The sequence below is a fragment of the Streptomyces yatensis genome, from assembly GCF_018069625.1.
GTDB lineage: Bacteria > Actinomycetota > Actinomycetes > Streptomycetales > Streptomycetaceae > Streptomyces > Streptomyces yatensis.
This window is the reverse complement of sequence record NZ_CP072941.1, coordinates 5603830-5718792: the sequence shown is the minus strand read 5'-3', so window position 1 is coordinate 5718792 and position 114963 is coordinate 5603830. Positions and strand designations below refer to the sequence as shown.

The following is a 114963-nucleotide window of genomic DNA, read 5'->3' as shown; positions in this document are numbered from 1 at the left end:
ACCCTGCCCGCCGAAACGCTGGTCCGCACCGGCCACGGCGACTCCACGGTCATCGCGGACGAGGCCCCGCACCTCGACGCGTGGATCGCGCGGGGGCACTGAGCGGTGTGCGCGGGACCGCCCTCTCCCGGGCGGTCCCGCGCTCCATGACACCATCGACCGCGTGATCGACCTGGGCTACTCCCTTTCGCGCCGCTTCCCGGATCCCCCGCAGACGGACTACCGGACCGCGGATGTGCGCGCCCTGCGGCACGACCTGTTCTGCGGGGACGTGTACATCGCCGATACGGACACGGACCGCGAATTGTCCACAGCCTGGGGATGGGTGCCGGTGCTCGACTTCGCCTGGGCGCTGTGCGACATCGTGGAACGGCTCGACCGGGATCCGCGCGGCAGCCGCTCGGCCACCGTGGTCCACGCCGAGCTGGACTTCACCGAGTCGACGGACCGGATGCTCTTCGAGCGCCGCTTCGGATGGGTGGACATCACCGCGGACTGGGTGCCGCTGGAGGAAGCGCCGCTGACCTTCAACCACGCGGCGCTGCGCCGCGAGGCCCGCGACTTCCTGCACGATCTGACCGCCGACCTCATCGACATGCACGAGGGGCTCGGCGACAACCCCGTGGTGTGGGATCTGCAGTCGCGCTTCCCGCGCGTATAAGGCGCTGCGCGGCTCCGTGAGGTGCGGCGCGGGCCCGTGAGGTGCGGCACGGCCCCGTGAGGTGCGGCACGGCCCCGTGAAGCGTCGATTCAGCCCCGTGAAGCAGCGATTCAGCGGAGGTCCGGTGCGGCTGGAATCCGTCGCCGAACCTCCGCTCCGGCAGCGTTCTCGGGGGTTGAATGCCGCCGGTGGGAACTCTCCCCCGCGCCGCGGCACGGGGGCTGAATTCCCTCGCCGCCATATGTATCGACCGCCGAGAACCCTCCGCAAAGGGCACTACAGGAAGCTGCCAGACCCGGGCAGGGCCTCCCGGTCACCGGCCTTTCCGGCCTCCGGAGGCCCTGCTCCGCTCGCCGTTTCCGGCCATCATCTCGAGGGCTTCGGAGCGTCCTGGGACGGCGTCATGGGCAGCAGGCCCAATTCCGCCGCCCGTACCCCGGCCTGAAACCGTGAGTTGGCGCCCAGCAGGTCCATGATTTCAGCCACATAGCGGCGGTATGTGCGGACGGAGACCGCCAACTCGCGGGCCGCGACCTCATCGGTGGCCCCCAGCCGCAGCCGCTCCAGGATCGGCCGCACCATCTCCCCGCGCGATCTCTCGCCCAGCTCGATGCGCTCGCCGGCCGACAGCGCGGTCCGCCAGATGCCGTCGAAGAGCGTCTGGAGCGTCTCGATGACCCCCGAGTCGCGAAGGGTGGAGGCGCGTCGGCCCGCGGCCGAGTCCGCGCACACCAACGCGGCTTGGCCGTCCACGATGAGGGCGGCGAGCAGCGGGATGCGCGCCACCCGCACCTCCAGGGAGTTCCCGTCCCTCACATGCCGCTGTACGAAGCCCCAGTCCACGGTGTTCCGGGCACACAGCATCCGGGTGGGTACGGTGTCGCCGCCCGACCGCAGCCAGTGGTCGAGGACGCCGTGCAGAACGTGCACATGTGCGGCCTCCGCCGCCAGCACCACGTCCACCCGGTCGGTGGCCGTTCGCAGCAGGTCCTGCGCGGCGGCGTGCACTTCCTTGTCGTCCGCCTCGACGGCCGCCACCCACGAGTTCCGCAGCTGCCGGTCGCGGTGCTTGACCACCGTGGATTCGATGAGCGCCTGGACCGCCAGGAGTTCCTGGGTGATGTCGTCCCCGGGGTGCTCGTCGTCACCGTCGCCGTCGCCGTCCTCGTGCTGTCGCTGGACTCCGGCCCCCTTTGGCGTAGGAACCCTCATTGCCCTCACCCCCGTGAATTCGCTCAATCCACCAGCTCGCTGCCCGATGGGGTGAGCAGCCCGAGCTCGACCGCGCGCACCCCTGCCTGGAAGCGTGAGCTCGCGCCCACGTCCCGCATGATGGTCGCCACATGGCGGCGATAGGTTCGCAGCGAGATCTGGATCTTCTTGGCCGCGACGTCGTCGGTGTGCCCCTCGCTGAGCCGCTCGAGGATCACCCGCATGGAGTCCGAGCGGAGCCGCTCGGCCAGCCTCAGATGTTCATGCACCGGCATCGCGCTGCCCCAGACCCCGGCGAACATCAGGTAGAGCGCGCGCACGGAGGCGAGATCGGTGTTGACCGTGGCGTAGCGACCGTCGCGCTCGGGCCCCGAACGCCCGAACGCCGCCTTGCCGTCGACGATGACGGTCCCGTGCAGATCGGCGTCGGTGACCCGGACGTCGAAGCCCAGCTGGCCGCCGCGCGCCGCGGCGAGGACGCCGTGGGGGACCGCGAGCACCTGCGGGGTGCACAGCAGCCGGACGGTGACACCGGACTTGGCCACCGCGGCGAACCGTCCCATCAGCGCGAGCATCGGCCTGGCCCGCTCCAGCGCGCCCGGAACGATCACGCTGACGCTGTACTTGGCACCGGCCAGCAACCGCCCGACGGACTGCGCGACCGCCACTCCGTCGGTGACGAGCACCATGGGCGAGGGCTGCGGCGGAATGCTGCGGTGCAGGGTCACCGCCGATTCGATGAGCTCACATACCTGCTGGAGCGTCTCTTCTACGCCGTCGGATCTTCCACTTGAATTCGACAGTTCTGACATGACTCCCCCATGCGGTACGCGACATCCCTGCCGCGTACCCGTCGATGAAACGCCGAGCGGCCGGACGGCCGGGGCTCAGCCGTATGACGCCGACGCATTCCCCAGTGTTCTCATCCCCGAATGACTCGGGCATCGGAACTGCCCACTCCCCCTTGCACCCCCGCACATTCACATACATTCACATACGTTCAAGTGCGGGTTAACTTGCGTGCGCTCTCCCCAGAAGGCCGCCCCCTAAGCCGTGCGGCGGCGAGATTAGTTCGCTGGCCGCACCTCAGTCAATGCATCATAGTTGATAACGTTCAGATAAATCGGTCACCCCTCGAACGGAAACTGATCCCGCTCCGTTCCCGGGCCCCGGGATTGACATCAAGTTGCACATCTGCCGGGAAGCGCGGCTCGGACGATCGCGCTCCGGACGCAGAGCGCAGTCGGAGGGAAACGGTGAGCTATCAAGACAGGGCCCGATGACCGCTTGCTGTCAGCTATCCGCCGACGTCGGCCTCGATACGACCCGCTAACTTCGCCGACCACCGGCCAACGTCGCGAAACCGCAGGTCAATCAGGTGTTCACCGGACCGAAAGCAAGGTCTGCGCAGAGCCGCCGCACCCCGAAGGTGACGCACTTTACAGTGATGACAGCGCTGTCCATGCATGGGCGCGGATATGCCGCAAGGGTGCGATCCGGACTGTACCGGTCGAGACCGGTGCACCGGGCCCACTGTGGGACTTCCGGTGACACGCCCCTCAGGCCGCCGCACACGCGTCCTTCATGTCGTCGATGAGGGCCAGCACTGCCCGCGCGGACGGAAGAATCGCGCGCCCCGCCTTGGTCAACTGAGTACCGGTGGAGTCACGCGTAAAAAGCCGCACACCCAAAGCCTGTTCAAGGCATTTGATCTGGTAGCTGATGGCCGGCTGTGAATAATCCAGCGCCTTTGCCGCCTCATCCATGCGTCCGATCTCGGCGATGGATACGAAGGCACGAACCTCACGCTCATGCATTTCTTCCCCCTTATCCGCGTCCAGGCCATATCAACGGATCGAATCCCGTTCGGCAACAGCGGATGCAGGAAGCTGCAAGTGGCAACATCATCCGACGCCGCCGTCCGGGCGACGCCCGGCCCATGAACCCGGCCCCGCGGCCCCGGCCCGGCGGCCCCGGTCCCGCTCGACCCGCGCCACCGGCTGGCGGCGGGCCGCGGGCCAGCGGGCCCACGGCCCACGGCTCCGGCTCCGGAAGATGCCGCCGAGAGCGCCGCGGCAAGGAAAAACCGCAGAATCACGTGTGTGATCTGCGGTTTCGCAGAGCCGACTGTCGGGTTCGAACCGACGACCTTCGCTTTACAAGAGCGGTGCTCTACCAGCTGAGCTAAGTCGGCATCCCCAGCAGTGTACCCGCCCCCGGGACATGATCCGTTCGAAAATTCTCGTGGCCTGCCTAGAGACATGGCCGCCCTCTGCGGTATAGCGTCACGCCAATCCACCTCCGGTGGACTAGACCCCTCCTTTACTCGGATCGTCCGGCACGTTCCTGCCGGTGAAGGGACAGATCACCATGGCCACGGTCACGTACGACAAGGCAACCCGGGTGTACCCGGGCACTGAGAAGCCCGCCGTCGATCAGCTCGACATCGCCATCGAGGACGGCGAGTTCCTCGTCCTCGTCGGCCCCTCCGGCTGCGGAAAGTCCACCTCCCTGCGGATGCTCGCGGGGCTGGAGGACGTCAACGGCGGGACCATCCGGATCGGTGACCGGGACGTCACCCACCTGCCGCCGAAGGACCGGGACATCGCCATGGTGTTCCAGAACTACGCGCTGTACCCGCACATGTCCGTCGCCCAGAACATGGGCTTCGCGCTCAAGATCGCGGGCGTCAACAAGACCGAGATCCGGCAGAAGGTCGAGGACGCGGCGAAGATCCTCGACCTCACCGAGTACCTGGAGCGCAAGCCGAAGGCACTGTCCGGTGGTCAGCGGCAGCGTGTGGCGATGGGCCGGGCGATCGTCCGGGAGCCGCAGGTGTTCCTCATGGACGAGCCGCTGTCCAACCTGGACGCCAAGCTCCGTGTGCAGACCCGTACGCAGATCGCCAGCCTGCAGCGGCGGCTCGGGATCACCACGGTGTACGTCACCCACGACCAGGTCGAGGCCATGACCATGGGCGACCGGGTGGCGGTGCTGAAGGACGGCCTGCTGCAGCAGGTCGACTCGCCCCGCAACATGTACGACCGCCCCGCCAACCTCTTCGTCGCGGGCTTCATCGGCTCGCCGGCGATGAACCTCGTCGAGGTGCCGATCACCGACGGCGGTGTGAAGTTCGGCAACAGCGTCGTCCCGGTCTCGCGTGAGGCGCTGAGCGCCGCGGCCGACAAGGGCGACCGCACGGTCACCGTGGGCGTCCGGCCCGAGCACTTCGACGTGGTCGAGCAGAACGGCGGCGCCGCCAAGGCCCTCACCAAGGCGTCCGACGACGCCCCGGCCGGTCTCGCCGTCACCGTCAACGTCGTCGAGGAGCTCGGCGCCGACGGCTATGTCTACGGCGCCGCCGAGGTCGGCGGCGAGGACAAGGACCTGGTCGTCCGCGTGAACGGGCGCCAGGTGCCGGAGAAGGGCGCGCAGTTGCACGTCGTGCCGCGGCCGGGCGAGATGCACGTCTTCTCGACCTCCACCGGGGAGCGGCTCAGCGACTGAGGCCGCTTGGCCAGGTAGTCGTTCCGACGGCGCCGTTCGTCCGCTGCACGCGGACGGGCGGCGCCGTCGCGTTGTGCGGGGGCGGCTGTTGGGTTGTGCGGGGCGGCCGTCGCGTTGTTGCGTTGTTGCGTTGTCGATAAATTCCCCGACATTTCGACCATTTCGGCCCCGAGCGTCAACCTCCCGATCGCCAAGGGTGGTTTTCCATCACCCAGCCTGGTGACGGAATGTCGCCAAATCGTCGCTCCTCGCTACGATCGCCGCGTACCGCAGTCCCGTACCACCCACCCGCGAGGAACTACCCCGTGAACACCGCAGCCCGCCGCATCGGCAGAACACTCGCTCTCGTCCTCCCCGTCGTGCTCGTCCTCTCCGGCACCCTCGCGGTCACCCGCGTCCCCTGGGCCTCGCCGAGCGCCGAGTCGCAGATCCTCACCGCCTCCTCCGACCGGGCGTCCACCCACGCCACCCACCGGGCCCCGCACGAGCTGCTGCGCGACCGGCTGCTGGCCGAGCTCCAGGAGAAGAACCCCTCCGTGGCGCTCACCCACCTCCAGGCCGCGACCGCCGAACGGCCCTCGCTCGCCCAGCACTGCGCCTCCATCGCCCGTGCGCTGGGCCGCGCCGCGGTCGCCAAGTACGGCGGTGTGAGCCGCGCCCAGGCGTACGCCCGGCCCGTCTGCGACACCTCGTTCGCCTCCGGTATCACCCAGGCGTACCGCTGACCGCGTCACCCGTCCCGCCGAGGCCGCGCGGCTCCCGCCGCGGCCCGTACCGCCCGTGCTCTTCCCGCTCTTGCCGCCGTTCCCGCTCCGGCTCCGCCTGCGGCGGTCCTCCCACCGCATATGGTGCGGTTCATGAGCGATGACGACGAGCGCAGACCCGGGCATCCCCACCAGACCGCGCGCCCCACACAAGCCGTCGTCCTGGCCGGAGGCCAGGGCTCACGGCTGCGTCCGTACACCGACGACCGCCCCAAGCCGATGGTCGAGATCCCGGGCACCGGGACCCCGATCATCGGCCATCAGCTGGCCTGGCTGGCCGCCGAGGGCGTCACCGACGCCGTGGTCTCCTGCGGCCACCTCGCCGCCGTCCTCCAGGACTGGCTCGAGACGGCGGACCTGCCGCTGCGGGTTCGGACCGTCGTCGAGAAGGAGCCGCTGGGGCGCGGCGGCGGCCTGAAGTTCGCCGCCGCCAGGCTCCCCGAGCCCGACCAGCCCTGGTACGCCACCAACGGCGACATCTGGACCCGCTTCTCGCTCCGCGACATGGCGGACTTCCACGACGAACGCGGGGCCACCGCCACGCTCGCCCTCGCCCGGCCGCGGATTCCGTGGGGCGCGGTGGAGACCAATGAGTTCGGGCACGTCCTGGACTTCATCGAGTCGCCGCCCTCGCCGTATCTCATCAACGCGGGCGTCTACGTCTTCTCCGCCGCCTTCACCGCGCTGCTGCCCGACCGGGGCGACCATGAGCGCACCACGTTCCCGCGCCTGGCACGGGAGCGGCGGCTGGCGGGGTTCCCGCTGCCCCAGGGCGCGTACTGGCGGGCCATCGACACCGCGAAGGATCTGACCGAGGCCGCGAAGGAACTCGCCTCGGGCCCAGCCCCACAGGGCCACGGCTCCTTCGACACAGCCCCGGTGCCACACGGCTGAGCGGCTGCGCGCGGGCGACTGTGCGTGGAGGCGGGGGCTCCCCGTTCCCGGTGCCGGGGGCTTCGATGGCCGGGGGCTTGAGTGCCTCGGTGCTCGGGGGCTCGGGCGGTGCCGGCCTGGCTCGTCGCCCGCCCGCGGGCGGGGCGGTGTTGAGCGCCTCAACAGGCGTCACCCGCCCGTTGATCCCTCGTCCGCCTGCGGACTCGCTGTCCGCTCACGGGCGAGGCGGGTTGGTGAGCGCGGGCACCGGCCGCCGCCCACCCGCTGGGCCCTCGCCCGCCTCGCCCGCCTCGTCCGCCTCGTCCGCCTCGGACTCCTCCGGCCCCTCGGGCTCCTCGGGCTCCTCGGGCTCCCCCGGGGCGGTGCCCCGTTGGTCCTGGCCCGGCTCAGCCGAGGAGGCCGCCCAAGGCGGCCTCGTCGGTGGCCGGGTCGCTGTAGCTGGACGTGTTGTCCTCCGGCGGGCCGCCCTCCGGGCCGCCCGCCGACATCCCGCCCCCGGCGCCGCCCAGCGACGACGGGCCCGCCGTCGGGGCCAGGGGGTGGCGCGGAGAGCGGGGGGTGGTGCCCAGGCCCGGGCGCGACCGCGATCCGTTGCTGGGGCGGTCGGACGTACCGGACGCGGGCCCCGTCGCACTCGGCACCCCGGAGGAGGACGCCGACGCCGAGGCGGACGGCTTGGCGCGGTGCGGCAGCCGCTCGCGCGGCGACGGCGCACCGGCCGATCCGCCGCCCGTGCCCATCGGCCCGCGCTGCCCGCCGCGCGGGCTCTCCACGGACTTGCTGGGCAGCGGCGAGCCGGGCAGGTTGTTCGTCGGCAGATCGCTCGGCTCCGGCGCCTTCACGACCTCCGAGGACCGTACGGCGGTGCCCAGCATCGAGCCCATCAGCAGCGTCAGCCCGGCGACCACCATCGCCATCACACCCCCGCGGCGCAGCACCCGGCGCCGCAGCTCCCACAGCTCGGCCCGGGGGCCGAGCCGCCGCCATGCCTCGCCGGCGAGCCGGGCGTCCGCCGAGTAGACCGGAGCGCCCGCGATGACCAGCGGGCTCCAGGCGGCGAGGTAGATGATGTCGGGCGCGTCGTAGACCGGCACCGTACGCCAGCTCACGGTGAGGATCAGCGCGGCGGACAGCAGCGCCCCGAACGAGGCGGCCAGCCGCTGCCACAGCCCGAGCACGGTGAGCACCCCGACCACGATCTGCAGGAACGCCACGGTCAGCCCGGCGCCCACCGGATGCTCCAGCGCCAGGTCGCGCAGCGGCTCCGCGATCGGCCAGGGGTGCAGCGTGCGCAGCCAGGTGACCATCGAACCGCGCTCGCCGCCGTCGAAGTAGACGGGGTCGGAGAGCTTGCCCATCCCCGCGTAGACGGAGATGAAGCCGAGGAAGATGCGCAGCGGGAGCAGGACGACGCCGAGGTTCATCCGGCGCCCGGGGTGGTAGGCGTGGCGTACGGACTCGGAGTGGCGGCGCGGACGCGGCACGGTGGCGCTCCGCGGCTCGGACCCGTCGTCGCCGTCGATGGCGCCCGGTCGTCCGGAGGCCGCGCCGCGCCGCTCCGCCCCGGCCGCCCGGGCCGCCGCGCTCGCCCCGCTCGCCCCGCTCGCCCCGGCCGGGCCGTCCGCGCCCGGACGGCGCCGCCCGCCGGACGACCGGGGCGCGTTCTCCGTACGGGAGCTGCGCGGGCCGATGACCGTGGGGGCGTCGTCGTCGAAGGCGATCCGCGGCAGCACCTGCGTGGCGCCCACGTCCTCGGCGCCCTCCCCGGCCCGGGAACGGCCCAGGCCATCGGACAGGCCATCCGACAGGCCGTCGGACAGCCGGTCCGAGAGGCCGTCGGACAGACTGTCGGTCAACCCCTCGGCGGAGTACCGCACGGCCTGCAGCAGCCGGGTCGCCGCGGTGTCCCCGCCGGGGCGGGTGCGGCCGCTCCACACCACGGGCGGCCGACGCCGGCCCGGGGCCGGGACGCGGGTGAGCCGGGCCGTGTTCGTCAGCGCGCTGCTGACGACCGGGGCGCTGAGCTGCACCCGGAAGCTCGGGGCGTTGACGGCGACCTGCGCGGGATCGCATGGCACCTTGGCCATGGTCAGCTGTGGCTCGTCGTCGAATCCCCGCGCGCTTCCCGCCAGGGGCGAAGGCATGCGGGCTTTTCTGGTCTCCACGCCCAACTAACCGAGTGACGGACGGGAAAGACACTGCCGGGGACGTCCCGATCTGTCCGAGGCCCGTCAAGATCATCGGCCACGGGACCAGCCCGGGCCAGGCCACCCACACCCCGGCCCACGGCCGAACCGTGCACGCCATACGCCCGCCCCGGGCCCGCACCACGGCCTAACCGCACTGGCCTCGGCCCGGCCGGACCCACACCACGACCAACCCGGACCCGCACCACAACCGCCTCGGGCCCGCCTTACGGTCACACCCGGCCCACACCACGACCGCGCCGCGCGCGCCATACGACCGCCCCGGGCCCGCACCACGGCCTAACCGCACCGGCCTCGGCCCGGCCGGACCCGCACTGCGCCCGCCCCTGGCCCACGCCACAACCGCACCGTGCACGCCTTGCGCCCGCACCGGGCCCGCACCACGGCCTAACCGCACTGGCCTCGGCCCGGCCGGACCCACACCACGACCAACCCGGACCCGCACCACAACCGCCCCGGGCCCGCTCGGTCGCGGGGCGCCTGGCGGACCCGGCGAAGTCGGCCCTGGTCCGGCGGACAGCCGACAGCGGCTCTCGGTCCGGACCGGGGGCAGCCGCCACGCAGGCCCTGGGGGCGGCCGCCGTCGGCCAACTCAGCGCCTCCGGCGGTCGAGGGGCCCAACCCAGCCCCTCCGGCGATTGAGGAGCGGGGTCTGGGGCGGAGCCCCAGCCGGGGGCCCGGTCAACCGCACCGAGCCTGCTCCACGACCGGAGCCAGCCGACGGCACCCCTGCCAGGGGCCCACCGGATCAAACAGACCTGCCGCCGGCCAACGCCCCCGCGCCCAAGGCCCCCGCCCAAGGCCCCGCGCCAAAGACCCGAACACCTACGCCCGCCGCCGAGCCGCCTCGTACAGGACGACCCCCGCCGCCACCCCCGCGTTGAGCGACTCCGCGCCGCCCGGCATCGGAATCCGCACCCGCAGATCGCAGGTCTCGCCCACCAGCCGCGAGAGCCCCTTCCCCTCGCTGCCGACGACGATCACGAGCGGGCCGTCCAGCGCCTCGACGTCCTGCAGTTCGAGCTCGCCGTCCGCGGCCAGCCCGACCACCGTCAGGCCCGCCTTCTGGTAGGCCTCCAGCGTCCGGGTGAGGTTGGTCGCGCGGGCGACCGGGGTGCGGGCGGCGGTGCCCGCGGAGGTCTTCCAGGCGCCCGCGGTCATCCCGGCCGCGCGCCGCTCCGGTACGACCACGCCATGGCCGCCGAAGGCGGACACCGAGCGGACCACCGCGCCCAGGTTGCGCGGGTCGGTGACGCCGTCGAGGGCGACGATCAGCGGGTCCTCGCCCTCGTCGAAGGCGGCCGCGCTCAGGTCCTCGGGGTGGGCGTACTCGTACGGCGGGACCTGGAGCACCACACCCTGGTGGTTCAGGCCGTTCGTCATCCGGTCGAGCTCGGGCTTGGGCGCCTCCATGAGGTGGATGCCGCCGCGGTCGGCGGCCAGCTTCAGCGCCTCGCGCACCCGGTCGTCGCTGTCGATGAACTGCTGCACATACAGGGTGTTCGCCGGAACGCCCTCGCGCAGCGCCTCGACCACCGGGTTACGGCCCACCACCAGCTCGCTCGAGCCCTTGCCGCCGCGGCGCGCGACGGGGCGCTTGGCCGCCTGGCGGGTCCGCGCGTTGGCGATCCGCTGCTTGGCGTGTCCCTTGCGCATCTCGGCGGGCGGGGTCGGCCCCTTGCCCTCGAGGGAGCGGCGCCGCTTACCTCCGCTGCCGACCGTCGCACCCTTCTTGTTGCTGGTACGGCGGTTCCTGCGCTGGCTGTTGCCGGCCATGAATGGTCACCTGTCTCTTCACTGCTCAGCGCTGCTCAGCAAGCGGCTCGGACGCCGAACGTCACCCGTCTGTGAGGTCAAAGGCGTCTGTGCGGTCATTTGTACGGTCACAAGTGTGCCGCCCGGGGCGCCGGGCGGCACAACACAGGAGGTCAGGGCCTCACGGAAGCCCAGGGCCGCACCGGAGGTCAGGGCCTCAGCGCTGGCCCAGCTCCCAGCGCGGTCCGGACGGGGTGTCCTCGATCACCAGCCCCGACTGCTGCAGCTGATCGCGGATCGCGTCCGCCGTCGCGTAGTCCTTACGGGTCCGCGCGGCCTGCCGCTGCTCCAGGACCAGCCGGACGAGCGAGTCGACCACGCCGTGCAGATCCTCACCGCGGTCCGAACCGCCCGCCCAGTGCTCATCGAGCGGGTCGAGGCCCAGCACGCCCAGCATGGCCCGCACCTCGGCGAGCCGGGCGACCGCCGCCTCCTTGTCGTCGGCGGTCAGGGCGGAGTTCCCCTGGCGGACGGTGGTGTGGACGATCGCGAGCGCCTGCGGCACCCCGAGGTCGTCGTCCATCGCCTCCGCGAAGGCGGGCGGCACCTCGGCGGCGGGCTCGACGCTCCCGGCCTTCTCCACCACTCGCTGGACGAAGCCCTCGATCCGCGCGAACGCCGACTCGGCCTCGCGCAGGGCCTCCTCGCTGTACTCGATCATCGACCGGTAGTGCGGGGTGCCCAGGTAGTAGCGGAGCACGATCGGACGCCAGCGCTTGACCATCTCGGAGACCAGCACCGAGTTCCCGAGCGACTTGCTCATCTTCTCGCCGCTCATGGTCACCCAGGCATTGTGCGCCCAGTAGGCGGCGAAGTCGTCGCCGAACGCCTTGGCCTGCGCGATCTCGTTCTCGTGGTGCGGGAAGATCAGGTCGACGCCGCCGCCGTGGATGTCGAAGGCGCTCCCGAGGTACTTGTGCGCCATCGCCGAGCACTCCAGGTGCCAGCCGGGACGGCCGCGCCCCCACGGGGTCTCCCAGCTCGGCTCCCCCGGCTTCGCCGCCTTCCACATGGCGAAATCACGCCGGTCGCGCTTGCCGATCTCGCCCTCGCCCGAGGGCTGGCGCAGCCCGTCCAGATCCTGGTTGGAGAGCCGCAGATACTCGGGGAACGAGCGCACGTCGAAGTAGACATTGCCCTCGGCGGCATAGGCGTGGCCCCGGTCGATCAGCTCCCGCATCATCTCGATCATCTCGGGGACATGACCGGTCGCCCGCGGCTCATAGGTCACGGGGAGGCAGCCGAGGATGTCGTACGCCTGGTTGAAGGCGCGCTCGTTCTCGTAGCCGATCGCCCACCACGGCCGCTTCTGCTCCGCCGACTTCGCGATGATCTTGTCGTCGATGTCGGTGACATTGCGGATGAACGTCACGTCGTAGCCGCGGTGGGCGAACCAGCGGCGCATGATGTCGAAGTTCAGCCCCGACCTGATGTGCCCGATGTGCGGGGCCGCCTGCACGGTCGCGCCGCACAGGTAGATCGAGACACAGCCCGGCCTGAGCGGGGTGAAGTCACGGATCTGCCGGGCGCTGGTGTCGTACAGGCGAATAGTCACGCATCAAGGGTAGTGGGAAGTGAACGGTGCCCTGTGCGGCTTCCCCGGCGGGGACACAGAAGCGTGACACTCGGGACGAAACCGGGGGCGTGGGACGCGTGGGCGGCAGCCGAACGTCCCCGCCCCGCTACCGCCGGACCACCAGCGTCCCCACTACCGCCGGACCACCAGCGCCCCCGCTACCGCCGGACCACCAGCGCCGTGGCGATCGCCGCGAGGCCCTCGGCGCGGCCGGTCAGGCCCAGGCCGTCCGTGGTCGTACCGGACACCGAGACGGGGGCGCCCACCGCCGCCGTCAGCGCCTTCGTCGCTTCTTCGCGCCGCTTGCCGATCTTGGGTCGCACGCCGATCACCTGGATCGCCACATTGCCGATCTCGAAGCCCGCGTCCCGCACGATCCGGGCCGCCTCGGCGAGCAGCGTGGTGCCCGCGGCGCCGGACCACTCGGGGCGGTCGGTGCCGAAGTGGGCGCCGAGATCGCCGAGCCCGGCGGCGGAGAACAGCGCGTCACAGGCGGCGTGCGCGGCCACATCGCCGTCGGAGTGGCCGGCCAGTCCGTACTCTCCGTACTCCTCACCGTCCCACAGCAGCCCCGCGCACCACAGCTCACGGCCCTTCTCGAAGGCGTGCACATCCGTGCCGATGCCCACCAGGGGGAGCGCTACCGGGTCAGAAGCCATCGTTCGCCCTCCTGCGCGCCAGAACCGCCTCGGCCAGCACCAGGTCCAGCGGCCGGGTCACCTTGAACGCCTCCTCATGGCCGGGGACGACCACGACCTCGACGCCGAGCCGCTCCACCATGCCCGCGTCGTCCGTCGCGCCCTCGCCCTCCAGGGCGATCTTCTCGTGGGCGGCCACGAGCGTGGCGCGGTCGAAGCCCTGCGGGGTCTGGACGGCGCGCAGCAGGGCGCGCTCGGGGGTGCCGACGACCGGTTCGGGCTCGCCGGCCCGCTCCCCGGTGCGCGGCTCGACCTGCTTGACGGTGTCGGCCAGCGGCAGCGCCGGGACGACGGCGGGCGATCCGTCCCGTACGGCGGCGGCGACCGCGTCCACCGTGTCCACCGGCACCAGCGGCCGCGCCGCGTCGTGCACCAGCACGGTGGTGACGGTCTCGGGGACGGCGGCCAGCCCCTTGCGCACCGACTCCTGGCGGGTCTCGCCGCCGGGCACGACCACCACCTCGGTGGTGTCGCTGAGGCTGCCGCTCAGCGGATACGCGTCCAGCAGCCGCCGTACCTCGTCGGCGCCGTCCGGCGGGGCGACCACGACGACGAGGGAGACGGAGCGGGATCCGGCCATCGCCCGTACGGCGTGGACGAGCATGGGTGTGCCGCTCAGCGGACGCAGCGCCTTGGGGGCGCCCGGGCCCAGCCGCACGCCGCGGCCCGCGGCGGGGATCACGGCGGCGGTGCGGGCGGGTCGGCCGGACGCGCCGGAGCCGCCGTGATCCGGGGTCGCGGACATTGAGTTGGCGTTCAGGTTTGCTTCCTCAGCCGAGATGGGTATGGCCACAGCGTGCCGGGCGCGATGGCCCGACCGGCCCCTTCCGTGACGTCCGGTCGAGTCAGCTGCCCGGGCCCGGCACACCTTGTACCGCGCACCGTGGCGTGGCTGAGCGCACCGGCACAGAGTGCGACGACCGGGGGCTCGTCAGAGATCACCACGTGGAGATCCAAGGGATCACCGCATGGGGATCACGGCGTCCGGTGCGTACGCATGCCGCAGCGCCCGGCGACAGACGACTTAGCGGGAATAAGAGGTCTGAGTCACTCGGGCACCACGGCATTGATATTCAGGACGCGAGAACCTCGTCGAGCAGAGCCTCGGCCTTGTCCTCATTGGTGCTCTCGGCGAGAGCGAGCTCGCTCACCAGGATCTGGCGGGCCTTGGCGAGCATGCGCTTCTCACCGGCGGAGAGTCCGCGCTCACGCTCTCGGCGCCACAGATCGCGCACGACCTCGGCCACCTTGATCACATCGCCGGAGGCGAGCTTCTCGAGATTTGCCTTGTAACGACGGGACCAGTTCGTCGGTTCTTCCGCATACGGTGCACGCAGCACCTCGAAGACCCGATCCAGCCCGTCCTGGCCGACCACATCACGCACACCGACGAACTCCGCATTGTCCGCCGGCACACGAACCGTCAGGTCACCCTGAGCGACCTTCAGCACCAAGTAGGTCTTGTCCACGCCTTTGATCTGGCGAGTTTCGATGGCCTCGATCAGCGCGGCCCCGTGATGGGGATAGACCACGGTGTCGCCAACCTTGAACGTCATGTGACAGGTACCCCTTCCGTGGCTATCCAGGGTAACACGGGAACGCCTTCTTCTGAATGGCGTTTTCGCAGGTCAGGGCATATCTCGGGGCTTGACAAGTGCGGCCGGAACGTGCTGCACGAGGCGTGCGGAACCGGGTATTCGCAGGTGGGAGCGGCTGTCCGGGCACCCGGAAACCCGCCCGTTACGCACCCGAAGAAGCCCGGACGAGTGGGCGTACGTCCCGTTTTGCCGGAGTCCAGTCGATGGACTTCCGCTACTCCGTTCGGATCAGGAGCGAGCGATCCGGCCCCGATTCGCGAATTGATCACAGACTTGATCACACAGAGCGCATCAAGTGTGTGATCAATTCTCGGACATGCATGGATTCCTTACCGATAATCTCCCGCGTGAACGGCCGAGCCGATATTCGGGACTTCAGGACGGCGCCGTACGGGCGTCGTACGGACCCCGTACGGACCTCGTAACGCATGCCGGAACCGGCAGCGCACGGATGCGCCGGCCGGGGCCGAGCGCCTTGGGGCGGGTCGGGTGCAGGCCGAAGAGGGCGGATCGGTAATCTAAGCGCGCTGATCCAATCTTTACCTCGTCTACCTCGTCCTAGGAGATGCCGCCGCCGTGAGCAGCAGCCTTCGACGCGGCGCCCTCGCCGCAGCCGCCATCGTGGTCTCGGTCGCCCCGCTCTCCGCCTGCGGAGCCGGGAACGACGCGCAGACGCTGGAGGTCAAGCCCGACAACGCCGCGACCGCTGTCGGCGATATCAAGATCCAGAACGCCACGGTGGTGACCCAGCCGGACCGCAAGGCGAAGGGCCCGGCCGTCGTCACCGGCCGGCTCTTCAACAACGGCAAGGGGGCCCAGACCGTCAAGGCCATCACCCTCCCCGGCACCAAGGCGCGGGTGAAGCTCAGCCCGGCCAAGGGCAAGAGCGGCCCGGTCGTCGTCCCGGCCGGCGGCTCGGTGGCCTTCGGCGGCAAGGGCAACGCCTCCGCCGTCATCAGCGACGGGCGCGAGGCCGCCAAGGACGGCAACGCGGAACGGGTCGTCTTCGACCTCAGCTCGACCGGCAATATCCCGGTCACCGCGTTCGTGGTCCCGGCGACGAGCTACTTCAAGGGCTGGGGCCCGTCCCAGCTGCCGACCGCCAAGCCGTCGGGCTCGGCGACGCCCGGTGGCACGCCGAGCGGTACGCCCAGTGGCAAGCCCAGCGGCACCCCGTCCGGCACGGCGACCAACAAGCCGGGCGACACGGCGAGCGGCCAGCCGGGCTCCGAGAGCGGCGGCGCCACGAACGGCATCGCGACGGGCGAGCCGACCCCGAACGGCGGCGGTCACTGAGACCGTCACCGGGGCCGGTCACCGAGACCGGCCCCGGACATGCGCGAGGGCGGTCCTGGAGCTTTCCAGGGCCGCCCTCGCGCATGGGTCCGGCTTCACGGATATGGCTTACGGCTCGAACTTGTAGCCCAGACCCCGCACCGTGACCAGGTACCGAGGCGCACCCGGGTCGGGCTCGATCTTGGCCCGGAGTCGCTTGACGTGGACGTCGAGCGTCTTGGTGTCGCCCACATAGTCCGCGCCCCAGACGCGGTCGATCAGCTGCATCCGGGTCAGCACCCGGCCCGCGTTCCGCAGCAACATCTCCAGCAGGTCGAACTCCTTCAGCGGGAGGTCCACCTTGCCGCCGCCGACCGTGACCACATGGCGGTCCACGTCCATCCGGACCGGACCGGCCTCCAGGGCGGCGGGGGTGATCTCCTCCGGCTCACCGCGGCGGCGCAGTACGGCTCTGATCCGGGCGACCAGCTCACGTGAGGAGAAGGGCTTGGTCACATAGTCGTCGGCGCCTATTTCCAGCCCGACCACCTTGTCGATCTCGCTGTCCTTGGCGGTCACCATGATCACCGGGACATTGGACCGGCCGCGCAGCTGGCGGCAGACCTCCGTACCGGGCAGGCCCGGCAGCATCAGGTCGAGCAGCACCAGGTCGGCGCCGTTGCGCTCGAACTCGTCGAGGCCCTCGGGCCCCGTCGTCGCGATCGCGACCTCGAATCCCTCCTTGCGAAGCATGTACGACAGCGCGTCGCTGAACGATTCCTCGTCCTCGACGACCAGAACTCGGGTCACGGAAGGACCTCCGGGGCAGAGAGTGGTTCATTGGTGAAGGTCTCGTACGGCCGGCCGTGGTCCTCGCCATCGAGGTCTGCTCCGGTGTCGTACGACTCGCTCGACTCGCTCGGCTGGCTCCTCGAGCGGTCCCGGTCCCGTGCCGCACCGGCTTCCGGGAGTCTCAGGGTGAAGGTGGAGCCCTGTCCTTCGGCGCTCCACACGGTGACCTCCCCGCCGTGCGAGGCGGCCACATGTTTGACGATGGCGAGACCGAGCCCGGTCCCGCCGGTCTGCCGCGAGCGGGCCGGATCGACCCGGTAGAAGCGCTCGAAGATCCGCTCGCGGTCCTTCTCGGAGATGCCTATGCCCTGGTCGGTCACGGCGACCTCGATCAGGTCCCCGCCGGTGGCGGGGATGCGGCGGGCGGCGATGCCGACGCGGGTACGGGCCGGGCTGTAGTTGACCGCGTTCTCGACGAGGTTGCCGAGCGCGGCGGCCAGCTGGCCGCGGTTGCCCCAGACGTGCAGATCGGCGGTGCCGCCCGTGGCCATCGTGATCTGCTTGGTGCCCGCCTGGTGGCGGCACCGGTCGATGGCCTCGGCGACGAGCTCGTCCACCCGGACCGGCTCGGCGTCCTCCAGCGGGTCGTCGTTCTGCACCCGGGAGAGGTCGATGAGCTCCTGGACGAGGCTGGTCAGCCGGGTCGCCTCGACCTGCATCCGGCCGGCGAAGCGGTTGACCGCCTCCGGGTCGTCGGACGCGTCCATCACGGCCTCGGACAGCAGGGACAGGGCGCCGACCGGGGTCTTGAGCTCATGGCTGACGTTGGCGACGAAGTCCCGTCGCACGGCCTCGATCCGGCGGGCCTCGGTGAGGTCCTCCACCAGCAGCAGGACCAGCCGGGAGCCCAGCGGGGCCACTCTGGCGGACACCGCGAGCGCGTCCCCGCCCCGGCCGGTGCCGCGGCGCGGCAGATCCAGCTCGATCTGGCGGATCTCACCGTCCCGCCGGGTGTCTCGGGCCATCGCCAGCATCGGCTCCACGGCCAGCTTGCCGCCGCGCACCAGGCCCAGCGCGTACGCGGCCGAGCTTGCCTTGACGACGGCGTCCGCTTCGTCGAGGACGACGGCCGAGGAGCGCAGCACCGACAGGACGGTGTCGACGCCGGGCGGCAGCACGGCGTCGGTATGCAGTGAGGAGCGCGTAGGCTTCGCCTGTTCACGCTCGCTCCAGCGGAACGCCAGCATGGCGATGACGCCGGTGCACAACCCGGCGAGCGCCGCCACTGCGGCGATCGCCGCGTTCACGTTCATGCGTCCAGGTTATGCGGGCGGCGAGACCGCTCCACAGCCCCGTGACGATCCCCTTGGTCATACGTTGCCGAGAGTTCACCGCGGCGTCGGTATCGGTTCACTCCGGACGTTTCGCCGGGCAGGTGTCACACGGGGCGGCCGGGGTCACGTTGCCGAGAGTTCACCTGGGAGTTAGGTGTGATTAACGCCCGATGCCGGAAGCGGACGCGTTCCGGCCGGAGCGTGGAAGTGTGGGGCCCTCGAGGGCAAAAGCCACGGAGATCTGCCAGAAACCTGTCAGAGATCGTCACCGAGAGTCAGTGAAAGAGGTCAGTGATGCGGGACGCGTACCACGAGGAGCTTGATTCGATCGGGGACGGCCTGGTCGACATGGCCCGGCTCGTCGGTTCGGCCATCGGCCGTGCCACCACTGCCATTCTCGACGCGGACCTCAAGCTCGCCGAGAGCGTCATCGCCGCCGATGAGAAGGTCGATGATCTGCAGCGGGATCTGGAGGGACGGGCGATAGCCCTGCTGGCCCGGCAGCAGCCGGTCGCCACCGATCTGCGGATCGTGGTGACCAGCCTGCGGATGAGCGCCGATCTGGAGCGCTCCGGCGACCTCGCGCAGCATGTCGCCAAGCTGGCCCGGCTCCGCTTCCCGGACTCGGCCGTGCCGCACGATCTGCACGCCACGATCCTGGAGATGGGCCAGCTCGCGCAGCGGCTGATGGCGAAGGCCGCCGAGGTCATCATCACCAAGGACGTCGACCTCGCGCTCCAGCTGGAGCAGGACGACGACGCGATGGACCTGCTGCACCGCACCCTCTTCCAGCACCTGATGGACGACCGCTGGAAGCACGGCATAGAGACCGCCGTGGACGTCACGCTGCTGGGCCGTTACTACGAGCGGTTCGCCGACCACGCGGTCTCCGTCGCCAAGCGCGTGGTCTACCTGGTCACCGGTGAGCACGCCGACGAGATGTCCCCGCAGGGAGACGTCGAAGGGGCGTGAGCGTCCGCGACGGCGTGCATCGAAGCGCCGTCGACGCGCCCCTGCGCGCGGCCGCCGGGTCGTCGGCACCATGAAGAGCAGGTGACGTGACCCCTCCCGAGGAGGCGACGCATGGCGGACCTCTCCAAGCCCGAAACCCCTCCGACCCAACCCGTCGGCAACCCGGTCGGCGCATGCGGCTGCGGATCGGGCTGCGGCTGCGGCTGCCAGTCCGGCGGTCCGTGCCAGTGCGGCGGCTGCTGCGGCTGACGGGCACGACCGCACGACGTACGACCGGCAGGATCGGCGCGACCGCACCACCGCACGACCGGCATGACGGAGGGCCTGGGACCGGGTGACCGGTCCCAGGCCCTCTGCCGTCGGCCCCGTGGGCCGGGCCCTCTGCCGTTCGGCCTCGTCGGTACGTCCCTCTGCCGTTCGGCCTCGTCGGTACGTCCCTCTGCCGTTCGGCCTCGTCGGCGTCCCGCCCGAGGTGCGGGCGGCGCCGGATGCGGCGAGCCTGGTGCTATGGAGGACAAGACCCCGGCCCCTGCCCGCGTCGTGGTGGACGAACCGCTGGACGGCCGCCGTCGTGTGCTGATCGACGGCCAGGACGTCGGCGTGGTGGTGAGCGCGGACGAGCTCCGGCGGCTCCTGCAGCGCGCGGGTGTGCTGGAAGAGAACGCGACCCTCGACAACCCCGAGCTGATCGAATGGAACGGCGGCGGCCCCGGCGACTGGCCCGCCGCGCCCCGATGACCTGACCCGCTCCCACGTTCGGCGCCGGTCCCTCCCCTCGTGGGGACCGGTGCCGAACCGTGGGGCGGTGGCGATCCGCGCCGTGCCGGCGCGGATCAGGTGCGGAGGCCGGATCCGTGGTCGATGCGACAGCCGTCCGGACGGGACCGGCTCCACGGATCTCTCGAACTCATGCGACGGGCCCGCGACCGCCGTCTCGTGGCTCCGGCGAAACGTATGACGTCGACGAAAGCTGACCGAGAACTTGCGGTGTCATGGGTTGTCTCTCCGTGCGCTGAGCTGATGGCCTTGCCGGGCGGCTCGTGGTGGGGTGCGCTACTGCGCCATGATCCTGCCAGTTGTGCCTCTCACCGAGGAGGTTCCGGTATCGCATTACCGGCTTCACCGCTGGTCAGCCGTATAAAGTGAGTTTTCCGGTCCGGATGTTCAGAGCGCGGGGGAAGTAAGGAGTGGAGACCTTGAGTTCCGACTCGGGGGCACGCACAGCCTTCGCGGAACGCCTCGCGCTGCTGTACCGGGAGGCCGGCAACCCTCCCCTCAAGAGCGTGTCCGAGGCGGTCGTCCGACTCCAGCGGGCCGATGAGCGAGGGCGTCCCGTACGGGTCTCCGCCCAGCGGATCAGCGACTGGCGACGGGCCAAGAACGTACCCGCCCAGTTCATCGCCCTCGCGGCCGTCCTGCTCGTCCTGATACCCGACGCCCGCCGCGCGCGGCCCGTGCCGGTGTCCAAGGGCCTGTACGACATGGCCCACTGGCAGCGGCTGTGGGAACGCGCGGTGGCCGACCCGGTCGGCGAGCGCCCCGACGCGTCCGCGGAAGAAGAGGAACGGCCGCCGGCCGAAACCCCGGCCGTCTCCGGTGGCGTCTGCCCGTACCGGGGGCTGGCCTCCTACCGTCAGCAGGACGCCCGGTGGTTTTTCGGCCGCGAGCGGAGCACGGACGCCCTCGTCGCCCAGCTGTGCGCGGCGGAGGAGACGGGCGGCCTGGTCGTGCTCGTGGGCGCCTCCGGGGCGGGGAAGTCCTCCCTGCTGAACGCCGGGCTGGTGCCCGCGTTGCGCGAGCGGCGGGTGCTGCAGCTCGTGCCGGGCGCCGATCCGCTCGCCGAGCTGGCCCGCCGGATACCCGAACTCGCGGACGTCGTCCCCACGTCGGCCGAACCGGAGGCGCGCGAGCCCGGCACCGAGGCGCGGGAGTCCGGCACCGAGGCTCCGGAGCCCGGCACCCGCGGGTTCGCGCGGGCGGTGCGCGAGGCCGTCACGGCGTGGGCGGACCGCGAGACGTCCACCGCCGCCCGTCCGGTGGTGATCGTGGATCAGTTCGAGGAGGCGTTCACCCTCGGCTCCGACGAGGCGGACCGGCGCGCGTTCATCCAGCTCCTCCACGCCGTCTGCACGCCCGACGGCCCCGGCGAGCCGCCCCCTGTGCTCGTCGTCCTCGGCATCCGCGCCGACTTCTACGAGCTGTGCCTGGCCTATCCCGAACTCGCCGACGCGCTGCAGCACCGGCACATGGTGCTCGGGCCGCTGACCACCGCCGAGTTGCGCGAAGCGGTGACCGGCCCGGCCAAGGCCGTGGGGCTGGAACTCGAACCCGGGCTGGCCGAGCTGATCGTCCGTGAAGTGAGCGCCGACAGCCCTCGGGGCACGCATGACGCGGGCGTACTGCCGCTCCTGTCCCACGCCCTGCTCGCCACCTGGCAGCGGCGCAAGGCGGGACGGCTGACGCTGGCCGGCTACCGCGCGGCGGGCGGCATCCAGGGCGCCGTGGCGGCCACCGCCGAGCGCGCCTGGTCCGACCTCGACACCGAGGCGCGCACGGCCGCGCGGCTGCTGCTGCTGCGGCTGGTCCGGCTGGGCGAGGACACCCAGGCCACCCGCAGGCGGGGGACGCGGCACCAGCTCGCGAAGGAGTCGACGGACCCGGGCAAGACGGAGGAATCGCTCGAAGCGCTGGTCCGCGCCCGCCTGGTGACGCTCGACGCGGAGACCGTGGAGATCACCCACGAGGCGCTGCTGCACGCCTGGCCACGGCTGCGCGACTGGATCGACGAGGACCGGAACGACCATCTGGTGCGCCAGCGGCTGGAGGAGGACGGCCGGGCCTGGGAGGGCTCGAACCGCGACGCGTCGCTGCTCTACCGGGGCTCCCGCCTGGAGCAGGCCCACACCTGGGCGAAGACCGCCGGCGGCACCTATCTGACCCGCAGCGCGGTGGAGTTCCTGGCCGCGTCCGTCCGGCTGCGCCGGCGCACGGTGTGGCTCAGCCGGGGTGCGGTGTCGGCTCTGGTCGTCCTGGCGGTCCTGGCGGCCGGTACGGCGGTGGTCGCCTGGCAGCAGCGGGACGACGCGGTGTTCGAGCAGGTGGTGACCGAAGCCGATCGCTTCCAGTACACGGATCCGTCGCTCTCCGCCCAACTCGCGCTGGTGGCACACCGGTTGCGGCCGGACGACGAGGCCACGAAGAACCGGTTGCTCTCGGTGGTGAACGCGCCGCTGGCCACCCCGCTCCACGGCCACACCGGCGCCGTCTACCTCACCACCTTCAGCCCGAACGGACGGCTGCTGGCCACCGCCAGCTACGACCGGACCGTACGGCTGTGGGACGTGAGCGACCGGGCCCGCCCCAAACCGCTAGGCAAACCCCTCACCGGCCATACCAGCTGGGTGAGCAGCGCGGTCTTCAGCCCGGACGGCCGCACCCTGGCCAGCGCCGGCGACGACGGCACGGTCCGGCTGTGGGACGTGCGGAACCCCCGCCACCCGCGCCCGCTCGGCGCGCCCCTGTCCCGCCACGACGGCACGATCTATCTGCTCGCCTTCAGCCCGGACGGACGCACCCTGGCCACGGCCACCGAAGATCGCGTCGTTCGCCTCTGGGACATGAGCCGCCCGGGCCGGCCGAGGCCGCTCGGCGCGCTGACCGGCCACACCGCCGCCGTACGCTCCGTGGCGTTCAGCCCCGACGGCCGCACCCTGGCGGCCGGTGGCGACAACGGCACGATCAGGCTCTGGAACATGGCCGATCCGCGTCGTCCGAAGCGGATCGAGACGGTGCTGACCGGCCATAAGGACCTGGTGCACTCGGTGGCCTTCAGCCCCGACGGCCGGACGCTGGCCAGCGGCAGCGCGGACAACACCGTCCGGCTGTGGAAGGTCGGCGATCCGCGGCGCGCGGAGCCACTGGGCTCGCCGCTCACCGGCCACACCGGCCCCATCTGGTCGGTGTCCTTCAGCCCGGACGGATCCATGCTCGCCGCCGCCAGCCAGGACAGCACGGCGAGCCTGTGGAACGTCAGCGATCCGGAGTACCCCTCGCAGGTCGGCGAGCCGCTCGCGGGCAGCAGCGGCGAGATGTACGCCCTGGGCTTCAGCCCCGACGGCCGCACCCTCGCCACCGGGACCGGCGACAACACGGTCCGCCTGTGGACGCTGCCGACGTCGGACATGGTCGGCCGCAGCGGAGCGTTCCGCCCGGATGGACAGGTGCTCGCCACGGCCGGGCGGGACGAGAAGGTCCGGCTGTGGGACGTGGAGAAGCCGCGCCGGCCGGTGTCGCTGGGCAAGCCGTTCAGCCCCGGCGAGGGCGCGATCCGTGAACTGACCTTCTCCCCCGACGGCCACACCCTCGCGATGATGACCGGCGACCGCGAGGTGCGGCTGTGGAACGTCGCCGACCCGGCCCGCCCCGTCGCCTACCGGCCGCCCGTCCCCCTGCGGACCCGGTTCGCGGGCGCGCTGGCCTTCAGCCCGGACGGGCGCGTCATGGCGACCGCGTACAACGACAACACCATCCAGTTGTGGAACGTCGCCGACCTGTCCCGGGTCCGCCGGCTCGGCGCGCCGCTCACCGGCCACAAGGGCTATGTCAACTCCCTCGTCTTCAGCCCGGACGGCCGCACCCTGGCCAGCGGCAGCGCGGACAACACCATCCGGCTGTGGAACGTGACCGACCCGCGTCACGCGGTCCGACGAGGCCCGCGCGTCACGGGACACCTCGGCCCCGTCAACGCGCTCGCCTACAGCCCGGACGGCCGCACCCTGGCCAGCGGCAGCGACGACAACACCGTCCGGCTCTGGAACGTCACCGACCCCGGCAGGGCGACCCGGCTGCGCTCCCCGCTCACCGGCCACACCGACGCGATCGTGTCGCTGTCGTTCAGCCGGGACGGCAGCACCCTGGCGAGCGGCGGCAACGACAACACGGCCCGCCTGTGGGACGTCACCGTCCCCTCCAAGGCCGCGTCCATCGGCCAGTCGCTGAGCCCCAACGCCAAGACCGGCAATTTCCTGTCGTTCAGCCGCGGGAACCGGATGCTCGGGGTGTCCAGCGGCGCCGACACGGTCCGGCTGTGGAGCCTGGACGTGGACGAGGCGGATCGACGCATCTGCTCGATGACCCGGGGCGTGCTGACACCGGGGAAATGGGACGAGTATCTGCCGCGGCTGTCGTACGAGCCTCCCTGCGGTCGGTGACGACGTTGCGAGAACGTTGCGTGATCGCGGTCACAACTCCTTATCGGAGGGAGGAGTCGGCTCCCACACGCGAGGAGCCGCGTTACTCTTAGGTACAGCCCGACCGCTGGTGCATCCCCCGTCGCCAGCGGTCGGGCGCTTCCATGTCAGGGGGAGGCTCGACGCCGAACGAGCGACGAGCGCGCACCCCCGGGAGGCCCCGTGATCAACAGGCTCGACCAGGCCGCTCTGGACCTCGGCCGCGAGTACGTCCGCCATGCGCCCTGGAGCGCCGGAAAGCGGGCCCTGGTCGAGCACCACCTCAACGCCGCCCTGCGGGACCGCCCCCTGCACCGCCTGGCCCGTACGCGCTTCGGCGCCACGTTCGCCGTCGACACACAGGACCTCATCCAGCGCTACCTCTACCTCTTCGGCGTCTGGGAACCGCACATGACGCGGTGGCTCCAGCGGCGCCTGAAGCCCGGGGACGTCTTCGTGGACGTCGGCGCCAACATCGGCTACTACAGCGTCCTGGCCTCCCGCCTCGTCGGGGCACGCGGCAAGGTGGTGGCGATCGAAGCCTCGCCGGCCTTCCACCGCATCCTCCTGCGGCACGCACGGCGCAACGCATGCGCCAACATCCGCGCGATCAACGCGGCCGTCTCCGACCGCGACGAGCTGCTGACGTTCATCCTCGCCAGCTCCCGCAACATGGGCGCGAACAGCGTCGTCCCCTACGACGGCCCGGCCGAGTCCACCTTCGAGATCGCGGCCCAGCCCCTGCCCCGCCTCCTCACCGAGGAGGAGATCGCCCGCGCCAGGGTGATCAAGGTCGACGTGGAGGGCGCGGAGGGCGGGGTCGTCCGCGGCCTCCTCCCCCTGCTGGACAAACTGCGCCCCGACGCCGAACTGACCGTCGAGGTCACCCCCCAGCGCATGGCCGACCTCGGCGACTCCGTGGACGAACTGCTGACGGCCCTCAAGACCCACGGCTTCCACGTCTACCGCCTGACCAACGACTACGCGGCGGGCACCTACCCGGACGCACTCCGGCGCGCGCCGGAGGTGCCGATGCGCCGGCGGGGCCCGGTCACCGAGGAAAGCGACCTGGTCTTCTCGCGGGTGGACGCGGAGACCTTGCCCTGACGCAGACGGTGCGTGGCGGACGGTGCTACTGGTCGTCCCGGGGCAGGTGGACCTTGGCGTCGTCGTACGTCGCGTCGCCCGTCGGCTCGGCCAGCGCGTAGACCAGGTGCAGCACGCCGGTGCGGAAGGTCGCGGAGGACAGCAGTCTCAGCGGGACCGTGGTGTCGGCCTCGTCGAACAGCCGCATGCCCTTGCGGACGGCGATCGGGTGCACCAGCAGGTGCAACTCGTCCAGCAGGCCGTGCGCCAGGAGCTGCCGGACGACGGAGACCGAGCCGCTGAGGGCGATGTCCCCGCCCGGTTCGCGCTTCAGCGCGGTGACGGCGTCGGCCAGCTCTCCCTTGAGCAGTTCGGAGTTCCGCCAGGTGAACGTCAGATCCTGGCGGGAGGCGACGATCTTGCGGGCGTCGCCGAGCTTCTTGGCGAAACCGGCGTCCTCGCCGCCCTCCGCCTCACGGCCGGGCCACGCGCCGGCGAAGCTGTCGTAGGTCTTACGGCCCAGGAGGAGGGTGTCGGCCGTGGCGAAGGACGCGTCGACGGCGGCGCCCATCTCGTCGTTGAAATAGGGGAAGTGCCACTGGTCGGGAGCTTCCACGACCCCGTCGAGCGAGATGAACAGGCTGGCGGTGATCTTCCTCATGATGCCCCTCCGGGGGAAGCGGTCGGTGAGCTCCTCCTGGGTCGGTGAGCTCCTCCACCTCTCAGACCGGGGAGGCCGCACAAACTCATCGGTGCCGCCGCCCGGCAGGTCCAGCTGTTCTACCCACAGAGGTTGGTGACAGGGTGGGGTCGACCAGGGGAAGCTGCGATCGCGGCGCTGTGGCTTACGGCGCCCCGGGGCCGGACGTCTGAATCTCTGACTGCTCTGGCCGGGTCTCCAGCGAGTTGAGTCCGACGTCGATGAGTCGGGCTGCGCGTTGGACGTCGGCACTCACGGCGTCGTGCAGTTCTTCGAAGGTCTGGGTGCGGTTCAGGTGCTTGCGCAGCGCCCGGAACTGGATGGGCCACAGAGCGAGCAGGGCGGTTGCGGCGATCTGCGATTCGGGGTCGTCCGAGCTCATCCCGGTTCGCTGGGCCAAGGCTTCGGCGGCTACGGCGACTTGCTTGTCGGCGGTGTCGCGCTGATAGGCCCGCAGAGACGGAGTGGATCCCACCAGCATGCCGAAGCGCAGAAGCATGGCCTTGGCCTCGGCCGGGTCGTTCTGAGAGCTCAGCCATGACGTGATGTTGGCCAGCTCGCTGGAGAGGATCTTCAACACCGCGTCGACCGGCGACAGGCCTGGATCGGCCAGGATGGCTCTCAGCGAGGCCATCGTGGCCTCGCCCAGATCGAGGACGAGGGATTCCTTGGTCGGGAAGTAGTTGAACACCGTCTTCTCCGAGACCCCGCAGGCTTCTGCGATCTCGGCGACCCGTACCGCGTCGAAGCCCCTCTCCATGAACATCTCGGTGGCTGTGTCGGACAGCTGCCGTCGAAGAAGCCGTTTCTTACGCTCCCGTAGCCCCTCGACGGCGGGTACCTCGTCACGCGGGCGCAGGGCCGTCCAATCCACGGTGCGCATGGTCATCACCGAAGCATAGTCCAGTCCCTAAAATATTTTCTGCTACTGTAAGTTTACCATCACTGAAATATGCGCTGGCTTGACGCCTGCATGCGACAGGAGCCCTCAATGAGCGTCATCCACATCGTCCGCGACTACCCGCATCCACCGGAGAAGGTCTGGCGCGCGGTCACCGATCCGGAGCTGATTCCGCTGTGGACGGCCACCGGCGCCGGCGCTCGGCCAGCGGGCTTCGCCACCACGGTCGGCACCAAGTTCAAGTTCATCGCGAACCCCAAGCCGGGCTGGAGCGGCGTCGTACTGTGCGAGGTGCTGGAGGTACGCGAGCCTTCGCTGCTGCGCTACTCGTGGCAGGACGAAAGCGGTGGCGAGGTCACTGAGGTCGCCTACCGACTCACACCGCACGGCAGCGGAACGCGCTTCACCTACGACCACACCGGCTTCACCGGGGCCGGAGGCTACTTCATGGCCAAGATCCTTGGCACCATCCGCACCAAGATGCTCACCAAGGGGCTGCCTGCGGTGCTGAACGACCTCGACGACCAAGGCAACCTGCGCCCGCAAAGCCCCCTGGATCCCAAGCGGCCCTAAGCAGGCGCGACAACCCGCTGAACATCGACCACTTCGACACCACACCGTTCGTGAGCGCCCGCGAGATGGCCGGGGCCTCGGGACACCACCCGTGCCCGGCCCATCGTCATCCTCAAACCAGAAAGACCCACATGGTCCACCGCACACCCGCCCCCACCGCTCACAGACCAACGGGAAGGTCGAACGCTACAACCGCACCCTCCTTGACGAATGGGTCTACGCCAGGCCCTACCTCAGTGAACAGGAACGCCGCGACGCGTTCCCCGCGTGGCTGCACAACTACAACCACCATCGGAGACACACCGCCCTGAAGGGGTTGCCACCCGCCAGCCGCGTCCCCAATCTCTCGGGTCAGTACATCTAGCGCGCGTCGTAGCGCCAGCCGTCCATGGCGGCCAGGACCCGGGCCCGGGCCTCGACCACCGCGAAGCGGGCCGCGCGCTCGGCCTCGTCGGTGTGGGCGGACTGGCTGGTGACCTGGCCGGGCCACTTGCGGTAGAGCAGGCCGGTCTCGGCGGTGAACCAGCCGCGGCTGACCGCGTTGAGGGCCATGAGGAGGCCGGTGTCCTCGGACGCGGGCAGGGCCATCCAGCCGCCGAGGGCGAGGAGCAGGTCCCGGCGGACGAAGAGGGTGACGGGGTGGACCTGGGCACGGTAGTCGTTCGCCCGCCAGAACTCGAGGAGGGCGCCGCGCGCGATGGGCCCCTGCGGCGGATCGCCCTCGAAGCCGACGGTGGAGCCGTCGGGCAGCAGGTCCAGGGCGCGGCAGGTGGCCCAGCCGAGATCGGGGTGGCCGGTGAGCGCGCGGAGGTCGCGGGCGAGGGCGCCGGGGGTGAGCATGTCATCGGCGTCCAGCACCTTGACGTACTCGCCCTCGGCGCGGGAGAGCCCCATCGTGCGGGCCATCGCGGCCCGGCCGGCCCGGCCCTGGCCGAAGCTGACGCGGGCGTCGTCGGGGACGTAGGGGCGTACGGCGTCGGTCTCGCCGTCTTCCTGGATGACCCACTGCCAGTCCCAGCCGTCCGGCAGCTCCTGCTCGCACAACGACTTGTAGGCGTCCGGCAGATGCTCGGCGCCCGGGGCGTGGACCGCGGTGATGACGGTGATGGTGTTCATATGGTCCTCAGGGTGTGCGGCATGGTCACCATCAGGGGGTTCGGCATGGTCACCATCTCTTCAGGGACGTGGTGAAGACGAGCTCCGTACGGTCTCCGCACAGCGTCACGTCGGAGACCTCCACGACCCGGTCGCGGATATCCGTACAGATCTTGCGCAGGACGATCACCGACACCCCCTTCTTCAGCCCGAGGGCTTCTGCCTCTTCCACCGTCGGCGGCCGGGCCGTGATCCGTTCCTCTACGCGGTCCAGCTCGATGCCGATCGTGTAGAGCTGATTCTGGGTGCCGCCGGGCCAGGGCTCGTTGGCGGCGTCGAGCAGATCCGGATTGGCGGCCACCACGTCGTGGACGAGGTAGGAGTGCACCAGGGCGAACGGCGCGTCCTCCGCGCGGCAGTTGGTGCGGTAGATACGCTCCAGCACCCGCGTGCCCATGGGGACCCCGAAGACCGACGCCAGGTCCTCGTCGGCCTTCGCGTCGCGGTACTCGGCGTGGAAGGCGAGGTCGGTCACCTCCAGCCCGGTGTCGTGCTCGGTGGACCCGGTCCGCAGCCGCTCCGCCGTGGACCGGCGCACCCGGTCCTTCTCCCACTGGTGCCGGTCGTTGCTCCGCATGACCCGCCGGCGCGGAGTGCGGACGAACGTCCCCACCCCGTGCCGCCGGTCGATCAGCCCCTCGGCCACCAGCTCCGACAGCGCCCGCTGCAGCGTCGGCACACTGGTCCGATACCGCGCCGCGAGCTTGTCCTCGGCCGGAAGCCGCTCCCCGGGCAGCAGCTGACCCGCGCGGATGCTCTGCCGCAGGGCATCGGCGATCTGCTCGTACTTGGCCATGCGTAGCTCACCGTCCCGTCCCTCGGTTGTGCGGCCGCAGCGGACGATTTCAGCGTAAGTCCTTAAGAGGTCTTATGGCCCGATGAGCCACCGCCCCCGGATTGGCCCGCGACCCGGTCCCGGCGCCCGGGGGACACTGAGCCGCTTATCGAGCCGCCTTACCGCACGTGAGGAGATGCCATGCCGCAGGTAGCCGTGGTCACCTTTGACGGATTCAACGAGCTCGACAGCTTCATCGCCTCCGCGCTGATCAACCGATGCCGCAAGGACGGCCTGGAGGCCTTCATCACCACACCGACGCCGGTGGTCGCCTCCATGAACGGCGTCGAGGTCACCGGCCAGCGCCCGATGGAGTTCGTGACCGAAGCCGACGTCGTCCTGATCGGCAGCGGCGTGAAGGCGCGCGAGGTAGTCGCCGACGACGAACTGATCTCCCGCCTCCCCCTCGACCCCTCACGCCAGCTGATCGGCGCCCAGTGCTCCGGCGCGCTGGTGCTCTCGCGGCTCGGGCTGCTGAACGGCATGCCCGCCTGCACGGACCAGAAGAGCCGCCCCTTCGTCGAGGCCGGCGGCGTCACCGTACTGGACGCCCCCTTCCACGCCGAGGGAAACATCGCCACGGCGGGCGGCTGCCTGTCGTCCCAGTACCTCGCCACATGGGTCATCACCCGCACCGTCGGCGAGACCGCGGCACGCGGCATCCTGGACTACGTGGCCCCGGTCGGCGAAAACGAGGAGACGGTCGAGCGCGCGCTGCGTGCGGTGTACTCGGGCGAGGCGGCGCTGCGCTGAGAGTTCGCGCATCGGCCCTCGCGGCTGCCGTGCACCGAAGCCCCCTGCCCGCGATGAAGCCGCAGGTAGGGGGCTGACGTCAGTTGGCGTCGATGTCCAGCACGATCCGGCCGCGGGTGCGGCCCTCCTCCTGGACAGCCCGCCAGGCGTCGGCCGCCTGCTCCAGCGGGAAGGAACGGTACACCCGGGATCGCGTCGGAGGGAGGGACCGCCGGGTGCCGGCGAGGGCCGTCAGTCGGCGCGGATGATCATGTCGACCAGGGTCTTGACCGCGGTCCGCAGCCGGGACGGATCCCGGTACACGCTTTCGATGACGACGTTGCCGCGCGTCATGGTGACCAGGACCCGCGCCGCCTCGACCGGCGGGACCGTGAGCAGACCGACGGCGTCGTCCCGGGAGAGCCGCTCGGCGAGGACGCGTTCCAGACCGTCCAGCAGCCCGCGGAGCGCGGCCCGGATGAGCTCTGTTCCGGCCCGGGCGTCGGTGGCCGTCTTGGTCGACAGACAGCCGCGGGCGGGGATGCCCGCGGTGTCGTCAAAGTTTGCAACAGTGTCAAACATGACGGGCCTGTCAAAGACGGCAGCCCACTCTTCGGGCCGGGCCCCCGGCCCTCACCCGCGATCGGTGCGCGGATCCGCGCAGCAAAGGAGTGAACCCATGCCCCGTAGGCGAGTACTCATCACGGGCGCGTCCAAAGGCATCGGCCGCGCCCTCGCGGAGCAGCTGGCAGGAGACGGCCACACTCCCGTGGGCATCGCCCGCAGCGCACCGCAGTCGTTTCCCGGCGAGTTCTACGAGGCCGACCTTGCCGACCGCGCGGCCACCGATCAGGTCCTGGGCGAAGTGATGGGCGCGGGACCGGTCGACGCCGTGGTCAACAATGTGGGTATGGTGCGACCCGCGCCCGTCGGGCAGGTCGCTCTGTCCGACCTCGACGCGGTTCTCGACATGAACGTGCGCACCGCGGTCCAGATCGTCCAGGCCGCCTTGCCCGGCATGCTCGAACGGTCCTGGGGCCGCGTGGTGAACGTCACCAGCCTGGTCACCCTGGGGTTGCCCGATCGAACGTCCTACGGTGCGGCCAAGGCCGCCAATGAGTTCTTGACGCGGGGCTGGGCCGGAGAGCTCGCGGCACACGGGATCACCGTCAACGCCGTCGCCCCGGGCCCCACCGAGACCGAGTTGTTCCGGGAGAACAACCCGCCCGGGTCCGCCTCAGCCGCCCGCTACCTGGCGGGTGTTCCCATGAGAAGGTTCGGGCGCCCGGACGAGCTCGCGGCCGCCATCGCCTTCCTGCTCTCCAAGAAGGCGGGTTTCATCACCGGTCAGATCCTGCGCGTCGACGGCGGTGCGAGCATCGGCGCGGCCTGAGCACGACGCTAGACGGCGGACACCGCCGACGTGGTCGGGTCCTGGGCGGGAGAGCCGGCCGCGTGGCGGTGTGCCGCCAGTTCCTTCTCCAGCCGCTGGATGTGGTAGTGCTGCACCCGCGCCGTGCGCTGCAGGGCCATCACCGCGGTGAGGAAGTGATCCATCTCGGCGGCCCGGGTGAGGATGTCGTCGGGCACGCGTTCGTCCGGCAGGCAGGCTTCCGCGTCCTGGCCGAGCACGGCCTGTGCCCAGCCACGGCTGATCGGCTTGAACAGGCTCGGGTGGTTGGCCACGATCCGCGCCCGGATGGCCAGGTCGTTCTCGGCGGCTTCCACGTGGAGGCCCGTGTCCTTGTTGCGCGCCCCGAACAGCGGCTCATGGATGTGGTGGGCATCGAAGCCGTGCTCGACGCAGCCGACCCAGAAGTCCCAGTCCTCTCCGGCCCGCATGCTCTCGTCGTAGCCGCCCACGGTCCGCCAGACCTCCCGGCGGTACAGCGAGCAGTAGAACATGATCAGCCGCTGGAGCATCAGTTCCCGGCTGTAGGCGGGGAGGGACATCGCCTGCGGGGGCAGATCGTCGTCGGTGAACGTGAACACATCCGTGGAGGCGATCGCGATGCCGGGGCTGTCGTCCAGGACCGCGACGGTCTTCTCGAGCATCGTGGGAGCGATCACGTCATCGGCGTCCAGCGGAAGGACGTAGCGGCCGGTGGCCGCCTCGATCCCGGTGTTGCGGGCGGCCGAGACGCCGCCGTTCGCCCGCTGGACGATCCTGATGCGCCGGTCGGGGTGGCGGGCGATCAGGGACCGGGCGACCTCGAGGGTGTTGTCGGTGCTGCCGTCGTCGACGATGAGGAGCTCCCAGTCCCGGAAGGTCTGGGCAAGGATGCTGGACACGGCCTGGGGAAGGTAGCGGGCGTAGTCATGGCAGGGGATGACCACCGAGACCACGGGGTCGGGGTTGTGTGACATGCGCGGTCTTTCGGTTCGGGGCGGGAACGGGATCGGGAGTGGGGCCGGGGGTGATGGGAGTGGGTGGGCGTGGGATCGGGAGGGGGAATCGGGCGGGCCGGGCGCCGGTGTTCCGCGCGCCGGCCGTCCCCCCGGGCCGCTTCCGCGGGCCCACGGCCGGACACGGCGAACGGATCCCGCGTCAGCGGTGCGTGCGCTCCGCACGCTGGGGGGCGTGGGTGCCGGCCGCGTGCTCGTGCTGGTGGCCGAACCCGCGCTCGAATCCGGGGTCGTCGTCCTCGACCCTGCAGAACCAGCCGTAGTCGGGGATGGTGACGTTGCCGACGTTGCAGCAGTGCCCGTAGTCGGTGATGGTCATGTTGTTCACGGGCGGGCAGCAGTGCCCGTAGTCCGTGATGGTCATGTTGTTCACCGGCGGGCAGCAGTGCCCGTAGTCGGTGATCGTGACGTTGCCTATCGGGTCACAGGGGTGGCTGGTCCCGGGCGCAAGGGTGACATCGCCGCTCATCGGCTGTCCTGAGTACCCGTACGCCGCCGTCCCGGTCTGCGTGTCCGGAGCGATGGCGGCGTAGGCCGCCTCCGCGGTGCTGAGCAGTCCGGCCGTGGCCAGCGCGGCAGGCAGCGCCAGTGAGGTCATGACACGGGATTTCACGGTGGCACCTTTCCTTGGGGTGCGGGGGATCTGCCCAGGAATGCCGGTGTATGTCGCGGCGTGGGCAGCAAAGTCACCGTAAGTTTTGTCACTCGATGTGTCAAAACGACTACCTACTGTGCGTGACGGTCAGGAGGGCAGGCTCCGGCTGCGGTGTGCCGTGGTGCGGATGGACCACTTCCAGATCGGGCAGCGCCCAGCAGGCGGTTCCCATGTCCAGGGCCATCGCGGCCAGCCCCTCGGTCTCGATGAGCTGCCGGTAGGGGAAGGACGGGAAATTGAGGCCGTCGCGGTGCAACTCCGCACGGACCAATAGCGCCGTTCCGCCGACCGAATCGACGCGGACGAGTCCGCGTCCGCGCAACTCGTCGAGATACGTCCGGCCGAAGCCCCTGGGCGGTTGAAGGATGCCGTCGCGCAGCCACTGGGCCCAGTTGAGCGTGGCGGCTCCGGGCGCCAGGACGAAGGTGTTGAGGTCGTACGTCGGCCCGCCGGGTGCCGTGGCGCAGTGCGGGACGACGATGTCCTTGCCCGCGCCGAGCAGGCGCTGGACGAGGTCCGCCGGGTAGCCGGTGACATCGACGTCGAGCCACAGCACCCACTCCTCGTCGGCCAGGGCCCGGGCGAGGAGGTGGTTGCGCACCTTGGCCAGCACCGACCGGCGCCGGCGCTGGATGCCCGGCTCCCAGCGGGCCCCGGCCAATTGGAGGCCGACGTCATGGTGGACGAGGGTCACCCGCCGGAACTCCCCCTCGATGCCGGGCAGGAGCTGCCGGAGCAGTTCCGGGGTCGAGTCCCTGCTGTCGCCCTCCAGCAGGCCCAGCGAGATCGCCTCGCGCGGGTAGTCCAGTGTGCGCAGGCGGTCCAGATAGCCGGGCAGGAACGCGGCCGCGTCCTTGAGGGGCGTGAGCACCAGCACCGGGGGCCGCTCGCTCGCCGGTGCCGGGGGCGGCTCGGGGACCGGCCGCGGCTTGCGCTCGTACGTGCTCGCGACGGCCGCGGCGGTCTCGGCGTGCGCGATGTCCCCCGGCTCGAGCGGCAGCCGGGCCGCCATGGCGAGCAACTGCCCGGCGTAGGCGCCGGGTTCGGCCCACACCTGGGTCGCCACCTCGAAGTGCTCCGCGAAATGCGACTCATCGAAGGTGTTGTTCCCGTGGCATACGTAGGTGTACAGGTCGGACGCGTCCACCGAGACGGCCCGGCAGCTTCGGACGATCTCCTCGGCCACCGGGGTGTCCTCGCCACGGCGCTCGGCCGGATAGCGCGGGAGCCGGTCCTTCGCGCACACCATCGACCCTTCCCAGACCCGCGCGCAGGAGATGGCGAGCTTGCGCCGGGCGGGCCACCACAGCCGCTCACGGGCGAGGAAGCACGCGTCGGCGCCGAGCGCGAGAATCGCCGCCATCTGGGTCTCCACCCGCTCCGGGTCGTACAGGTCGTCGTCGTCCCACTGGCACACATACGGCCCGGTGGCCCGGTCCACCGCCTCATTGCGCAGCTCCCCCAAGGTCCGTCGCTCCGGGGGGAGCCGGTGGTGGCGGATCCGCGGGTCGCCCAGGTCACGGATGTGCCGCTCGAGCGTGTCATCGGTGCCGTCCTCCAGCACCACCAGCTCCAGGTTCGGGTAGGTCTGAGCGGTGAAGCACCTGATCGCGCGGCGTGCCGTCGCCGAGCGGTCCTTGGTCACCATCAGACAGGACACGGCCGGCGCCGGTGCGCCCGAGGCCCAACGGCGGCGCTGCGCCTCCAGGTTGAGCAGCCCGTCGGCGACCGGTTGCCGCTCCTGGCTCGCCCAGAACGGGAGCCGTCGGCCCGCCGAGACCCTCGGCGCGGTCGCGGTGTCGCAGGCCCAGCTGCCCGACCAGTGGTGCACGGCGTAGGCACGGTCGTAGTCGGCCTCCTGCGGGCCGAACAGCTCTGTCGCGTACGGGCTCACCTCGGGGTACAGGGCCTCCGGGCCGACCACCGTGATCGATTCCGGCTCCGGGGCACTGTCGACCGCTCTGGTGAGGAAGAAGGGGCCGGTCGCATCGAGCGTGTGCGGCAGCTTGTGGGCGCCGACCAGTCGACGGTGCACATGGGCCGCCCAGAAGGGGTGGCCCGGCCGTGACGCCATGAACGCGTTGCCGACGATCCGGGTGAATCCGCGCTGCCGGGCCAGCAACAGGCGGGTGTGTGCCTCGGGTTCGCAGCCGAGGACGAGTTCGCGCCCGTCAAGGAGGTCGGAGACCGGCTTCAGGCACTCGAAATCCAGATCCACGTAGAGGCCGCCGAAATGGTCGAGCAGGAAATAGCGGATCGCGTCGGCCCGCATGATCGGTTCGGGATAGCCGTCGTAGACCGGCAGGAACCACGGATAGTGCTCCTGGAGGAAGGCGCGATTGTCGGCGTCCGTCCACAACCGGTAACCCCATCCGGGGTGGTTCCGCCGCCAGGACTCGGCCCACTTCTGCCATGCCGGAGGGAGGTCGGCGTCTTTCCATGTCTGGTGAATCAAGGGGGGAATTGTCTTGTGTGTAGTCATTAGCACAGTATGTCGGGTTATCCGAAGGGTCGGATATCCGGTGGTGCCCGTCGCCGGAGCAATCACCCGAACGGTGGGCTCGGCGCATCGGGCAGGGCAGGGACTGACCCGCCGCGTAGACCGGGCGAGCTACGTACAGGCTTCGTACCCCTGACGGGTGAACGACTCGTGGGCGGCACACCCCGCGGCGTAGCGTGGATGGACCATCCACCGGGGCGGGGGCACACGCAGTATCAGAGCGCAGGACCGCTGCAACTGCCACTACCAGCGGCGTTGTCCCACGTTCGAGGGGCGGTCTCCACGAGACCGCCCCTGACCAGCTATCAGCCCGATGCACTCCAACCGTCTGACCTCGTCCCAGGTCGGACTGCAAAATCCTGCTGGAGCGCTAAGGGGGCTAGGGGCGCTGCTTCAAGCGGTCGACGATCGCCCAGTCCGCCACGTGCGACAGCTGGATGTACGTCTTCTTCCCGGAACGCGAGGTCCGCTCGTCGCGGAAGCCCAGGAATTCATAGGACTCCGGGTCGAAGATGAGGAACTTGCCCTTCTCGGACGCGCGCTTGGGGTAGGAGATCCCCACCCCGGTGCGCCCGGCGGAGTCCTTCATTCCCGGGGTCGCCTTGACCCCGGGCACCAGGGCCAGCGCCTCGTACGCGGCGGGACGCAGCCCCTCGGGCAGCACCGGCCACTTCAGGAGCTCGCCGAGCATGAAGTAGGCGTCGTACCAGTCCCACGCGGTGAAGTCGTCGATCGTCTTGTCGGACGTGCCGACACCGATGATGCGCGGGATGAGCTTCTCCGGATCGGTGGGCAGCTTCTTCAGCCGGCTCCACTCCCGAGGCGGCCACACGCCCTCGTTCTTCCCCATGGGCTTTTCCCAGATCACCCGGCCGAGCTCCATGGTCAAAGATCGCTTGGAGCCGTCCACCGAGTCCCAGTTCACGTCCACGTAGGTCTTGACCGCGCCGGTCTTCCGCTCCGTCTCCTTGATGATCCGCTTCCAGTAGATGAACTGGTCGTCGCGCGGCGCCACGGGCTTCTCGTGCTCACTCGCCCGCGCTGCCGCCCCGTTCAGCACCGTCACGGCGGCGGCGTTGCGCATCTGCGGGGCGTTCGTGCCCGCGCGGTCGGTGCGGCCGCGCTCGTCGGCGCCGTCCGCGGCGATCAGTACCGCCGTGCTCGTAACCGCCATGGTGACCACCGCGGCTGTCGCGAGGCGCAGCGCGTGGCGGCGGCTGGGTGCGGCGTCGGGGTGCCGCTCCGTGCGCGTCATGGTGTTGAGCAGTCGATGGCGGGCCCGCGCTCGGGCCGGTTCGGTGAGCGGGGCCGCGTCCGCGTTCCAGTCCCGCAGGAGTTCGAGTTCGTCAGTCATGGCCGGATACCTCTCGCAGTGTCGTCGGATCGGATCCGCCCAACGCTTCGCGTAGCTTGCTGCGAGCCCGGTGCAACCGTGATCTGACCGTGCCGATGGGGACACCGAGGGCCTGGGCCACCTCCTCGTAGCCGAGACCGCCCCACGCCACCAGCAGCAGCACGTCCCGGTAGCGCGCGGGCAGTGCGGCCAGCGCCGCCGCCAGCTCGCGACGTACGGCCTGTGCCCCTACCCGGGCCGCGGCCCGGTCGGCCAGCGGCTCCTCGTGGTCGGCGGGAGCCGGGGTGCGGGCCAGGGCCTTGAACCGACGGGCCTCGGCCCGCCGGTGCCGGCCGACCAGGTTGGTCGCTATGCCGAACAGCCAGGGCCGGGCGTCGTTGCCCGTGATCCGCGCGGGGTCGTACCGGTGCCGCTGCTGGAAAGCAGTGGTGAAGGTCTCCGCCATGAGGTCGTCGGCCGACTCGCCGCCGATCCTCCGGGCCAGATAACGGTGTACCGCATCCGCGTGCCGGTCGAAGAGCACGGCGAATGCCTCGGGCACATCCCGGGACCGCGCAATTACCGAGGCATCGCTCTCCGCCCCCGTGCGGACGCCTGGCTCGACGGTCATCGGGGCTCCTCTCGTCCTGAGAAACGCTTCGAAGGCTTGGGCTTTCCTCTCTCCTTCGCCCGTCGCCCCCGGCGAGTTCCCTCGGAGCCCTGGCCGCTGGTCCCTAGTAGCGCTTGGTCAGGTTGGTATCGGACGCCTCGCGTAACGCCCAGCCAGGAGCGCACTCGTACGGCCGTCGCTGCCGCCTTCGGCGGAGGCCGCAAGGCCGACCGAGTGCCGCCGCGAACGCCTCGGCGCCGTACCCGCGTCCCCACGTCTCCGGCAGGAACAGGTAGCCGAGTTCGGCCTCCCCGACACCGGACGGACGTGTCCGTGGAGGGCTCATGGATCACGAGCCGCTCGGTTCTGAACGGGGCAGGTGGCCAGGCAACGGGTCCCGCGTCATGGCGGGGGGGGCGCACGCCCGTGAGGTCGACCCGAAAGAGAAGGCCCAGGGGCGCTGAGGCCACAGTGGGCCCAAGCCATGAAAATGCCCCCGAACCGCGCCATAAGCGCAGGTCGGGGGCATGATCACAAAGGCTACTTCTTCTTGCCCTGGTTCTTGACCGCCTCGATGGCGGCCTTCGCGGCCTCCGGGTCGAGGTAGGTGCCGCCCGGGTTGACGGGACGGAAGTCGGTGTCCAGGTCGTAGGAGAGCGGGATGCCGGTGGGGATGTTCAGGCCCGCGATGTCGGCGTCGGAGATGCCGTCGAGGTGCTTGACCAGGGCGCGCAGGGAGTTGCCGTGGGCGGCGACCAGGACGGTGCGGCCGGTGAGGAGGTCCGGGACGATGCTGTCGTACCAGTACGGCAGCATGCGGTGGACGACGTCCTTGAGGCACTCGGTGCGCGGGCGCAGCTCCGGCGGGATGGTCGCGTAGCGCGGGTCGTCGCTCTGGGACCACTCGGCGCCGTCCTCGAGCGGGGGCGGCGGGGTGTCGTACGAGCGGCGCCACAGCATGAACTGCTCCTCGCCGAACTCGGCGAGGGTCTGGGCCTTGTCCTTGCCCTGCAGCGCGCCGTAGTGGCGCTCGTTGAGGCGCCAGGAGCGGCGGACCGGGATCCAGAGGCGGTCGGCCGCCTCGAGGGCGAGCTGGGCGGTGCGGATGGCCCGCTTCTGGACGGACGTGTGGACCACGTCGGGGAGCAGGCCGGCGTCCTTCAGCAGCTCACCGCCGCGGACGGCCTCCTTCTCGCCCTTCTCGTTCAGATTGACGTCCACCCAGCCGGTGAACAGGTTCTTCGCGTTCCACTCGCTCTCGCCATGGCGGAGGAGGATCAGCTTGTACGGTGCGTCGGCCATGCTGCCGAGCCTACTGGACCGGCCTGAGGCGGTCGGTTGACGGACCCCATCAATTCACTGGCGGCGCGGGGGCGGCATCGGTAACTTGCGGCTGCTACTGGTGCCACTTACCGATGCGGCTTGTGTCGCGCACAGGGGGGAGTCGTCCGGTGTCCGTCACTCGACTGAGACAGGCCGCGAAGGAGAGCGTCTCGGGGCTGCCCCGGGAGTTCTGGTGGCTGTGGACCTCCACGCTGGTCAATCGGCTGGGCGGGTTCGTGGCCACCTTCCTTGCCATGTACCTGACCGTGGACCGGGGCTATTCGCCGATGTTCGCCGGGCTGGTCGGGGCGCTGCACGGGCTGGGCGGGGCGGTGTCGGCGGTGGTCGCCGGGGTGCTGACCGACCGGCTGGGGCGGCGGCCCACGCTGCTGGTCTCGCAGGTGTCCACGGCGGTCACGGTCGCCGTACTGGGCTTCGTCCAGGATCCGGTCGCCATCGCCGTCGTGACCTGTCTGGTGGGGATGACCAGCAACGCGTCACGGCCCGCGGTGCAGGCGATGATCGCCGACATCGTCCGCCCCGAGGACCGGGTGCGGGCCTTCGCGCTCAACTACTGGGCCATCAACCTCGGCTTCGCCGTCTCCGCGGCGGCGGCCGGGCTGATCGCCAGCCACGGCTATCTCACGCTCTTCCTGGGCGACGCCGGGATGACGCTGCTGTGCGCGGTCATCGTCTTCGCCAAGGTGCCCGAGTCCCGGCCGGAGCGGGACGTCGCCCTCACCGGGAGTGTGGCCGAGGCGGAGCCGGAGGTCGGGCTGGGTTCGGTGCTGCGGGACCGGCGGTTCATGGCCGTGGTCGGGCTGTCGTATCTGGTCGCGACCCTCATCCAGCAGGCGTTCGTGGCGCTGCCCGTGGCGATGGGTGCGGAGGGGCTGTCCAGCACGGATTACGGCATCGCGATCGCGACCAACGGCGCGCTGATCGTGGCCGTACAGATCCCGGTGACGCGGTTCCTCGAACATCGTGATCCGGCGCCGCTGCTCATGGCCTCCGCGCTGCTGACCGGAGGGGGCTTCGGGCTGACCGCCTTCGCCGGGTCGGTCGGGATGTACACGGTGGCCGTGACCGTCTGGACGCTCGGCGAGATCATCAACTCCCCCACCCAGATGGGGCTCGTGGCCCGGCTCTCCCCGACCCATGCGCGCGGCCGCTACCAGGGGATGTACAGCCTGTCCTGGTCCCTCGCCTCGCTCACCGCGCCGCTGGTGGGTGGCGCGGTCATGGACCGCTTCGGGGCGGACGCCCTGTGGGCGAGCAGCGCCGTGGTGGGGGTCGTGGCGGCCGGGGGGTACGCGGCGCTGGGGCGTGCGATGCGGAGTCGGCCTGCGGCCGACGGATCCGGGGGCGAGGGTTCTGCGAGCGGTGTGGGTGTGGGTGTGGGTGTGGGTGATGGCGCGGGTGCCGAGGTGGGCGCGGGCACTGAGGGTGAGATCGGTGCCGGAGACGGGGCGGGTGCGGTCGACGTGGCTGCCGGTGGCGGGGCGGTCGGGGCCTCCGATGGCGGGCCGCGCGCCGTCGGCGCGGGGCCGGTGGCGGGATAGGGACTGCCTGACGTGCCGGGGCGCGCGGTCGGGGCGGGGGCTGCCCCACCGGTGGCGGCACAAGCGGTCGGCGCCGCCTCCGGGGGCGGCGTCCGGGCCGGGGCGGGCGAGGGTGGCGGTGGGCTAGGGGGCGCACGGCCCGGTGCGCTTACGGTCCCGTGCGCTTACGGCCCGGTGCGCTCGCGGCCCAATGCGCTTACGGCGCGGACCTGGGGATGATGGGCTCGATGTGGACGGGCGGGGGCAGCGGGGGCTGGTACGTCGGCCGCGTCGCGAAGGTCGGGTACGGAACGGGAACCGTACCGGTGCCGCCGCCCGGCTGGTAGCGGTCGTTCCACCGGGTCACCGGGATCCGGGGGTAGCTCGGCTCGTCCTTGTGCGCCCACAGCGCGAACGTCCACCCCGTCATCCCCACCAGCACGATGAGCGCCAGCGCCCCTACGGCGACGATGCGCCGGCGCGCGGGGGCGGTCACCTCGGGCGCGATGCTGATCCGCCGCGCCTTCTCCCCCGGCAGCGGCCCGGCCGCCGTACTCCTGGCAGGGCAGGGCAGGGGTGCGCGTTCGTCCACGCCCAGGGCGGCCAGGTGCAGCCCGAGCCGCTGGGTCTGGCCGGGCAGCCGTACGGCGGTGTCGGCCCAGGTACGGATGGTCTCGGGGGCGATGCCGTCGGGCGGTACGAGGATGCTGGGGCCGGTCCAGTTCATGGCCCAGTACGCGGTCCCCCGCGCGACCAGTTGTGCTCCGATCAGCACGGCCAGGGCGTCGGCCAGGGCGCTGAGCGGATCGTCGCCTTCGGTCTGCTCGGGGTGGGGCGTCCGCTTGCCGTGCGACAGACGGGAGTTGAGAGCGCGGGCCAGCGGCATACGGCGGCCGCTGTCCAGCAGCCGCAGCACGCGTTGGATGGTGAGCGCCGCGTCCGGCTGGGCGGCCGGTCCCGCTTCCGGTTCCCCGGCCCACCTCGGGTCCGGCCCCGTGACCGGCCCCGCCTTCTGGCGTCCCGCCCCCTCCGCCTCCTCGACCCCGCGCACCACCTCGGCCAGCGGGGTCAGGATGCGCGTCGCGCGGTACGCGGCCAGCTCGGTGAGCCAGTCCCGCCACGGCACCCGCTTCCCCGCGTCCGGGCCGGAGAGCATCACGCGGCCCAGCGCGACCGCGTACCGCGGCGGCAGGGCGAGGGGGTCCGGAGCGAGGCGGTCCGGAGCGAGCGGATCCGGGGAGAGGGCGTCCGGGAAAAGGGGTTCGGCGCCGGGCTCCGGGGCGGGCAGGCGCGCCAGCCGTTCCAGGCGGGTGGCCAGCGCCGGATGCGCGTCGCCGGGGTCGGCGGGCCGCTCCACGGCGAGGGCACGTAACACGGCCAGCGGCTCCCGTACCTCGGGGGCCTCGACCATATGGGCGAAGGCGCGGAACGGATCGTCGGGGATCCGGCCCGTCGCCCGGCGCATCGGGGCGAGGAAGTCCGCCAGGAACTCCTGCCACGCCGTCTCCAGCGCCGCCGTCGAGCGCAGCGCGTCGGCCATGGCGCCCGGACCGGCCACCCGGGCGGCCTCGCGGTCGGCCTCCAGCTCCTGCCGCCGCCGGACCGGGCGGGTGAGCCAGCGGAAGACGCGGGTGTAGAGGCCGAGCAGCAGCAGGGGCCAGCCCGCGTACAGCCGCACCAGGTGGTTGGCGGCCGACGCCTCCTGGATCGCCTGCCGGGCGGCGTCCAGCCCCGCCGCGCCCCGGTGGGCGACCGCGCCGAAGCGGCTGTGGCGGCGGGAGAAGTGGCCCAGCTCATGGGCGAGGACGGCGCGCAGTTCGGCGGGTGACAGACAGGCCAGCAGGGGCATGCCGAGGTAGAGGACGCGTCGGCCGGGGGCGAGCCCGAGCAGCGGTGCGTCCTCGGTGACGGAGGCGTTGACCTCGGCGGTCAGCCGGATACTGGCGGGCGGCCGGGTGCCGACGGCGCGGGCCAGCTCCTCGACCGTGCGCCATAACTCCGGCGCCCCGCGCCGGGTCACCGCCACCGCGTCCTCGCGCGATACGGCGGGGCGGGCGGTGCGGATGACCGCCCACACCATGCCGAAGACGATCGGGGCGAACGCCGCGCAGGCGGTGACGACGCTCATGGGCGGCGCCTGGACGCCCGGCTCCGCCGCGGTCCACAGGGCAGCCGCGAGGAAGGCGCCCCAGAGCAGCACCATGGCCGCGACGAGCGCGTAGAAGACGGTGACCAGGGCGAGGGCGAGGAGAGCGCGGGCGGCGGCGATCATCCGAGCTCCCGAATGCCGTCGGGACCGCCGTGCCGGGCGTCGCCCTGGGAGCCCTTCCGCGCGTCGGACCGGAAGCCGTTCCGCGCGTCGCCCAGGAAGCCGTTCCGCGCGTCGGACCGGAAGCCGTTCCGCGCGTCGCCCAGGAAACCGTCCCGCGCGTCGCCCCGGAAACCGTCTCGCGCGTCGCCCCGGAAACCGTCCGACAGCCACTCCGCCGCCCCGTACAGCGCCGCCGTCAGCGGGTCCTCCGGCGTGCGGGTCAGCAGGCGCTCGGTCGGGCGGCCGGGCTCCGGGGAGATGTCCAGCATCAGGCTCAGCCGGGCGCGGGCCTTGTTGAGGTTGCTGCCGACGCTGCCGACCGAGATCCCCAGCTCGTCGGAGATCGCCCGATAGCTCATCCCCTCGAGCGAATGCATGACGACCACCTGACGCTGGCGCGGCGGCAGCGTGCCGAGGGCGCGCAGCGCGGCCAGTGCCTCGGCGGTCTCCTCCACGGTGGCGGTCGTGGCGGCCGGGACGGTCGTCCCGGCCATCTCGACCGGCTTCCAGCGGAACCACCAGCGCCGCCCGTCCTTCGAGAGCTTGCGCCGCATGGTGGTGGTCACCCATGCCTCGGGCGAGGCGTACGCCCTGACCTTGGGCCAGCGGCGCATCGCCTCGATATACGCCTCCTGCACGGCGTCCTCGGCGTTCTGCCGGTTGCCGCTGAGCATCACCGCGCGGGCGGCCAGCCAGGGGTAGGTGCGGGCGTAGAAGGCGTCGAACTCCTCCTCGAACTCGCCGCCACGCGCGGTCTCCTCCACGGTGTCACTCACCCCGATCGCCCCCGTCCCGCTCCTCCGCCCGCCGCCTTATGGTCAGCGCCGCGCCGTCGGGGCGGCGGTCGGTGAGCACCGTGCCCGGTGCCGTTCTGCCCACCAACTCGGCCAGCGTGCGCGCCCGGAGCCGTTCGCCCGAGCGCGCCGCCAGCCAGCGGATGACGTCCCCCATCAGCCGTAGCACCCCCACCGTCACGACCGTTGCCACCGTGAGCCACGGATTGTCCATGAGCACCGTTGTGTCTCCTCTTCATGGTTCCCGGCCGCCGGGGCCGGTTCACCATGTAGAGGCGTCATGGACCGTATTTCTTCACCGCGTTTCTCACCGTGTTTTCGGGGAGATGTCAGCCGATCGCGCGCTGCGCCTCGTACAGATTGCGGGGGTGGACGGCCTCGGGGTGGCCATAGGACTCGCTACGGGAGTGCAGCGGACCGGTGAAGTCCGGGACGTCGATCTGGCCGAACGGCCGGACCTCGCTGATCCCGACCGTCGCGCTGTACGGCGCGACGTCGTCGATCTTGACGCAGCCGGCCCGCTCATTGCTGACCGTGACGTTCCAGTGGGTGAACCGCGCACCGTAGAGCGGGCCCGCGCTCGCGTCGCCGCCGTGCGCCCCCGTGTTGTCCACGGTGATCTCCGTACGGACGTTGGCGAAGGGCATTCCGCGGTGGGTGTCGAAGGTGCCCATCTCCATCCGGCCGCGCGACCAGACGTTGTAGCTGGACAGCCCCTCCACGTTGATGCCGTGCAGGGACGTCCCCGCCGGGGCCGGGACGGTGCGCTGGGCCAGCACGAAGTCCTCCACGAGGTTGTCGTGCGAGCCCTCGCGGCAGCAGTAGGGATGATGGCTGCCGCGCCCCGTCACCCGGGTGCGGCGCAGGGTGCACGCCTTGGCGGCGACGAGCAGGAAGCCGTTGTCGACGTTGTTGACGGTCACGTCGTCCACCCAGCAGTCCCATGCGCACTGCAGCGCGACGCCGTTGTACCCCTTGTCCAGCAGATGCTGCGACTGCGGGGTCTCGACGACATCGAGGGTGATGCCCTCGACCCCGGAGCCGGTGACCGGGCGTACGAGCGTGGTGAACCGGGGCTTCCAGGCGGGCCGGGCGTCCAGCGGCAGCGGACGGTCGAGGGTCACCCGGCGGCGCCACCGGTCGACGGAGACGACGCGGCACGGCCATTCGTAGGGGACGTACGAGGTGAGCTTGGTCTTGTCGGCCCAGACGTAGTCGGCGGCGCCCTCGACGTCACCGGCCATATGGCGCAGGAGGGAGTGGGTGTCGTCGTCGGCGAGCTGGAACAGCACGCGGTCGCCGCGGCGCAGGGCGGACGGGTCCTCGACGCTCACGGTCCAGTCGCCGCGGCGGGCGGGGGCGGCGAGGTCGGTGAGGGTGTGCCACTCGTCGCGCTCGTTGCCCGTCCAGCCCTCGAACGGCCACGCCTGGGCCCGGATCGCGTCGGTCAGGGAGCGCCGGCGGGCGTCCGGGCAGATCCAGATGAGGCCGCCGGCCCAGGACCAGGACGACTTGTTCCCGCCGTAGCGGCTGCCGTACGGGCCGATCAGCTCGGTGAGGCTGCGGGTCGCGTGGAGGGTGGTGCGGCCGCTGCCCGCGCCGCGCAGCACGACGTTGTCGTAGCCGAGGCGGATGACGTCGTCCACGCGGTACGTCCCGGGCGGCACCAGGACCGTGCCGCCGCCGCGCCGCCCGGCCGCGGCGATGGCGCGGTTGATCGCGGGGGCGGCGTCGGCCGAGCCGTCGGGCCGGGCGCCGTAGTCGCGGACGTCGGCGACGACGGGCAGGCGGGGGAAGTGGGTACGTCCACCGAGGAATCCGGCGCGGCCGACGTAGGGAATCTGCGGATGGGTGTACGGCCGGGCGCGGAACTCACGCCAGAGGGGGGACGTCTGCGCCCCGCCGGAGGAGCCCGCCGCGCCCGAGGTGCCCGGTCCGGCGGCGGTACGCGATGCGGCCGCCGCGTCCGTGGCGGTCAGGAACGGGGCGCCCGTCCCCAGGAACGTGGCGCCCGCCGCCGCGCCCATCGCCCCGCCGAGCAGCCGCCTTCTGTTGATCTCCGTGCCCATGAACCAGCCCCGCCTTCCATGGATGTGAACGCAGTTCAGGTGAGAGACGGCGTGAGAATGCCATGGGGCAGGGGTGTGCGGAAGGGGTCGCGTCAGGATGGACCTACGTCAGCCATGGCGAGGAGGCGCGTCAGGGCCGTACATCAGGCGTGCGCGGAACGCGCCCCGCCGACGGTTACTTCGCCGCGTCCCGGGTCAGATTGCTGAACGCCTCAAGGTTGCGCGTGGATTCGCCGCGCGCCGTGCGCCAGGCGTACTCCTTGCGGATGGCGGTCGCGAACCCCATCTCCAGCAGGGTGTTGAAGCTGCCGTCCGCGTTCTCCAGCACCGTGCCGAGCAGCCGGTCCACTTCCTCCGGGATGACCGCGGCGAGCGGCAGCTTGCCCACCAGATAGATGTCGCCGAGCTGGTCGATCGCGTAACTCACCCCGTAGAGCCGGGTGTTGCGCTCCAGCAGCCAGCGGTGGACGGCCTCGTGGTTCTCGTCGGGATGGCGGACGACGAAGGCGTTGACCGAGAGGGAGTGCCGGCCGACCCGCAGCGAGCAGGTGGTCGACAGCTTGCGGGTGCCCGGGAGCGTGACGACGTAGGTGCCGTCCTCCGGGCTCTCCCACTCCAGTTCGGCGTCGTTCAGCGTCCGCTCGATGACGGCCCGGGGGTCGGTCTTGGGCGCGGTGTCAGCCTTGGGGTCAGCCATGGGCCGATCGTAGGCGACGCCGCTCACGCATCGCCTCCGCGTAGACCTCCGCCGTCGCCGCGGCGGCCGTGTCCCACCCGAAGGCCTCCGCGTGCCGGGCCGCCGCCGCGCCCATGCGCTCCACCCTCCCCGGCTCACTCGCGAAGGGGCGCAGGGCGCGGGCGTAGTCGGCCGGGTCGTGGCCCTGGATCAGCGTGCCGCTGACCCCGTCCCGTACGGCCACCGGCAGCCCGCCCACCGAGGCCGCCACGACCGGGGTGCCGCATGCTTGGGCCTCGATGGCCACCAGCCCGAACGACTCGCTGTAGGACGGCATGACCAGCACGGACGCCGCCCGGTACCAGTCCGCGAGCTCGTCCTGCGCACAGGGCGGCCGGAACCGGACCACATCGCAGATCCCCAGCCGCGCCGCCAGCTTGTGCAGCCCCTCGGGCTTGGCCAGGCCGCTGCCGCTGGGGCCGCCCACCACGGGCACGACCATGCGCTCGCGCAGCGAGGGGTCCTCCTCCAGGAGGTGGGCGACCGCGTGCAGCAGGATGTCGGGGGCCTTGAGCGGCTGTATCCGCCCGGCGAAGAGGGGTATGAGCGCGTCGGCCGGGAGCCCCAGCCGGGCCCGGGCGGCGGCCCGGCCGTCGGCGGGGCGGAAGCGGTCGAGGTTCACCCCGGGGTGGACGACCGCGACCAGCTCGCGCGCCGCCTCGTAGTGGTGCACCAGCTCATCGGCCTCCCCGCCGGTGTTGGCGATCAGCCGGTCGGCGGCGCGGACGATCTGCTGCTCGCCGATCACGCGGGCCGCGGGCTCGGGGGTGTCGCCCGCCGCCAGCGCGGCGTTCTTGACCTTGGCCATGGTGTGCATGGCGTGCACCAGCGGCACTCCCCAGCGCTCCGCGGCCAGCCAGCCGACGTGGCCGGAGAGCCAGTAGTGGGAGTGGACGAGATCGTAGTGGCCCGGCCGGTGCCCGGCCCACGCCCGCATGACCCCGTGGGTGAAGGCGCACAGCTGCGCCGGCAGCTCCTCCTTGGCCAGCCCCTCGTAGGGCCCGGCGTCCACATGCCGGACGAGTACCCCGGGGGCCAGCTCGACGGAGGGGGGCAGCGCGGCGGTGGTGGCCCGGGTGAAGATCTCCACCTCGATGTCGATCGCGGCCAGCCGCTTGGCCAGCTCGACGATGTAGACGTTCATCCCCCCGGCGTCGCCGGTGCCGGGCTGATGCAGCGGCGAGGTGTGCACACTGAGCATCGCGATCCGCCGCGGCCGCCGTGGAATGCGGCGAAGCCGCTGGTGGGGCGGTGTGCCGAACGGTATGTGGGACCGGCCTCGCAGACCGCCGAGCCGGGACGCGTGCTGGCTCACCGAGCGTTACCTCCTTGACGGGGCGGGCTCCCTCCTCGGGCGTTAACACCGGAACTGCTGGTTCCCATTTCCGCTTTGCCAAAGCGTGACGTTCCGATACCCGTCGGCCACACCCCGTCCGCCCCCGCATAGGCTCTGCGCCATGCCCGCCCGCGTTCCCCCGCCGTCCCGTCCTATCGGTTCGGCGACCCGCGGGACGACCAATCCCAATCGGCTGCGCCGGATGGACCGGTGGATCGCGGCGGCGCACGGGGCCGCGCTCCGGCGGGCCGGGGAGGCGCCGGTGGCGGTGGATCTGGGGTACGGGGCGGCCCCGTGGACCGCCGTCGAGCTGCTGGACCGGCTACGGACCGTACGGGCCGGGGCGCGCGTCGTGGGGGTCGAGATCGACCCCGGGCGGGTGGCCGCCGCGCGGCCGTACGAGCGCGAGGGGCTCACCTTCGCCCACGGCGGCTTCGAGGTGCCGCTGCCCGGCGGGGCCCGCCCGGCGCTCATCCGCGCGGCCAATGTGCTGCGGCAGTACGAGGAGGGCGAGGTCGCCGCCGTGTGGCGGCGGCTGTGCGCCCGGCTGGCGCCCGGCGGGCTGCTGGTGGAGGGCACCTGCGACGAGATCGGGCGGCGGCACGTGTGGGTCGCGCTCGACGCGGCGGGCCCGCGCACCGTGACCTTCGCGGCCCGCCTCGGCTCCCTGGAACGCCCCTCCGACCTGGCCGAACGGCTCCCCAAGGCGCTGATCCACCGCAATGTGCCGGGCGAGCCGGTGCACACCTTCCTGCGCGACTTCGACCGCGCCTGGGCGGCCGCCGCCCCGTACGCGCCGCTCAGCGCGCGTCAGCGCTGGATACGCAGCGCCCAGACGCTGCGCGCACAGGGCTGGCCACTCGCGGACGGCCCACGGCGCTGGCGCCAGGGCGAGGTCACGGTGCGGTGGGAGGCCCTGGCGCCCCGGCCCCGGGGCTGACGGCTCCGGCCGGGGCCTGCGCCCGTGCGGCTCTAGGCGTCCCCCGTGGTGCCCCGGGCCTTCGCCACGCCCGGCGTGCCCGGGGTGCCCGACGTGCCCGGGGTGTCCCCTTCCGCGTCGGGGTCGGCGCCCGCCGCGTACTCCTCGCTGATCTCCTTCGGCCCGAATGGCCACACCTTCTCCACCCGCGCCCACAGCACGAACGCCACGCACCCCGCCGCGACCCAGGCCAGCGACCATTCGATGGGGTGCCGTCCGGGGGAGTTCTTGTCCGCGTAGCCGTAGATCACCACCCAGCCCACCAGCGCCACCACGCTCGGCAGCGGATAGAGCCACATCCGGTACGGCCGCCGCAGCCCCGGCTGGCGGCGGCGCAGCACCGTGACGGCGACGATCTGCGCCAGGGCCTGCACGATCACCATGACCGTGGTCAGCAGCTGGATCAGCGTGGCCAGATCGGTGTGGCGGCCGATCAGGAAGCCGATCGCGGTGACGACACCCATCGTGGCCAGGCCCAGCATGGGGAAGCGATGGCGCGGGTGGAGCGTGCCGTACGGACGGAAGAAGACCCGTTCGCGGGCGGCGTCGTACGGCACCCGGGAGCCGCCCAGCAGCCCGGCGAAGACGGACGCGAAGGCCGTGATCAGGATGAGCACGGTGACGACGTCGGCCGCGCCCTTCCCCCAGGTCTCCTCCAGCACCGCCGAGGCGACGGACTGGGAGGCCACCGAGCCGGGCTCGGTCATCTCGTGCCAGTCGACGACGCCGAGCGTGCCGATCTGCAGCAGCAGATAGATCCCCATGATCCCGGCGATCGAGGTGACGATGGCCCGCGGCAGGGTGCGGCCGGGGTCCTTGATCTCCGCGCCCATGTACGCGGCGGTGTTGTAGCCGAGGTAGTCGTAGATCCCGATGGTCAGGCCCGCGGCGAACCCGGTCCAGAAGTGACCGCTGGTCAGCTCGAAGGCGTGGGCCGGATAGGTGAACGCCTGCCCCGCGTCGAAGTGGCTGAAGGCGGCGACGATGACCAGGACCACGGAGGCGATCATCACGCACCACATGACGGCCGTGATCCGGGCGATGTGCTCGACCCCCCGCCACAGCAGGCCGACGACCAGGACGATGACGCCGAGTCCGACCAGATCGCCCTGGGTCTGCGTCATATCGGGCCACAGATAGCCCAGATACTGCACCAGACCGACCACACCCGTGGACATGATCAGCGGGATGAACAGCATCGCCGTCCATACGAACAGGAACGGCATCAGCTTGCCGCTGCGGTACTGGAACGCCTGGCGCAGATACACATAGCTGCCGCCGGCCCCCGGCAGCGAGGCCCCCAGCTCGGCCCAGATCAGTCCGTCGGCGAGCGCGAGTACCGCGCCCGCGACGAAGCCGATGACGGCCTGCGGTCCGCCGAAGGCGGCGACCATGAGGGGGATGGTGACGAACGGGCCGATGCCGCACATCTGGCTCATGTTGATGGCTGTCGCCTGGAACAGGCCGATACGGCGGACGAATCCGCCCTCGGTGCCGGACATCCGGACCTCCATTGCCCTAGCGCGCCACCGTGAGAGGAGTTGAAAGTAAGGAAACTTTCCAGTCGCGTCAAGGAGGTTGGACGAAACAGGGTCGGGGCGCAGCGCGGGGCGCGGGGCGGCGGCTCGGGGCGGCGGCCCGGGCCGTCAGGCCACCGCCGCCGCGCCCGCCAGCACCTTCAGCGCCTCCGCCGTCGCCGACCCCTCGTCGGCCGTGTAGGTGCACAGCATCTGCCCCGGATCCGCGGGCAGCACGAACGCCTCGAACCGCAGCACCAGCTCCCCCATCTCCGGATGGCGGAACCGCTTGACGCCCCGCGTCCGCTCCTGCACCTCCTGTGCCTCCCACCGCCGCCGGAACTCCTCGCTCCGCTCCAACAGCTCATGGATCACCCGGCACACCCGTGAGCTGCCGGGGTGGCGCCCGACCTCCGCGCGCAGCCCGGCCACCGTGTCGTCGGCGACCTCGGCCCAGTTCGGATGGATCTCCTTGAGCCGGGGGTCGAGGAAGACCAGCAGCGGGCCGTTGCGCCGCTCCTCGGGGATCGCGGGGTAGTCGATGCAGAGCTGGGTGCCGAGCCGGTTCCAGGCCAGGACGTCCATCGCCGGGCCGTAGACATACGCCGGGACATTGCCGTCCATCGCGTTCAGCAGCTGCTGGATCTCCGGCCGCACCCGCGGCCGCGGGTCGGGGTCGGTCGCTCCGCGCCGCCGCGGCAGGGTGATGTTGCGCAGATAGGTGTGCTCGGACGGGGTCAGCCGCAGCGCCCGCGCCAGTCCGTCGACCACCGAGTCCGAGATGGCCGGGGCCCGGCCCTGCTCGATACGGGTGTAGTAGTCGACGCTGATCCCGGCCAGCTGGGCGACCTCCTCACGGCGCAGCCCCCGCACCCGGCGCCGCACGACCCCCTCCGGCAGCCCGAGCTCGGCCGGGTCGAGCGCGGCGCGGCGCGCCTTGAGGAATGACTTGATCTCCGGTTCGCCATGGCCCATCCGTCCATTATCCGCGCGCCGCCCGATTCTGGGCCGGACAGGTGGTTCTGCCAGACCCAGGTTGAGCCGGGCCTGGTGAGGTCTCCGCCCGGACCCGAGGCTGAAGCGCACAGGGCCATGGGCGGCGGACGCCATGGACAGCAGAGACCGGCCATGGACAGCAGACGCCATGGAAATCAGCGGAAGGCACCAGCCATGAAGCGCAGGATCCTCGGTGGGACGGGCATCTCGGTGAGCGAGTACGCCCTGGGCGCGATGATGTTCGGCGCCATCGGCAACCCCGACCACGACGACTCGGTACGGATCATCCACCGCGCCCTCGACGCGGGCATCAACTTCGTCGACACCGCCGACGCCTACTCCGAGGGCGAGTCCGAGGAGATCGTCGGCAAGGCCCTCAAGGGCCGCCGCGAGGACATCGTCCTGGCCACCAAGGCCCATTTCCCGATGGGCGAGGACCCCAATGAGGGCGGCAACTCACGGCGCTGGATCACCCAGGAGATCGAGAACAGCCTGCGCCGCCTGGGCACGGACTACATCGACCTCTACCAGATCCACCGGCCGGACCCCACGACGGACATCGACGAGACGCTGTCGGTCCTGTCCGACCTGGTCCGGGCGGGCAAGGTGCGCGCCGTCGGGTCCTCCACCTTCCCGGCCGAGCAGATCGTGGAGGCCCAGTGGGTCTCCGACCGGCGCGGGCACGTGCGGTTCCGCAGCGAGCAGCCGCCGTACTCGATCCTGGCGCGGGGCGTGGAGGCGGCGGTGCTGCCGACCGCGCAGAAGTACGGGATGGGCGTGCTGAGCTGGGGCCCGCTCTCCGCGGGCTGGCTCACGGGCCGCTACACCAAGGCGTCCGACGTCGATCTGTCGGGCGGCCGGGCGGCCGTGGAGAAGCACAAGTTCGACCCGTCGCTGCCCGGCAACGCACGCAAGCTGGAGGCGGTCGGCGCGCTGTCCGAGCTGGCGTCCGACGCCGGGCTCTCGCTGCCGCACCTGGCCATCGCCTTCGTACGGGCCCATCCGGCCATCAGCTCGGTGATCATCGGCCCGCGCACCATGGAGCAGCTGGAGGATCTGCTCGCCGGGTCCGAGGTGGAGCTGAGCCAGGACGTCCTGGACCGGATCGACGAGATCGTCCCGCCGGGCACCGACCTCAACCGGGACGACAGCTACTACCTGCCGCCGGCGCTCGCGGACAAGACCCTGCGCCGCCGCTGACCCGGGCCCGAGGGCGGTTCAGGACGGCCGCAGGGCGTGCAGCAGCGCGTCGATGAGCGTGCGGTCGTGGTCGTAGGAGAGGCGGTGGCGGGCCGCGTCCGGGGGCAGCCAGAGCAGGCGGTCGACCTCGCGGTTGGCTACGAAGGGCTCGTCGTCGACGGCCTCCGCCGCCCAGTAGCGGACCTCCTTGGGGCGGCCCTTGGCCATGTAGTGGAGGGTGGGCAGCACCGCCCCCGGGGCGCAGCCCATACCGGTCTCCTCGACCACCTCGCGCACCGCGCCGTGCAGCGCGTCCTCGCCGGGCTTCAGCTTGCCCTTGGGGTGGGACCAGTCGTCGTAGCGGGGACGGTGGACGAGGGCGATCTCCAGCCCGCCGCCGTGCGGGGACCGTCGCCACAGCACACAGCCCGCCGCCAGGACCGTCCCGGTGTCCGCTCCCCCGTCACCACGGGAATCCGACCGGTTCATCCGCGTCTCCCTCCCCGGTCTCCGCCGCGTTCTTCGTGCGTTGTGCGTCGTCTCTTGTTACCGCTCGCTCTTGTCACCGCTCGCGTCGGGCGTCCGCCGTCAGGAGGCTCTGGTGGCCACGCGCCGCCAGATCCGGCCGAAGGCGAAGCGGGCCGCCTCGACCTCATGCCGCTGATCGGCGTGGAGTACGCCCAGCGCGTACGCCGTCGCCGGGGCGATCCGGGGCGTACGGGCGGCTGCCGCGGCGGCGGCGGCCGCCTCGGCCGCGTCGCGGTGGCGCTCCAGCGCCTGTCCGGCGGCCAGCAGCCGTACGGACAGCGGCGGCTCGGCGTCCGCGGGGCCGGACCCGGCCGGCCCGGACCCACCCGTCCCGCCTGCCCCGTCCGGCTGCTGCCACACCTGGTCGAGCACCTCCAGGGCGTACCGCCGCAGCCGCAGCAGATGGCGCACCTGGTGCCAGGGGGCGTCCTGGCGCTCGCTGGCAGGTGGGGCGTCCGCGGCCGAGGTCGCCGCCAGGCCGTGGACCAGAGCCTCCGCGTTGTACGGATGTCCGGCGCGGATCAGCGGCAGCGCCTCCACCGCCTCGGCCAGCCGCCGGTTCGCCAGTTCGGCGAGCGGCGGCAGCACCTGTCCGGCGGGGCGGGCGGCGTTGGCCTCGTCGAGCGGGGCGTCGGAGGCGAGCAGGGCGACGGTGTCGGCGACCGCGTGGAAGCGGGAGGAGCCGAGCGCCTCCAGGGCCGCCGTGTGGGCCCGGGTCCGGGCCAGGGTGAGCTGGCGCTCCAGCAGCGCTCCGGCGCGGGCCGCACCCACGGTCAGCGCACCGCCGCGGGCCTCCTCCTCGGCACCGGCCCGCTGGTGGGTCGCGCCCGGCTGGCCGGGCCGGTCGGTCTTCTCGCCCTTGGCTCCCCGGCCGCTCTTGTCCCCGCGCTCGCCGCGCTCGCCGCGCCGCCGTCCGGCCGCCCGGCCCTCGTCCCTGGACGTCCCGGCCGCGCCCTCGGCGCCGCCTGCCTCAGCCTGACCGGGCCGGGCACCCTGCCCCCCGACAGGGTCCGCGGCTCCGCTTCCCGGCGCACCGGCGGCCAGGGAGACACTGCGGCGCGCGGCTCGGGTGGAACGGGGCGGGACGGCGGCGGCAGCGCCGCCGGTGCCCGCGGTACCGCCCGCGGCACCGGAGGGGCCGCCCGCGCCGTCGACCGCGACCGTGACCCCGCCGCGCGCGGTGCGCACCGCGCTCGTGGCATGCGCGCCGTTCGTGGCGCCCTCGGCGGGCCACTCGCCGGAGCCCGCGAACTCGGCGGCCGTCGCCTCGCCCTGCGACGACCGGTCAGAGGGGCCGCCCGCGCCCGAGAGCCGGTGCAGGGCGCCGCGCAGCCTCTCCAGCCGCTCCGCGTAGGCGTGCTCCCGCGCCAGCGTGCCCGACAGCCAGGCCAGCTCGGTCCGCAGCTCATCGGACCAGGCCGTATCGGTGAGCGGGCGGTAGACGTAGAGTGCGCCGCTGATCCGCCGCGCGGCGCGGCGCAGCAGCCGGGCGGCCTCGGCCGCCTCCTGCACATCGGAGCCGCTCTCGCGGTGCAGCCGCAGGCTGCGGAGGAAGTCCCCGGCCTGGGCGTGCAGATACGCCGACAGCACCTCACCGGCCGTCGCCGACTCCCACGAAGGTGCCGCCGCGGCCTCCGCCGCCCGCTCCGCCGTGCCCTGGTCCGGCACGCTCCGGCCCGTCGTCGCACCGCGGCCCGTCGCACCCCGGTCCGTCGTCGCACCGCGGCCCGTCGCACCCCGGTCCGTCGTCGCACCGCGGCCCGTCGCACCCCGGTCCGTCATGCCGTCCGCCCCTGGGCGGGGCGGGGCGGCGGCCGGATCCGCGGCGTCCGTCATCCCGGCCGGTGACAGGTCATGTCGTTGAACCACGCCGTCGCCTCCGGGCGTCGATGAGCATCTCCTGAACGTTCCGCAGCGGCTGGCCTTCCGCGTCCGTCGCATGCCGTGTCCACTCGCCGTCCGGGCCCAGATGCCAGGAGGAGGTGGAGTCGGACATCCCGGTCTCCAGCAGGCGGTTGAGGGCGGCGCGGTGGCCGGGGTCGGTGACCCGCACCAGCGCCTCGATCCGGCGGTCGAGGTTGCGGTGCATCATGTCGGCGCTGCCGATCCACACCTCCGGCTCGCCGCCGTTACCGAACGCGAATACGCGCGAATGCTCCAGGAAGCGTCCGAGGACCGAGCGGACCCGGATGTTCTCCGAGAGCCCGGGGACGCCCGGCCGCAGCGCGCAGATGCCGCGCACCCACACATCGACCGGCACTCCGGCCCGCGAGGCCCGGTAGAGGGCGTCGACGACGGCCTCGTCGACCATCGAGTTGACCTTGATCTTGACGTAGGACGGGCGGCCCGCGCGGTGGTGGGTGATCTCCTTGTTGATCCGGGTGACCAGCCCGTCGCGCAGCGACTTGGGGGCGACCAGCAGCCGCCGGTAGTTCTCCCGCCGGGAGTAGCCGCTCAGCCGGTTGAAGAGGTCGGAGAGGTCGGCGCCGACCTGGGAGTTCGCCGTCAGCAGCCCCAGGTCCTCGTACAGCCGGGCGGTCTTGGGGTGGTAGTTGCCGGTGCCCACATGCGAGTAGCGGGTCAGGGTGTCGCCCTCCTGGCGGACCACCAGCGACAGCTTGCAGTGGGTCTTCAGCCCGAGCAGGCCGTAGACCACATGGCAGCCGGCCTCCTCCAGCTTGCGCGCCCACTTGATGTTGGCGTGCTCGTCGAACCGCGCCTTGATCTCCACGAGCACCAGCACCTGCTTGCCGGACTCGGCGGCGTCTATCAACGCGTCGACGATCGGGGACTTGCCGGAGGTGCGGTAGAGCGTCTGCTTGATCGCGAGCACGTCCGGGTCGGCGGCCGCCTGCTCCAGGAACGCCTGCACGGAGGTGGAGAACGAGTCGTACGGGTGGTGGAGGAGGACGTCCCGCTCGCGCAGCGCCGCGAAGATGTCGGGCGGGGACGCGGACTCCACCTCGGCGAGGTCCCGGTGGGTGCCCGCCACGAACTTGGGGTACTTCAGCTCCGGCCGGTCCAGCGCGGCTATCCCGAACAGCCCGGTGAGGTCGAGCGGCCCCGGCAGCGGATAGACCTCGGCGTCCGAGATCTTCAGCTCGCGCACCAGCAGGTCCAGCACATACGGGTCGATGGACTCCTCGACCTCCAGCCGCACCGGGGGCCCGAAGCGGCGGCGCAGCAGCTCCTTCTCCAGGGCCTGCAGGAGGTTCTCGGCGTCGTCCTCCTCGACCTCGAGGTCCTCGTTGCGGGTCACCCGGAACATGTGGTGCGCGAGCACCTCCATCCCCGGGAAGAGGGCCTCCAGATGCGCCGCGATCACGTCCTCCAGCGGCACATACCGCTGCGGCGCCGCCTCCAGGAACCGGGAGAGCGACGGCGGGACCTTCACACGTGCGAAGTGATCGTGCCCGCTCACGGGGTTGCGCACCACGACCGCGAGATTGAGCGAGAGCCCCGAGATATAGGGGAAGGGGTGGGCCGGGTCCACCGCGAGCGGCGTCAGCACGGGGAAGATCTGCTGCCGGAAGAGGGTGAAGAGGCGGGACTGCTCCTTCTCGGTCAGATCCGGCCAGCGGACCAGATGAATGCCCTCCTCCGCGAGCGCCGGGGCGACGTCCTGCTGATAGCAGGCGGCGTGCCGGGCCATGAGCTCACGGGACCGGTTCCAGATCAGATCCAGCACCTCGCGCGGCTGCAGCCCGGAGGCCGAGCGGGTGGCGACCCCGGTCGCGATGCGCCGCTTGAGGCCGGCGACCCGCACCATGAAGAACTCGTCCAGGTTACTGGCGAAGATCGCCAGGAAGTTGGCCCGCTCCAGCAGCGGGGTGGAGGGGTCCTCGGCCAGCTCCAGCACCCGCTCGTTGAACGCCAGCCAGCTGCGCTCCCGGTCCAGGAACCGCCCCTGCGGCAGCTCCCCGCCCACCAGGTCGGGCCCGGCCCCCTCCTCGTAGGAGTCCAGGTCGGCGTCGAGGTCGGGGTCGAGCGAGCGCACCGGTGGCGCGACCACGGCACGCGGCCGATGGGCCGCGATGGACCCGACCGAGGGCTGGGGCTGGGGCTGGGGGGAAACCGATGCCTGACCGCTGCTTTCGCTCATGAATTCATTGTTCCGCGCCGGAGGCGAAGACGGCGTGGCGGAAGCGGGTGCGGAAACGGCACGGAGCCTCCGGTTCGACGAATTCGGCACAGCGGGCTGCATTCAGTGATGCTCGCAACCAAGGTTGAATCGCCGGTAACGGACACATGGCGCGTAGGAAATCGGGACCCATCCCCCAGGGGTGCGGGACCCGTCCCCCAGGGGTGCGGACCCCGGGGTTCCGCCCCCGTCAGCCCCCGGGGCCGGGGGCTCGCTCAGGTCTCGGTCCGGTACATCAGGTCCGTCTCATGGGTGACGAAGCCGAGCCGTTCGTAGACCGCGACCGCGGCGAAGTTGTCGGCGTCCACATAGAGCATCGCGGTCGGCAGCCCCTGGGCGGCCAGATGCCGCAGTCCGACCGAGGTGAGCGCCTTACCGAGGCCGCCACCCTGCGCGTCCGGGCGCACGCCCACGACGTACACCTCCCCCAGCCGCTCCTCGGCATGCACCTTGGTCCAGTGGAAGCCGACGATCTCGCCCTCGCGCTCGGCCAGGAAGAACCCCGCCGGATCGAACCACGGCTCGCCCTTACGGTCATCCAGGTCACGCTGGGTGAGCGAGCCCTGCTCGGGGTGGTGGGCGAAGGCCGCCGCGTTCGCCGCCAGCCAGGCGGCGTCATCCGCACCGGGCCGGAAGGTCCGTACGGTCACGCCCTCCGGCCAGGTGGGCTCCGCGAGGCCCAGCTCCGCGAGCGACCCCAGGGGCCGGCGCATCTGCCGCAGCTCCCGGAACAGCGTCAGCCCCAGCACCTGCGCCAGATGGCGCGCCGAGGCATGCCCCCCGTGCGCCCACACCCGCAGCCGCTTCCCCGATTCCCTCAGCAGGGTCACTCCCAGCGCCCGGCCATGCCCCTGCCCGCGGTGCGCCGGGTGCACGACCAGCTCGGCGGCCGGGGCCTCCACCGGGTCGGTGTCCTCCAGCTGCGCGTAACCCACCAGCTCCCCGCTCGGCTCCCGCAGCACCAGATGCCGCACCCCCTCCCGCCGCCCCCGCAGCTGCAGCCGCCCCTGCTCGGACACGGCCTGCTGACCATCGGCGTGCGCGGACTCCGCGACCAGCCGCAGCACATCCTGCGCCTCGGTGGGCGCCAGCTCCTCCAGCACATCGAGCCGCCGGGCACCGGATGTCTCGTTCACCACGTCATTCATGGGGCCGAGCCTACGGCGGCCCCCTGGTGCGGCAAGCCGCTGCACAATTTCGTACCGGCGAGTCACCCGGCTGACCCATCGGACCACCCGTCGACGACCGGCCATCAGCTCTTCACCTCATCCCCCTGCCCCGCTACGCGCGTTGACCGTAAGCTGCGCCCCACCATCCATCACGGGGCACACAAGGGGACGACATGCCAGCGAGACCTCAACGGCGCGGGGCGGCACGCCGGTTGGCCACGGGAGTAGCGGTGCTGGCCGCCGCGGCCGGGGTGCTGACCGCCGTGGGCCCGGCGGGCGCGGACACCGCCGCCGCCTCGGACAAGCACCGGCCCGGGCGCACCGTCGACGTACAGCTGCTGTCCTTCAACGACCTGCACGGAAACCTGGAGCCCCCGCAGGGCTCCTCCGGCACCGTCACCGAGACCCAGCCGGACGGCACCACCAAGGCCATCCCGGCGGGTGGCGCCGAATACCTGGCCACCTCCCTCCGTAACGCCCGTAAGGGCCACGACTACTCCGTCACCGCCGCCGGCGGCGACATGATCGGCGCCAGCCCGCTGCTGTCCGGTCTCTTCCACGACGAGCCGACCGTCGAGGCGCTCAACAAGCTGGACCTCGACGTCACCGCGGTCGGCAACCATGAATTCGACGAGGGCCGCGCCGAGCTGAGCCGGATTCAGAACGGCGGCTGCCACCCCAAGGAGGGCTGCTACGAGAAGGGCAAGACCTTCCCGGGCGCCGACTTCCCCTACCTCGCCGCGAACGTCACCGACGAGAAGACCGGCAAGCCCATCCTCAAGCCCTACACCGTGTGGAAGCACAAGGGCGTGAAGATCGGCTTCATCGGGGTCACCCTCGAGGGCACCCCGGACATCGTCACCGCCGAGGGCGTCAAGGGCCTGAAGTTCCACGACGAGGTCGAGACGGTCAACAAGTACGCCAAGGAGCTGCAGCGCAAGGGCGTGAAGTCGATCGTCGCGCTCATCCACGAGGGCGGACTGCCCGCCTCCGCCGCGTACAACGACGACTGCGACAACGGCGGTGCGGGCAAGGGCATCTCCGGCCCCATCGTCGACATCGCCAAGAACATCTCGCCCACGGTCGACGCCCTGGTCACCGGCCACACCCACCAGGCGTACACCTGCACCATCCCGGACCCGTCCGGCACCCCGCGCACCGTGACCTCCGCGGCCTCCTTCGGCCGCCTCTACACGGACACCACGCTCACCTACGACCGCCGCACCGGCGACATCGTGCGGACGAACGTGAAGGGCGCGAACGCGGCGAACCACGTCGTCAACCGCGACCAGCCCAAGGCCCCCGACATGACCTCGCTCATCGGGCGCTGGAACAAGCTGGCCGCCCCGATCTCCAACAAGCCGGTCGGCTACATCTCCGCCGACGTCAACGGCCGCGGCTCCACCGCGTACGAAACGCCGCTGGGCGACGTCATCGCCGACGGCCAGCTCGAAGCGCTCTCCCCGGCCGACAAGGGCGGCGCCCAACTCGCCTTCATGAACCCCGGCGGCATCCGCTCCGACCTCGCCCACAAGGCGTCGGGCAGTGAGGGCGACGGGGTGGTGACCTACGGCGAGGCGTTCACCGTCCAGCCGTTCACCAACATGATGAACGTGATCGACCTGACCGGCTCCCAGCTCATCACCGCGCTCCAGCAGCAGGTCAGCGGCTCCAACGAGGCGTCCCCGAAGATCCTCCAGGTCTCCAGGAGCCTCACCTACACCCTGGATCTGACCAAGTCCGGCAAGGACCGGATCGTCACGGACACGGTGAAGCTGAACGGTGAGCCGATCGACCCCGCCAAGACCTACCGGGTCGCGATGAACGAGTTCCTCGCGGGCGGCGGCGACGGCTTCCCCGCCTTCAAGGAGGGCAAGAACAAGCTCGTCGGCGCCTCCGACCTGGACGCGTTCACGGCCTACCTGGGCGCGCACTCGTCGCAGTCCTCGCCGCTGGACCCGCCGAAGGCCGACCGCATCACGATCGTGAAGTAGTCGCCCGACGCCTGCCGATGGCCCGGCCGCCCCAAGCGGCCGGGCCATCGTCATCTCACCGCAGCGCGGCCTCGATCAGATCGGCGGCCCGCCCGGTGCCGCCCTCGGCCCGCGTCTCGGCCTTCAGCCGCGCCGAACGCCGCGCCACCTCCGGATCCGTGGTGAGTTCGGTGAGCGCCGCCCGCAGCGTCCCGGCGGTGGCATCCGCCGTGTCGATACGGCGGGCCACCCCCAGCTCCACGAGCCGGTCGGCGTTCATCGGCTGCTCGGCGCCCTGCGGTACCGCGATCATGGGCAGCCCGCAGTACAGGCCCTCACTGCTGCCGCCCATCCCCGCGTGGGTGACGAACGCGTCGGCCCGCTCCAGAATCGCGAGCTGCGGCACCCAATTGCGCACCTCGACATTGCCCGGGATCTCCCCCAGCTCACCGGGGTCGACGTACTTGCCGATCTGCAGCACGACATGCCACCCGGGCAGGTCCCCGAAGGCCGCGACGCACGCCCGGTAGAAGTCGGCCTGCCGGGTGTACGCCGAGCCCAGGGAGATCAGCAGCACCTTCTCCGCGTCGGCGGGGCGCTCCCATCCACCCTGGTCCGCACGGTCGCCGAGGCAGGGCCCGACGAACGTCACGACCTCGGTGTTCACCCGGTCCGCGTTCGGCTGCATGGCGCGGGGAACGAGCGCGACACAGCGCGGCGGCAGGCCGGAGAAGGCGTTCGGGTCCGTGGTGGTGGCGCCGGACTCCGCGAGCCAGGTCGCGAACTTCTCCTGATACGCCTCCGCCCCGGGAAGGCTCATGATCTGCGCCCCGAACTCGTCGTGATACCCCTCCCAGGCCACGATCGTCGGTGACAACTGGACCACCGGGCGCCCCTGCGCCTCGGCGAGCGCACGGGCGGCGTACGCGCCGATGTCGTACAGATACAGATCGGCCGGGTCTCGGTCGTACACGGCGCGCAGCTGGGGCAGGACGCGGATGGCATCGTCCAGGAACAGCGTCATCGCTGCGATCGGGTCTTCCGGCCAGTCGTTGTCGGCGACCGGGAGGGTGGACTCGAACGGCACGAACTCGGCACCGGTCGGCTTGATGACGTCCGCCATGAAGGCGTCGTTGGCGTACGTCACCCGATGCCCGCGCGCCACGAGCTCACGGATGACCTCGAGGCTGGGCAGGGTGTGGCTGATGGCGGGGATGCCGACCATGGCGATATGGGCACGGCGACGGGACATACGGAATCACTCGTTTCAGATCTAGGGCGAAATGGACACGACGGCCCAGCGCACGGGCGTGGTCGCCGATGCGCGGGGCGGAACGGCGTATCAGCCGTAGATCTGACGGAAGGAGTCCATGCGGGGACGGTACCCGGACCGACGCCCGGGCCGCCTCCCCTTTTACGGCCCGGCCTCAGCGAGCGGTAAGTGCCCGCTCAGCGCCCGTCCCTAGGCTCACCCACGCGACGGGCCGTCTGTTCTCCCTCCCTCTCCGACGGGCCGTCGCGCTTTACGCCCCACCTCGCTGGATGCGGTCGAACGCACCGGCCTTGGCGCCACGTATGAAGGCGCGTAGTGAGGCGCGCGTGGTTCTCAGGATGACCTCGGGGTCATCGCTCTCCCGGAGCCTGATCTTCCCGTTGCCTGTGACCGCAACGTAGACGCAGGACGATGCCTCTTCACTGAACGTGGACTTCCGCCAGTCGAGCCTGGACACAAACCTTCCCCTTCAGATCTCCCGCGCAATGCGGCGAATGAGGTCCCGTGACTCGTCCGGCCCCAGAGCGGCCTGCTCCATGCGGTCGAGCACCAACCTGTACTTCTCCAACTGAGCAGCAGCATCAACCAGTTCAACGCCATGCGCTGTATCGAGCTGGACAGTGTCGAGTTGGGTCACCGGACCGCAGAAGTAGTCGACCCCGTGTGCCGAGATGGGGAAGGACGCGCCGCCGAAGGGGATGACGACGACTGTCACATGGTCCCGCTCGCTCATGCCGATGAGGTGTTCCAGTTGGGCCTTGGCCGTAGCCGCACCGCCGAACTGCATCCTCAAGGCGGCCTCGTGGATGATCGCGGTGTACGGCAGCGGCTCGTCTCGGAACAGGACGACCTGACGCTTGACCCGGTACGACACCCGATGTTCCACCTCAGGCGGCATGAGCGGCGGGACGACGTCACGAAAGATCGCCCGGGCGTGCTCGGGAGTCTGCAGCAGACCGGGAACAGTGATCACCTGGGCCACTCGAGCCGCGACGGCGTGGTGCTCAAGCTCTGCCAAGTCCAGAAGCCCAGAGGGGAACGTCTCCCGATACTCCTCCCACCAGCCTCGTTTTCGGTCTCCCGTCATTCCGGCGAGCGCGTCCACGAGCGCCTGATCCGAGCAGCTGTAGTTCTGCGCCAGAACACGTACCCGCTCCGCACTCACCGCGTAGCGGCCTGCCTCGATATTGCTGATCCGCGCTTGGTTGCCGCCCAGGAGAGCGGCGGCCGCAGTCGATGACATTCCTGCGCGCTCTCGCAGTTTGCGCAGCTCGGCGCCCAGCCTTTGCTTCCGCGCGGTGGGCGTACTACTTGGCGGCACCGGCCGTCTCCTCCTCGGAATGCGCACGCTGCGCGAACGTCACCCACACGAGTCAACTTGGAATGACTTCCCTGGCTTCAATGGAAGACATTACAGCGAGCGCAATATGGTGTGACCCAAGGCACTCAACTTAATCAGCCGAGGGAGACTCGCATGGCAACCGTAGCGCCGCAGGAGCCGACCGCAGGACCGTCGGAGGGACCCTGGACGTACTCCCTCCGCCTGCCCAACGACCCACGGGCGGCCAGGATCTCGCGGGTGACTCTGCGGGCCGTCCTGGCCTCCCACGGCATGGCCGAGCTGACCGACACGGCGGAACTCCTCACCTGCGAGCTGGTCACCAACGCCGTGCGCCACTCCGACGGCCCGGCCCAACTCCGCATCCGCCACCTCTGCGAAAGCCGCCTCCGCGTCAGCATCTGGGACACCAACCCCACCATCCCCGCACCCTTCGACGCTCCGCCCAGTCCCCTCGACCGCTTCACCGCGCTCACCGAGGCCGCCACCCGCCTGGACGCGACCTCCGGCCGGGGCCTGCTCATCGTCCGGCTGTGCGCCGACAACTGGGGCGGCTACCCCCTCGCCGACGACCTCTTCGGCATCAACGGCAAGCTGCTCTGGTTCGAGCTCACCCCTCAGCAGCAGGCATACGAGATCGCCGCCTGACCCCACACGGACCTTTCCCCCAATCGGGTGATCATCGGTCATTTGCCCCGTGCACATGCTCCGATGACCCTACGTTCACATGCATGGTCAGTTCGCGGCATGAGGCCGCACACCGCATCTTTCAAGAACGCCCGGAGTTACTCGCTCCGGTGTTCCGCATATTGGACGTCCCGCTGTCGGAGAATGCGGCCGTCGAGGTGCTCACCCCGGATGCCACGGAGATCCGTCCGTTGGAACGGCGCGTGGACAGCGTGTTGCGCGTGGTTCCGCCTGACGGCGGCGGCTTCCTCCTGGCCATCGAGGCACAGGGGCGCCGCGACCCGGACAAGGCGTTCAGTTGGGCGTACTACCTCTCATACATGGCAGCGAAGCACGAGCTTCCGGTGCTGCTACTCGTAGTCTGCCAGGACAAGAAAACCGCCGACTGGGCAGCGGGGCCCTTTCGGATCGGCGTGGAGGGGTGGACAGCACTGTCCGTACACCCGCTGGTGCTGGGCCCCGGAAACGTCCCGGTGATCCTCGACCCCGAGGAGGCGTCCCAGGATCTGACCCTGGCTGCCTTCTCGGCATTGACACATGGGCGCGACCCAAACGCTCCGGCCATACTGAAAACACTGGCTCAGGCCCTCGCCAAGGCCGACCCGGAGTCCCGCCCGTACTACTCGGAGCTACTGGAGATCGGCCTGGGGAATACCCCAGCACGAGACGTCTGGAGGAAACTGATGAGCGTGGTAGGCAGCTACTTCCCTGGTCGCGGCACCCTTGTCGAAGAGACCTTCCTCAAGGGCCAGGCCGTGGGTGAGGCTGTGGGGGGTGCGCGTGCCGTGCTGCGCATCCTGGAAAACAGGCGGATCCGCACCTCGGCGGAGATCCGCGAGCGCATCACCAACTGCACCGACATCAAGACACTGGACCACTGGCTCGACCGTGCCATGACCGTCTCCACCGCCAACGAGCTCTTCACCGAGGACGGCTGACGACACCATGGCCGTAGTAGGTAGCTACTTCCCCGGCCGGGGAACCCTCATCGAGCAGACCTTCCTCAAGGGCCAGGCCCACGGGGAGGCGGCAGGGCTGGCCGAGGGAGTCCTGCGCATCCTCGAACATCGGGGGATCGCCGTCCGGTCCGAGACACGCCGCCGCATCAGCGAATGCACCTACCGCGACACCCTGCGGCAGTGGCTCGACCGCGCGTTCACCGTCTCCCAGGCAGACGAGCTATTGGACGAGCTCTTCGCGGTGGAGGAGTCGGACCGGTAGTCACCGAGCGGGCCCGGGCCACCCCGGGAGCCGTGCTACCGGGGCGCGGTCGCCGACGAGGCGGGAGGGGGCGGGGTCGCAGGGGTGGTGTCCTGGACGCTCGGGGTTCCCCATGCCGAAGGCCAGGGGCGTATTTGTGGCGCCAATCCCCGGCCCACCCCACGCCCCCGGCCAATGGCGCCGTAAATATACGGTCCAGGGCGCCGCCCCGGAGGCCCCGCACCCGGCACCCACCACGAACAGCAGGCGCACCCCAGCAACCACCACGCACCCGCACCCCGTGCACCCCCACCCAACAACGCCCCCGCGCCCGGCAACGCACCGCAACCACCGCCCGGCGCACCCACCCCGTGCCCCCGCCCGCCCCCGGAACCCACGCCGAACCCCCACCACCCCCGGACCGTCCCCGCCTACCCTGGTGGCTTCTTCGATACGGCGAACAACAGTCACCGGGGGGACGGGGCCTCATGGATCCCGCAGCCATAGCCACATTGGTCCAGGAACTCTTCGTCGCCGACGGGCCGGTGAACCGGCCCGTCCGCATCGCCTCCCTCGTCGCCTTCCAGGGCGACCACCGCACGCTCACCGAACGGGACCTGCCCCGGATCGCCGCCGCACTCGTCAACGCGGAACAGGGACAGGGACACCCCGCGCCCGAGCAAGCACAAGCGCAGTCGCAGACGCAAGCGCTCACCGACGCCCTCGCCCGCACCCTCCACGCCCTCGGCACCGTCGACCTGGACGATCTACGAGCCGTCCGCCTCGGCCCCGAAGCCTTCGCCCGCCACCTCGCCATCGCCGCCCCCGACGCCGACGAAGGGCTGGACGCGGACGACGCCAGCACGCACGCCTCACTACGCGAGGCCGTCTGCGCGCACATCCTCCGCTTCCTGATCCGCCGCTCCCCCTTCGTCACGGCCGCCGAGGACGCCGCGTTCGAGCAGCGCTACGCCCAGGACATCATCGCCGCCCACGACCACCTCACCATCTACGGCATCGATCTGGCCCACTCCCCCGACAGCTGGCCGCTGGACGCCGCCTATCTCAGCCTGGAGACCGAGACCGACGCGGGAGGCCCGAGCGCCCCCGCCGAACAGGCCCTCGCCGGACGCGAAAGGGTGCTGCTGTGGGGCGTTGCGGGGTCGGGCAAGACCACGCTGGTGCAGCGGCTCGCGGTGTCCGTGGCCCGCGGTGACCTCCCGGTCCCGCTGGCGGGGCTGCGCGGGCGGGTCCCCTTCGTGCTCCCCGTGCGCCGGTTCCGCCGCGACGGCTTCCCGGAGCCGGACGCCTTCCTGTCCGCCGTCCGCTATCCGCACACCGCCGCCCAGCCGCCGGGCTGGGCCGAGCGGGTGCTGTCCCACGGGCGCGGGCTGCTGCTCGTGGACGGGGTGGACGAGGCCCCGGAGGGGGAGCGTGAGCGGCTGCGGGAGGCGCTGCGCGAGCTTCCGGCGCGCTATCCGGGAAATATCTGGCTGGTCACCTCGCGCCCCTCGGCCGTACGGGAGAACTGGCTGGCCTCGGAGCGCTTCACCGAGCTGAAACTCTCCCCGCTCAGCCGCGAGGGCGTCACCGCGTTCATCCGGCGCTGGCATGCGGCCGCCCGCCAGGACATCACCGACGGTGCCGATCTGGACCGGTTGAGTGGTTACGAGGAAACGCTGCTGGACGCCGTGAGGATTACCCGGGACCTGGGCCGGCTGGCCACCAATCCACTGATGTGCGGTCTGCTGTGCGCGCTGCACCGGGACCGCCGCGGCTATCTGCCGCGCGGCCGGAAAGCTCTCTATGACGCGGCCCTTTCCATGCTGCTGGAACGGCGCGACCGCGAGCGCGCCATGCTGCCGCCGGAGGGAATCGACCTCCCCCAGGAACCGAAGATCCAGCTGCTGCAGAAGCTGGCGCACTGGATGCTCGTCAACGGCCGGTCCGAAATGGACCGGACCACCGCCGTCGAGACGCTCGGCCGGCACCTCCCGGCCATTCCGCACGCGGCGCAGCAGGGCGGGCCGGAGGAGATCTACCGACATCTGCTCAATCGGACCGGTCTATTGCGCGAGCCCACACCCGGTTCGGTCGATTTCGTGCACCGAACGTTCCAGGACTATCTCAGCGCGAGAGCGGTCGTCGAACGGCACGATTTCGACTTCCTGATCGACCACGCACACCTGGACGACTGGGAAGAAGTGATCAGAATGTCGGTCGCTCTCGCCCGCCCCGATGAATGCGGCTACCTCCTGGAGGGGCTGCTGGCGGCCCGTAAAGACGCCCGGCCGGTCCATGCCCGCCATCGCAAACTCCTGGCGGCCGCATGTCTGGAACACGCGACGGAGCTGGACCCCGAGGTGCGTTCCCGGGTGCATCGCTATACCCGCGATCTGGTACGCCCGACCTCGCTGGAAGCGGCCCGCGCGCTCGGCTGGATCGGGCCTATCGTGCTGGAAATGCTGCCCGATCCCAGCGGCGTATCCGATGAGGAAGCCCACCGGCTGGCCGTCACCGCCACCTCGATAGCCGACGACCGCGCCATCGACTATCTGGTCCGGCTGCGGGACCGCGCCTCCTGGGCGGTACGGGCGCGGCTCGCGGGCGCCTGGCGGCGATATGACACCGATCGTTACGCCGAGGAAATCATCGGCCATCTCGATGAGCGGGAACTCGACTTTCCGGTGTCGGACCTGGAGGAGCTGCGGGCCCTGCGCCGGCTCGGCGGCCGCCCCTGCGTCCAGATAGCCGGTGCGCTCACCCCGGACCAGCTGGCCGAGGGCCTGGTGGCGGAGCGGCTGACCGAGCTGTGGCTCGCCTACGACCTGGGCGCGGACCTGGACCTGAGCTGGCTGGCCGCCTTCCCCCGGCTGCACACCCTGCGGCTGAGCCACCGCAATACGGGGGTGACCGGAGTCCCGGAGGGCGTCCAGGTGATCGTGGCGGGCGCGTAAGGGCAGCCGCCCGAGGGGGTCGCCGCCGACCGCCTGGGCAGCCCCTGCCTCCCGTTCGCCCCCGTGCCAGGGGAGAAGTCCAGGGAAACCCCCAGGGCCCGCAGAGCCCCGTCAGGGCCCCTCAGGGGCCTGCCTACGGACAAGACCGCTGCCCCGCCCACGCAAAAGGGAGCCGCCCCGGACCGGAACGGTCCGGGGCGGCCCCGTGGCGAGGGACGGCGCCGCGTTGCCGCGGCTCCGCCTTACGCCTCCTTGCTGAGGTTCGGGCCCGCGCCACCGGCGGCGGACTCGATCGGCGGGGTGTCGGGCAGCGCCGACTTCTCCTCGCCGCGGAAGGTGAACTTCTTCTCCTCACCCTCGCCCTCGGTGTCCACGACCACGATGTGGCCCGGACGCAGCTCGCCGAAGAGGATCTTCTCCGAGAGCACGTCCTCGATCTCGCGCTGGATCGTCCGGCGCAGCGGCCGGGCGCCCAGCACGGGGTCGTAGCCCCGCTTGGCGAGCAGCTTCTTGGCGTCACCGCTGAGCTCGATGCCCATGTCGCGGTCCTTGAGCCGCTCGTCCACCTTGGTGGTCATGAGGTCGACGATCTGGATGATGTCTTCCTCGGTGAGCTGGTGGAAGACGACCGTGTCGTCGACACGGTTGAGGAACTCGGGCCGGAAGTGCTGCTTGAGCTCCTCGTTGACCTTGTTCTTCATCCGCTCGTAGCCGGTCTTCACATCGCCCTGGGCGGCGAAGCCCAGGTTGAAGCCCTTGGAGATGTCCCGGGTGCCGAGGTTGGTGGTCATGATGATCACCGTGTTCTTGAAGTCCACGACCCGGCCCTGGGAGTCGGTCAGCCGACCGTCCTCCAGGATCTGCAGCAGCGAGTTGAAGATGTCCGGGTGGGCCTTCTCGACCTCGTCGAAGAGGACCACGGAGAACGGCTTGCGGCGCACCTTCTCGGTGAGCTGGCCGCCCTCCTCGTAGCCCACGTATCCGGGCGGGGAGCCGAAGAGCCGCGAGACGGTGTGCTTCTCGCTGAACTCCGACATGTCGAGCGAGATCATCGCGTCCTCGTCGCCGAAGAGGAATTCGGCGAGGGTCTTGCTGAGCTCGGTCTTACCGACACCGGACGGGCCCGCGAAGATGAACGAGCCACCGGGGCGCTTGGGGTCCTTGAGGCCCGCACGCGTGCGCCGGATGGCCTGGGAGAGCGCCTTGATGGCGTCCTTCTGGCCGATGACGCGCTTGTGCAGCTCGTCCTCCATGCGCAGCAGCCGGGAGGACTCCTCCTCGGTCAGCTTGAAGACCGGGATGCCCGTGGCCGTGGCCAGGACCTCGGCGATCAGCTCCTCGTCGACCTCGGCGACGACGTCCATGTCGCCGGCCTTCCACTCCTTCTCCCGCTTCGCCTTGGCGGCCAGGAGCTGCTTCTCCTTGTCGCGCAGGCCCGCGGCCATCTCGAAGTCCTGCGAGTCGATCGCGGACTCCTTCTCCCGGCGCACATCGGCGATCTTCTCGTCGAATTCGCGCAGGTCCGGCGGTGCGGTCATCCGGCGGATCCGCATCCGGGAACCGGCCTCGTCGATCAGGTCGATCGCCTTGTCCGGCAGGAAGCGGTCCGAGATGTAGCGGTCGGCCAGGGTGGCGGCCGCGACCAGGGCCGAGTCCGTGATCGAGACGCGGTGGTGCGCCTCGTAGCGGTCCCGCAGGCCCTTGAGGATCTCGATGGTGTGGGGCAGCGACGGCTCGGCGACCTGGATGGGCTGGAAGCGGCGCTCCAGGGCCGCGTCCTTCTCCAGGTACTTGCGGTACTCGTCGAGCGTGGTCGCGCCGATGGTCTGCAGCTCGCCCCGCGCCAGCATCGGCTTGAGGATGCTGGCGGCATCGATCGCGCCCTCGGCGGCACCCGCACCCACCAGGGTGTGGAGCTCGTCGATGAACAGGATGATGTCGCCGCGGGTGCGGATCTCCTTGAGCACCTTCTTCAGGCGCTCCTCGAAATCACCGCGGTAGCGGGAGCCGGCGACCAGGGCGCCCAGGTCCAGGGTGTAGAGGTGCTTGTCCTTGAGGGTCTCGGGCACCTCGCCCTTGACGATGGCCTGGGCCAGTCCCTCGACGACCGCCGTCTTGCCGACGCCGGGCTCGCCGATGAGGACCGGGTTGTTCTTGGTGCGGCGCGAAAGCACCTGCATGACCCGCTCGATCTCCTTCTCGCGCCCGATGACCGGGTCGAGCTTGGATTCGCGGGCGGCCTGGGTGAGATTGCGGCCGAACTGGTCCAGGACGAGCGAGGTGGAGGGAGTGCCCTCCGCCGGGCCGCCGGCGGTGGCGGCCTCCTTGCCCTGGTAGCCGGAGAGCAGCTGGATGACCTGCTGCCGCACCCGGTTCAGATCGGCGCCCAGCTTCACGAGGACCTGGGCGGCGACGCCCTCGCCCTCGCGGATCAGGCCGAGCAGGATGTGCTCCGTACCGATGTAGTTGTGGCCGAGCTGAAGGGCCTCGCGGAGCGACAGCTCCAGGACCTTCTTGGCACGGGGGGTGAAGGGGATGTGCCCGGACGGGGCCTGCTGGCCCTGCCCGATGATCTCCTCCACCTGCTGGCGGACCGCCTCGAGCGAAATCCCGAGGCTCTCCAGGGCCTTAGCGGCGACACCCTCACCCTCGTGGATCAGGCCCAGGAGGATGTGTTCGGTGCCGATGTAGTTGTGGTTGAGCATCCGGGCTTCTTCCTGAGCCAGGACGACAACCCGCCGCGCGCGGTCGGTGAACCTCTCGAACATCGTTAATCGCTCCTCAGAGCGGTCAGAAAGATCGGGGACGATCCCCTCCCTGTCCTTCCGCATGCTAGTCCCGCAACCCGGGACAGCTCATTCCAACTGCCGACAACCGTCCGGATCACCCCCGCTCGCGCGGGGCAAACAGCCACTGGCTCCCTGCCCGAACAGCCGACAACTGCCTTAACCCGATGGTGCGAGACGATGTTCCCGCAGGCCAGGCATCTACGCCCACCGCCAGTACGCCGATGGCGAACGCCGCTTCCTCCCGACACGCGGACCGCCCCTCCCCACTAGGGATGTCTTACCCGCAAGCACAGATACTCCATGCCGGGGAGGCCGGTTCCATCCGCTACGGGCGAACACCCTTGCGCCCGTTCACCGGCCCTGCACGGCCCCCTACGGGCACGGTGCGCACACGGGCCCGCACGGTAGGTCATCCGGAGCGTAACCAAGCGGGCGGGCGGAGAGTTCTGCTGGGCATGATCCACAGGGTCCACGGCGCGAGGCCGTCCGCACCGGCACCGGCCCCCTCGGCACACCGGTGCCAGTCGTCGCGCCGGTGCGAGTCGTCACTCCGGTACGAGCGGGAGCTGGGCTGGCCGACGGCCGGCAGCGATCCCGTCGAATTGCTCACGGGGGTGGCCTTCGACGTCATCGAACTGCCGGCCGTGGCCGGACGGGCGATGCTGCGGCGCGTACCGCGGACCGGTCCGGTCGCGGTGGAGGGCGCCTGGATGCGACTTCTGGTGGCCCCTGGCAGCGCCGACGAGCTTCCGGGGCTGCTCGACTGGCTGGAGTGGGGCGGTGTGGCACTGGACCTGGGCGCGATCGGCGCCGGTGGCCGGATCACCGCGCCATGCCCCTCCCGCTCCTGGCCGCCGGCCCTGGACGCCGGGGCGCCCGGAGAGCGATGCCCGCAGGAGGCCGCCGTATGGCTGCGACCTCCCGACCCGAAGGGCGAGGTGGAGCCAACGCTGCCGAGGACAGGCTTCGGGGGCGATGGGGGCGCCCCCGATCTCGTACGGCTCGTGAACGCGGCGGCCACCGAATGCCACCGCACCCGATTGGTGCGCGCCCGGCCGCTGCCGAGGCAGCGGCGAGCCGGGAAAGGCTGACGCGCTCAGCCGTTGGCCTTCTCGTATGCCTCACGAACGGTCGCCGGAACACGGCCGCGGTCGTTGACCTCGTAGCCGTTCTCCTTCGCCCAGGCGCGGATCTTCGCGGTGTCCTGGCTGCCGCCCGACGCCGCGCGCGCCTTGCCCCGGCCGCCGGAAGCCCGGCCACCGGTGCGCCGGCCGCCCTTGGTGTAGGGCTCCAGGGCGTCACGGAGCTTGTCCGCGTTGGTGGTGGTGAGGTCGATCTCGTAGCTCTTGCCGTCAAGGGAGAACGTCACGGTCTCGTCCGCCTCGCCGCCGTCGAGGTCGTCGACAAGAAGGACCTGAACCTTCTGTGCCATGGGGTTCCTTTCAGGGAAAACGGGGGGCTCGGGGGTGCGGCGTTAGCCGCTGATGACTCACCCCCCAGGTAATTACACTACGAGAGAATAGGAAACCGCCTTTCCCGGAAAAACACAAACCCCCCGGGAAGGTTCGACCGATCCACCAAGCGGGAAGCCTCATGGAAGGTCATGTTCCGGAGCTATGTGATAGGGGAGCGATTCGGACATAGGGCCCGCGATCACAGTTGCAGAAGCATCCGGCTGTTGCCAAGGGTGTTCGGCTTCACCCGTTCGAGACCAAGGAACTCGGCGACGCCCTCGTCATAGGAACGCAGGAGCTCGCTGTACACATCGCCGTCGACCGGCGTCTCGCCGATCTCCACGAAGCCGTGCCTGGTGAAGAAGTCGACTTCGAAGGTGAGGCAGAAAATGCGCCGCACCCCCAGCCAGCGCGCCGTCTGCAACAGCTTGTCGAGCACCAGGTGGCCTACGCCGGTGCCCTTGAGAGTCCGATCGACGGCGAGAGTGCGGACCTCCGCGAGGTCTTCCCACATGACGTGCAGCGCTCCACAGCCAATGACCTCAGCGTCCTCGTCGCGCTCGGCGACCCAGAACTCCTGGATGTCCTCGTAAAGCGTCACGGTGGCTTTGTCGAGCAGGATGCGATCGTCCACGTAGGAGTCGATGAGGCGGCGCACCGCTCGTACATCGCCGGTCCGGGCACGGCGGACGGTGACTACTTTTGATAGTGGGGAGGACATGCCCGGACGCTATCGCCCTGGGTCATCGCCCCGACTCACCGGGGCTCTCCCCGGTCTCCCCCAGTTGTGCGACGCGCATGGCATCCCGTAGTGCGTCGCGCTGCTCTTCGGACATCATCCCGAAGAACGCGACGAGAGCGGCCGCGGGGTTGTCACTGGTCGACCACGCTTCGTTCATCAGTGCGGCCGAGTAGGCGGCGCGCGTGGAGACCGCGGCATATCGATAGGCGCGGCCTTCCACCTCCCGGCGCAGCCAGCCCTTGTGATGGAGGTTGTCCATTACCGTCATGACGGTGGTGTAGGCGATCGAGCGTTCCCGCTGAAGGTCTTCCAGCACTTCGCGGACCGTGACCGGGCGGTTCCACTTCCACACCCGCGTCATCACCGCGTCTTCGAGATCTCCCAATGGCCTAGGCACACGGAGAATAATAGTGGGAGATGTCCCGAATGTCGGGAGGTCTGCGCGGGAAAAGCCGCACGCCCCGGAACGCGATGCGTCCTGGGGCGTGGTCCGGCGTGCTGCCGCCGTGCGGTGCGGGGGCGGCGGCGCGCGATGGGCCCGATCGATCCGATCAGGCCGTCTCGCGCTCCGGGGCCGGGCCCTCGGCCTCGGAGCGGGCCGCCAGCACCGCGTCCACCGCGGCGTCCTCCTTGGACTTGTTGGCGCCGCCCTGGCTCTTCACCATCGTCACGATGAGCGCGGTGAAGGCCACGGCCATAACGACGGGCGGGATCAGCGCGGAGACATAATCCATGGCTCTCGGCCTCCTTATTGCTCGAGACCACCAGATTACGCGGCGCGCCGCGGCCTCCCGGAGCCGGGCACCGGTCCGGGCGCGGCGGGCCGGGGGCGGGCCCGGCGGGCTCAGGCGGAACGGGCCCCGGCGCCGAGGCCCGACCCGTGCTCCGGGGGCGGCGAGGGGCGGCGCTTGGGCGGGAAGACCTCCGCCGGCGTGGGCACCGGACGCCCCGGGCGCGGCGCCCGGCGGCCGGGCTCCCGTCGCTTCGGCTCCTCGCGGTCGCCGTGTTCCGGCGCCGCGGGCTTCTTGCGCGGCTGCGGCTCCCGCTTGGGCTCGTCGGCCTTCTGAAGGGCCTCCCGCACGGTCTCCGCGCCCTTTCGCGCCACTCCCCGCGCGGCCGCCCCGGGCGCCGCCGAGACCCCGCCGGGCAGGGCACGCAGCCGAGGGCCCACGGGGCTCGTGCGCGGCTGCACGACGGCGCCGGCGCGCTCCGCGAGCCGGGCGCGCACGCCCCGCTCGGCAAGGCGCTCGCAGTGGCTCAGCAGCGCGCGCCGGCGCGTCGCCTCACCACCCCCGGCGGCCGACCCGCACAGTGCGCGGAGCGCGGCCAGATCCTCGGCCAGCGGCTCGTAACCGGCCGCGAGGGCGCCCTGGAGCTGCTCGAGATAGCCGACGGCGGCGCCGGGCAGGGCGGCGCGGTAGCGGGCGAGCTCGTCGAGCAGGAACGCTCGCAGCCGCCCGCCCTCGCGGACCGCTTCGTCCACGGCCTCGGCGAGCCGGAGACAGTCCTGGACCTCCTCCGCCCGGTCCGGGCCGAGGGGGCCGGCAGAGGGAGTGACGGGGTCGGGTCGGAGGGCGATGGCGAGGGCGCGTCGGAGCACACGCAGCTCATCCGCACTGAACGCCATTCCGCCGCGGGATCCATATGGCGTGGGCATGGAGCGACTTTAAGTGCTAAGCGGACAAATTTCGCTCAGCGCCGGACGGTGCGGCGCGTTGCGGACGTCGAACCGCCATACGGGGGAAGCGCCGGACGGGGCCGCGCCGAGGCGGCCCCGTCCGGACCCGGCACCCGGGGCGGACCGTCGCATCCGGGTGCCGGTGTACGTGGTCGACGGCCCTTCCGCTTGTCAATACGGAATTCGAAGTGCCGTCTTTCCCTTGACCGCTCCGTGACCAATGGCGAAGAGCGATCGGCGCCCCCGGCGAATCCAGAGCGCGGGAATTCGTTTCGGAATGCCGTCAATACGGCCGAGCACGCAGGTGAAGAGCTGATCGCCGGTGCTCAGCCGCGCGAGACGTTCCGCTCGTAGACCAGTCTGAGGCCGATCAGGGTCAACCAGGGTTCATGCTCATCGATCACTGAGGATTCTCCTAGCACCATGGGCGCCAGCCCGCCGGTGGCGATCACGGTGACGTCCTCCGGGTCCTGCGCCAGCTCCCGCGCCATTCGGCGGACGATCCCGTCCACCTGGCCCGCGAAGCCGTAGAGGATGCCGGACTGCATGGCCTCCACCGTGTTCTTCCCGATCACGCTGCGCGGGCGGGCCAGCTCGATCTTGCGCAATTGCGCCCCGCGTACGCCCAGCGCCTCGACCGAGATCTCGATGCCCGGCGCGATCACCCCGCCCACGTACTCCCCGCGCGCGCTCACCGCGTCGAAGGTCGTCGCGGTGCCGAAGTCGACGACCACGCACGGACCCTCGTACAGCTCGACCGCGGCCAGCGCGTTGATGATCCGGTCGGCGCCGACCTCCTTGGGGTTGTCCATCAGGATCGGCACGCCGGTCTTCACGCCCGGCTCGACCAGGACGGACGGCACATCGCCGTAGTAGCGGCGGGTCACCTCGCGCAGCTCGTGGAGGACCGAGGGGACGGTGGAGCAGATGGAGATGCCCGCGATGCCGTCGCCCAGCTCCTCGCCGAGCAGCGGGTGCATGCCCATCAGACCCTGCAGCAGGACGGCGAGTTCATCGGCGGTGCGGCGGGCGTCGGTGGAGATCCGCCAGTGCTCGACGATCTCCTCGCCGTCGAACAGGCCCAACACGGTGTGCGTGTTTCCGACGTCGATGGTCAGCAGCATCGATTACTTCCCCTCGGCCTCGCGCAGGTCCAGGCCGATGTCCAGGATCGGGGAGGAGTGGGTGAGCGCGCCGACCGCCAGATAGTCGACGCCCGTCTCGGCGTACGTACGGGCGCCTGCCAGCGTCAGCCGCCCCGAGGACTCCAGCGCGGCCCGCCCGGCGACCAGCTCGACGGCCTCGCGGGTGCGCTCCGGGGTGAAGTTGTCCAGCAGGATGAGGTCCGCGCCCGCCTCCAGGACCGGCGGGATCTGGTCGAGGGTGTCGACCTCCACCTCGATCGGCACATCGGGGAACTCGGCCCGCACGGCGCCGAACGCCTCCGCGACGCCGCCCGCCGCGATCACGTGGTTGTCCTTGACCAGCGCGGCGTCCGAGAGCGACATCCGGTGGTTGACCCCGCCGCCGCAGCGCACCGCGTACTTCTCCAGGGCGCGCAGCCCCGGGGTGGTCTTACGGGTGTCACGGACCTTGGTCTTCGTCCCGTCGAGGGCATCGGCCCACGCACGGGTCGCCGTCGCGATACCGGAGAGCCGGCACAGGAGGTTGAGCGCGCTGCGCTCACCGGTGAGCAGGTCGCGGGTGCGGGTGCGGACGCTGAGCAGCTTCTGGCCCGCCGCCACCCGGTCGCCGTCCTCGACATGCCGCTCGACCTCGAACTCGTCCGTACAGACGACGGACAGGATCGCCTCGGCGATCCGCAGCCCCGCGACGGTGCCCGCCTCACGGGCCGTGAAGTCCCCGGTGGCGAAGGCGTCCTCGGGGACGGTGGCCACGGTGGTGACGTCCACGCCCTGGTCGAGGTCCTCCTCGATGGCCATGTGCGCGATGTCCTCGACCTGGATGGGGTCGAGTCCGGCACCGATCAGCAGCTCGGCCAGGTCGGGGTCCAGACCGCACTCCATCGGGTCGAGCCCGGAGCCGTCGGCGTCGTCGCCGCAGCCGCAGGCGTCACCGCAGCCCGCCGCCTCGCCGGGGCGGCCGATCTGCAGCAGCGGCAGGGACACGGATGGCTGGCGGTCTTCGGAGGTGCTGCTCACGGGCGGGACTCCGTCTCGGTTCGGGGGGTGGTCGATGGGGGAAACGCTTCGGAGTCGGTGGCACGGACATCGAGGGCGCCGTCCGGGCGGAGGGTGACCAGGAGGTGGCGGCGCCAGGCCGCGTCGTCCCGCTCGGGGCGGTCCTCGCGCCAGTGGCAGCCGCGGGTCTCCTCCCGGCGGAGCGCGGCGGCGACCAGGACCCGGGCGACCAGATGGAGGTTGGTGGCCTCCCAGGTCTCGACCCCGGGCTCGGCCGTCTTGCCGTCCCGCCGCAGCTGCGCCACGGCGTCGTCGTGGACGCGCTCCAGGCGGTCGGCGGCGCGGGCCAGGCTCTCGGCGGAGCGCAGCACTCCGGCGCCCTGGGTCATGATGTGCTGGATCTCGTAGCGGGCCTCGGAGGCGAGCAGGGGCGCCTCGCCGGGGACACCCGCGTACGGCCGCTCGGGGGGCGCGGCGGGGCGCGCGGGGCCATCGGCTCCGGCGGTGATGTCCTCCGCGATGCGCTCCGCGAAGACCAGGCCCTCCAGAAGGGAGTTGGAGGCCAGCCGGTTGGCGCCGTGCACGCCGGTGCAGGCGACCTCCCCGCAGGCGTAGAGCCCGGGGACGGTGGTGCGGCCCCGCAGATCGGTGCGGACCCCGCCGCTCGCGTAGTGCGCGGCCGGGGCGACCGGGATGGGCTCGGTCACCGGGTCGATGCCGTGCGCGCGGCAGGCGGCCAGGATGGTCGGAAAGCGCCGCTCCCACATCCGGGCCCCGAAGTGGCGGGCGTCCAGGTACATATGCTCGGCGCCGCGCTCCCGCATCCGCCGCATGATGCCCTTGGCGACGATGTCACGGGGCGCCAGCTCGGCCAGCTCGTGCTGCCCCTGCATGAAGCGCACCCCGTCGGCGTCGACGAGATGGGCGCCCTCGCCGCGCACCGCCTCCGAGACCAGCGGCTGCTGGCCCTCCGCCTCCGGGCCCAGCCACAGCACCGTGGGGTGGAACTGCACGAACTCCAGATCGCTGACCTCGGCCCCGGCGCGCAGCGCGAGCGCGACCCCGTCGCCGGTGGAGACGGCGGGGTTGGTGGTCGCGGAGAAGATCTGGCCCATGCCGCCGGTGGCGAGGACGACCGCGCCCGCCCGCACCGCGCCCACGCCGTCCCGCTGGCCCTCGCCCATGACGTGCAGGGTGACCCCGGCCGTCCGGCCGGAGCCGTCCCCCAGCAGGTCGAGCACCAGGGCGTTCTCCACGGTGTCGATACCGGCCGCGCGCACCGCCTCGACCAGGGCCCGGGAGATCTCCGCGCCGGTCGCGTCGCCGCCCGCGTGGGCGATCCGGCGGCGGTGGTGGCCGCCCTCGCGGGTCAGCAGGATCTCGCCGGTGTCGTCGTCGGCGTCGAAGCGGGCGCCGGTGGCGATGAGCCGGCGCACCGCGTCGGGTCCCTCGGTGACCAGCGTCCGTACCGCCCGCTCGTCGCAGAGCCCGGCGCCGGCCACCAGGGTGTCGTCCAGATGCTGCTCGGGGGTGTCGCCCTCGCCGAGGGCGGCGGCTATGCCGCCCTGGGCCCAGCGCGTGGAGCCGTCGTCCAGGCGGGCCTTGGTGACCACGGTGACCTTGGCCCCGGCCGCGGCACAGCGCAGCGCCACGGTCAGCCCGGCGACCCCGGAGCCGACGACCACGACATCGGCCTCGGTGGCCCAGCCTGGGGCGGGCGCGCGCAGGGCCGTGGCGGGGGACGCGGCGTCGGGCCGCCCGGTCGGATGGGTCATCGGGCGGCTCCGATCCACAGGCGGATGTTGTCTATCAGGCGGGTGGCGCCGACCTTGGCCGCGACGGCCAGCACGGCCTCGCCGGTGTATCCGTCGGACACCTCGGTGAAGTCGGCGGGGTCGGCCAGGCCCAGATAGTCGAGGACGAGCGGCGGTTCGAGCCGCGCCGCCTCGTCCAGCACCACCCGCGCCGCGGACCGCACCGCGGCGGGGGACGCGACCCGTATCAGCTCGTGCTCCTCGGCGCCTGCCGGGCCTTCCCCGGCCGCCAGCAGCCCCGCGTCCCGCCCCGCGAACAGCGCCCGGGACAGGGCCAGCGCGGTGTCCCGCTCCTGGGCCGACAGATAGCGGTTACGGCTGGAGAGGGCGAGGCCGTCGCCCTCCCGGACGGTGGGGACGCCGACGATCTCGACCGGGAAGTCCAGGTCGCGCGCCATCCGGCGGACCAGCGCCAGCTGCTGGGCGTCCTTCTCGCCGAAGAAGGCGGCGTCGGGGCGGGTGAGATGGAGCAGCTTGGCGACGACGGTGAGCATCCCGTCGAAGTGGCCGGGCCGCGAGGCGCCCTCATAGCGCTCGCCCATGGAGCCGGCGGTGATCCGGATCTGCGGCTCGCCGCCCGGATACATCTCCTCGGCGGACGGGGCGAAGACGATGTCCGCGCCCGCCTCGGCCGCGACCTCGAGGTCGGCGTCGAGGGTGCGCGGATAGCGGTCGAGGTCCTCGCCCGCGCCGAACTGCAGCGGATTGACGAAGACGGTGACGGTCACCAGGCCCTTGGCGCCCACCCGGTCACGGGCGGCGCGGATGAGCGAGGCGTGTCCGTCGTGCAGCGCGCCCATGGTCATCACGACGGCCGTGCGCCCCGGCACGGCGAAGTGGGCGAGCGCCGCGTCCAGATCCGAGCGATGGCGGAACAGCTCCACATCCGGCTCCCCAGGAAGCGCCTTGGTCCACAGCTTCGGGCTCATGACTCACTGCCTCCCCGGCCCCGTGCGTCGGTCACATCCGAGAGCACGCCCAGCAGGTCCTCCGCGAGCTCCGGCTTGAGCAGGCCGTGCGCGAGCGCCCGGTCCGCGGTCGTCCGGGCCATGGCCAGATAGCCGGCGACGGCGTGCGGGGCGTGCCGCCGCAGCTCGGCGACATGGGCGGCGACCGTGCCCGCGTCGCCGCGCGCGACCGGGCCGGTCAGCGCGGCGTCGCCGCTGCGCAGCGCGTTGTCCAGCGCGGCCCCGAGGAGGGGGCCGAGCATCCGGTCGGGGGCCTCGACCCCGGAGGCGCGCAGCAGCTCCAGGGACTGGGCGACCAGCGTGGTGAGGTGGTTGGCGCCGATGGCGAGGGCGGCGTGATAGAGCGGACGGGACTCCTCCGCGATCCACTCGGGCTCCCCGCCCATCTCGATGACCAGCGCCTCGGCCGCCAGCCGCAGCTCCTCGGGGGCGGTGACGCCGAAGGAGCAGCCGGCCAGCCGCTGGACGTCCACCGAGGTGCCGGTGAAGGTCATGACGGGGTGCAGCGCGAGCGGCAGCGCACCGGCCCGCAGCGCGGGCTCCAGCACACTGACGCCATAGCGGCCGGAGGTGTGCACCAGCAGCTGGCCGGGGCGCACCGCACCGGTTTCGGTCAGGCCCGCGATCAGCTCCGGGAGCGCGTCGTCGGGGACGGTGAGCAGCACCAGCTCGGCCCGCGCCAGCACCTCGGAGGGCGGGACGATCGGGACCTCGGGGAGCAGGGCGGCGGCCCGGCGCACGGAGGCGTCGGAGACACCGGAGGCGGCGACCGGGCGGTGTCCGGCCAGCCGCAGCGAGGCGGCGAGGGCCGGGCCGACGCGGCCCGCGCCCACGACCCCGACGGTGAGCCGGGCCGGGCGGTCCTGCGGCTCGGGAAGTGGTTGTGCGTTCACGCGACAGCGGCCTTCCGTTCCAGTCCTCAGGGGGTACCGGACGATTCCCCGCCATGCTACGCGAGTGTTTCCGGGGGAGTTCGGCCGCGGCCGGGACCTGTGGACAACTCTGTGGTCCGATGGACACCCGTACGACATGATCGGCCCATGAAGGACAGGACGGGCGAGGCGGACGAGACGGCAGCCGGTGTGGACGAGGCAGCCGCGGACGAGGCGGGCGCGGCGGACGACGCCGCCGACGACACGGAGCGGGCCGCGCGAGTGCGCCGCCTCGCGGCCTGGCACGGCTCCGAGCGGACACTCACCCGCGGGCCCGCTGAGCGGCGGATCACCGAGCGGCTGTCCGCCCTCACGGCCGCCCTTACGGCCGACCCCTCGCCGTACGGCGGGGACGGCTGGGTGGACATCTACGGGGACGGCATCGTCGAGGAGCTGGAGCGGCGGGTCGCCGCGCTGCTCGGCATGGAGGCCGCGGCGTTCTTCCCCACCGGCACCATGGCGCAGCAGGTCGCGCTGCGCTGCTGGGCGGGGCGCACCGGGAATCCGGTGGTGGCGGTGCATCCGCTGTCGCATCTGGAGGTGCACGAGCGGGACGCGTATCTGACGGTGAGCGGGCTGCGCGCGGTGCATTCCACCAGCGAGCCGCGGCCGCCCACCGCCGAGGAGGTGCTCGGCCTCGACGAGCCGTTCGGCACGCTCGCCCTCGAACTCCCGCTGCGCGACGCCGGGTTCGTGCTGCCCGAGTGGGACGAGCTGGTCGCGGTCGTGGAGGCGGCCCGGGAGCGGGACGCGGTGGTGCACTTCGACGGGGCGCGGCTGTGGGAGTGCACGGCCCACTTCGGCCGGGAGCTGCCGGAGATCGCCGGCCTGGCGGACTCCGTCTATGTGTCCTTCTACAAGTCGCTCGACGGCATCTCGGGAGCGGCGCTGGCCGGGCCCGGGACCCTGGTGGCGGAGGCCAGGGCGTGGCGCCACCGGTACGGCGGCCAGCTCTTCCAGCAGTGGCCGGCGGCGCTGGCCGCGCTGGACGGCCTGGACCGTGAGCTGCCGAGGCTTCCGTCGTACGTGGCGCATGCGCGCGTGGTGGCGCAGGCACTGCGGACGGCGTTCACGGCCGAGGGGGTGGGGTGGTCCCGGGTGCATCCGGAGGTGCCGCACACCCACCAGTTCCAGGTGTGGCTGCCGTATCCGGCGGCCGTGCTGGACGAGGCGGGGGTGCGGCTGGCGGAGGAGACCGGGACGACGCTGTTCCGTCGCTGGCGGGAGCCGGGGCCGCCCGGTCTGGCCACGACGGAGCTGACGGTCGCCTCACCCGCACTCGACTGGACGGCCGACGACGTCACCGCCGCGGCCGGTGCCTTCCTCGACCGGGTCCGGGAGCTCACGGAGGGGGACGGCTGACCGGAACCGCAGGGCGGCCAGCGCCTCCCTGACCGCCCTTACGGCGCGCGGCACCGCCCTGACGGCATGCGGCATCGCCCTTACGGCGCCCGGCGCGTCCGTAAGGCGGTCATCGCGGCCGTGGCGGCGGGCCCAGCGCCCCGCCGTCCCGGCCCGGACGTCGCGGTACTCGCGCAGCTCCCGGACGGTGCGCCAGTCGTGACGGCCCGGAGCGGGCGGGGCGGGCTCGCCGCGCCGCGCGGCCCGGTACAGGTCGAGTGCGTACTGCTCGGTGAGGGACATGGCTCGACGGTCCGCCGGGCCCCGGACGCCGGTCACGCCGATTGACGGCGGCCGTCAAACGAGGGCGGCGCCGGGGGCGGGCTGCCCCACCATGGGCTCATGGCCAATGTCATCGACATCGCCGGGCTGCCGTCCGAGCGCATCGTCTTCAGCCCGTCCCCGCTCGCCGAGCTGGGCGCCGCGCTCCATGTGCTGTCCGAGCCCGGCCACCACCCCGGGCTGCACGGCTGGGCCACCGCCACGTCCTCCGCGCTCAAGCCGGACCTCGCGGACCGGCTCTGCGAGGCGGACTTCCTGTGGCGCTCCTCCCGCTCCGATCTGCTGCTCCCGGCCGTCCCCGGGGCGACGCTCGCGGAGGAGCTGGACGCGCTGGACCGGATCGACGACGAGACGTTCGTGGCGGCCGCCTTCGAGATCGCCTGCTCGGCCGCGTACTCCCGGCGCACCTCACCGCTGGTCGACGCGGACGAACGGGCCCGGGTCCGCGAGTTGGCGGCCGCCCGCGGGCCGCGCCAGGCGGCGTTCACCCACCGGATGCTGGAGGACCCGGACGGGCTGCGGGTCTGGTTGCGGCGGCTGCTGGAGGACTGCGACGAGGCGTTCTTCGCCGACACCTGGCGGCGGACGCGGATCCAGCTGGCCGCCGACGCCCGCCACAAGGCGGAACTGCTGCAGCGCAAGGGGCTCGGGGAGGCGCTGACGGCGGCCTCCGCCGCGCTGTCGCTGTCGGAGGACGGGGACAGCATCCTGGTCGACAAGCTGGCGGGCGGCCGTACGACGGCCTATGGCGACGGCATCACCTTCATCCCGACCGCCTTCGGCTGGCCGCATCTCATCGTCGTGTACGCCCCCGGCTGGCGCCCGGTGATCCAGTACCCGGTCGCCACCCCCGAACTCCCGCCGCCCGCCGCCCTGGAGCTCGTCCAGCGCCGCATCGAGGCCCTGGCCCACCCGATGCGGATGCGGCTGTGCCGCACCCTGGCCCGCGGCCCGCACACCACCGGTGAGCTCTCCGAGTCGTACGGCATCACGCCCCCGGAGGTCTCCCGCCATATCGCCGTGCTGAAGAAGGCCGGACTCCTCGCCACCCGCCGCCGCGGCCGCTATGTGCTGCACCAGCTCGACCTGCCGTCGGTGGCCCGCCTGGGCAGCGACTTCCTGGAGAGCGTGCTGCGGTAGGGCCCTGGCGGTAGCGTGCGGTCCCAGGGGCTCCGCCTAAAATGTTCACCCCGGGGTGAACAGCGACCGGGCCATGAGCGGCAGAGGAGCAGGGCAGCGATGAGCAACCGAAGCCACCGGGCCGCGCCCGAGCACACCCACCCCGACGACGTCCCGGTGCAGACCGCGCTCGCGGCGCTCGCCGACCCCGTACGGCTTCAGCTGGTCCGCGAACTGGCCACCACCGCCGACTGGGAGCGCACCTGCGGCACCTTCGACGTGCCGGTGGGCAAGGCGGCGCTCAGCCACCACTTCTCGGTGCTGCGCGCGGCCGGGCTGATCGAGCAGCGCGACATGGGCCCCAAGCGGGTCAACCGGCTGCGCCGCCCGGAGTTCGACCAGCGCTTCCCCGGACTGCTCGACCTGGTCCTGCGCGACCGGCAGGAGAACGGCGAGGAGGAACGGTAGGACGGCCGTCCCCCGGTGAAAACGCCGCCGTAAGGACGCCGACTCCACCGTAAAGACGTCACCGTAGGAAAGCCGCCGTAGGAAAGCCGCCGTAAGAGCGCCGCCCCGCCTCAGCGAGCCGGTCCCGCCGAGCCCCCGGCCCGCACCAGCCCCGTCTCGTAGGCCATCACCACCACCTGCACCCGGTCCCGCAGCTCCAACTTGGTGAGGATGCGCCCCACATGGGTCTTCACCGTCGCCTCGGACAGCACCAGCCGCGCCGCGATCTCGCCGTTCGACAGCCCCTGCGCGACCAGCAGCACCACCTCGCGCTCCCGGTCGGTCAGCCGCTCCAGCTCCGGACGGACCCGGCCGCCGCTTCCCCCGCCGCCCGGCAGCATCGGCGCGAACCGGTCCAGCAGCCGGCGCGTCGTGCTGGGGGCGACCACCGCGTCGCCGCTGTGCACCGCGCGGATCGCCGCGAGGAGTTCCGCGGGCGGCACATCCTTGAGCATGAAGCCGCCCGCCCCGGCCTTGAGCGCGGAGAAGGCGTACTCGTCCAGATCGAACGTGGTCAGGATGATGACCTTCGGCGCCCCCTCCCGCTCGCATATCCGCCGGGTCGCCTCCACCCCGTCCAGCTTGGGCATCCGCACGTCCATGAGGACGACGTCCACCTCCGTGGAGCGCACCGCCTGCAGCGCCTCCACCCCGTCGCCCGCCTCGGCGACGACCTCCATATCGGGCTGGGCCGCGAGCACCATCCGGAAGCCGGTACGCAGCAGCACTTGGTCATCGACGAGCATGACGCGGATCGACATTCCGGACGGGTCCCTTCCTCTGGCCTGGCAGCCGGCTCACAGCGGCCACGGCGCGACGTTACGCATGCGCATACGGGTCATGATGCGCCCACCGCTCAACGGACCGGCTTCAGCGGCAGCAGTGCGCTGATCCGGAAGCCGCCGCCGGGCCGCGGCCCCGCGTCGAGCGTGCCGCCCACCATCCCGACGCGCTCGCGCATCCCGATCAGCCCGTGGCCGCTGCCGTCGGCGCCGCCGTCCTGGTACATCTCGCGCTGCGCGCCCCGCCCGTCGTCCTCGACCAGCAGCCCGAGCCCGTCGTCGAAGTAGGTGAGGCGGACGCTCGCGCCCACGTCCGGGCCGCCGTGCTTACGGGTGTTGGTGAGCGCCTCCTGCACGATGCGGTACGCGGTCAGCTCGACCCCGCTGGGGAGCTGGCGCGGGCTGCCCACCACCTTGAAGTCCACCGGGAGCCCGGCGCCGCGCACCTGCTCCACGAGCTCGTCGATCTGCTCGACGTCCGGCTGGGGGACGTAGTCGTTCTCCTCGCCCGGCTCCCCGGTGCGCAGCACGCCCAGCAGCCGCCGCATCTCGGCGAGCGCCTGGCGGCCGGTGCCGGAGATCGTCTCCAGCGCCTGCCGGGCCTGTTCCGGCGAGGCGTCCATGACGTACGCGGCGCCGTCCGCCTGCACCACCATCACCGACACGTTGTGTGCCACCACGTCGTGCAGCTCCCGCGCGATCCGGGCGCGCTCGGCGGCCACCGCGACCTTCGACTGCGCCTCGCGCTCCTTCTCCAGCCGGGCGGCCCGCTCCTCCAGCTGGGCGTAGTAGGCGCGGCGGGTGCGGATCGAGTCGCCGAGCACCCAGGCCAGTACGAACGGGATGGAGACGAAGACCGCCGAGACGAGGTCGTCCCACCAGCCCTGGTGGGACTGCGGCCAGCGGAGGGTGGCGAGCGGGGCCGCGCTGATCGCCACGCCCAGCGCGAAGCGGGAGGCCCGGCGCGAGGAGGCGACCGCCACCGTGTAGACGATCACCAGCATGGCGAAGTCGGCCAGATTGGGCTTGACGTCGGCGGCCAGCTGGGCGACACCGCACACGATGGCCAGCGCCAGCATCTTCTCGGGAGCGCGGCGGCGCAGCGCGACCGTCGTCCCCAGCGCCAGGACGATCGGCACGGCCGCGAACCGGGAACCCCGGCTCATCTCCGCCTCCACGACCCACAGGGAACCGAAGCCGACGAGGAGGACGGCCCAGAAGGTGTCCACCCCTGTCGGATGCCGGCGGAGAAATTCGTAGAGGCGCTGCACGTCACCCAGCGTAGGCACCGCCGAACCCTCTCGGGTCAACCCGAGGGGCGATCCGTATCGCCCGGCCCTACTCCCCAAGGTGGAGACGATTCCACATAGCGTGGCGGTGTGGCGACTGAGAAGCATGAGTGGAGCGGATGGCGTACGGCGGCCGAACGGGCGCTGTACGGAACGGGCGGATTCTTCCGGCGCCCGGAGGGCCCGGCCGGGCATTTCCGCACGTCGGTGCATGCCTCACCGCTTTTCGCCCGGGCGGTCGCGGAGCTGCTGGGCCGGGTGGACGAGGCGCTGGGCCGCCCCGCCGAACTGGCGCTGGTGGACCTGGGCGCCGGCCGCGGCGAACTGCTCACGCGGGTGCTCGCCCTGGCCCCCGGCCTGCCGCATGAGCTGGACCGGCGGCTGCGACCCTACGCGGTGGAGCGGGCGGAGCGGCCGGCGGGCCTGGACGAGCGGATCCTCTGGCTCGACGCCCCGCCGCAGGGGTGCACGGGGCTGCTGTTCGCCAATGAGTGGCTCGACAACGTGCCCGTTGACATCGCCGAGACCGACGCGGACGGGGTGCCGCGCCGGGTCGAGGTGGACCTCGCGGCCGGGGACGGCACCGAGCGGCTGGGCGACCCGGTGGACGGCGAGGACGCGGCGTGGCTGGCCCACTGGTGGCCCCTGGCGGGCGCCGAACCGGGGCTGCGCGCCGAGATCGGCCATCCGCGCGACGCGGCCTGGGCGCGGGCCGTGCGCTCCCTGCGGGCGGGCCTCGCGGTCGCCGTCGACTATGGCCACGAGCGCGCCGCCCGGCCCCCGTTCGGCACCCTGACCGGCTTCCGCGAGGGGCGCGAGGTCCGGCCCGTGCCGGACGGCTCCCGCGATCTGACGGCGCATGTCGCGATGGACGCGTGCGCCGCCGCGGCCGGGCCCGGCGCCGGGCTGCTGACCCAGCGCGAGGCGCTGCGCGCGCTCGGCCTCGACGCCCGCCGCCCCCCGCTCGCCCTGGCCTCCACCGACCCCGCCGCCTATGTCCGCGCCCTCGGCGCGGCGGGCGAGGCCGCGGAGCTGACCGACCCCGGTGGTCTCGGCGCCTTCACCTGGCTCCGCCAGCCGGTGAACCTGCCGCACGACGTGCTCCGGCCGTAGAGGTGGTCCGACGGGTCGTGGCGCCTGCGGCGGGCCACGACCCGGACACTCCGTAGGGCCCGCGCGGCGGGGAGCGCCCGGCGGGGGCCTCCCGGGGAGCTGAGAGACTGGTACGCATGACGGAGACGACAGTCGGCATCGGCGGCGCCGCGGAGAGCACCGACATGGTGCTCAACATCGGCCCACAGCACCCCTCCACTCACGGAGTGCTACGGCTGCGGCTGGTCATCGACGGAGAGCGGATCCAGAGCGCCGAACCGGTCATCGGCTATATGCACCGGGGCGCGGAGAAGCTCTTCGAGGCGCGCGACTACCGCCAGATCATCATGCTGGCCAACCGCCACGACTGGCTCTCCGCCTTCTCCAACGAACTGGGCGTCGTGCTCGCCGTCGAGCGGATGCTCGGCATGGAGGTCCCGGAGCGGGCGGTGTGGACCCGTACGCTGCTCGCCGAGCTCAACCGGATCCTCAACCACCTGATGTTCCTCGGCTCCTACCCCCTGGAGCTGGGCGGCATCACGCCGATCTTCTACGCGTTCCGGGAGCGCGAGGACCTCCAGCACGTCATGGAGGAGATCTCCGGCGGCCGGATGCACTATATGTTCAACCGGGTCGGCGGCCTCAAGGAGGACCTTCCGGCGGGCTGGCTGGGCCGGGCCCGGCAGGCCGTGGCCGAGGTGCGCTCGCGGATGGACGTGTACGACGACCTGGTGCTCGGCAACGAGATCTTCCGGGGCCGCACCCGCGACGTCGGCGTCCTGACCCGCGAGACGGTGCACGGGTACGGCGTCAGCGGCCCCATCGCCCGGGCCTCGGGGGTCGACTTCGACCTGCGGCGCGACGAGCCGTATCTGGCCTACCCGGAGCTCCAGGACGTGCTCGAGGTCGTCACCCGCCAGGAGGGCGACTGCCTCGCCCGGTTCGAATGCCTGCTGGAGCAGACGCACAACTCCCTGGCGCTGGCGGCCGCCTGCCTGGACCGGCTCGACGCGCTCCCGCCGGGGCCGATCAACCAGCGGCTGCCGAAGGTGCTCAAGGCGCCCGAGGGCCACACCTACGCCTGGACCGAGAACCCGCTCGGCCTCAACGGCTACTACCTCGTCTCCAAGGGCGAGAAGACGCCGTACCGGCTGAAGCTCCGTTCGGCCTCGTTCAACAACATCCAGGCGCTCACCGAGCTGCTGCCGGGCACGCTCGTCGCCGACATGGTGGCGATCCTGGGGTCGCTCTTCTTCGTCGTGGGCGACATCGACAAGTAGGCGACATCGACCGGTAGTCGGCATCGGCCAGTGGCCGGCGACGCCACGTAGCCGGCGACGCCAGGACGCGCGCGGGCGCGATCCCGTTACGAGATCGCGCTCCGCAGCTCCCCGAGGTCGATCTGTTCCGTCTCGTCGTGCGCGGTCAGGTCGATGACCTCGCCCACCGCGCCCTTCCTGGTCTCCGCGAGGGTCTCGTCGCCGATGACATCGGCGAGGTCCTCCTCGGCGGGTTCGGCGGGTTCGGGCTCCCGCTTCTGCTTCTTCGGGTGCTTCTTCTGGGTGCCGAAGTAGTCGAAGCCGCTCTCCGAACGGGAGGCGGCCCGGCGTGCCGCGGCATACGGCACCACCGCCGAGGCGGCCGTACGGGCGTGGACGGGCGGCTCCTGGGGGCCGTCGTCGTCCTGCCCGCCGACCGCCGGGGGCTTCCCCAGCGTGGCGGCACCGCCCTTGTCGCGGTTCTCGCGCCGGCCCTCGCGCCCGTCCCGCTCCGCGTCCTTCCGGGCGTCCACCGCGGGGGCCGTGGTGTCGGACCGGGCACCCGCGGCGGCCTGTTCCCGCCGCTCCTTCTGCCGGCGCGCGCTCTCCCTGAGCCGGCTCAGCGCCTCGTCGGCCTTGGCGTAGGCGGTGGCCGACGGCATGGCGCGCCCGGAGGCGGAGCCGTCCGGCTCGTTCGACTCGGTGCCCGATGCAGCGGATTCGGCGGGGGCGGTCGCCGCCTCCAGCGCCTTCGCGGGGGACGCGGCCTCCAGGGCGAGCCGGCGGCGGCCCTCCAGGGCGGTGGCCCGCTCGGTCTCGGCCGTGGCGTAGCGGCGCAGCAGCTCGGCGTGCTCATTGCGCAGCCGGGCGAGCTCGGCGCGCTTGGCGCGCAGCCGGGTGTTGAGCGCGGTGCGGAGCTCGCTGGCCTTCTCGGCGTCCGCCTCGAGCTCCGCGATCCGCTCCTCGTACTTCATCTCCTGGCGCGCGGCCTCGCTCGCGGCCTCCGCGACGCGGCGGCCGGCCGAGCGGTCCCAACGGCGCATCAGGAACGCGCCGACGACCGCGGCGGCGGCCGCGGTCGCGGCAAGCCCGCGGATCACGACCGTATCGCCGACCAGCCAGGCTCCGGCGGCGCAGGTTATTGACGCGACTGCGACCGAAGCGGAGGGGAGAAGCCTGTGCAGGGGTGGGGATTGGCGGTGGCGTCCACGTGGCATGGCCCGAAACTTACCGTGCAAAGGGGTCGCTTGGGTGCCCGCCGGGCCAGATCTGTTGTCAATCCGTTGGCAAATGCGGCGGTCGCGTGTCCGTGATCCCTTGCCAAGCCCTCCCGAGCGGGGCTTTGATCCTACTTCACCAGCCCCTTGTCCCGCAGGTAGTCGGCGGCGACATCCGTCGGCTTGAGCCGCTCGGCGTCAACTTTCTTGTTGAGTTCCCGCAGATCGGCGGTGGTCAGCACCTTGGTGAGCTTGTTCAGCGAGTCCGCGATCTTCTGCGAGCCGGCGGACTTCGCATTCACCACGGGAAGTACGTTGTCGGCATTCTGCAGATTTTTGTCGTCGTCGAGCAGAACGAGCCCGAACTGATCCAGCGTGCTGTCCGTGGTCGTGGTCAGGACCATCTGGTCCTTACCGTCCTTGACGGCCTGCTTGGCCTGGACGCTGCCGATGTCCAGCGGGTCGATCCCGGCGATGTCGATGCCGTACTTCTTCTCCAGACCCGGCTGGCAGAAGGGCCGCTTGGGGCATTCGTCGCCCGCCGCCAGGGTGACCTTCTGCTTCGACTTCCCGAGGTCGGAGAGCGTCTTGAGATCATGTTTCTTGGCGAAGTCACCGCTGACCGCGAAGGCGTTCTGGTCCACGGCCTTGCCGGGGTCCAGCACCTTCAGCCCGCGCGGTTCGGCGAGCTTCTTCAGCGCCGTGACCGTCTCGTCGATGTCCGAGGAGGCCACCGGGGCGGCATTCGACCCGTTCTTCTTCTGGTTGAGGAATTCCGCCAGCGTCGCCGCGTACTCCGGCACGACATCCATCTGGCCCTTCTCCAGGGCCGGTTCATACAGCTCGCGGGCGTCCACGGTCTTGATCGAAGTGGAATAGCCGGCGTCCTTCAGAACCCCCGCGTACAGCTCCGCGAGGATCTTCGACTCGGAGAAGGAGGCGGATCCGATCACCAGCGAGCCCTTGCCCGGTTTCCCGGAGCTGTCACCGCCGCTCGACTTCTCCAGGCTGTCGCCGCCACACGCGGTCAGACCGGCCGTCAGCGCGGCGACCCCCGCGACGGCCGCCGCCGCCCGATAGATCTTGCTCATGGTTCCCCATCCGTAGTTTGTCCGCGTCGTCGCGTGGTGTGCGTCGGCCGCGTTTTCTGCGTTCTCTGCGTTGTCCGCGCTCTGTGCGTTGCCCGCGCTCGGTGCGTTGTCCGGGTGTGTTGTCCGCGCTCTCTGCGTCAGTCGCGCCATCCGCGTCACCCGCACCGCCCGCCCTTGGGTGCCCGCACGCACGCGTGCGTCCGGTCGCGGGAGGGCCCGGCCCGCGGGTGCTACGTGGTCAGCGCCGGTGAGGCCGGGGCCTGGTCGGCGGGCGGGCGGCGGGACGCGGCGAGCCGCCGCCCCGTCCTGCGCCGCATCGGGTCGAGCAGCAGCCCCAGCACCACGAAGACGCCCTCGACCACCAGCGCGAGGGCCGCGACCAGCACCGCCCCGGCCACCACCTGCGGGGTGTCGGTGAGCCGGAAGCCCGCCGTGATGATCCGGCCGAGCCCGCCGCCGCCGGGCAGCGCGGCCAGCGTCGCGGTGGCCACGACCTGCACCGCCGCCGTCCGTACGCCCGTCATGATGAGCGGGAACGCCAGCGGCAGCTCGACCCTGCGGATGAGCTGGCCGCCCGTCATCCCCATGCCGCGGGCCGCCTCCACGACCTCCTGGTCCGCCTCGTGCACCCCGACATAGGCGTTGGTGAGCAGCGGCGGGATGGCGAACAGCACCAGCGCGATGATCGTGGGCCACTGGCCGTGCGTCCCCAGCGGGCTGAGCAGCAACAGCACCAGCACCGCGAAGGTGGGCACGGCGCGCCCCGCGTTGGAGATGTTGACCGCGAGCGCGCCGCCCTTGCCGATGTGGCCGAGGGCCACGGCGATCGGCAGCGCCACCGCGCAGGCGATCGCCAGGCAGGCGAAGGTCAGGAACAGATGCTGGCCGAGCCGGTGCCACACCCCGTCGGGGCCCGCCCAGTGCGCACCGGTGGCCAGCCAGGTCCACGCCTTGGCGACGACGTCCATCAGGTGGTGCCCTTCCGACTCTTGCGCGCCCACGGCGTCAGCAGCCGCTGGAGGGCGAGCAGCAGCAGATCCGCCACGACCGCCAGCGCCACGCACAGCACCGAGGCGGTGAGCACTTCGGCCTTGAAGAAGCTGCGCATGCCTTCGTAGATGAGGTTGCCGAGGCCGCCGTATCCGATGATCGCGCCCACCGTGGTGAGCGAGACCGTGGAGACGGTGGTGATCCGCAGCCCGGCCATCAGCGCGGGCAGCGCGAGGGGCAGCTCCACGCCGAAGAGCAGCCGCAGCGGGCCGTACCCCATGCCCCGGGCCGCCTCCCGTGCCTCTTCGGGCACCGAGGCGAGACCGGCCATGATGTTGCGCACCAGGATCGTGAGCGAATAGAGCACCAGACCGGTGATCACCACCGCGACCGAGACCCCGAACACGGGCAGCAGCAGCGAGAACATCGCCAGCGACGGCACCGTATAGAGGATCGTGGTCAGCCCCAGCACCGGCCCCGACACGGCCCGCCATCGGCGGGCCAGCAGCGCCAGCGGAAAGGCGACCAACAGACCGATCGCGACCGACGCGAGCGTGATCCACACATGCTCGAGCGTCGCGTCCGTCAGCTCCTGACCACGTGTGCGTACATACTCACCGCATATCCACTCGTTACTGATCAGACAGTTTCCGTCGGCCATACGCTCACCTCCCCCGTCGGGTCGCGGCCCCTTGCTCTTCACAATTCCTGGTGACCCTAACCCCGGGAGATGACAATCTCGTCCGATCGCCACACAACAGCAACAATGTCTGCCACGAATGCGGCAACAATGAGGAGCCATGATCCGTTTCGAGCATGTCACCAAGCGCTACGCCGATGGCACGACGGCCGTGGACGACCTCTCCTTCGAGGTGACGGAGGGTGAGCTGGTCACCCTGGTCGGTCCCTCGGGCTGCGGCAAGACGACGACGATGAAGATGGTGAACCGGCTCATCGAGCCGACATCGGGACGGATTCTGGTGGACGGCGAGGACATCGCCGAGGCCGATCCGGTCGCCCTGCGCCGCCGCATCGGCTATGTCATCCAGCAGGTCGGGCTGTTCCCGCACAAGACCGTGCTCGAGAACACCTCGACCGTGCCGCATCTCCTGGGCTGGCAGCGGAAGAAGGGGCGGGAGCGCGCCGCCGAGCTGCTCGACCTGGTCGGCCTGGACCCGTCCGTCTACGGCGACCGCTACCCCGACCAGCTCTCCGGCGGCCAGCGGCAGCGCGTCGGCGTGGCCCGCGCGCTGGCCGCCGATCCGCCGGTGCTGCTGATGGACGAGCCGTTCGGCGCGGTCGACCCGGTCGTACGCGAACATCTGCAGACCGAATTCCTGCGACTTCAGTCACAGGTGCGCAAGACCGTGCTCTTCGTCACCCATGACATAGAGGAGGCGGTCAGGCTCGGAGACCGCATCGCGGTCTACGGCTCGGGGCGGATCGAGCAGTTCGACACCCCGGCCACGGTGCTGGGCGCGCCCGCCACCCCGTACGTGGCCGACTTCGTCGGCGCGGACCGCGGGCTGAAGCGGCTGTCGGTCACCCCCATCGAGCCGGGCGACCTGGAGCAGCCGCCCGTGGTCCACCTGGACGACCCGCTCCCCAAGGCGGCCGCCCGGCTGGCCTCGGAGGGGGCGCGCTGGGCCGTCGTCCTGGACGACGCGGAGCGGCTGCACGGCTGGATCCCGGCGGACGCGGCCGACGGCCCGAAGGGGACCGTACGGGACCAGGCGCGCCGGATGGAGGCGTGGCTGCCGGTCGGGGCGCCGCTCAAGCAGGCGTTCAGCACGATGCTGCAGCATGACGCGGGCTGGATCGCGGTCCTGGACGAGGACCGCTTCCTCGGCGTCCTCACCCCGGCCCGGCTCCATGAGGCCCTCCGCCGCTCGATCGACGCCGACGCGGGCGGCATCGCCCGCGGGGACGTCCAGCTGCAGACCGTCGCCGACGTGTAGACCGTCGCCGACGTGCAGGACTCCCAGGAGCCCCGGAGAGGCTCAGCGGTCGCTGAGGCGGCCGCCGAGCCACTCCAGCGCGGCCGGGACCTCCCGCTTCCAGGTGTTGAAGTTGTGGCCGCCGGTGCCCAGGATGATCGACGAGATCCGGGTCGGCTCCCCGCGCCGGTTCAGCCGCTTCACCTTGTTCACGAAGCGCACGGTGTCCCGGTAGTTCTGCTCACCGTGCTCACTGCTGGAGACCAGCAGCGACACCGGCGGCGCCGGCTTGTGGGACAGCCGCCACATCAGGTCGTTCTCCCGCTCCAGCCGCTTGCTGCCGCCGAAGAGATCGCCCGTGGTCGCGTCGATCGGGGCCTTGTACGACGGGGAGAGCCCGGCCGCCGCCGAGAACGCGTCGGGGTGGCGCATCGCCATCTTCAGGGCGCAGTAGCCGCCGGTGGAATTTCCGATGACGCCCCAGTTACGGGCCTGCTGACCCACGCGGTAGTGGTCGGCCACCGCCTTCGGCAGGTCCTTGGTGAAGAACGTCTCGGTCCGCGGCCCATCCGGCACGTCCACGCACTCGGTGTCGCGCGGCGGCGCGACCGTCGGCCGCATCATCACCAGGACGAGGGGCTGCATCCTCCCCGCTTTGACCAGTTTGTGCGAGTTCTGGGGGTATTTCAGGCCATTGATGAGGGCTTCGGTGGTGCCCGGGTAGCCTGTCAGCACCAGCGCGGCGGGGAAGGTCCGCCGGGCGTACTCGGGCCGGAAGTACTCCGGTGGCAGATAGATGTACGCGGGGCTCGCGATCCCGGAGACCGGACCCTGAATGTTCACCTTCTCGACACGTCCGGCGACCTTGGGCGACGAGCCGCCGTCCACGGCCAGATGGCGGGTCTCGGTGACCCGCACCCGGGTACCGGGGGTGTCGTGGTCCACCACGACACCCGGCTCGTCCTGCGTACCGAAGAGGTCGGACCAGGAACCGTAGAAGCCGAACGACTGATTGGCGAACAATCCGAACGCCGCGAACACGGTCAGCTGCGTCCCCAGTAGCATGCCGACCCGGCCGAGCACGGGAGCCACTCCGCGCCCGGACAACCGGGGCCACAGCCATATGGTGGCCGCGAACAGCAGCAACGCCGCGACGACCGCGGCGATCACGAGGTTGTTGCTCGTGAGACCCATCACTATCTTTCTGCCGGGCGGCCGGCTCCCCCGTGCCGCGGTTGGAACCCCGCTGCCTCAGATGGCGTCTACCAGGGCGCAAATCGTGCGGATGCCACGCAACAGAACCAAAGATCCTCTTGACCGAAGCGACGGGAATGCAGATGCCTGACAGTCAAGATGCCGAAACGTCCGGAGAGGTTCCCCACCGGATACGGCGCCTGCTGCGCGGCCCGAGGCCTGAGGCGATGCCCACGGTCGTCGGCACCGCCTGCACGCTCATCGGGCTGATGGACATCGTCTTCCCCCGGCTGCGCCACAGCAGGGTGCACGCGCTGGCCGAGCTGCTGCCGGGCGCCGTGAGCTCCCTGGCCGCCGCCGCCTCGATCGTGGTCGGTCTGCTGCTGCTGATGCTGGCCCACGGCCTCAAACGGCGTAAGCGGCGGGCCTGGGTCGCCGCCGTGGCGCTGCTGCCCGTCGGCGCGGCCGCCCAGCTGCTCTACCGCCACTCGGTCATCGGCATGGTCCTCTCCCTCGTCCTCATGGGGGTGCTGATCCGCTACCGCGCCGAGTTCGCGGCACTGCCCGATCCGCGCAGCCGCTGGATGGCGCTGGCCAACTTCGTCGTCATGGGCGCGGTCAGCGTCACCGTGGGCCTGCTCATCGTCCGTTCGCATCCGGACGCCATCGAAGGAAGCCCGTCGCTCAGCGAGCAGCTGGAACACGTCCTGTGGGGCCTGTTCGGCTTCGAGGGGCCGGTCGACTACCGCCACGGCGCGGACTACACCGTCGGCTACTCGCTCGGCGCGCTCGGCCTGCTGACCGTCGCCACCACCGCCTATCTCGCCTTCCGCCCCGAGCACCCCGCCGCCCGCCTCACCCCCGGGGACGAAGAGCGGCTGCGGGAGCTGCTCGCCGCCCACGGGCGCCGCGACTCACTCGGCCACTTCGCGCTCCGCCGCGACAAGGCCGTGGTCTTCTCCCCCAGCGGCAAGGCCGCGGTCTGCTACCGCGTGGTCTCCGGGGTGATGCTCGCCAGCGGCGACCCGGTCGGCGACGTCGAGGCATGGCCCGGCGCGATCGCCTGCTTCATGGAGGAGGCTCGGGCCCACTCCTGGACCCCGGCGGTGATGGGCTGCAGCGAGACCGGCGGCGAGGTGTGGACCCGGGAGACCGGCCTGGACGCGCTCGAACTCGGCGACGAGGCCATCGTCGATGTGGCGGACTTCACCCTGTCCGGGCGCGCGATGCGCAACGTACGCCAGATGGTCAAGCGGATCGAGCGGGCCGGCTACCAGACCCGGGTGCGGCGCGCCGCCGACCTGGGCCCCGAGGAGCTGGAGGCCATCCGGCGCGCCGCCGCCGACTGGCGGGGCACCGACACCGAGCGCGGCTTCTCGATGGCGCTGGGCCGGATCGGCGACCCGGCGGACGGGGACGCGGTCATCGCCACCGCCCACAAGGCCGCCGGCGAGGGCGCCGAGGAGGGTCCGTACGGGGATCTCAAGGCCGTGCTGCACTTCGTGCCGTGGGGCGCGGACGGAATGTCGCTGGAGCTGATGCGGCGCGACCGCAGCGCCGACCCGGGCATGAACGAGCTGCTGATCGTGGCCGCCCTGCAGGCCGCCCCCGAGCTGGGCGTGGAGCGGGTGTCGCTGAACTTCGCGATGTTCCGCTCGGCGCTGGCGCGCGGCGAGAAGCTGGGCGCGGGCCCGGTGCTGCGCGGCTGGCGGGCGCTGCTGGTGTTCCTCTCCCGCTGGTTCCAGATCGAGTCGCTGTACAAGTTCAACGCCAAGTTCCAGCCGCGCTGGGAGCCGCGCTTCGTGGTCTTCCGCAACACCCGCGACCTGCCCCGGATCGGCCTGGCCGCGATGCAGGCCGAGGGCTTCGTCTCGCTGGCCCTGCCGCGGCTGCTGCGCCGCGGACCGCGCCCCGAGCCCCGGCCCTGCGCCCATCGGCAGCTGGCCGACGGGCGGGGGCTGCAGCAGGTGGCCTGATCCAGAACACACCCCCTACGCCTAGGCTGGGCACATGAGCACGTTGCATGGGCGGGGCCGGGTGGCCGGACTGCCGGAGTGGGACCGGTGCGCGGTGATGGGCGTGGTGAACGTCACACCGGACTCCTTCTCCGACGGCGGCCGGTGGTTCGACACCGAACTGGCCGTCAAGCACGGTCTCGATCTGGTCGCCGCCGGGGCCGACCTGGTGGACGTCGGCGGTGAGTCGACCCGGCCCGGCGCCGCGCGCGTCGACGAGGCCGAGGAGCTGCGCCGGGTGATCCCCGTCGTCCGGGAGCTGGCCGCGAGCGGCGCCGTGATCAGCGTGGACACCATGCGGGCCGCGGTGGCCGAGCGGGCCGTGGCGGCCGGGGCCCGGCTGGTCAACGACGTCAGCGGCGGCGGCGCCGACCCCGCGATGGTGCCCGTGGTGGCCGCGGCGGGGGTGCCGTTCGTGGTGATGCACTGGCGCGGCCAGTCGATCGACATGAACAACCGAGCGGTGTACGCGGACGTGGTCGGCGAGGTCGTCGCCGAGCTGCGCGGCAGCCTGGAGCAGGCCGTCGCGGGCGGTATCGACCCGGAGCGGATCGTGATCGACCCGGGACTGGGCTTCGCCAAGGACGCCGGGCACGACCTGACGCTGGTCGCCCATCTGTCCGCGCTGCGGGAGCTGGGCCGGCCGCTGCTGGTGGCGGCCTCCCGCAAGCGGTTCCTGGGGCGCGTCCTGGCCGGTGACGGGGGCAGCCCGCCGCCGGCCCGGGAGCGGGACGCCGCCACGGCGGCGGTCACCGCCCTCGCGGCGCGCGAAGGCGCCTGGGCCGTCCGGGTGCACGAGGTACGGGCCAGCGCGGACGCGGTGCGCGTGGTGCGGGCCATCGAGCGGGCCGAAAACACGGCGGGAGCGCTGTGACTTCCCTTACGGACAACGAACGTGTGGCGCAGGTGAACACCGCGCTGTACGACGCCATGGAGCAGGGCGACCACACCACGCTGCAGCGGCTGTGGCTGGACTCCCCCGACACCGAGGTGTCCTGTGTCCACCCGGGCTGGCCGGTGCTGCGCGGCCGGGGCGAGGTGCTCCGCTCCTATGCGCTGATCATGGCCAACACGGACTACATCCAGTTCTTCCTGACCGATGTCGAGGTGTCGGTGATGGCCGACACCGCCCTGGTGACCTGCACCGAGAACATCCTCAGCGGCGCCCCCGCGGAGGAGGAGGGCCAGCTCGGCCCGCTGGTGGGCCAGCTGGTCGTGGCCACGAATGTGTTCCGCCGCACGGAGGACGGCTGGAAGGTCTGGTCGCACCACGGCTCCCCGGTGCTCGCGGAGAGTGACGACGAGGAGCCGGGCGGTCCCGAAGGCCCCGCCGACGACGGGTTGTTGCCGGGCTGACCCGACCCCGTTCGAGCCCCGCGAGGCGGGGGTAGAAGGCTGTGGCGCGGAGCGTCGGCAGCCGGCACCGTCCACCCCATGGGCGAATGCCGCCGGGGCCCGCAGGTAGATTGCGAGGCAGGTACCCCCGCAGACGGCAGGGGACGGGTGGTGCGCTCCGGCCAGGAGGGCGTGCCCGCGTACCGACGACCAGCAGGAGTGATTCAGGTGGATCGTGTCGCGCTGCGCGGCCTGAAGGCTCGCGGGCACCACGGCGTGCTACCCCATGAGCGCGAGGAGGGCCAGGACTTCGTCGTGGACCTCGTGCTCGGCCTGGACACTCGGCCCGCCGCGGCCGACGACGACCTCGGCAGGACCGTGCACTACGGCGTGGTGGCGGAAGAGGTCGTGGCCGTGGTACGGGGTGAGCCGGTCGATCTGATCGAGACGCTGGCCGAACGGATCGCGGACCGGTGCCTCAAGCACGACGTGGTACAGGAGGTCGAGGTCGTGGTGCACAAGCCCCAGGCCCCGATCACCGTGCCCTTCGACGACGTGACCATCACCATCACCCGGAGCCGAGTATGAGCAGCAGCGACCCGACCGTGCAGCCCGTTCCCATCTCCGTGGTGGAGCAGGTGGACGCCGCCGATGTGACGTTGAGCAACCCCAAACGAGCGGTGATCTCGCTCGGCAGCAATCTGGGCAACCGCCTGGAGACCCTCCAGGGCGCCATCGACGCCCTGGAGGACACCCCGGGCCTGCGGGTCAAGGCCGTATCGCCGGTGTACGAGACGGACCCGTGGGGCGTGGAGCCCGGCACCCAGGCCACGTACTTCAACGCGGTGGTGCTGATCAAGACGACGCTGCCGCCGTCCTCCCTGCTGGAGCGCGGCCACGCGATCGAGGAGGCGTTCGAGCGGGTGCGGGACGAGCGCTGGGGCCCGCGCACCATCGACGTGGACATCGTGGCGTACCAGGACGTGGTGTCCGACGACCCCCAGCTGACCCTGCCGCATCCGCGCGCCCATGAGCGCGCCTTCGTGCTGGTGCCGTGGAACGACGTGGATCCGCAGGCCGAGGTCCCCGGGCACGGGGCGGTCGCGGGGCTGCTGGCCGCGATGGGCCAGGAAGGTGTCCGGGTCCGCACCGATCTGGAACTGCGACTGCCCGAGTAGACGTTGATCCGGATAGGTTCCGGACACGTTGGCACGTACTGAATTGAGGGGCGACCGCTCGGTGAAGCAACTTCGGATCGGGGTGCTGGTCGGGCTGTTCGCCGTGGCCGGTGTGGTGTCGTGGGCGGGCGCCCGGCTGTGGGACACGTTCGGGTCGCTGCCGAGCGTCCCGGTGGCCGCGCCGATCGTGCTGGCCCTGATCGCGGTCGTGCTGGCCGCCACCGCGCTGTCGCTGCGGTCCCGGCTGCGCGCCCAGCGCGAGCGGCAGCCGGGCGCCAAGGGCGTGGACCCGATGGTGGCCGCCCGTGCGGTGGTCTTCGGGCAGGCCAGCGCGCTGGTGTCGGCGCTGGTCGCGGGGATGTACGGCGGGGCGGGCGTCTTCCTGGCCATGGAGCAGCTCGATGTGCCCGCCCGCCGGGATCAGGCGATCTACGCCGGGGCGTCGGTGCTGGCGGCCGCGGGGGTGGTGGCGGCCGCGTTCTTCCTGGAGCGGGTCCTCAAGCTCCCGGAGGACGACGACAACGACGGGAACGGCCCGAGCGCCGCGGCCCGCGCCTGAGGCGCGGCAGCGGCCCGAAGCCCACCAGCCGACCCGTACGGGCCCGTCACGCCGGGCCGGGGCTTCTGCCCGGCCCGAGGCGACCGGAGCCGCTCAGCGGGCCATGATGAGGCTCATCGCCTCGGCCCGGGTCGCCGGGTCGCGCAGCTGGCCGCGGACGGCCGAGGTGAGGGTCTTGGCGCCGGGCTTGCGCACTCCGCGCATGGTCATGCACATGTGCTCGCACTCGACCACCACGATCACCCCGCGCGGCTCCAGTATCCGCATCAGGGATTCGGCGATCTGAGTGGTCAGCCGCTCCTGGACCTGGGGGCGGCGGGCGAAGACATCGACCAGCCGGGCCAGCTTGGACAGCCCGGTGATCTTGCCGTCGTGGGACGGGATGTAGCCCACATGGGCCACGCCCACGAAGGGCACCAGGTGGTGCTCGCAGGACGACATCACCTCGATGTCCTTGACCAGCACCATCTCGTCATGGCCCAGGTCGAAGGTGGTGGTCAGGACGTCCTCGGGCTCCTGGCGCAGCCCCGCGAAGATCTCCTTGTACGCCCGGGCCACCCGGCCCGGCGTCTCGCGCAGCCCCTCCCGGTCGGGGTCCTCGCCAACGGCGATCAGCAGCTCGCGGATCGCGTTCTCGGCGCGCTTCTCGTCGAACACGCCAATGGGGCTCTCGCCGTCCAGCATCACCGGGTCGGTCATGGAGCTGCCTCGTTCCTCACATACACACAACGAACGCGTAAATGCCGCGTTCACCAGGCTAGAACCTGGTGGACGCGGCATTCATTCCGGGGCCACCGGGGACGGAAACCGCCCCCGGTGGCGGGGATCAGCTCTCGGAACCGGAGCCCGAGCCCTCGGGACGCTCGGTGGCGTCCTCCGGGGTGGTGCTCTTGGTCAGCGAAGCCGCCGAGGTGGGCTGGGCACCGTTGGCCGGGGCCAGCTCCTTGGGGGAGAGCACCGGCGGACGGGTGGAGGGCGTACGCCGCGAGGAGCCGGTCCACGCCGGGCGGGCCGGGCGCTTGACGACCGGGGCGAAGATCTCGGCGATCTCCTCCTTGTTCAGCGTCTCCCTCTCCAGCAGCGCCAGCACCAGGTTGTCCAGGACGTCCCGGTTCTCGACGAGAATCTCCCACGCCTCGTTGTGCGCCGACTCGATGAGCTTCTTGACCTCCTCGTCCACCAGCGCGGCGACCTCTTCCGAGTAGTCGCGCTGGTGAGCCATCTCACGGCCGAGGAAGGGCTCGGAGTTGTCCGAGCCGAACTTGATCGCGCCGAGCCGCTCGGTCATGCCGTACTGCGTGACCATCGCGCGGGCGGTGGTGGTCGCCTTCTCGATGTCGTTGGACGCGCCCGTGGTCGGGTCGTGGAAGACGAGCTCCTCGGCCGCCCGGCCGCCCATCATGTAGGCGAGCTGGTCCAGCATCTCGTTGCGCGTGGTCGAGTACTTGTCCTCGTCCGGCAGGACCATGGTGTAGCCCAGAGCCCGGCCTCTGGAGAGGATCGTGACCTTGTGCACCGGGTCGCTGTTCGGAGAAGCCGCCGCGACCAGGGCGTGACCGCCCTCGTGGTACGCGGTGATCTTCTTCTCCTTGTCGCTCATGATCCGAGTCCGCTTCTGCGGACCGGCCACGACACGGTCGATCGCCTCGTCCAGGAAGTGGTTGTCGATCAGCTTCTTGTCGCTGCGGGCCGTCAGCAGGGCGGCCTCGTTCAGCACGTTCGACAGATCGGCACCGGTGAAGCCGGGGGTGCGACGGGCGACGGCCGACAGGTCGACGTCCGGGGCGACCGGCTTGCCCTTCTGGTGGACCTTGAGGATCTCCAGCCGGCCCTGCATGTCCGGGCGGTCGACCGCGATCTGCCGGTCGAAGCGGCCCGGGCGCAGCAGCGCCGGGTCCAGGATGTCGGGCCGGTTGGTGGCGGCGATCAGGATGACCCCGCCCTTCACATCGAAGCCGTCCATCTCGACGAGCAGCTGGTTCAGCGTCTGCTCGCGCTCGTCATGGCCGCCGCCCATGCCCGCACCGCGGTGCCGGCCGACGGCGTCGATCTCGTCGACGAAGACGATGGCCGGGGCGTTGGTCTTGGCCTGCTCGAACAGGTCGCGGACACGGGAGGCACCCACACCCACGAACATCTCGACGAAGTCGGAGCCGGAGATCGAGTAGAAGGGGACACCCGCCTCGCCCGCGACGGCGCGCGCGAGCAGCGTCTTGCCCGTACCGGGCGGGCCGTAGAGCAGCACACCCTTGGGGATCTTGGCGCCCACGGCCTGGAACTTCGCCGGCTCCTGCAGGAACTCCTTGATCTCCTGGAGCTCCTCGACCGCCTCGTCGGCGCCCGCCACATCGGTGAAGGTCGTCTTCGGCGTGTCCTTGGTGATCAGCTTGGCCTTCGACTTGCCGAAGTTCATCACCCGGGAGCCGCCGCCCTGCATCTGATTCATCAGGAACAGGAAGACCACGACGATCAGCACGAACGGGAGCAGCGAGAGCAGAATCCCGACGAAGGGGTTCTGCTTCGACGTCGAGACGTTGTACCCGTCGGGGATCCCATTGGGCTTCTGGGCATTGGCCTGCAGAGTCTTGGCGAGATCGACGCCCTGGTCACCGATGTAGGTGGCCTGGAGCTTGTCGCTGCCCGAGATCTTGGCGACGTTGTCCTTGAGCTTGATCTTTACCTTGTGCTCGTCGCCGGTCGTCAGTTCGGCGGACTGGACCTGGTTCTGGTTGATCGCCTTGACGACCTGACTGGTGTCCACCGACTTGTAGCCGCCGGACGAGCCGACGACCTGCATCAACACGACCACGGCGAGGACGGCCAGCACGATCCACATGACCGGCCCACGGAAGTAGCGCTTCACGTCCATCCATACGGGGCGAAGCCGCCCCGTCCCTCCTGCCACAGTGAGGCACGGCAGCCCTGGAGGGGCCGCCCGTGCGTGCGGTGTATTTGCGGTGTATGAGCTGTGTAATCCTCAGTCTCGAAAAAGACTGACCTTCGGACGGTACCCCAGCATTGTCACCCGACGCCGCCGTGGACTGTTAACAAAACCGCCTTCCCCTGCTCCAACGGCGGAAAACCCCGCCAGGTTCCCAGGGGCCCGCGGCGCCGTCAGCCGCCGTAGACGTGGGGGGCCAGGGTGCCGACGAACCGCAGGTTCCGGTACTTCTCGGCGTAGTCCAGGCCGTAGCCGACGACGAACTCATTGGGGATGTCGAAGCCGACCCACTTCACCTTGATGGCGACCTTGGCCGCCTCCGGCTTGCGCAGCAGGGTGCAGACGTTCAGCGAGGCCGGCTCACGCGAGCCCAGGTTCGACAGCAGCCACGACAGCGTCAGTCCGGAGTCGATGATGTCCTCGACGATCAGGACGTGTTTGCCCTTGATGTCGGTGTCCAAGTCCTTCAGGATACGCACCACCCCGGAGGACTGGGTGCCCGCGCCGTAGGACGACACGGCCATCCAGTCCATGGTGACCGGCGTGGACAGGGCACGTGCCAGATCCGCCATCACCATGACCGCGCCCTTGAGCACGCCGACGATCAGCAGATCCTTGCCCGCGTACTCCTCGTCGATGGCGGCCGCCAGCTCGGCCAGCTTCGCGTTGATCTCATCCTCGGTGATGAGGACCGACTTCAGGTCGGTACCCATGTCCTTGTCGTCCACCCGCGCCACTCTCGTTCGACGTACCGGCTCATCTGGCTCGGGCGGATCAGCCCTGCCGGATGACCAGTCTGCCACCCTCACGGCGGACCTCGACGCGGCCGGGGAGGTTGATGGCCCGCTGCCCCCGCCAGCCGGTGATCAGCCGGTCCACCTCTTCGATGTGGCGGGCGAAGAGCGAACCGGCCGGCGCGCCCGCGGCGATGGCGGCGCGGCGCAGTACCCGGCGGCGGACGGCGGTGGGCAGTCCGTGCAGGCCGACGGTGTCGAGATGCACGGCCTGCGCACCACCGGCCGCCGCCGGTGCGGTGGTCATCACATCGGCCTCGGCGCGGGCGGCCCAGGCGTCGAGTGCGTCGGCGTCGTCACGGGAGAGCTGGGCGGTGCGGGCGAGCGCCTCGACGACGCCCTTGCCCAGCGCCTTCTCCAGGATGGGCAGCGCCTCGTGGCGGACCCGGGAGCGGGTGTAGGAGGGGTCCGCGTTGTGCGGGTCGTCCCAGACGGGCAGCGACTGGGCCAGGCACGCCTCGCGGACCGTGTGCCGGTCCAGCTGGAGGAAGGGGCGGCGGTAGCGGCCGTCGGCCCCGGAGACCCAGGCCATCCCGGACAGCGAGCGGGTGCCGGAGCCGCGGGCGAGGCCCAGCAGAACCGTCTCGGCCTGGTCGTCACGGGTGTGGCCGAGCAGCACGGCGGTGGCGCCGTGGCGCTCGGCGGCGGCGTCCAGCGCGGCGTAGCGGGCGTCCCGGGCGGCGGCCTCGGGGCCGCCACCGCGGCCGACGGACACGGCGATCGCCTCGACCGGCGCCAGGCCCAGCGCCCGCATCCGGTCGGCGACCTCGGCGGCGCGGACGTCGGAGCCCTGCTGCAGGCCGTGGTCGACGGTGACCCCGCCGGCGCGCAGGCCGGCCCGTGGGGCCTCGAAGGCCAGGGCGGAGGCGAGCGCCATGGAGTCGGCACCGCCGGAGCAGGCGGCGAGCACGAGGGGCGCGTCGTCGCGCGGGGCGGAGCCGCGGGGGGCGGGGGCCGAACGCGTCGAGGGCGAAGAGGCGGCGGAGGGCGAGCAGGAGGACGCGGCCGAGTGGGCGACGAGGACGTCGTGGAGGACGCGGCGGACCGCGAGGCGTATCGCGGCGACCGCTGGATGGGGACCCATGTCCGTTTCCCATCTGTCATTCGAGGGGGTGCCTCGGGGGGTGCGAGGAGTCACGCGGCGTTTCGTCACGCTGCGTATGTAGATGGTGACAGAAGCGAGCTGTTCCCCGAGCATCGCACGCCTACCCGTCGCCAACGGTCCCTCGGACGAGTGATTAAAGGGGGCGTTCGTCCGTTTCCGCGTGTGCCGGGAGTGTGCCGGTTCTAGGACTCCGCCTTACGGTGCACCCGCGCGACCCACTCGGCGGGTTTGCTGATCTCCGCCTTGGTCGGGAGGGTATTGGGCGAGGTCCAGACGCGGTTGAAGCCCTCCATGCCGACCTCGTTCACCACGGCCCGGACGAATCGCTCACCGTCACGGTACTGCCGCAGCTTGGCGTCGAGCCCCAGCAGCTTGCGCAGCGCCTGGTCGAGCCGGCCCGCGCCGCTGGCCCGGCGCTTCTGGAACTTCTCCCGGATCTCCGCGACGGACGGCACGACCTCCGGTCCCACCCCGTCCATGACGTAGTCGGCGTGGCCCTCCAGCAGCGACATCGCCGCGGTCAGCCGGGCCAGGATCTCCCGCTGGGCCGGGGTCTGGACCAGCTCGATGATGCTGGGCGCGCCGCCCCCGTCCGGCTCGTCCCGCTCGTCACCGGGACGGCCGCCGCCGCTCAGCGACTGGAAGGCCTCGCGGACCCGCTCCAGCAGGGTGGCCGGGTCCACGTCGGTCTCGCCGAGGAACGCCTGGATCTCGGACTCGATGTGGTCGCGCAGCCACGGCACGGCGGTGAACTGGGTGCGGTGGGTCTCCTCGTGCAGCGAGACCCACAGCCGGAAGTCGTGCGGGGCCACGTCGAGTTCGCGCTCCACATGGACGATGTTGGGCGCCACCAGCAGCAGCCGGCCGCCGCCCGGGGAGCCGGGCAGCTCGCGGGTCGCGGGCGCGAAGGTCTCGTACTGGCCGAGCACCCGGGAGGCCAGGAAGGACAGCAGCATCCCCAGCTCGACGCCGGTCACCTTGCCGCCGACCGCGCCCAGCACCGCCCCGCCGGGCAGTCCGCCGCGCCGGTCCTGCATCTTGCCGAGCAGCGGTTTGAGGATCTGCCGGAAGCCCGCCACATTGGCCTTGATCCAGCCCGCGCGGTCGACGACGAGCACGGGGGTGTCCGAGGCCGGGCCGCCGGAGACGGCCATCCGGGTGAACGCGCGGACGTGCTCCTCCGAGGACTTGGCGTGCCGCCGCAGCTCCGCGACGACGGCACGCGCCTCGTCGCGACTCACCTCGGGCCCGGGGCGCACCAGCCGGGTCGCGGTCGCGACCGCGAGGTTCCAGTCGACCATCTCCACACCACCGATGCTCGTCATGGCTTCACGGTACGTGGCCCGCGCCCCATCCGGGAGGACACCGAGGTCCGCACAGGCGGCCGCCCCGCTCCCGCGTCACCCTCGTGGCCTTACGGCGGCCACCGTGGCGTGGCCGCCGCGCGTCCGGGCCGCCCTCGCGCTCAGCGGCAGCCGCAGTTGGCGAGGGCCGAGGCCATCCGGTCCAGGGCGCGCTGGGCGCCGTCGGCGTCGGTGGTGCCGTTGGTCATGAACGCGAAGACCAGCAGCCGGCCGTCCGCGTCCACGACCGAGCCCGCGAGGCTGTTGACCCCGGTGAGGGTGCCGGTCTTGGCGCGGACCACGCCCCGGCCGACCGCGTCCTGGGCGTAGCGGGTGCGCAGGGTGCCGCTGAACCCGGCCACCGGCAGCCCGGTGAGCAGCGACCGCAGTTGGGGGTGGTCGCGGTCGGCGGCGCGCACCAGCACCTGGGAGAGCAGCCCGGCGGACACATGGTCGGCGCGGTCGAGCCCGCTGCCGTCGGCGATCCGGGCACCGTCCAGCGGCAGCCCGAGCTTGCGCAGCCGCTGGGTCACGGCCTTCGCCCCGCCCGCGAAGCTGGCGGGGCTGCCGGCCGCGAGGGCGGTCTGCCGGGACAGGGCCTCCGCGATGTCGTTGTCGCTGGTGGTCAGCATCCGCTCGACGAGCGAGGACAGCGGCTGGGAGCGGACGGAGGCCACCGTACGGGCGCCCTTGGCGGCCGTACGCGAACGGGGCTCGCCCGTCACCTCGACACCGCGGTCGCGCAGCATCGACGCGAAGGTGCCGGCCGCGTCGGCGGCCGGGTCCTCGGCGCGCGGGGCCGGGCCGTGGTCGCTGTCGTCCTTACGGCCCTCGTCGGCCATCAGGGGGACGACGGGCGAGAGGTTCTCGTTGGGGCCGATCGGGTGGAGCTTCGGCCCGGAGTAGAGCGAGGTGTCGTAGCCGAGCCGGTACGGGCCCGTGCCGGCCTTCTTGAGCGCGCGGGCCGTGTCATCGGCCAACTGGCGCAGTGCGGCGGGGTGGTCGTCCCCCTTGACGGCCCGCGCGGTGAGCGTGGGGTCGCCGCCGCCGACCAGCACGATGTCGCGCTTGCCCGCGCCCGCCACGACGCTGGTCCTGATGCGGTGGTCCGGGCCGAGGGCGGAGAGGGCCGCGGCACCGGTCGCCAGCTTGATCGTCGAGGCGGGGACCGTGGCCGTGCCCGCCTTGCTGCCGAACACCTGCTGACCGGTGGTCACGTCCATCACCGCCACCGAGCGCTCATCGCCCAACGCGGGATCCTCCAGCAGCGGTTCCAGCGTGTCGGCGAGCCCCGCCCCGGTGGGCGGTGGCACGGCGTCCCCACCGCTGTCCGGCGACGTGGGCGCGGGGCGCGCGCCGAGCGCGGCCAGCACGGGCGAGGCGCTGGGCGCGGGCCGCCCCGGACCGCCGTCCCGCCCGCCGCCCGGGGCCCGGTCCTCGGCGGCGCGGGCGCGTTCGGCCGTCCGCTGTCCGCCGTCCCAGGGCCCGGCCACGAGCACGGACACCACGGCGACCACCAGACCGGTCGCGGCGGAGACCGTCACCAGCTGCCAGGTCCGCTGCCGCTCCCGGGGTGTGCGCCCCCATTCGCGCCGGATACGGGCGCGCACGCGGTCCCATTCGCGCAGCCCGCGACCGCGCACGCGGTCGAATTCGCGTCGCCCACGGCTCAGCCGGTGACTCAGCCACTCCCTGACCTGCCACGATCGGGCTTCAGGCACGACCGACCAGCCCCTTTCGCCACCACACACCTGCGTGGGGGACACTTAATCACCAGACGTATGTGTTGATCATGGAGGAGCCACCCGTGGAGTTCGACGTCACCATCGAGATCCCGAAGGGTTCGCGGAACAAGTACGAGGTGGACCACGAGACGGGTCGCATCCGTCTTGACCGGCGACTCTTCACGTCGACCAGCTACCCCGCGGACTACGGCTTCGTCGAGAACACCCTCGGCGAGGACGGCGATCCGCTGGACGCACTGGTCATTCTCGACGAGCCGACGTTTCCCGGCTGCCTGATCAAGTGCCGCGCCATCGGCATGTTCAGGATGACGGACGAGGCGGGTGGCGATGACAAGCTGCTTTGCGTACCGGCCTCGGACCCCCGGGTGGAGCATCTGCGTGATATTCACCACGTTTCGGAGTTCGATCGCCTGGAAATCCAGCACTTCTTCGAGGTCTACAAGGACCTCGAGCCGGGCAAGTCGGTCGAAGGGGCCAACTGGGTGGGCCGCGCCGAGGCCGAGGCCGAGGTGGAGGCGTCCATCAAGCGCCTCGAGGCCGCCGGCGGCCACTGAGCCCTGAGCACGCGAGGGAGGGCGGGACACCCTGGAGGTGTCCCGCCCTCCAGCGTTTCCGGGCCCCGAACGGCGGCAGCCCCGGGCGAGCACGGCCCCGGCGAGCACGGCCCCGGGCGGGCGGAGGCCCGGGCGAACACGGACCCGGCGAGCACGGACCCCGGGCGAGCGGAGGCCCAGGCGAGCACGGCCCCGGACAGGCGGAGGCCCAGGCGGGCGCGGCTCCGGCGGGCACGACCCCCGGCGGGCGGAGGCCCGGGCGAGCACGGACCCCGGGCGAACACGGACCCGGCGAGCACGGACCCCGGGCGAATACGGACCCGGCGAGCACGGCCCCGGTCAGAAGCCCCTCGTGCGCTTGGCGGCGCGGCGGTCGGAGGGGTCGGCGGTGGCGCCGGGTGTCTTCAGGAAGAGGCGCGCGGCCTCGCCTCCCAGGTTCACCCCTATGGCGATCGCCAGGGCCAGCGCCGCCGCCTGGGTGAGGAACGGAATGCCGCGGTCCAGGTTGCCCTGGGCCAGGGCGAGCAGGCCGAAGTAGGTCGCGCTACCGGGCAGCAGCGGCCCTATCGCCGCCGTGACGTACGGCAGCGCCGAGGCGTACCGATAGCGCGAGAGCAACTGGCCGAAGAGGCCGACCAGCCCCGCCGCCACGGTCGTGGCGGCCACCGGCGGGACGTCGGCGGTATCGGCCAGCGCGGCGTAGACCACCCAGGCGACCCCGCCGTTGAGCGTGGCGAACAGCACGGTGTGACGTTCCTGCTGGAGCAGGATGCAGAAGGTCAGCGCGAGCAGCATCGCCGCCAGGATCTGGATCACCGGCCGCTCCACATGGCGCAGCGCCGCCTCCGGGTTCAGCTTGGCGTCGAGCTGGACGCCCCCGTACAGCACCGTGAGCACCCCGCACACGATGCCCACGATCAGATAGCCCACCTCAAGGAGGCGGGCCGCCGCGGTGATGTAGTAGCCGGTCAGCCCGTCCTGGACGCCCGCGACCAGCGCCCGCCCCGGGATCAGCGCGAACAGCCCACCGGTGATCACGGCGGACGCCTGGAGTCCGGAGTTCAGGAGGCTGAGGGCCACGCCCATCGCGGCCGGCGGCATCGCCGCGGCCACGAACTGGTAGAACTCCGGAAGCCCGCGCCCCGAGGCCAGCCACGCCAGCCGGTCGCCGAGCATCGCGCCGATGGCCGCCGCGAAGAAGACCGGCCAGTCACCGCCGACCAGCATGCTCGCCGCGCCGGCCAGCCCTCCGCCGGCCACGGTGAGCGCCCAGCCGGGGTAGGGGTGACGGTTACGGCGTATCTCGGCGAGCCGCCGGTACGCCTCCTCCAGGGTGAAGTCGTCCTGCGAGGTGATGTCGTCCACCAGCCGGAAGACCGCCGACAGCCGGGTGTAGTCGGTGCCCCGGCGCCGCACGGTCCGGCTGGCGGTGACCGGGTCGTCCACCAGCGAGGGCTGGTAGCTGACCGACAGCAGGGTGAAGGTGACGGTCGGCTCGCAGCGGTCGAGCCCGTACGCGTGCGCCACGCCGAGCATCGCCGCCTCGACGTCCTCGGCCCCCTCGCCGCCCGCGAGCAGCAGCTCGGCGATGCGGAGGGTGAGGTCGAGCACACGCGGCACGGCCGGCCCGGTCTCGTCCTGCTGCTCCACGCGCTCGGGCGTCGGACGCTCGCTGATCGGCATGCGCAGCATCGTGCGCATCCGGTCCTGCCAGGGGGCGTCCTTGGTCAGCCGGACGACGGGGAAGCCGTTCGGCGGGGTGATGGCGGGGAAGCCGCCGGTGGTCTGGTTGTTCTGCGGGGTCTTCACCCCGGGGGGCGGCACGAAGGCCGAGCCCTCGGGTTCGACGGGGGTCTCCGCCGTCAGCCCGTTGGGGACGGCGAACTCCGAGGTCGGGTGCTCGTCCTCGGGCGGAGGCGGCATGGGTATGCCGAGGGGCGGGGTGAAGGCGCTGTGCGCCTCGTCGGACTGGGGCTTCTGGTTCTCCCCCGTGTCCGTGTCCACCGCGCTCGCACCGCGCGGCACCTGCTGACGGTCCGACCTCACGTCTCCTCGCTCCTCACCAGCCCTCCCCGTACGTTCCCAGCAGCCAAGGATGCAGCATCGGCGGCCACCGGAGCCCATTGTGCGGGGCGGTGGCCGCCGAGGGGGAGTGGGGGCGGGTGTGTGTGACGGGCGTAAATGCAGGTGAACGCGGTGCAGGCGGGACGGGAGACGCCGGGGTGGCGGGGAACGCCGGGGTGGCGGGGAACGCCGGGACGCCGGGGAACACCGGGGTGCCGGGACGCTCAGCGGCCGGCCCCGGCGCTCGGCGTCAGCGCTTGGCGTGGCGCCCGCGCGGCCCCTGGTTCGGAGCACCCGAGGCCGGGCCCTGCGGATCCGGCTCCGCGGCGGCCTCCTTCTTCGCCTTGCCGCGGGCCCGGAGGAACTCGATCACGATCGGGATGACCGACAGCAGCACGATCGCGATGAGCATCAGCTCGATGTGCTGATGGACGAAGTCGACCTTCCCGAGCGCCGAGCCCAGCAGGGTGACGCCGGTGCCCCACAGCACGCCGCCGATGATGTTGAAGACGATGAACGAGCGGTAGTTCATCCGGCTCACGCCCGCGATGATCGGCGTGAACGTCCGCACGATGGGCACGAAGCGGGCCAGGATCAGCGACTTCGGCCCGTGCTTCTCGAAGAACTCATGCGCCTTCTCCACGTTCTCCTGTTTGAAGAGCTTGGAGTCGGGGCGCCGGAACAGTGACGGCCCCACCTTCCGGCCGAAGAGATAGCCGACCTGGTCACCGACGATGGCGGCGACCGCGACGGCCACGCACACCAGCCACAGCTCCTGCTTGATCACATCGGTGGTCACCAGCAGGCCGGTGGTGAAGAGCAGCGAGTCGCCCGGCAGGAAGAAGCCGATGAGCAGACCGGACTCCGCGAAAACGATGGCCAGGACACCGAGCAGACCGAACGTTTCGATCAGATAGTCCGGGTCCAGCCACTGAGGGCCGAGCGCGAGGGTGTTCACGGGTGGAAGGCTCCTGGGTCGAGGGAAGCAGGCTCGTGCGAGGCCCGGCCGCAGGGTCGGGGCGGACTCATTTCACGGGGAACATCGACAGTGTTCTCCGCAGTGTGCCGCCCAAAGCTATCAACGCCGTGTGCCTGCCCTTGGTTCCCACCGCGAGGACGCCCGCCCTCGGCCCCACCCTCCAGGGATGCCCCTAGGCCCCAGGGCCCGTCGTTTGGATCAGGCCCTGGCGGTGCCGCTCCGCGTTGGCGAGGATCGCGTCCCGGAGGTAGACGGCCAGCCCCGGCCCGGACTTGTCGATGTTCTCCGTGAAGCGGTGGTCGGAGACGTACATCCGGCCCAGGCAGGTGTGCAGCTCATGGCCGCACTCGTAGTGGTTCCGGCAGATCCACTGCCGGTGCTCCTCGGCCAGCTCCATCGCCGCCTCGGACTCCGGCGGGGTGCCCGCGCCCATCAGCGCGACGAAGCGGTTGTTGATCTCGTCCCCTTCCTCCTGGATCCGCTTCCAGTCCTCCTTGGTGTACGAGGCCGCCCTGCGCTGGGACTCCCTGTACGCCTCGGTGTTGCCCCAGCGCCGCTCGACCTCCTCCTGGTGCTCGTCCGGGTCGAAGTCCCCGAAGACCTCGAACTTCTCCTCGGGGGTCAAATTGATGCCCATCTTCCGTGCCTCCATGGCCTGTTCGACGGCGGCGGCCATCTTCCGCAGCCGCTCGATCCGGTCCGTCAGCAGCTCGAGCTGACGCCGCAGGTGGGCCCGCGGATCGATATCCGGGTCGTCGAGCAGCACCGCCACCTCTTCGAGCGGAAAGCCGAGCTCCCGGTAGAACAGGATCCGCTGCAGCCGGTCGAGGTCGGCGTCGTCGTAACGCCGGTGCCCGGCCGCGCTGCGGGCGCCCGGGCGCAGCAGCCCGATCTCGTCGTAGTGGTGCAGCGTGCGCACCGTGACGCCGGCGAAGCCCGCGACCCGTCCCACGGAATAGCTCATGGCCTGGTCCGCTCTCCTTCAGTTCGGTACGGGTTCCACGGTGCGCCCTCACGTCGCGTGAGGTGCAAGTCCGGATGGCGAAACTCGCTGGGCGGCGCGGCGGGCGGCTGTCATCCTGCCGATTGTGCTGGGGATAACCGATCTTTCGACCTATCTGGCCGGTCTGGCGCTGATCATCCTGCTGCCGGGCCCCAATTCGCTGTACGTGGTGTCGGTCGCGGCCCGCCGCGGCCCCCGTACCGGCTATCGGGCGGCGGCCGGGGTGCTCTGCGGGGACGCCGTGCTGATGGCGCTGTCGGCGGGCGGGGTGGCCTCGCTGCTGAACGCCAGTCCGGTGCTCTTCGCGGTGGTCAAGTTCGCGGGCGCGGGCTATCTGACCTGGCTGGCGGTGGGCATGCTGCGCGGGGCGCGGGCGCTGTGGCGCCGCCGGCCGGGGAGCGCGGACGCGGCCATGGAGTCCGCGGATGCCTCCATGGAGTCGGCGGAGTCGGCGGACGCGGTCAAGGGGTCCGCGGAGGGCGAGCGCCCGTACCGCAGGGCGCTGGTCATCAGCCTGCTGAACCCGAAGGCGATCCTCTTCTTCATCTCCTTCTTCGTGCAGTTCGTGGATCCGGACTACGCCCATCCCGCGCTGTCCTTCCTGGCGCTGGGCGCCTGGGCGCAGTTGTTCAGCATCACCTATCTCTCGGTGCTGATCTTCAGCGGGACGTATCTGGCGGCCACCTTCCGGCGGCGCCGGCGGCTGAGGGCGGGACTCTCGGCGGCCGCGGGCACGGCGTTCCTCGGCTTCGCGGCGAAGCTGTCGCTCAGCAGCGCGGGGTAGCGAGGACGGGCGCGGGGCACGGCGCGGGATCAGGACTTACGCCCGATATGCCCCTAATTTAACGAAGGTGGCTCTTCATAAAGGCACTCGTGGCCGACACGAGAGGGAAGAACGCTCCGAATTCTCCATCAATCCGCTCTACGGCGAGGCCAACCCGGTCAGCGGCATGACCGGCAAACCCCCGCGCCGGCGCCTCCCGGACGGGCCGATGGCGGCCACGACCGCGTATCAGTTCGTCCATGACGAGCTGATGCTGGACGGCAACGCCCGCCAGAACCTCGCCACCTTCGTCACCACGTGGATGGAGCCGCAGGCGGGCAAGCTGATGTCCGACTGCCGCGACAAGAACATGATCGACAAGGATGAGTACCCGCGCACCGCCGAACTGGAGCGGCGGTGCGTGGCCATGCTCGCCCATTTGTGGCACGCACCCGACCCGGACACGGTCGTGGGTTGCTCCACCACGGGGTCGAGCGAGGCGTGCATGCTGGCCGGAATGGCCTTCAAACGGCGCTGGGCCAAGCGGAACCCGGTGAGCTATCCGGCGACCGCCCGCCCCAACCTGGTCATGGGGACCAATGTCCAGGTGTGCTGGGAGAAGTTCTGCAACTTCTGGGAGGTCGAGGCGCGGCAGGTGCCCATGGAGGGCAACCGGTTCCATCTCGACCCCCAGGCCGCCGCCGAGCTGTGCGACGAGAACACCATCGGGGTCGTGGCGATCCTGGGGTCCACCTTCGACGGCTCCTACGAACCCGTCGCCGAGGTGTGCCGGGCGCTGGACGACCTCCAGGAGCGCACGGGACTGGACATCCCGGTGCATGTCGACGGTGCCTCGGGCGCGATGATCGCGCCGTTTCTCGACCAGGACCTGGTATGGGACTTCCAGCTGCCGCGGGTCGCCTCCATCAACGCCTCGGGGCACAAGTACGGCCTGGTCTACCCCGGGGTCGGGTGGGCGCTGTGGCGTACGGCGGACGCGCTGCCCGAGGACCTGGTCTTCCGCGTCGACTACCTGGGCGGCGACATGCCGACGTTCTCGCTCAACTTCTCCCGCCCCGGCGCCCAGGTGGCCGCCCAGTACTACACCTTCGTCCGCCTGGGCCGGGAGGGCTTCCGCGCCGTCCAGCAGAACACCCGCGACGTGGCGCGCTCGCTCGCCGAGCGGATCGAGGCGTTCGGGGACTTCGCCATGCTCAGCCGCGGCGATCAGCTGCCGGTGTTCGCGTTCACCACGGCGGAGGGGGTCGGCACCTTCGATGTCTACGACGTCTCCCGGCGGCTGCGCGAACGCGGCTGGCTGGTGCCCGCGTACACCTTCCCGCCCAATCGGGAGGACCTGTCCGTGCTGCGGGTGGTGTGCCGCAACGGCTTCTCGGAGGACCTCGCCGATCTCTTCCTGAACGACCTGGAGTCGCTGCTGCCGGATCTGCGGTCGCAGCCCGCGCCCCTGGGGAAGGTCGTCAAGGCGTTCCACCACTGAGCCCGGTGTCTCCGGTCCTGGGAACGACGGCGGTCAGCGCGTGCGGGCCGGGGCCCGGAGCAGCTCGGCCCGGCGCCGGACCGCCTCCAGCGCGCCGGGCTTGCGGCCGGGCACTCTGCTCCGCAGCTCCAACAGCGGCGGGGCCAGGGCGCCGGCCCTGGCCCGGTCCTGGACGAACTGCCACTGGTGGTGCGCCCGGTCCACGGCCCCCTCGACCTCGGGATGGCCGACCGGCTCCCCGTTGCCCAGCCGCGCCTCGGCCACCGCGAGCCACAGCTCACAGGCGCGGGCCGGGTCCCCGGCGATACGGGAGAGATCGGCCCGGACCTCCAGCCAGTG

The 114963-nt window shown here is 71.4% G+C and carries 104 protein-coding genes, 1 tRNA gene and 1 pseudogene (2 of these 106 cut by a window edge); 38 read left to right on the top strand and 68 right to left on the bottom strand.

The features are described from left to right. Together J8403_RS24090 and J8403_RS24085 are read left to right on the top strand one after the other, a co-directional pair. Positions 1–102, top strand: partial view of an MBL fold metallo-hydrolase gene (locus J8403_RS24090; protein WP_211124973.1) — the end only. Its footprint begins 537 nt before the window's first position; only the last 102 of its 639 coding nucleotides appear in the window; its start codon lies beyond the left edge, outside the window; its stop codon occupies positions 100–102. A gap of 61 nt (positions 103–163) precedes the next feature. After that, on the top strand, positions 164–661 hold the full coding sequence (locus J8403_RS24085) for a hypothetical protein (protein WP_211124972.1): 498 nt from the start codon (positions 164–166) through the stop codon (positions 659–661). Between the two features lie 366 nt (positions 662–1027). Here J8403_RS24085 and J8403_RS24080 read toward each other — a convergent pair whose 3' ends face one another. From J8403_RS24080 to J8403_RS24065, 4 genes are all read right to left on the bottom strand, one after another. Continuing rightward, positions 1028–1873, bottom strand: a complete 846-nt coding sequence (locus tag J8403_RS24080) for a LuxR family transcriptional regulator (protein ID WP_246585958.1) — start codon at positions 1871–1873, stop codon at positions 1028–1030. Between the two features lie 23 nt (positions 1874–1896). Next, on the bottom strand, positions 1897–2601 hold the full coding sequence (locus tag J8403_RS24075) for a helix-turn-helix transcriptional regulator (protein ID WP_211124971.1): 705 nt from the start codon (positions 2599–2601) through the stop codon (positions 1897–1899). Positions 2602–3432: 831 nt separating this feature from the next. Then, positions 3433–3690 carry a LysR family transcriptional regulator gene (locus J8403_RS24070; RefSeq protein WP_211124970.1) on the bottom strand — a complete coding sequence of 86 codons (258 nt, stop codon included), beginning with the start codon at positions 3688–3690 and terminating at the stop codon, positions 3433–3435. 304 nt (positions 3691–3994) lie between these two features. Next, positions 3995–4067, bottom strand: a tRNA-Thr gene (locus J8403_RS24065). Between the two features lie 176 nt (positions 4068–4243). On the opposite strand from J8403_RS24065, the gene J8403_RS24060 reads away from it, so the two are divergent. The 3 genes from J8403_RS24060 to J8403_RS24050 all read left to right on the top strand — a co-directional run bounded on the left by J8403_RS24060 (position 4244) and on the right by J8403_RS24050 (position 7038). Beyond that, positions 4244–5380, top strand: coding sequence for an ABC transporter ATP-binding protein (locus J8403_RS24060; RefSeq protein ID WP_119994499.1), 1137 nt, complete (start codon positions 4244–4246; stop codon positions 5378–5380). A 305-nt stretch (positions 5381–5685) separates the two neighbouring features. Continuing rightward, positions 5686–6105, top strand: a complete 420-nt coding sequence (locus tag J8403_RS24055) for a hypothetical protein (RefSeq protein WP_211124969.1) — start codon at positions 5686–5688, stop codon at positions 6103–6105. 132 nt (positions 6106–6237) lie between these two features. Beyond that, a complete protein-coding gene (locus tag J8403_RS24050; RefSeq protein WP_211124968.1) occupies positions 6238–7038 on the top strand; it encodes a nucleotidyltransferase family protein in 801 nt (266 codons plus the stop codon). 386 nt (positions 7039–7424) lie between these two features. On the opposite strand, the gene J8403_RS24045 is transcribed toward J8403_RS24050, so the two are convergent. The 6 genes from J8403_RS24045 to J8403_RS24020 form a co-directional block, all read right to left on the bottom strand. Further along, positions 7425–9182 carry a DoxX family protein gene (locus J8403_RS24045; protein ID WP_211124967.1) on the bottom strand — a complete coding sequence of 586 codons (1758 nt, stop codon included), beginning with the start codon at positions 9180–9182 and terminating at the stop codon, positions 7425–7427. Positions 9183–10070: 888 nt separating this feature from the next. Then, a complete protein-coding gene (rlmB, locus tag J8403_RS24040) occupies positions 10071–11021 on the bottom strand; it encodes a 23S rRNA (guanosine(2251)-2'-O)-methyltransferase RlmB (RefSeq protein WP_211124966.1) in 951 nt (316 codons plus the stop codon). A gap of 196 nt (positions 11022–11217) precedes the next feature. Next, positions 11218–12615, bottom strand: coding sequence for a cysteine--tRNA ligase (gene cysS, locus J8403_RS24035; protein ID WP_211124965.1), 1398 nt, complete (start codon positions 12613–12615; stop codon positions 11218–11220). A 179-nt stretch (positions 12616–12794) separates the two neighbouring features. Continuing rightward, a complete protein-coding gene (gene ispF, locus J8403_RS24030; RefSeq protein ID WP_211124964.1) occupies positions 12795–13295 on the bottom strand; it encodes a 2-C-methyl-D-erythritol 2,4-cyclodiphosphate synthase in 501 nt (166 codons plus the stop codon). Further along, entirely contained in the window at positions 13285–14079 is a 795-nt protein-coding gene (gene ispD, locus J8403_RS24025) for a 2-C-methyl-D-erythritol 4-phosphate cytidylyltransferase (RefSeq protein ID WP_211124963.1), read from the bottom strand. Before ispD ends, ispF begins: the two co-directional genes overlap by 11 nt. 328 nt (positions 14080–14407) lie before the next feature. Beyond that, a complete protein-coding gene (locus tag J8403_RS24020; RefSeq protein ID WP_009716930.1) occupies positions 14408–14890 on the bottom strand; it encodes a CarD family transcriptional regulator in 483 nt (160 codons plus the stop codon). Between the two features lie 618 nt (positions 14891–15508). Between J8403_RS24020 and J8403_RS24015 the strand changes: the two genes are divergently transcribed. Next, positions 15509–16228, top strand: a complete 720-nt coding sequence (locus tag J8403_RS24015) for a DUF461 domain-containing protein (RefSeq protein WP_211124962.1) — start codon at positions 15509–15511, stop codon at positions 16226–16228. 108 nt (positions 16229–16336) lie between these two features. Here J8403_RS24015 and phoP read toward each other — a convergent pair whose 3' ends face one another. Then, positions 16337–17017, bottom strand: coding sequence for a two-component system response regulator PhoP (gene phoP, locus J8403_RS24010; protein ID WP_014061580.1), 681 nt, complete (start codon positions 17015–17017; stop codon positions 16337–16339). Continuing rightward, positions 17014–18312, bottom strand: a complete 1299-nt coding sequence (phoR, locus tag J8403_RS24005; RefSeq protein WP_086708663.1) for a two-component system sensor histidine kinase PhoR — start codon at positions 18310–18312, stop codon at positions 17014–17016. The genes phoP and phoR overlap by 4 nt, the downstream gene beginning before the upstream one ends. Before the next feature lie 315 nt (positions 18313–18627). Between phoR and phoU the strand changes: the two genes are divergently transcribed. The 4 genes from phoU (at position 18628) to J8403_RS23985 (ending at position 25640) form a co-directional block, all read left to right on the top strand. Next, complete coding sequence (phoU, locus tag J8403_RS24000) at positions 18628–19305, top strand: phosphate signaling complex protein PhoU (RefSeq protein WP_211124961.1); 678 nt, start codon at positions 18628–18630, stop codon at positions 19303–19305. Positions 19306–19812: 507 nt separating this feature from the next. Beyond that, the gene (locus tag J8403_RS23995; RefSeq protein WP_014061583.1) at positions 19813–20043 is read left to right on the top strand and encodes a hypothetical protein; all 231 of its coding nucleotides are present in this window, start codon (positions 19813–19815) and stop codon (positions 20041–20043) included. 449 nt (positions 20044–20492) lie between these two features. Beyond that, entirely contained in the window at positions 20493–24515 is a 4023-nt protein-coding gene (locus J8403_RS23990; protein WP_211124960.1) for an nSTAND1 domain-containing NTPase, read from the top strand. A 201-nt stretch (positions 24516–24716) separates the two neighbouring features. Beyond that, positions 24717–25640 carry an FkbM family methyltransferase gene (locus J8403_RS23985; protein ID WP_211124959.1) on the top strand — a complete coding sequence of 308 codons (924 nt, stop codon included), beginning with the start codon at positions 24717–24719 and terminating at the stop codon, positions 25638–25640. Between the two features lie 25 nt (positions 25641–25665). On the opposite strand, the gene J8403_RS23980 is transcribed toward J8403_RS23985, so the two are convergent. Then, on the bottom strand, positions 25666–26280 hold the full coding sequence (locus tag J8403_RS23980; protein ID WP_211124958.1) for a dihydrofolate reductase family protein: 615 nt from the start codon (positions 26278–26280) through the stop codon (positions 25666–25668). A gap of 184 nt (positions 26281–26464) precedes the next feature. Then, a complete protein-coding gene (locus J8403_RS23975) occupies positions 26465–27208 on the bottom strand; it encodes a TetR family transcriptional regulator (protein WP_246585957.1) in 744 nt (247 codons plus the stop codon). Between the two features lie 102 nt (positions 27209–27310). On the opposite strand from J8403_RS23975, the gene J8403_RS23970 reads away from it, so the two are divergent. Together J8403_RS23970 and J8403_RS23965 are read left to right on the top strand one after the other, a co-directional pair. Further along, entirely contained in the window at positions 27311–27793 is a 483-nt protein-coding gene (locus tag J8403_RS23970; protein ID WP_211124957.1) for an SRPBCC family protein, read from the top strand. 145 nt (positions 27794–27938) lie between these two features. Then, positions 27939–28157: pseudogene (locus tag J8403_RS23965) on the top strand (integrase core domain-containing protein); the annotation flags it as partial. On the opposite strand, the gene J8403_RS23960 reads toward J8403_RS23965, so the two are convergent. Further along, positions 28154–28909 carry a glycosyltransferase family 2 protein gene (locus J8403_RS23960; RefSeq protein ID WP_211124956.1) on the bottom strand — a complete coding sequence of 252 codons (756 nt, stop codon included), beginning with the start codon at positions 28907–28909 and terminating at the stop codon, positions 28154–28156. The pseudogene J8403_RS23965 and the gene J8403_RS23960 sit on opposite strands and share 4 nt — an antisense overlap. Positions 28910–28958: 49 nt before the next feature. Further along, on the bottom strand, positions 28959–29744 hold the full coding sequence (locus tag J8403_RS23955; protein WP_211124955.1) for a GntR family transcriptional regulator: 786 nt from the start codon (positions 29742–29744) through the stop codon (positions 28959–28961). 180 nt (positions 29745–29924) lie between these two features. Here J8403_RS23955 and J8403_RS23950 point away from each other — a divergent pair, with 180 nt between their 5' ends. Beyond that, positions 29925–30536 carry a DJ-1/PfpI family protein gene (locus J8403_RS23950; RefSeq protein ID WP_211124954.1) on the top strand — a complete coding sequence of 204 codons (612 nt, stop codon included), beginning with the start codon at positions 29925–29927 and terminating at the stop codon, positions 30534–30536. Positions 30537–30615: 79 nt separating this feature from the next. Here the strand turns inward: J8403_RS23950 and J8403_RS23945 are convergent, their stop codons facing one another. Continuing rightward, on the bottom strand, positions 30616–30720 hold the full coding sequence (locus J8403_RS23945) for a zinc-binding dehydrogenase (protein WP_211124953.1): 105 nt from the start codon (positions 30718–30720) through the stop codon (positions 30616–30618). Positions 30721–30767: 47 nt separating this feature from the next. Next, positions 30768–31097, bottom strand: coding sequence for a hypothetical protein (locus J8403_RS23940; protein WP_211124952.1), 330 nt, complete (start codon positions 31095–31097; stop codon positions 30768–30770). Positions 31098–31194: 97 nt separating this feature from the next. On the opposite strand from J8403_RS23940, the gene J8403_RS23935 reads away from it, so the two are divergent. After that, a complete protein-coding gene (locus J8403_RS23935; RefSeq protein ID WP_211124951.1) occupies positions 31195–31908 on the top strand; it encodes an SDR family oxidoreductase in 714 nt (237 codons plus the stop codon). 8 nt (positions 31909–31916) lie between these two features. Here J8403_RS23935 and J8403_RS23930 read toward each other — a convergent pair whose 3' ends face one another. The 6 genes from J8403_RS23930 to J8403_RS23905 form a co-directional block, all read right to left on the bottom strand. Continuing rightward, complete coding sequence (locus J8403_RS23930) at positions 31917–32882, bottom strand: glycosyltransferase family 2 protein (RefSeq protein ID WP_211124950.1); 966 nt, start codon at positions 32880–32882, stop codon at positions 31917–31919. A gap of 181 nt (positions 32883–33063) precedes the next feature. Next, positions 33064–33534 (bottom strand): hypothetical protein, encoded by a 471-nt coding sequence (locus J8403_RS23925; protein WP_211124949.1) that lies wholly within the window; start codon positions 33532–33534, stop codon positions 33064–33066. A gap of 109 nt (positions 33535–33643) precedes the next feature. Continuing rightward, positions 33644–36031 (bottom strand): glycosyltransferase, encoded by a 2388-nt coding sequence (locus J8403_RS23920; protein WP_246585956.1) that lies wholly within the window; start codon positions 36029–36031, stop codon positions 33644–33646. Between the two features lie 424 nt (positions 36032–36455). Then, the gene (locus J8403_RS23915) at positions 36456–37430 is read right to left on the bottom strand and encodes a CU044_5270 family protein (RefSeq protein WP_211124947.1); all 975 of its coding nucleotides are present in this window, start codon (positions 37428–37430) and stop codon (positions 36456–36458) included. Further along, positions 37423–38040 (bottom strand): RNA polymerase sigma factor, encoded by a 618-nt coding sequence (locus J8403_RS23910; protein WP_211124946.1) that lies wholly within the window; start codon positions 38038–38040, stop codon positions 37423–37425. Before J8403_RS23910 ends, J8403_RS23915 begins: the two co-directional genes overlap by 8 nt. A gap of 519 nt (positions 38041–38559) precedes the next feature. Then, a complete protein-coding gene (locus tag J8403_RS23905; RefSeq protein ID WP_211124945.1) occupies positions 38560–39321 on the bottom strand; it encodes a phosphoglyceromutase in 762 nt (253 codons plus the stop codon). Positions 39322–39470: 149 nt separating this feature from the next. On the opposite strand from J8403_RS23905, the gene J8403_RS23900 reads away from it, so the two are divergent. Continuing rightward, positions 39471–40904, top strand: a complete 1434-nt coding sequence (locus J8403_RS23900; protein ID WP_246585955.1) for an MDR family MFS transporter — start codon at positions 39471–39473, stop codon at positions 40902–40904. 196 nt (positions 40905–41100) lie between these two features. Here the strand turns inward: J8403_RS23900 and J8403_RS23895 are convergent, their stop codons facing one another. The 6 genes from J8403_RS23895 to mshA all read right to left on the bottom strand — a co-directional run bounded on the left by J8403_RS23895 (position 41101) and on the right by mshA (position 48108). Further along, a complete protein-coding gene (locus tag J8403_RS23895) occupies positions 41101–43155 on the bottom strand; it encodes a M48 family metallopeptidase (protein ID WP_211124943.1) in 2055 nt (684 codons plus the stop codon). Next, the gene (locus tag J8403_RS23890) at positions 43152–43970 is read right to left on the bottom strand and encodes an RNA polymerase sigma factor (protein WP_246585954.1); all 819 of its coding nucleotides are present in this window, start codon (positions 43968–43970) and stop codon (positions 43152–43154) included. Before J8403_RS23890 ends, J8403_RS23895 begins: the two co-directional genes overlap by 4 nt. Further along, positions 43963–44202 (bottom strand): hypothetical protein, encoded by a 240-nt coding sequence (locus J8403_RS23885; RefSeq protein ID WP_211124942.1) that lies wholly within the window; start codon positions 44200–44202, stop codon positions 43963–43965. The genes J8403_RS23890 and J8403_RS23885 overlap by 8 nt, the downstream gene beginning before the upstream one ends. 115 nt (positions 44203–44317) lie before the next feature. Then, the gene (locus J8403_RS23880) at positions 44318–46057 is read right to left on the bottom strand and encodes a glycoside hydrolase family 55 protein (RefSeq protein ID WP_211124941.1); all 1740 of its coding nucleotides are present in this window, start codon (positions 46055–46057) and stop codon (positions 44318–44320) included. Positions 46058–46232: 175 nt separating this feature from the next. Continuing rightward, positions 46233–46754 (bottom strand): type III secretion system chaperone family protein, encoded by a 522-nt coding sequence (locus J8403_RS23875; protein ID WP_211124940.1) that lies wholly within the window; start codon positions 46752–46754, stop codon positions 46233–46235. Then, the gene (mshA, locus tag J8403_RS23870) at positions 46747–48108 is read right to left on the bottom strand and encodes a D-inositol-3-phosphate glycosyltransferase (RefSeq protein ID WP_211124939.1); all 1362 of its coding nucleotides are present in this window, start codon (positions 48106–48108) and stop codon (positions 46747–46749) included. Before mshA ends, J8403_RS23875 begins: the two co-directional genes overlap by 8 nt. A 142-nt stretch (positions 48109–48250) precedes the next feature. Here mshA and J8403_RS23865 point away from each other — a divergent pair, with 142 nt between their 5' ends. Then, positions 48251–49069: a class I SAM-dependent methyltransferase gene (locus J8403_RS23865; RefSeq protein ID WP_211124938.1), complete on the top strand. Its 819-nt coding sequence runs from the start codon at positions 48251–48253 to the stop codon at positions 49067–49069. A gap of 32 nt (positions 49070–49101) precedes the next feature. On the opposite strand, the gene J8403_RS23860 is transcribed toward J8403_RS23865, so the two are convergent. Further along, positions 49102–50610: an APC family permease gene (locus J8403_RS23860; RefSeq protein ID WP_211124937.1), complete on the bottom strand. Its 1509-nt coding sequence runs from the start codon at positions 50608–50610 to the stop codon at positions 49102–49104. A 144-nt stretch (positions 50611–50754) separates the two neighbouring features. Continuing rightward, positions 50755–51600 (bottom strand): helix-turn-helix transcriptional regulator, encoded by an 846-nt coding sequence (locus tag J8403_RS23855; RefSeq protein ID WP_211124936.1) that lies wholly within the window; start codon positions 51598–51600, stop codon positions 50755–50757. Positions 51601–51795: 195 nt separating this feature from the next. Here J8403_RS23855 and J8403_RS23850 point away from each other — a divergent pair, with 195 nt between their 5' ends. Further along, entirely contained in the window at positions 51796–52821 is a 1026-nt protein-coding gene (locus tag J8403_RS23850; RefSeq protein ID WP_211124935.1) for an aldo/keto reductase, read from the top strand. 18 nt (positions 52822–52839) lie between these two features. Here J8403_RS23850 and J8403_RS23845 read toward each other — a convergent pair whose 3' ends face one another. The 4 genes from J8403_RS23845 to mshD all read right to left on the bottom strand — a co-directional run bounded on the left by J8403_RS23845 (position 52840) and on the right by mshD (position 58617). After that, positions 52840–53289: an NUDIX hydrolase gene (locus J8403_RS23845; protein WP_211124934.1), complete on the bottom strand. Its 450-nt coding sequence runs from the start codon at positions 53287–53289 to the stop codon at positions 52840–52842. 99 nt (positions 53290–53388) lie between these two features. Beyond that, a complete protein-coding gene (locus tag J8403_RS23840) occupies positions 53389–54996 on the bottom strand; it encodes a CHAD domain-containing protein (RefSeq protein WP_425519900.1) in 1608 nt (535 codons plus the stop codon). A gap of 184 nt (positions 54997–55180) precedes the next feature. Then, the gene (locus tag J8403_RS23835) at positions 55181–57430 is read right to left on the bottom strand and encodes an RNA degradosome polyphosphate kinase (protein ID WP_211124933.1); all 2250 of its coding nucleotides are present in this window, start codon (positions 57428–57430) and stop codon (positions 55181–55183) included. A 254-nt stretch (positions 57431–57684) separates the two neighbouring features. Beyond that, the gene (gene mshD / locus J8403_RS23830) at positions 57685–58617 is read right to left on the bottom strand and encodes a mycothiol synthase (RefSeq protein WP_211124932.1); all 933 of its coding nucleotides are present in this window, start codon (positions 58615–58617) and stop codon (positions 57685–57687) included. 194 nt (positions 58618–58811) lie between these two features. Here mshD and J8403_RS23825 point away from each other — a divergent pair, with 194 nt between their 5' ends. Beyond that, positions 58812–60632 carry a bifunctional metallophosphatase/5'-nucleotidase gene (locus tag J8403_RS23825; RefSeq protein ID WP_211124931.1) on the top strand — a complete coding sequence of 607 codons (1821 nt, stop codon included), beginning with the start codon at positions 58812–58814 and terminating at the stop codon, positions 60630–60632. A gap of 55 nt (positions 60633–60687) precedes the next feature. Here the strand turns inward: J8403_RS23825 and J8403_RS23820 are convergent, their stop codons facing one another. The 3 genes from J8403_RS23820 to J8403_RS23810 all read right to left on the bottom strand — a co-directional run bounded on the left by J8403_RS23820 (position 60688) and on the right by J8403_RS23810 (position 63205). Beyond that, positions 60688–61863, bottom strand: coding sequence for a macrolide family glycosyltransferase (locus J8403_RS23820; RefSeq protein ID WP_211124930.1), 1176 nt, complete (start codon positions 61861–61863; stop codon positions 60688–60690). A 271-nt stretch (positions 61864–62134) separates the two neighbouring features. Beyond that, the gene (locus J8403_RS23815; RefSeq protein ID WP_211124929.1) at positions 62135–62341 is read right to left on the bottom strand and encodes a DUF397 domain-containing protein; all 207 of its coding nucleotides are present in this window, start codon (positions 62339–62341) and stop codon (positions 62135–62137) included. 12 nt (positions 62342–62353) lie between these two features. Further along, positions 62354–63205 carry a helix-turn-helix domain-containing protein gene (locus tag J8403_RS23810; protein WP_211124928.1) on the bottom strand — a complete coding sequence of 284 codons (852 nt, stop codon included), beginning with the start codon at positions 63203–63205 and terminating at the stop codon, positions 62354–62356. Positions 63206–63358: 153 nt separating this feature from the next. Here J8403_RS23810 and J8403_RS23805 point away from each other — a divergent pair, with 153 nt between their 5' ends. From J8403_RS23805 to J8403_RS23790, 4 genes are all read left to right on the top strand, one after another. Next, complete coding sequence (locus J8403_RS23805) at positions 63359–63871, top strand: ATP-binding protein (RefSeq protein WP_211124927.1); 513 nt, start codon at positions 63359–63361, stop codon at positions 63869–63871. Positions 63872–63954: 83 nt separating this feature from the next. Then, positions 63955–64848: a hypothetical protein gene (locus tag J8403_RS23800; RefSeq protein ID WP_211124926.1), complete on the top strand. Its 894-nt coding sequence runs from the start codon at positions 63955–63957 to the stop codon at positions 64846–64848. 7 nt (positions 64849–64855) lie between these two features. Then, positions 64856–65131, top strand: a complete 276-nt coding sequence (locus tag J8403_RS23795; RefSeq protein ID WP_211124925.1) for a hypothetical protein — start codon at positions 64856–64858, stop codon at positions 65129–65131. A gap of 467 nt (positions 65132–65598) precedes the next feature. After that, the gene (locus tag J8403_RS23790) at positions 65599–68067 is read left to right on the top strand and encodes an NACHT domain-containing protein (protein WP_211124924.1); all 2469 of its coding nucleotides are present in this window, start codon (positions 65599–65601) and stop codon (positions 68065–68067) included. A gap of 242 nt (positions 68068–68309) precedes the next feature. Here the strand turns inward: J8403_RS23790 and J8403_RS23785 are convergent, their stop codons facing one another. Next, a complete protein-coding gene (locus tag J8403_RS23785; RefSeq protein WP_093462814.1) occupies positions 68310–70835 on the bottom strand; it encodes an ATP-dependent Clp protease ATP-binding subunit in 2526 nt (841 codons plus the stop codon). Positions 70836–71311: 476 nt separating this feature from the next. Here J8403_RS23785 and J8403_RS23780 point away from each other — a divergent pair, with 476 nt between their 5' ends. Next, entirely contained in the window at positions 71312–71947 is a 636-nt protein-coding gene (locus tag J8403_RS23780; protein ID WP_211124923.1) for an SCO3374 family protein, read from the top strand. Between the two features lie 5 nt (positions 71948–71952). Here J8403_RS23780 and J8403_RS23775 read toward each other — a convergent pair whose 3' ends face one another. The 10 genes from J8403_RS23775 to J8403_RS23730 all read right to left on the bottom strand — a co-directional run bounded on the left by J8403_RS23775 (position 71953) and on the right by J8403_RS23730 (position 80546). Further along, on the bottom strand, positions 71953–72288 hold the full coding sequence (locus J8403_RS23775; protein WP_059142482.1) for a histone-like nucleoid-structuring protein Lsr2: 336 nt from the start codon (positions 72286–72288) through the stop codon (positions 71953–71955). Between the two features lie 221 nt (positions 72289–72509). Further along, on the bottom strand, positions 72510–73031 hold the full coding sequence (locus J8403_RS23770) for an amino-acid N-acetyltransferase (RefSeq protein ID WP_014061627.1): 522 nt from the start codon (positions 73029–73031) through the stop codon (positions 72510–72512). A 22-nt stretch (positions 73032–73053) separates the two neighbouring features. Further along, positions 73054–73449 (bottom strand): BlaI/MecI/CopY family transcriptional regulator, encoded by a 396-nt coding sequence (locus J8403_RS23765; protein WP_078642159.1) that lies wholly within the window; start codon positions 73447–73449, stop codon positions 73054–73056. A 154-nt stretch (positions 73450–73603) separates the two neighbouring features. After that, positions 73604–73786 carry a hypothetical protein gene (locus J8403_RS23760; RefSeq protein WP_078642160.1) on the bottom strand — a complete coding sequence of 61 codons (183 nt, stop codon included), beginning with the start codon at positions 73784–73786 and terminating at the stop codon, positions 73604–73606. Positions 73787–73896: 110 nt separating this feature from the next. Further along, positions 73897–74709 carry a hypothetical protein gene (locus J8403_RS23755; protein ID WP_246585952.1) on the bottom strand — a complete coding sequence of 271 codons (813 nt, stop codon included), beginning with the start codon at positions 74707–74709 and terminating at the stop codon, positions 73897–73899. Between the two features lie 347 nt (positions 74710–75056). Further along, on the bottom strand, positions 75057–75854 hold the full coding sequence (locus J8403_RS23750) for a type III pantothenate kinase (protein WP_059142477.1): 798 nt from the start codon (positions 75852–75854) through the stop codon (positions 75057–75059). Positions 75855–75857: 3 nt separating this feature from the next. Next, complete coding sequence (gene nadC / locus J8403_RS23745; protein ID WP_211124922.1) at positions 75858–76892, bottom strand: carboxylating nicotinate-nucleotide diphosphorylase; 1035 nt, start codon at positions 76890–76892, stop codon at positions 75858–75860. Beyond that, on the bottom strand, positions 76889–78646 hold the full coding sequence (locus J8403_RS23740) for an L-aspartate oxidase (RefSeq protein WP_211124921.1): 1758 nt from the start codon (positions 78644–78646) through the stop codon (positions 76889–76891). The genes nadC and J8403_RS23740 overlap by 4 nt, the downstream gene beginning before the upstream one ends. After that, a complete protein-coding gene (gene panC, locus J8403_RS23735; RefSeq protein ID WP_211124920.1) occupies positions 78643–79614 on the bottom strand; it encodes a pantoate--beta-alanine ligase in 972 nt (323 codons plus the stop codon). The genes J8403_RS23740 and panC overlap by 4 nt, the downstream gene beginning before the upstream one ends. Beyond that, on the bottom strand, positions 79611–80546 hold the full coding sequence (locus J8403_RS23730) for a Rossmann-like and DUF2520 domain-containing protein (RefSeq protein ID WP_211124919.1): 936 nt from the start codon (positions 80544–80546) through the stop codon (positions 79611–79613). Before J8403_RS23730 ends, panC begins: the two co-directional genes overlap by 4 nt. A gap of 147 nt (positions 80547–80693) precedes the next feature. Between J8403_RS23730 and J8403_RS23725 the strand changes: the two genes are divergently transcribed. Then, entirely contained in the window at positions 80694–81947 is a 1254-nt protein-coding gene (locus tag J8403_RS23725) for a threonine aldolase family protein (protein ID WP_211124918.1), read from the top strand. Here the strand turns inward: J8403_RS23725 and J8403_RS23720 are convergent. Further along, complete coding sequence (locus J8403_RS23720; RefSeq protein WP_211128728.1) at positions 81855–82229, bottom strand: hypothetical protein; 375 nt, start codon at positions 82227–82229, stop codon at positions 81855–81857. The two genes, J8403_RS23725 and J8403_RS23720, sit on opposite strands and share 93 nt — an antisense overlap. 99 nt (positions 82230–82328) lie before the next feature. On the opposite strand from J8403_RS23720, the gene J8403_RS23715 reads away from it, so the two are divergent. Next, positions 82329–83408 (top strand): DUF5937 family protein, encoded by a 1080-nt coding sequence (locus J8403_RS23715; protein ID WP_211124917.1) that lies wholly within the window; start codon positions 82329–82331, stop codon positions 83406–83408. 99 nt (positions 83409–83507) lie between these two features. Continuing rightward, positions 83508–83855 (top strand): ArsR/SmtB family transcription factor, encoded by a 348-nt coding sequence (locus J8403_RS23710; protein WP_211124916.1) that lies wholly within the window; start codon positions 83508–83510, stop codon positions 83853–83855. Positions 83856–83965: 110 nt separating this feature from the next. On the opposite strand, the gene J8403_RS23705 is transcribed toward J8403_RS23710, so the two are convergent. Both J8403_RS23705 and J8403_RS23700 read right to left on the bottom strand, forming a co-directional pair. Further along, entirely contained in the window at positions 83966–84655 is a 690-nt protein-coding gene (locus tag J8403_RS23705) for a response regulator transcription factor (protein ID WP_059142470.1), read from the bottom strand. Between the two features lie 95 nt (positions 84656–84750). Further along, positions 84751–85947 (bottom strand): sensor histidine kinase, encoded by a 1197-nt coding sequence (locus tag J8403_RS23700; RefSeq protein WP_211124915.1) that lies wholly within the window; start codon positions 85945–85947, stop codon positions 84751–84753. Positions 85948–86055: 108 nt separating this feature from the next. Here J8403_RS23700 and J8403_RS23695 point away from each other — a divergent pair, with 108 nt between their 5' ends. Continuing rightward, positions 86056–87078, top strand: coding sequence for an SAM-dependent methyltransferase (locus J8403_RS23695; protein ID WP_211124914.1), 1023 nt, complete (start codon positions 86056–86058; stop codon positions 87076–87078). Positions 87079–87194: 116 nt separating this feature from the next. Next, positions 87195–88337 (top strand): NADH-quinone oxidoreductase subunit D, encoded by a 1143-nt coding sequence (locus J8403_RS23690; protein ID WP_211124913.1) that lies wholly within the window; start codon positions 87195–87197, stop codon positions 88335–88337. Positions 88338–88423: 86 nt separating this feature from the next. On the opposite strand, the gene J8403_RS23685 is transcribed toward J8403_RS23690, so the two are convergent. From J8403_RS23685 to J8403_RS23670, 4 genes are all read right to left on the bottom strand, one after another. After that, entirely contained in the window at positions 88424–89416 is a 993-nt protein-coding gene (locus J8403_RS23685) for a hypothetical protein (protein ID WP_246585951.1), read from the bottom strand. Between the two features lie 248 nt (positions 89417–89664). Then, positions 89665–90624 carry an ABC transporter substrate-binding protein gene (locus J8403_RS23680; RefSeq protein WP_211124911.1) on the bottom strand — a complete coding sequence of 320 codons (960 nt, stop codon included), beginning with the start codon at positions 90622–90624 and terminating at the stop codon, positions 89665–89667. Positions 90625–90854: 230 nt separating this feature from the next. Further along, complete coding sequence (locus J8403_RS23675; RefSeq protein ID WP_211124910.1) at positions 90855–91592, bottom strand: ABC transporter permease; 738 nt, start codon at positions 91590–91592, stop codon at positions 90855–90857. Continuing rightward, entirely contained in the window at positions 91592–92275 is a 684-nt protein-coding gene (locus J8403_RS23670; RefSeq protein ID WP_093462836.1) for an ABC transporter permease, read from the bottom strand. The genes J8403_RS23675 and J8403_RS23670 overlap by 1 nt, the downstream gene beginning before the upstream one ends. Before the next feature lie 139 nt (positions 92276–92414). Here J8403_RS23670 and J8403_RS23665 point away from each other — a divergent pair, with 139 nt between their 5' ends. Then, complete coding sequence (locus J8403_RS23665) at positions 92415–93572, top strand: ABC transporter ATP-binding protein (RefSeq protein WP_211124909.1); 1158 nt, start codon at positions 92415–92417, stop codon at positions 93570–93572. Between the two features lie 42 nt (positions 93573–93614). Here J8403_RS23665 and J8403_RS23660 read toward each other — a convergent pair whose 3' ends face one another. Continuing rightward, entirely contained in the window at positions 93615–94745 is a 1131-nt protein-coding gene (locus J8403_RS23660; protein ID WP_211124908.1) for an alpha/beta hydrolase, read from the bottom strand. A gap of 143 nt (positions 94746–94888) precedes the next feature. Between J8403_RS23660 and J8403_RS23655 the strand changes: the two genes are divergently transcribed. From J8403_RS23655 to J8403_RS23630, 6 genes are all read left to right on the top strand, one after another. After that, a complete protein-coding gene (locus J8403_RS23655; RefSeq protein ID WP_211124907.1) occupies positions 94889–96721 on the top strand; it encodes a phosphatidylglycerol lysyltransferase domain-containing protein in 1833 nt (610 codons plus the stop codon). Positions 96722–96755: 34 nt separating this feature from the next. Then, the gene (gene folP / locus J8403_RS23650; RefSeq protein ID WP_211124906.1) at positions 96756–97634 is read left to right on the top strand and encodes a dihydropteroate synthase; all 879 of its coding nucleotides are present in this window, start codon (positions 96756–96758) and stop codon (positions 97632–97634) included. Further along, positions 97631–98116, top strand: coding sequence for a nuclear transport factor 2 family protein (locus J8403_RS23645; RefSeq protein ID WP_014061652.1), 486 nt, complete (start codon positions 97631–97633; stop codon positions 98114–98116). The genes folP and J8403_RS23645 overlap by 4 nt, the downstream gene beginning before the upstream one ends. 207 nt (positions 98117–98323) lie before the next feature. Beyond that, positions 98324–98683: a dihydroneopterin aldolase gene (gene folB, locus J8403_RS23640; protein WP_246585950.1), complete on the top strand. Its 360-nt coding sequence runs from the start codon at positions 98324–98326 to the stop codon at positions 98681–98683. Beyond that, positions 98680–99273 carry a 2-amino-4-hydroxy-6-hydroxymethyldihydropteridine diphosphokinase gene (gene folK, locus J8403_RS23635; protein WP_211124904.1) on the top strand — a complete coding sequence of 198 codons (594 nt, stop codon included), beginning with the start codon at positions 98680–98682 and terminating at the stop codon, positions 99271–99273. The genes folB and folK overlap by 4 nt, the downstream gene beginning before the upstream one ends. Before the next feature lie 61 nt (positions 99274–99334). Beyond that, positions 99335–99832 (top strand): DUF3180 domain-containing protein, encoded by a 498-nt coding sequence (locus J8403_RS23630; protein WP_211124903.1) that lies wholly within the window; start codon positions 99335–99337, stop codon positions 99830–99832. 93 nt (positions 99833–99925) lie between these two features. Here J8403_RS23630 and folE read toward each other — a convergent pair whose 3' ends face one another. The 6 genes from folE to dacB form a co-directional block, all read right to left on the bottom strand. Then, positions 99926–100531 carry a GTP cyclohydrolase I FolE gene (gene folE, locus J8403_RS23625; protein ID WP_211124902.1) on the bottom strand — a complete coding sequence of 202 codons (606 nt, stop codon included), beginning with the start codon at positions 100529–100531 and terminating at the stop codon, positions 99926–99928. Between the two features lie 127 nt (positions 100532–100658). Further along, positions 100659–102701, bottom strand: a complete 2043-nt coding sequence (gene ftsH, locus J8403_RS23620; protein ID WP_211124901.1) for an ATP-dependent zinc metalloprotease FtsH — start codon at positions 102699–102701, stop codon at positions 100659–100661. Between the two features lie 245 nt (positions 102702–102946). Beyond that, positions 102947–103486 (bottom strand): hypoxanthine phosphoribosyltransferase, encoded by a 540-nt coding sequence (gene hpt / locus J8403_RS23615; RefSeq protein WP_211128393.1) that lies wholly within the window; start codon positions 103484–103486, stop codon positions 102947–102949. A 61-nt stretch (positions 103487–103547) separates the two neighbouring features. Continuing rightward, positions 103548–104651, bottom strand: a complete 1104-nt coding sequence (gene tilS, locus J8403_RS23610; RefSeq protein WP_211124900.1) for a tRNA lysidine(34) synthetase TilS — start codon at positions 104649–104651, stop codon at positions 103548–103550. Positions 104652–104854: 203 nt separating this feature from the next. Continuing rightward, the gene (locus J8403_RS23605) at positions 104855–105997 is read right to left on the bottom strand and encodes a zinc-dependent metalloprotease (protein WP_211124899.1); all 1143 of its coding nucleotides are present in this window, start codon (positions 105995–105997) and stop codon (positions 104855–104857) included. Between the two features lie 140 nt (positions 105998–106137). Beyond that, positions 106138–107736, bottom strand: coding sequence for a D-alanyl-D-alanine carboxypeptidase/D-alanyl-D-alanine endopeptidase (gene dacB, locus J8403_RS23600; RefSeq protein WP_211124898.1), 1599 nt, complete (start codon positions 107734–107736; stop codon positions 106138–106140). Positions 107737–107822: 86 nt separating this feature from the next. Between dacB and J8403_RS23595 the strand changes: the two genes are divergently transcribed. Beyond that, on the top strand, positions 107823–108314 hold the full coding sequence (locus J8403_RS23595) for an inorganic diphosphatase (RefSeq protein ID WP_014061662.1): 492 nt from the start codon (positions 107823–107825) through the stop codon (positions 108312–108314). Between the two features lie 339 nt (positions 108315–108653). On the opposite strand, the gene J8403_RS23590 is transcribed toward J8403_RS23595, so the two are convergent. The 3 genes from J8403_RS23590 to J8403_RS23580 form a co-directional block, all read right to left on the bottom strand. After that, positions 108654–110360 (bottom strand): threonine/serine exporter family protein, encoded by a 1707-nt coding sequence (locus J8403_RS23590; RefSeq protein WP_211124897.1) that lies wholly within the window; start codon positions 110358–110360, stop codon positions 108654–108656. A 268-nt stretch (positions 110361–110628) separates the two neighbouring features. Next, positions 110629–111336 carry a DedA family protein gene (locus tag J8403_RS23585; protein WP_211124896.1) on the bottom strand — a complete coding sequence of 236 codons (708 nt, stop codon included), beginning with the start codon at positions 111334–111336 and terminating at the stop codon, positions 110629–110631. A 193-nt stretch (positions 111337–111529) separates the two neighbouring features. After that, the gene (locus J8403_RS23580; RefSeq protein ID WP_211124895.1) at positions 111530–112321 is read right to left on the bottom strand and encodes a MerR family transcriptional regulator; all 792 of its coding nucleotides are present in this window, start codon (positions 112319–112321) and stop codon (positions 111530–111532) included. Between the two features lie 124 nt (positions 112322–112445). On the opposite strand from J8403_RS23580, the gene leuE reads away from it, so the two are divergent. Beyond that, positions 112446–113144 carry a leucine efflux protein LeuE gene (leuE, locus tag J8403_RS23575; RefSeq protein ID WP_211124894.1) on the top strand — a complete coding sequence of 233 codons (699 nt, stop codon included), beginning with the start codon at positions 112446–112448 and terminating at the stop codon, positions 113142–113144. A 67-nt stretch (positions 113145–113211) separates the two neighbouring features. Beyond that, positions 113212–114624: a glutamate decarboxylase gene (gad, locus tag J8403_RS23570; protein ID WP_211124893.1), complete on the top strand. Its 1413-nt coding sequence runs from the start codon at positions 113212–113214 to the stop codon at positions 114622–114624. A gap of 33 nt (positions 114625–114657) precedes the next feature. On the opposite strand, the gene J8403_RS23565 is transcribed toward gad, so the two are convergent. Then, positions 114658–114963: the 3' portion of a hypothetical protein gene (locus J8403_RS23565; RefSeq protein ID WP_211124892.1), read on the bottom strand. Its footprint extends 1131 nt past the window's final position; only the last 306 of its 1437 coding nucleotides appear in the window; its start codon lies off the right edge, out of view; it ends in the stop codon at positions 114658–114660.

Bases quoted from the DNA above. Each gene is read 5' to 3' on its own strand.
- J8403_RS24080 (WP_246585958.1), bottom strand. From the start codon at position 1,873: ATGAGGGTTCCTACGCCAAAGGGGGCCGGAGTCCAGCGACAGCACGAG.
- J8403_RS24070 (WP_211124970.1), bottom strand. From the start codon at position 3,690: ATGCATGAGCGTGAGGTTCGTGCCTTCGTATCCATCGCCGAGATCGGA.
- J8403_RS24060 (WP_119994499.1), top strand. From the start codon at position 4,244: ATGGCCACGGTCACGTACGACAAGGCAACCCGGGTGTACCCGGGCACT.
- J8403_RS24050 (WP_211124968.1), top strand. From the start codon at position 6,238: ATGAGCGATGACGACGAGCGCAGACCCGGGCATCCCCACCAGACCGCG.
- J8403_RS24045 (WP_211124967.1), bottom strand. From the start codon at position 9,182: ATGCCTTCGCCCCTGGCGGGAAGCGCGCGGGGATTCGACGACGAGCCA.
- rlmB (WP_211124966.1), bottom strand. From the start codon at position 11,021: ATGGCCGGCAACAGCCAGCGCAGGAACCGCCGTACCAGCAACAAGAAG.
- ispF (WP_211124964.1), bottom strand. From the start codon at position 13,295: ATGGCTTCTGACCCGGTAGCGCTCCCCCTGGTGGGCATCGGCACGGAT.
- ispD (WP_211124963.1), bottom strand. From the start codon at position 14,079: ATGTCCGCGACCCCGGATCACGGCGGCTCCGGCGCGTCCGGCCGACCC.
- J8403_RS24020 (WP_009716930.1), bottom strand. From the start codon at position 14,890: ATGACGTTCAAGGTTGGCGACACCGTGGTCTATCCCCATCACGGGGCC.
- phoR (WP_086708663.1), bottom strand. From the start codon at position 18,312: ATGAACGTGAACGCGGCGATCGCCGCAGTGGCGGCGCTCGCCGGGTTG.
- phoU (WP_211124961.1), top strand. From the start codon at position 18,628: ATGCGGGACGCGTACCACGAGGAGCTTGATTCGATCGGGGACGGCCTG.
- J8403_RS23995 (WP_014061583.1), top strand. From the start codon at position 19,813: ATGGAGGACAAGACCCCGGCCCCTGCCCGCGTCGTGGTGGACGAACCG.
- J8403_RS23980 (WP_211124958.1), bottom strand. From the start codon at position 26,280: ATGAGGAAGATCACCGCCAGCCTGTTCATCTCGCTCGACGGGGTCGTG.
- J8403_RS23975 (WP_246585957.1), bottom strand. From the start codon at position 27,208: ATGACCATGCGCACCGTGGATTGGACGGCCCTGCGCCCGCGTGACGAG.
- J8403_RS23970 (WP_211124957.1), top strand. From the start codon at position 27,311: ATGAGCGTCATCCACATCGTCCGCGACTACCCGCATCCACCGGAGAAG.
- J8403_RS23960 (WP_211124956.1), bottom strand. From the start codon at position 28,909: ATGAACACCATCACCGTCATCACCGCGGTCCACGCCCCGGGCGCCGAG.
- J8403_RS23955 (WP_211124955.1), bottom strand. From the start codon at position 29,744: ATGGCCAAGTACGAGCAGATCGCCGATGCCCTGCGGCAGAGCATCCGC.
- J8403_RS23950 (WP_211124954.1), top strand. From the start codon at position 29,925: ATGCCGCAGGTAGCCGTGGTCACCTTTGACGGATTCAACGAGCTCGAC.
- J8403_RS23940 (WP_211124952.1), bottom strand. From the start codon at position 31,097: ATGTTTGACACTGTTGCAAACTTTGACGACACCGCGGGCATCCCCGCC.
- J8403_RS23935 (WP_211124951.1), top strand. From the start codon at position 31,195: ATGCCCCGTAGGCGAGTACTCATCACGGGCGCGTCCAAAGGCATCGGC.
- J8403_RS23930 (WP_211124950.1), bottom strand. From the start codon at position 32,882: ATGTCACACAACCCCGACCCCGTGGTCTCGGTGGTCATCCCCTGCCAT.
- J8403_RS23915 (WP_211124947.1), bottom strand. From the start codon at position 37,430: ATGACTGACGAACTCGAACTCCTGCGGGACTGGAACGCGGACGCGGCC.
- J8403_RS23910 (WP_211124946.1), bottom strand. From the start codon at position 38,040: ATGACCGTCGAGCCAGGCGTCCGCACGGGGGCGGAGAGCGATGCCTCG.
- J8403_RS23905 (WP_211124945.1), bottom strand. From the start codon at position 39,321: ATGGCCGACGCACCGTACAAGCTGATCCTCCTCCGCCATGGCGAGAGC.
- J8403_RS23895 (WP_211124943.1), bottom strand. From the start codon at position 43,155: ATGATCGCCGCCGCCCGCGCTCTCCTCGCCCTCGCCCTGGTCACCGTC.
- J8403_RS23885 (WP_211124942.1), bottom strand. From the start codon at position 44,202: ATGGACAATCCGTGGCTCACGGTGGCAACGGTCGTGACGGTGGGGGTG.
- J8403_RS23880 (WP_211124941.1), bottom strand. From the start codon at position 46,057: ATGGGCACGGAGATCAACAGAAGGCGGCTGCTCGGCGGGGCGATGGGC.
- J8403_RS23875 (WP_211124940.1), bottom strand. From the start codon at position 46,754: ATGGCTGACCCCAAGGCTGACACCGCGCCCAAGACCGACCCCCGGGCC.
- J8403_RS23865 (WP_211124938.1), top strand. From the start codon at position 48,251: ATGCCCGCCCGCGTTCCCCCGCCGTCCCGTCCTATCGGTTCGGCGACC.
- J8403_RS23860 (WP_211124937.1), bottom strand. From the start codon at position 50,610: ATGTCCGGCACCGAGGGCGGATTCGTCCGCCGTATCGGCCTGTTCCAG.
- J8403_RS23855 (WP_211124936.1), bottom strand. From the start codon at position 51,600: ATGGGCCATGGCGAACCGGAGATCAAGTCATTCCTCAAGGCGCGCCGC.
- J8403_RS23850 (WP_211124935.1), top strand. From the start codon at position 51,796: ATGAAGCGCAGGATCCTCGGTGGGACGGGCATCTCGGTGAGCGAGTAC.
- J8403_RS23845 (WP_211124934.1), bottom strand. From the start codon at position 53,289: ATGAACCGGTCGGATTCCCGTGGTGACGGGGGAGCGGACACCGGGACG.
- J8403_RS23835 (WP_211124933.1), bottom strand. From the start codon at position 57,430: ATGAGCGAAAGCAGCGGTCAGGCATCGGTTTCCCCCCAGCCCCAGCCC.
- mshD (WP_211124932.1), bottom strand. From the start codon at position 58,617: ATGAATGACGTGGTGAACGAGACATCCGGTGCCCGGCGGCTCGATGTG.
- J8403_RS23825 (WP_211124931.1), top strand. From the start codon at position 58,812: ATGCCAGCGAGACCTCAACGGCGCGGGGCGGCACGCCGGTTGGCCACG.
- J8403_RS23820 (WP_211124930.1), bottom strand. From the start codon at position 61,863: ATGTCCCGTCGCCGTGCCCATATCGCCATGGTCGGCATCCCCGCCATC.
- J8403_RS23805 (WP_211124927.1), top strand. From the start codon at position 63,359: ATGGCAACCGTAGCGCCGCAGGAGCCGACCGCAGGACCGTCGGAGGGA.
- J8403_RS23800 (WP_211124926.1), top strand. From the start codon at position 63,955: ATGGTCAGTTCGCGGCATGAGGCCGCACACCGCATCTTTCAAGAACGC.
- J8403_RS23795 (WP_211124925.1), top strand. From the start codon at position 64,856: ATGGCCGTAGTAGGTAGCTACTTCCCCGGCCGGGGAACCCTCATCGAG.
- J8403_RS23790 (WP_211124924.1), top strand. From the start codon at position 65,599: ATGGATCCCGCAGCCATAGCCACATTGGTCCAGGAACTCTTCGTCGCC.
- J8403_RS23785 (WP_093462814.1), bottom strand. From the start codon at position 70,835: ATGTTCGAGAGGTTCACCGACCGCGCGCGGCGGGTTGTCGTCCTGGCT.
- J8403_RS23780 (WP_211124923.1), top strand. From the start codon at position 71,312: ATGATCCACAGGGTCCACGGCGCGAGGCCGTCCGCACCGGCACCGGCC.
- J8403_RS23775 (WP_059142482.1), bottom strand. From the start codon at position 72,288: ATGGCACAGAAGGTTCAGGTCCTTCTTGTCGACGACCTCGACGGCGGC.
- J8403_RS23770 (WP_014061627.1), bottom strand. From the start codon at position 73,031: ATGTCCTCCCCACTATCAAAAGTAGTCACCGTCCGCCGTGCCCGGACC.
- J8403_RS23760 (WP_078642160.1), bottom strand. From the start codon at position 73,786: ATGGATTATGTCTCCGCGCTGATCCCGCCCGTCGTTATGGCCGTGGCC.
- J8403_RS23755 (WP_246585952.1), bottom strand. From the start codon at position 74,709: ATGCCCACGCCATATGGATCCCGCGGCGGAATGGCGTTCAGTGCGGAT.
- J8403_RS23750 (WP_059142477.1), bottom strand. From the start codon at position 75,854: ATGCTGCTGACCATCGACGTCGGAAACACGCACACCGTGTTGGGCCTG.
- J8403_RS23740 (WP_211124921.1), bottom strand. From the start codon at position 78,646: ATGACCCATCCGACCGGGCGGCCCGACGCCGCGTCCCCCGCCACGGCC.
- panC (WP_211124920.1), bottom strand. From the start codon at position 79,614: ATGAGCCCGAAGCTGTGGACCAAGGCGCTTCCTGGGGAGCCGGATGTG.
- J8403_RS23725 (WP_211124918.1), top strand. From the start codon at position 80,694: ATGAAGGACAGGACGGGCGAGGCGGACGAGACGGCAGCCGGTGTGGAC.
- J8403_RS23720 (WP_211128728.1), bottom strand. From the start codon at position 82,229: ATGTCCCTCACCGAGCAGTACGCACTCGACCTGTACCGGGCCGCGCGG.
- J8403_RS23715 (WP_211124917.1), top strand. From the start codon at position 82,329: ATGGCCAATGTCATCGACATCGCCGGGCTGCCGTCCGAGCGCATCGTC.
- J8403_RS23710 (WP_211124916.1), top strand. From the start codon at position 83,508: ATGAGCAACCGAAGCCACCGGGCCGCGCCCGAGCACACCCACCCCGAC.
- J8403_RS23705 (WP_059142470.1), bottom strand. From the start codon at position 84,655: ATGTCGATCCGCGTCATGCTCGTCGATGACCAAGTGCTGCTGCGTACC.
- J8403_RS23690 (WP_211124913.1), top strand. From the start codon at position 87,195: ATGACGGAGACGACAGTCGGCATCGGCGGCGCCGCGGAGAGCACCGAC.
- J8403_RS23680 (WP_211124911.1), bottom strand. From the start codon at position 90,624: ATGAGCAAGATCTATCGGGCGGCGGCGGCCGTCGCGGGGGTCGCCGCG.
- J8403_RS23675 (WP_211124910.1), bottom strand. From the start codon at position 91,592: ATGGACGTCGTCGCCAAGGCGTGGACCTGGCTGGCCACCGGTGCGCAC.
- J8403_RS23670 (WP_093462836.1), bottom strand. From the start codon at position 92,275: ATGGCCGACGGAAACTGTCTGATCAGTAACGAGTGGATATGCGGTGAG.
- J8403_RS23665 (WP_211124909.1), top strand. From the start codon at position 92,415: ATGATCCGTTTCGAGCATGTCACCAAGCGCTACGCCGATGGCACGACG.
- J8403_RS23660 (WP_211124908.1), bottom strand. From the start codon at position 94,745: ATGGGTCTCACGAGCAACAACCTCGTGATCGCCGCGGTCGTCGCGGCG.
- J8403_RS23655 (WP_211124907.1), top strand. From the start codon at position 94,889: ATGCCTGACAGTCAAGATGCCGAAACGTCCGGAGAGGTTCCCCACCGG.
- folP (WP_211124906.1), top strand. From the start codon at position 96,756: ATGAGCACGTTGCATGGGCGGGGCCGGGTGGCCGGACTGCCGGAGTGG.
- folK (WP_211124904.1), top strand. From the start codon at position 98,680: ATGAGCAGCAGCGACCCGACCGTGCAGCCCGTTCCCATCTCCGTGGTG.
- folE (WP_211124902.1), bottom strand. From the start codon at position 100,531: ATGACCGACCCGGTGATGCTGGACGGCGAGAGCCCCATTGGCGTGTTC.
- ftsH (WP_211124901.1), bottom strand. From the start codon at position 102,701: ATGGACGTGAAGCGCTACTTCCGTGGGCCGGTCATGTGGATCGTGCTG.
- hpt (WP_211128393.1), bottom strand. From the start codon at position 103,486: ATGGGTACCGACCTGAAGTCGGTCCTCATCACCGAGGATGAGATCAAC.
- tilS (WP_211124900.1), bottom strand. From the start codon at position 104,651: ATGGGTCCCCATCCAGCGGTCGCCGCGATACGCCTCGCGGTCCGCCGC.
- J8403_RS23605 (WP_211124899.1), bottom strand. From the start codon at position 105,997: ATGACGAGCATCGGTGGTGTGGAGATGGTCGACTGGAACCTCGCGGTC.
- J8403_RS23580 (WP_211124895.1), bottom strand. From the start codon at position 112,321: ATGAGCTATTCCGTGGGACGGGTCGCGGGCTTCGCCGGCGTCACGGTG.